Genomic DNA, 115,343 nt, shown 5'->3' with positions numbered 1-115,343 from the left:
TGTTTATTCCAGTCTTTATCTTTAGTTGCAGCACGTTTGTCATGGTTCTGCTTACCTTTGGCCAGTGCCACTTCCGCTTTGACGTTCGGGCCTTTCCAGTACAGTGCGGTGCACACGCAGGTATGACCTTTCGCCGCGATCTTCTGTTGCAGACGATCCAGCTCTTTGCGGTGCATCAGCAGCTTGCGTTCACGACGTGGCTCGCAGATCACATGCGTCGACGCTTCTTTTAACGGCGTGATTAACGCGCCGGTCAGCCAGGCTTCACCTTTATGGAAAACGATGTAGCTGTCGACCAGTTGCACTTTACCCTGGCGCAGGGATTTTACTTCCCAGCCTGTCAGGGCAATGCCGGCTTCGAGCTTGTCTTCAATGAAGTAATCGTGGCGGGCTTTTTTGTTGAGGGCAATGGTATTGCCACTCGGCTTTGGTTTCTTTTTGCTCATAACCGGGGAGTATAAACGAGGATGGGCTGGCTGATAACCATCCTGTTAAAAGCTCAAATTTACCTTGAATTGGACTGACCCTTTTATCGCTATTGAGGAATATAGGGAGGTTAAACCTGACTATCTGGTTAAAAGCTGCCCAATTGTAGTATTTATCGGCTGTCTGGCCCGATTCACGCTTGAGCCAGTACAGTAAATCTTGAACAATACGCCCGGTTTAACCGATAAACGGATAATAAAATTATGAATAACGACAAACGGGGAATGCACGGCATTTGGAACAATCGCTGGACCTTTATTCTGGCTGCGACTGGTTCTGCTGTGGGCTTGGGAAATATCTGGAAGTTTCCATACATTACTGGAGAAAACGGCGGTGGTGCATTTGTATTGGTGTATCTGCTGTGTATTCTGGCAGCGGGTATCCCCGTAATGCTGGCGGAAGTTTTAATTGGTCGCAAAACGCGTCTGAGTCCTATCCACGCGTTACAAAGCATGACCGACGAATACGAAGCGCCTAAGTTCTTCCGTGTGATCGGTTGGATGGGTGCTCTGGCTGGCTTCTTTATTTTATCGTTCTACAGTGTGATCGCTGGCTGGACGCTGGAATATATTGGTGAAATGGCTGTAGGTACCTTTACCGGTGCTGATGGCGACAAAGCCGGTGCGGTATTTAACGAATTGCTGGCTAACCCGGTCATGCTGACCGTTTACCACACTATCTTTATGATCCTGACTGCCTACGTGATTGCGCGTGGTGTGAATAAAGGTCTGGAAAATACCATCCGTATCCTGATGCCGCTGCTGTTCATCATGCTGGTCCTGTTACTAGGCTATGCGATGACCACTGAAGGTTTCTCTCAGGCATTACACTTCCTGTTTGACTTCGATTTCAGCAAGCTGACTGGTGAAAGTATTGTTGTGGCGCTGGGTCACTCTTTCTTCACTCTGTCTCTAGGTATGGGTGCCATCATGGCGTACGGTGCATACATGCCTGAGAAAGAGTCTCTGGGTAAAACCGTAATGACCGTTGGTTTCCTTGATACTCTGGTTGCACTGGTAGCCGGTATCATCGTGTTCTCTATCGTATTCACCAACAACCTGGAGCCTGGTGCGGGTCCTGGTCTGATGTTTGTGACCTTCCCTCTGGCTCTGGGTGGCCTGCCGGGTGGTGACATTCTGGGTGTTGCTTTCTTCGTTCTGGTAGCCATTGCTGCGTGGAGTTCTGCAATTTCTATTGCTGAGCCAGCGGTTGCATGGGCGGTTGAGCGCGGCCTGGGTCGTGTACAGGCAACTGCCGTTATTTGTGGTCTGGCATGGCTGCTGGGTATTGGTACTGTACTGTCCTTCAACGAGTGGTCTGAAGTTAAGTTCTTCGGTAAGACCATCTTCGATAACCTGGACTTCGTATCTTCCAACATCATGCTGCCACTGGGTGGTATCCTGATTGCGATCTTCGTTGGCTGGTTCATGAAAGAAAGCCACACCGCTGCACAGGTAGATAAGGATCGTTCATTTATCTACAACGTATGGCGTGTGATGGTACGTTTTGTATCGCCAATTGCAGTAGGTTACATCTTCCTGAATGGTCTGGGTGTATTTGGTTAATCTCTGACCAAACAGCACTTAATGCTCTGAAACGCCGGAGCGGGTATAATCCCGCTCCGGCGTTTTTGTTTGCGCTGTAAGATGATTTTATTTGAGTGTTGTCTGAGAGTTGCCATGACCACCATTACCCGCAGTGCTTTGGTAATGCACACCGCAGAGCAGATGTTTAATCTGGTTAACGACGTGCGCCGCTATCCGGAGTTTCTAAACGGCTGCGAAAAAACTCACGTCATCAATGAAGGTGAAGATTTTATTGAAGCAGAGCTGACCATCTCTAAAGCCGGGGTTAATCAGAGCTTTTCGACTCACAACACTCTTGAGCGCCCACATCGGATGGAAATGAAGCTGCTTGACGGTCCGTTCAGTCGTTTTCATGGCATCTGGCATTTTGATCCACTGTCTGATGAGGCCTGTAAGGTGTCACTGGATCTGGATTTTGAAATGGGCAACCGGGTCACGGGTATGGCGATGGCTGCAGTGTTTAAGCAGGTCGCGAATATGATGGTCGATTCTTTCGTAAAACGCGCAGCAGAAGTTTATAAGTAACGGGGTAGGCAAAGATGGAAGACGTAAACATGATCGAAATTGAAGTGGCTTACGCGTTACCAGAAAAACAAAAGATTCTTAAAGTTCAGGTCGAAGAGGGTTCAACCATTCGTCAGGCGGCACAACAATCCACCATTGTGGACGAGTTTCCTGAGCTGAATCTGGATGAGGCCAAGTACGGTATTTTTGGTAAGGCATCGCGTGCACCTGATACCGATACCGTGCGTGATGGCGATCGGATTGAGATTTACCGTCCGCTGATTATTGATCCGAAGCAGGCACGTGCCAATCGGGCGGCGAAAACCAAGAAGTAATCTCTGGCTCATAAAAAAGCCCCGCAACCTGAACGGATGCGGGGCTTTTTTGTATTGGTCGTCGGCTGATGCTATTCCGAGGTATCCAGCAGATTGCGCTTTTCTTCCTGTGCTGGCAGGTCGTCCAGCTGGCTCTTATCGAGGCTTTCATCCGCTGGCAGCTCACCTTCGTAGCGGGTGTAATTGCCTTGTTCATCGAAGAAGACTTTGATGTGGTAACGCTTGGTGATAACGTCGCGCTGTTCCAGTGTATAAATGTAGTCCCAGCGTTGTTGCTCGTATGGGTTTTGTACAACCGGTGTTCCCATAACATATTCCACCTGGCGTTGTGTCATACCAGGTTCCAGTTGTTCGATCATGTCATGGGTTACGATATTGCCTTGTTGCACGTTTAGTTTATAAACTCCCGGGAAAGCACAGCCCGCCAGGGTTGCAAAACCCAGTAAAACAGTCAGAATTGACGCTCGCATAAATACACTCATTATTGGCAAATCGTTTGTCCCCAGCGCTCTGGCAAATGCTTATCAGTTGCGCATGATGGCTCAGACAAGCGATAATACCCGATAATTCAACTTGCTGTGAAATATTCGAGGAAAGCATGTCCGATCAAAATGTGGAACTGCGCAAAGCGGGCCTGAAAGTGACTCTGCCACGAGTTAAGATTCTGAGCATTCTGGAAAGCAATCCGGAAGCCCACATGAGCGCGGAAGATGTTTACCGTTCTCTGATTGATGCCGGTGAAGATGTTGGCCTGGCAACGGTTTACCGTGTACTGACTCAGTTCGAAAGTGCTGGCCTGGTTGAGCGTCACAACTTCGATGGTGGTCACTCTGTATTTGAACTGGCCCGTGGCGATCACCACGACCACATGGTGAACGTTGATGATGGTACTGTAATCGAGTTCTCTAACGAACAAATCGAACGCCTGCAGCATGAAATTGCTGAAGAGCACGGCTTCGAGCTGGTTGACCATAGCCTGGTGCTGTACGTTCGTAAGAAGTAAGCACTGTCTGGCAGAATATAAAAAGCCCTGATGACTGAGTCATCAGGGCTTTTTTGTTTTGAGCGAGATAAAAGGCGTTGCGGCTTATTGCACCAGATCCAGCATCTCCTGAGCGTGTGCCAGGGTTTGCTGAGTAATATCCACACCGCCCAGCATACGTGCAAGCTCTTCCGAGCGTTGTTTGTCGCTTAATTCACGAATCTGAGTGTGGGTGGAATTATCGCCACTGATTTTGCTCACCTGAAAATGCTGGTGAGCCTGAGCAGCAACCTGAGGCTGGTGGGTGACACACATTACTTGTCCATCTTCTTTACCGAGTGAACGCATTAAACGACCAACACGCTCTGCAGTTCCGCCACCAATACCGACGTCCACTTCATCAAAAATCAAACTCGGAATCTGGCTGGTGGCGGCGGTGACCACCTGAATCGCCAGGCTAATACGAGACAATTCACCACCGGAAACTACTTTGGCCAGCGGCCCGGATGGCATACCCGGGTTGGTTTGCACGTGGAAACTGATATTGTCGATACCATGATGATTGGCTTGTTGAGGTTCAAGCGCTGTTAGTTGTGTCATAAAACGCGCACGACCTAATGCCAACGACTCAAAGTGCGCTTCTACTTCTTTATCAAGTTTCGTTGCCGCTTTCTGGCGCTTGCCAGAGAGTTTTTGCGCCAGCTGTTGGAAGTGCTCACGTAAACGCTCAACTTCCTGTTCAAGTTCTAATAAATCATCGTCGCTCAGATTCAGCTGCGCTAACTGATTTTCCTGTTCCTGCCAGTATGGATACAAACGTTGTGGCTGAATCTGATGTTTGCGGGCAACCGAAAAGATTTCCCCTAAACGGTTTTCAACTTGTTGCAGCCGGTGAGGATTAATATCCACTTGTTCCAGATAACGTTGCAGCGATAAGCCAGCCTCTTCCAGCTGAATATGCGCTTGCTGTAACAGGTCCTTGGCTTCCAATAATGTAGGATGATTATCGTCCAGTTGGCCCAGCAGGTTCATTGCCTGATAGGCTAGCTGAGTTGCGGCCATTTCAGCGCTTTCATCGCCGAGACAGGAAGCCAGAGCTTGCTGGCCGCTGAGTAACATGGTTTCAGCGTTGGCTAAACGTTTATGTTCGGATTCTAATTCGTCCAGTTCGTTTTCGCTCAGGTTCAGCTCACGTAATTCTTCAACCTGATAGCTGAGCAACTGACGTTGTGCCTGAATTTCGCTGCTTTCTTCGCTCAGGGTTTTTAACCGTTGGGCATTCTTTTGCCAGTGTTTAAAGGCTTGTGAAACCGCACGGGCATCCTGTTGTAAATTGCCAAAGGCATCCACCAGTTGTCGTGGGGTATCTTTCTGCAGCAGGCGTTGGTGAGCATGTTGGGAGTGAACATCGATCAGGCACTGTGCCAGATCTTTCAGGTCATTAGCGGAAGCGGGGCGGCCATTGATATAACCACGCGAGCGACCTTCGCAGGAAACCACACGGCGCAGGATAATCTGATCGTCATCCGTTGGCAGGTCACGTTGTTCCAGCCAGTTTCTGGCATTGTCGTTTGGGGTGAAGCTGGCACTGACTTCGGCCTTGTCGGCACCAAAGCGCACGTTATCGGCTTCCGCTCGTTGTCCGAGTGCGATGCCGAGAGCATCCAGCAAAATCGACTTGCCGGCACCGGTTTCGCCAGTAATCACCGCCATGCCGGGCTTAAATTCCAGCTCCAGTTCATCCACTAGTGCAAACTGATGTATCGACAGATGTGACAGCATAACTCACCTTAATGCTGATTATACATACAGTGTTTATATGTACAGTATCTTGATCTGTCAAGAATTTAATCAGCTTTGCTGCTGTTTATGCTCTTGAAACTCTGTATTCCGTTCCCATATACCAGTCATCGAAACAAGTTGAACGACCCCTGATTGAGGAAAAGTTGATGTCTGAAGAGCAGAACATTCAGGACGAAATCCAGAATCCAGCTGAAGAGCAAGTTGAAGCAACCGAAGCCGCTGCAGAAGAAGCAGCTGAAGGCGCAAATGAGCAAACCGGTGAAGAAGCACTGACTTCTCTGCTGGAAGCCGCTCAACAGGAAATCGCTGATCTGAAAGATCAGATGTTACGTGTTCAGGCTGAGATGCAGAACGTACGTCGCCGCGCTGAAGCAGATGTGGAAAAAGCACACAAGTTTGGCGTGGAAAAGTTCGCTAACGAAATGTTAGGTGTTGCAGACAATCTGGATCGCGCACTGGCAGCCGCCGGTGATGACGAAGCCACTAAGCCGCTGCGTGAAGGTGTTGAAATGACACTGACGGGTTTTGCTGCTGGTCTGGCGAAATTCAAAGTGGAAACCGTTGATCCGATGGGTGAAACCTTTAACCCGGAACTGCACCAGGCAATGTCGATGGTTGAGAGTGCTGAAGCGGCACCCAACACAGTTATCGCTGTGATGCAGAAAGGTTACACGCTGCAAGGCCGCTTGTTACGTCCGGCGATGGTGATGGTGAGCAAGGGCGCTCCGCAGATCGACGAAAACGCCTGAGAATTGTTTGCTGCTGAACAAGCTGAACAAACAGCAGAGATCCCGAAAAAATAGCCAGCATTGTGCTGGATATTTTTTCAAAGCAGCGGCAGGACGCCGCGTAAGCATCCAGAACAAGGACGTTCATTGGATGCGGCGAGTGAAAAACATATGCAGTTCAATCGCTTGTTGCATTCGGATAAATATTTACTGATCAAAATTTGAAAAGGCACTTGAAAGCCATTTGATCGGACATATATAGAAATCAACACAAATACTATTGTAATTATTTTTTGAGGCGGCCAGCGCCGCCCGACATTGGAGACAAATCTTATGGGTAAAATTATTGGTATCGACCTGGGCACCACCAACTCCTGTGTTGCCGTACTGGATGGCGAAAAATCAAAAGTGGTTGAGAACGCAGAAGGCGATCGCACCACTCCTTCCATCATCGCATACACCGATGGTGAGACTCTGGTAGGCCAGCCGGCTAAGCGTCAGGCGGTAACTAACCCGGATAACACCCTGTTCGCGATTAAGCGTCTGATCGGTCGTCGTTTTAAAGATGACGTGGTTCAGAAAGACATCTCTATGGTTCCGTACAAAATCATCGAAGCGGACAATGGCGATGCATGGGTATCTGTAAAAGACGACAAGTTCGCACCACCACAGGTATCTGCAGAAGTTCTGAAAAAGATGAAGAAAACTGCAGAAGATTTCCTGGGTGAAGAAGTAACCGAAGCAGTAATTACTGTTCCTGCTTACTTCAATGACTCTCAGCGTCAGGCAACAAAAGATGCTGGTAAGATCGCTGGTTTAGAAGTTAAGCGTATCATCAACGAGCCAACGGCTGCGGCACTGGCTTACGGCATCGACAAAGAAGGCGGCGACCGCACCATCGCGGTATACGACCTGGGTGGTGGTACGTTCGACATCTCCATTATTGAAGTTGCTGACGTTGATGGCGAGAAGCAATTCGAAGTACTGGCAACCAACGGTGATACTTTCCTGGGTGGTGAAGACTTCGATATGGCCATGATTGAGTATCTGGCTGACGAATTTAAGAAAGAAAGCGGCATCGATCTGCACAACGACCCACTGGCTCTGCAGCGTCTGAAAGAAGCCGCTGAGAAAGCAAAAGTTGAACTGTCTTCTGCACAGCAAACTGATGTGAACCTGCCATACATCACAGCAGATGCGACTGGTCCTAAGCACTTAAACGTAAAAGTGACTCGTGCCAAGCTGGAATCTCTGGTTGAAGATCTGGTTTCTCGCTCTCTGGAACCTTGCCGCATTGCACTGAAAGACGCTGATCTGTCTTCCAGCGAAATCGACGAAGTGATCCTGGTAGGCGGTCAAACCCGTATGCCAATGGTTCAGGAAAAAGTTGCTGAGTTCTTTGGTAAAGAGCCACGTAAAGATGTTAACCCGGATGAAGCGGTTGCCGTTGGTGCATCGATTCAGGGTGCGGTACTGGCTGGTGACGTGAAAGACGTACTGCTGCTGGACGTGACTCCTCTGACTCTGGGTATCGAAACCATGGGTGGCGTTGCCACTGCGGTTATCGAGAAAAACACCACGATTCCTTCGAAGAAATCTCAGGTGTTCTCGACTGCTGATGACAACCAGCCTGCTGTAACCATTCACGTAGTCCAGGGTGAGCGTAAGCAAGCGGCTCAAAACAAATCTCTGGGTCGTTTCGATCTGGCTGATATTCCACCGGCTCCACGCGGTGTGCCTCAGATCGAAGTTACTTTCGACATCGATGCCAACGGTATTCTGAACGTAAGTGCGAAAGATAAAGCGACTGGTAAAGAACAGTCCATCGTTATTAAAGCCTCTTCTGGCCTGAGCGATGACGAGATCGAGAAAATGGTTGCAGACGCGGAAGCGAATGCTGAAGCGGATAAGCAGTTCGAAGAGCTGATTCAGGTTCGTAACACTGCCGATGGCCTGATTCACGCAACTAAGAAAACTCTGGAAGAAGCCGGTGATAAGGCGACTGAAGAAGAGAAAACTGCGATCGAAAAAGCCGTTGCTGATCTTGAAGAAGCAATCAAGACTGACGACAAAGCGGACATCGAAGCGAAAACCAACGCTCTGACTGAAGCTTCCAGCTCGCTGGCTCAGAAACTGTACGCTGAACAGGCTCAGGCACAACAAGGTGCTGAAGGCGCAGCGGACGCTGGTGCACAGCAAGGTGGTCAGGACGACGACGTTGTAGACGCTGAGTTTGAAGAAGTTAAAGACAAGTAATTGTTAATTCTTTAAAGCACTCAAACAAAACGCGGTTAGAAAACTAGCCGCGTTTTTTTGCCATTTAAACGAGCAAAATCATGTCGAAACGAGATTATTACGAAGTACTTGGTGTAGCCAAAGGCGTCGAGAAAAAAGAGCTGAAAAAAGCGTATCGTAAAATTGCGATGAAATATCACCCGGACCGTAACCCGGATGATGCCGATGCTGAAGCCAAGTTCAAGGAAGCGACAGAAGCTTACGAAATCTTAGGTGATGAGCAGAAACGTGCCGCGTACGACCAATATGGTCACGCCGGTGTTGATGGTCAGGCCGGCGGCTTTGGTGGCGGCGGTGCTGGCGGTTTCAGTGATATTTTCGGTGATGTCTTCGGCGATATTTTTGGCGGCGGAGGCGGTGGTGGCCGCGGCGGTCGTGGTGGCCCACAACGTGGCTCCGATCTGCGTTACACCATGGAGCTGTCTCTTGAAGAAGCTGTTCGTGGCGTTGAGAAAAAAATCCGTGTTCCTACTTTAACCACCTGTGAAACCTGTGACGGCTCCGGTGCAAAAGAAGGTACCAAGCCTAAAGCCTGTACCACCTGTCATGGTCAGGGTCAGGTTCGTATGCAGCAGGGCTTCTTCTCTGTGCAGCAAACCTGTCCGACCTGTCGTGGTCAGGGCACTATCATCGAAGATCCATGTAACAGCTGTCATGGTCGCGGTGTTAAAGAAGAAACCAAAACACTGTCGGTTAAAATTCCGGCGGGTGTTGATACCGGTGATCGTATTCGTCTGTCTGGCGAAGGTGAAGCGGGCGCAATGGGTGGCCCGGCGGGCGATTTATATGTGCAGGTCAGTGTGCGTGAGCACGAGTTGTTCCACCGTGATGGCCGTAACCTGTATTGCGATGTGCCGATCAGCATTGTGGATGCAGCATTAGGTGGTGAACTGGAAGTTCCGACACTGGATGGTCGCGTTAAGCTGAAAATCCCGGCGGAAACTCAAAGCGGTAAATTATTCCGCCTGCGTGGTAAAGGTGTTGTGCCGGTACGTGGCGGCTCTGCTGGTGATTTATTGTGCCGTGTTCAGGTTGAAACTCCGGTTAATCTGAATAAAGAGCAGAAAGAACTGCTGGAGCAATTCCAGGCTTCTTTAAAAGGTGAAAAACACTCGCCGCAGAAGAAAAGCTGGTTTGAAGGGGTGAAACGTTTCTTCGAAGAAATGTAACCTCCTCTGACAACGCAATCGCTGAGTGAACCAGAATTCTTTCAGCCGCAGGATCTGTGAGCCATCCCTGGCTCTAGATCCTACCGCAACATCCTGTTGCTGCTTTTGAAAGAACACACGGTCCACCCAGTGATCGCTCGCATTCACACGCAAAGCCTTTATAATTCTCCCCAATTTTTATATTCCAGATTCAGGAAAAACCATGACTCGCATTGCAATTACTGGTGCAGCAGGCCGCATGGGCCGTGTACTGATCGAAGCGGTTGCCGCTGACGAAAACGCACAACTGGGCGCAACCGTTGTGTTGGCTGACGATCCAATGGCTGGTATCGATGCCGGTGCACTGGCGGGTCTGGGTAAAGAAATGGGCGTAAAAACAGCGACCAGCCTAGAAGCTGTCATCGATGATTTTGATGTGCTGATCGACTTTACTGCTCCGGAAGCGACTATGGCTAACGTTGAATTATGCCGCAGTCACGGTAAAAACATCGTCATTGGTACAACAGGTCTGACTGATGAGCAGAAAGTTCGCCTGCAGCAAGCTTCCAGTGATATGGGGATCGTATTCGCACCAAACTATTCTGTTGGTGTAAACCTGTGCCTGAACCTGCTGCGTATGGCTGCCAAGGTAATGGGTGATGACAGCGATATCGAAGTGATTGAAATGCACCATAAGCATAAAGTGGATGCGCCATCCGGTACTGCCTTACGTATGGGTGAAGTGGTTGCCGAAACCATGGGCTGGGATTTAAACGAAGTAGCTTGTTACGGTCGTGAAGGCCAGACCGGCGCTCGCCCGCACAAACAAATTGGTTTTGAAACCATTCGTGGCGGTGACGTAGTAGGTGATCACACTGTGATGTTTGCTGCCGAAGGTGAGCGTGTTGAAGTGACTCACAAAGCACAAAGCCGTATGACGTTTGCTAAAGGTGCAGTGCGCAGCGCGAAGTGGATCTGTGAGCAGACTCACGGTTTATACGATATGCAGGACGTGCTGGGTTTTTAATTTCACTCAGTGTCGCCAAAACAAAAAAGCCGCTTCTGATAAAGGAAGCGGCTTTTTTTGTTTCTGGCACTTTAAGAGCGTTAGCCCTTAACACCCAGCATGTGGTCGAAGCCACGCTCAACCATTTTTTCCATGCCGCGCGGTTTTCCGTTTGGATCAAATACCATAGAAACCAGCATCTGAGCGTTACCTAATGCCCAGCGTGCACGTTCTTTCGGGGCTAAGCCTGGTTCCATCAAGCCTTTCTTAACGCCCTTGTCGACTTGCTTGGCAATCATATCAAGTAACTTGTTCTGGAATTCCAGATAAGACGGCCAGGTTTCTTCACGAACGGATGCGCTCCACTCTAACCATACTTTGATGTAGGAAGGGTTTTCTTCACAAGCATTCAGGAATGCTTTGATGTGAGTGCGAATCGCCTGAACCGGATCGTCCTCTTCAGAGTAAACTGATTCGGCCAGGGAGATTAAAAAGCTATCAACGTCTTCTAAAACAGCTTCTACTAACGCTTCACGTGTTTTGAAGTAGTTGAATACAGTGGCGACAGATACGCCACCCATTTCGGCAATTTCCGTATGCCCACCGCGACCAATGCCTCTGCGTGCGAACACTTCAACGGCATAGGTTAATAATAAGCGTCTGCGTTCTTCCGGTTGCAAACGACGGCGACCATCAACGGCTACTGGCATAATTAAACCTCGTTTAATATGGTTATTTTTGATCTCTCATTCCTGTATCACGGTTGTGTCAGGAAATATTATTAATCTGCTTGTTAATTAAATTGAGAGAGTTAACTGTATTCTTTTGGAACAGTAGTTATTTATCTCAATTATCTGCTAATAAGAAACTTTATAGGGCTTTTAGTGAAGCACTTTTAGGTATCAAAATGTATGTTACATTATGTAACTCAGTGTAACTAGGTGTTTTTTGTGATGTACCGCTAAATTTGCGGTAATGATATAGAAATTCTTACGGGGCCTGGCGTAATTAAGATAAAAGTTAATAAAAAAATCGTAAAAAATACTGTCGTAGTTTTACATATCTCTGAACGATTGATTAGTCCAAGTCGAATAACAATATTCCTTTTTTTTATATAATAATCGTCGTAATTAATAACAACGTTTTTTGAAATTTTCATTAATCACAGAAATGGCGCATTAAATATAATGAATAATAATGATTGCCACTCAGCTTTAATCAAATCGAATAAATTATATGTCTTGATAACCTTTGCGTGAAAGAAAGGGTGATGTTAACGCCTCTTTGTTTTGTTGTCTCCATGGTCAGGCTTTCGATTTGTCAGAGCTGGTTGCAAAAGGTATTAACGGGCTCATTTGTGAGGGCTTGCTTATCAAGTAAGATCAACGGACTAGGGATGGACATAAGCCTCTGTTTTCAGTATCATTTAGTGTTAGTTTAAGTACGTAATGCAACTACCCAAAAAAGAGTAGCCGTGCAGTTCAGAATTTAGTCAAAAAAGCGGGATGAAGCCTTTTGGGTTCCATCCCGCTTTTTTGCGAGTTGAGCAGGCACTTTTGCGTTATCTATGTCGCCAGATTGTTCTTACTTCGGGGATTTAAGCCTTGTCTACGCCAGCCATTCTAGCTCTTGAGGACGGCAGTATCTTCAAAGGCACCGCTATTGGTGCTGAAGGTCTGTCTGTGGGAGAGGTGGTGTTTAACACCTCCATGACCGGTTATCAGGAGATCCTGACTGACCCATCCTACGCTAACCAGATTGTCACTCTGACTTACCCACATATCGGTAACTACGGTGTTAACAGCGAAGACGAAGAGTCTCGCGGTATCTTCGCCAAAGGACTGGTGATTCGTGATTTGCCTCTGATTGCTTCTAACTTCCGCAGCGAAAAAGCGTTGGATGAATACCTGAAGGAAAATAACATCCTGGGTATTGCTGATATCGATACCCGTCGCCTGACCCGTATTCTGCGTGAAAAAGGCTCACTGGATGGCTGCATCATTGCTGGTGCGGATGCCACTTCTGAAGAAAGCATTGCTAAAGCGATTGCGGCGGCAAAAGAATTCCCAGGCCTGAAAGGTATGGACCTGGCGAAGGAAGTGACGGCTACTGATAGTTATAAGTGGACCGAGCAAGACTGGACTCTGGGCCAGGGCTTCGGCGAACTGAAAGACGGCAAATACAAAGTGGTTGCTTATGACTTCGGCGTTAAGCGCAATATCCTGCGTCTGTTAGCTGAGCGTGGTTGTGATCTGACGGTTGTTCCGGCTCAGACTCCGGCAGCGGACGTGCTGGCGATGAACCCGGACGGCATCTTCTTATCCAATGGCCCTGGTGACCCGGAGCCATGTACGTATGCTATCGAGGCGATTCAGGAAATCCTGAAAACCGATATCCCGGTATTCGGTATCTGTTTAGGTCACCAGCTGCTGGCGTTAGCTTCTGGCGCAAAAACCGTGAAAATGCCGCACGGCCACCACGGTGGTAACCACCCGGTTCAGGATCTGGAAACCGGCGTTGTTATGATCACGTCTCAGAACCACGGTTTCGCCGTAGACGAAGCCTCACTTCCAGCGAACATCAAAGCGACTCACAAGTCTCTGTTCGATGGCACTTTGCAGGGTATCGAGCTGACTGATAAGCCAGCGTTCAGCTTCCAGGGTCACCCTGAAGCAAGCCCGGGTCCACGTGACGTTGCCCCATTGTTTGATCGTTTCATCGATCTGATCGAAGCCGCTAAGAAGTAGGACGCCGCCATGCCAAAACGTACCGACATACAAAGTATTTTAATCATTGGCGCTGGTCCGATCATCATCGGCCAGGCTTGTGAATTCGACTATTCTGGCGCACAGGCTTGTAAGGCCCTGCGTGAAGAAGGTATCCGCGTTATTCTTGTGAACTCTAACCCAGCCACAATTATGACCGACCCATCAATGGCGGATGCAACTTACATCGAACCGATCACGGTTGATACAGTTGCTAACATCATTGAAAAAGAACGCCCAGACGCTATCTTGCCAACCATGGGTGGCCAGACTGCACTGAACTGTGCATTAGGCCTTGAGTCTGCTGGCATCTTAGAAAAATTCAATGTTGAAATGATCGGCGCTAAAGCTGATGTAATCGACAAAGCGGAAGACCGTGATCGTTTCGACCAAGCGATGAAAAAGATCGGTCTGGAATGTCCACGTGCGGGCATTGCCCATAGCATGGAAGAAGCGCGCGAAGTTCAGAAGGGCTTAGGCTTCCCATGTATTATTCGTCCGTCTTTCACTATGGGTGGTACCGGTGGTGGTATCGCGTATAACAAAGAAGAGTTCGAAGAAATCTGTACTCGTGGTCTGGACTTATCGCCAACCAGCGAGCTGCTGATCGATGAATCTCTGATCGGCTGGAAAGAATACGAGATGGAAGTTGTGCGTGATAAAAACGACAACTGTATCATCATCTGTTCCATCGAAAACTTTGATGCCATGGGTGTACACACAGGTGACTCCATCACTGTTGCACCGGCTCAGACACTGACCGACAAAGAATTGCAAATCATGCGTGATGCCTCGCTGGCAGTACTGCGTGAAATCGGCGTTGAAACCGGTGGTTCTAACGTTCAGTTCGGTATCAATCCAAAAGACGGCCGTATGGTTGTGATCGAGATGAACCCACGTGTTTCTCGTTCATCTGCTCTGGCATCTAAAGCAACTGGTTTCCCGATTGCTAAAATCGCAGCCAAGCTGGCGATTGGTTATACCCTGGACGAATTGCAAAACGACATCACTGGCGGTGCAACCCCAGCATCGTTTGAGCCTTCCATCGATTACGTTGTTACTAAGATTCCTCGTTTCACTTTCGAGAAATTCCCAGCAGCGGATGGCCGCTTAACCACACAGATGAAATCTGTGGGTGAAGTGATGGCAATGGGCCGTACCCAGCAAGAGTCATTGCAGAAAGCGCTGCGTGGTCTGGAAGTGGGTGTTAGCGGTTTCGACCCTATCATCGACCTTGATTCTGAAGGTGCGATGGACAAGATTATTTCTGAACTGAAAACCCCAGGCGCAGATCGTATCTGGTACATCGGTGACGCATTCCGTGCTGGTTTAAGTGTTGAAGAAATTTACCAGCACTCAGGTGTTGATCCTTGGTTCCTGGTGCAGATCGAAGACATCATTAAAGATGAAGCGGACGTTGCACAAAGCAGCTTAACCTCGATGGATGCCGATCGTATCTTCCGTCTGAAGCGTAAAGGTTTTGCTGATGCTCGTCTGGCTAAGCTGCTGGGTGTGTCTGAAAAAGCATTCCGTAAGCAACGTCAGAAGTTAGATGTTCGTCCGGTTTATAAGCGTGTTGATACCTGCGCGGCCGAGTTCTCTACCGATACTGCTTATATGTACTCTACTTATGAAGAAGAGTGTGAAGCGAACCCAACCGATAAAGAAAAAATTATCGTTCTGGGTGGTGGTCCAAACCGTATTGGCCAGGGTATCGAATTCGATTACTGCTGTGTACACGCTGCGTTCGCTGCCAAAGATTTAGGTTACGAAGCCATCATGGTGAACTGTAACCCTGAAACGGTTTCTACCGACTACGATACTTCCGACCGTCTGTTTTTTGAGCCGGTAACTCTGGAAGACGTATTAGAAATTGTTGATAAAGAACAGCCAAAAGGCGTGATCGTTCAGTACGGTGGTCAAACTCCATTGAAACTGGCGAACGAATTAGAAGCCGCTGGTGTACCGATTATTGGTACTTCTCCAGAAGCGATTGACCGTGCTGAAGACCGTGAGCGTTTCCAGCAAATGATTCAGCGTTTGGGTCTGAAACAGCCAGTGAATGCCACTGTACGTTCTACTGAAGAAGCGATTTCTAAAGCCAACGAAATCGGTTTCCCATTAGTTGTACGTCCTTCCTATGTATTAGGTGGTCGTGCGATGGAAATCGTAAACAACGAAGAATCTCTGCGTCGTTACATGCGTGAAGCGGTTCAGGTTTCTAACGATTCTCCGGTACTGCTGGACTACTTCTTAAACCGTGCGGTTGAAGTAGACATTGATGCAGTATGTGACGGTGAGCAAGTTGTGATCGGCGCTATCATGCAGCACATTGAGCAAGCGGGTATTCACTCCGGTGACTCAGCATGTTCTCTGCCTCCGTACAGCTTGTCTGAAGATGTTCAGAATCGCATGCGTGAGCAAGTAAAAGCTATGGCGTTAGAGCTGGGTGTAGTTGGTCTGATGAATACTCAGCTGGCTTACCAGGATGACGAGATCTACGTGATCGAAGTTAACCCACGTGCTTCCCGTACCGTACCTTTCGTTTCTAAGTGTATCGGTAATTCTTTAGCTGCGATTGCAGGTAAAGTGATGATGGGTAAAACACTGGCTGAGCTTGGTTTTACTGAAGAAATCGTTCCAGAACACTTCTCTGTAAAAGAAGCGGTATTCCCGTTCAATAAATTCCAAGGCGTAGATCCAATCTTAGGCCCTGAAATGAAATCGACCGGTGAAGTCATGGGCGCAGGTGCTACCTTCGGCGAAGCTTTCTACAAAGCTCAGCTGGGTGCTGGTGAGAAATTACCAACAGAAGGTAAAGTATTTATCTCTGTACGTGACGCCGATAAAGAAGGTGTTGTGGCGGTTGCCCAAGGTTTCGCTAAGTTAGGCTTCAGCCTGATCGCAACAGGTGGTACTCACGCTAAGTTGGTTGAAGCTGGCATCGCAGTTGAGCGCATCAACAAGGTGAACGAAGCACGTCCAAACATTGTTGATACCATTAAGAACGATGAAATCGCATTGATTGTGAATACCACTGAAGGTACTCAAGCCATTGCTGATTCTGCTGATATTCGTCGCAGCGCGCTGCAGCACAAAGTAACTTACACAACGACTTTAGCTGGTGCTGAAGCCGTTGTAGAAGGCTTGAATGCTGAAGGCCTGAACGTAGTTCGTCGTTTACAGGAAATTCACGCTGCTATTTAAGCAGCGTGTAAGGAAATAAATTATGCAAAAGTACCCAATGACAGTGGAAGGCGAAGCGGCATTGCAGGCTGAGTTAACGGAATTAAAAACCGTTGCTCGTCCGGCAGTGATCAAAGACATTGCCGAAGCTCGTGAACACGGTGACTTAAAAGAAAACGCTGAGTACCACGCTGCACGTGAGCAGCAGGGTTTTATCGAAGGTCGTATTCAGGATATCGAAGGCAAGTTATCTAACTCGCAGGTTATCGATATTAAGAATATCCCTCACACCGGTAAAGTTCTGTTTGGTACTACCGTTAGCCTGATTAATCTCGATACTGATGAAGAAGTTCAGTACCAGATTGTGGGTGATGATGAAGCCGACATTAAACAGAATAAAATTTCTGTGTCTTCACCAATTGCACGTGCGTTGATTGGTAAAGAAGAAGGTGATGTTGCCGTTGTTCAGGTACCAGCTGGTGCTGTTGAATACGAAATTGACGAAGTAAAACATCTGTAATGTGTTGCAGATGGCTTTGTTTATTTCAAAAAATGGCCGCGTTAAGCGGCCATTTTTTTGTTCTCTACATGAGTGATGCTTTGGGCAGCTCATTTTCGAAAGAATCTTCCTGTTCAATCTGCTTCATCATTTCCTGTAGCTTAAAACGTGCCTGACGGCGTTTTAATGCTTTGTTCCAACGGCGAATCTGTTCTTCGTCTTTCAGTTCCAGCTGTGGTACCGGTACCGGCTTGTTGTTTTCATCCATGGCAACCATGGTGAAATAACAGGTATGGGTATGACGGACGGTTTTTTCTTTGATGTTCTCAGAAATGACCTTGATGCCAATTTCCATGGAGGTGCGGCCGGTATAGTTAATGGTGGCCAGGCAGGTGACCATTTCACCAATATGGATTGGCTGTTTAAACAATACATTGTCGACCGACAGAGTAACGGCATAGTGGCCGGAGTAACGCATGGCGCAGGTGTAGGCAACTTTATCCAGCAGCTTTAATAATTCACCGCCATGCATGTTGCCGGAGAAGTTTGCCAGTCCCGGTGTCACCAGTTCAGTCATTTCCGTTTGAATGATTTGTGCCATATACGCCTCAGGAAAATATTTGCGGCGATTTTAATGACTGAATTTCAATAAGACTATGGTTTTATCCGAAAAGGTCGGACCTAAGGTGACATTTTTGTCCGCTTAGTCATTTTGGCAAACTCAGGCGATCAGTTTTGTTAGTTTTTTTACTAAAGCTGATCGCCTGGTTAAATGTTGCCGATCAGAAATCAGCTGTCGAGGTAAACAGACCGACACGTAAATCTTTCGCATGATAGATTTCGCGACCATCAACTTCCATGCGTGCGTCAGCAATTCCCATCACCAGCTTTTGTTCCATCACGCGTTTTACGTCGATGCGATAAGTTACTTTTTTGGCCTCTGGTAATACCTGACCACGGAATTTAACTTCGCCACAACCTAAGGCGCGGCCGCGACCCGGGTTGCCACGCCAGCCAAGGAAAAAGCCGACCAGCTGCCACATGGCATCTAGACCTAAGCAGCCAGGCATGACCGGATCGCCTTCAAAGTGGCAATCAAAAAACCAAAGAGAGGGGTCGATATCCAACTCGGCCACAATTTCGCCTTTACCATAGGCTCCGCCTTCGGAGCTGATATGAACGATGCGATCCATCATCAGCATGTTGGGTAACGGCAGGCGGGCGTTGCCCTCGCCAAACATTTCACCGCGACCGCAAGCCAGCAGATCTTCACGCTCAAAAGAGCTGGGCTGTTCTTTGAGTGCAGGTTGAGACATGGTTTTTCCTCACAGATTTAAAGTCTGCGGTCACACTGACACAGAGAAACCAAATAGGCCAATGAAGGTTTTTTTACCTAATGGAACAAATAAAAAATGACCGGGAAAACATGGCCCGGAATCCGCATTGGATTCCGGGTAAAGGCAGGAGAATTGGTCGGGTATCAGACTTTTTCTACTAATAAGGAACCAATCGAGTAGCCGGCGCCAAAAGAACAGATAATGCCTTTGTCTCCGGACTGGAAATCTTCTTTGTATTTGTGGAAAGCAATAACAGAGCCGGACGACGCAGTATTGGCAAATTCATCCAATACTACTGGTGCTTCCTCTTCGGTTGGCAGGCGGCCGAGTAACTTCTTAACGGCAAAGTTATTCATATTGATGTTGGCCTGGTGCAGCCACATGCGTTTCATATCTTCCGCGCTGAGTTCATTAGCTTCGAGTTGTTCACCCAGAAAGGTAACAATCAGCGGCAGCAGCTCTTTGAATACCTTGCGACCACGCTGTTTAAAGGCGTAACGGTTAGCCGGAACTTCATCAAAGCAGTAGTCGGCATATGAGGAGTCACTGCGGATGTTGTCAGAGAATTCGGTGAACTGCTTGGTGTTAAGGATGCGGAAAGCGTTTTCTGGTTTGGCGTTTTCCTCTAGCTCCATTACCGCAGCGGTAGCAACATCACCAAAAATAAAGTGGCTATCGCGATCTTTAAAATCCAGGCCTGGTGTGGTGAATTCAGGGTTCACGAATAACACACATTTAGCAGTTCCGGCCTTTAGTGCAGTGAACGCGTTAATCATACCGAAAGTGGCTGACGAACAGGCAATGCCCATGTCGTAAGCAAAACCTTTGATGCCAAGGTCGCGTTGAATCTCCACCGACATGCCCGGGTAATCACGCTGGCGGAAGGTGCTGGAGACAATCACCATGTCGATGTCGTCAGCGGTTTTCCCTGCCTGTTCCATAGCATCGCGCGCAGCAGCGCAGCCCATTTGTACGATCTCAGGCGTTTCACCTTCGCGGGTCATTGGGAAGGTCGGATGCATGATGTCCGGATTGATGATGCCGTCTTTATACATGGCGTAGCGGGCTTTGATGCCTGACGCTTTTTCAATGAATTCGGAGCTTGAGTGTGACAAAGCTTCGGTTTCACCGGCTTCAATGGCGGCGGCATTTTCGGCATTAAACTTGTCGACATACTGGTTAAAAGCGGCAACCAACTCATCGTTGGTGATTACGTGTGGAGGGATAAACAGTCCGGTACCGGAAATAACAACATTCGACATGCCTGATGAAACCTTTGTTATAGCTATCTTGATCTGTGCCACAGAAATGTAATCTGACTGTGGTTGCGTCTGAAATTTGAGCCATTATCACCGGAACGGCTCAGCCTTCCAACCGCTGAATTGGTATAAGATGACATTAGTGTTCAGTTATTACTCTGGATTGGTCATGCTCAGGCAATATTTGATTCTGTTTCGCACGTTTTGGTTGGGAAGCTTGTGGTCGAGTGCCTATATTGCTCGTCCGGTGCTGGAAAAAAACAGCTATTTCCCGTTTCATGGAATAGATGTTTTGCACACCAGTGTGGCAATTGGTGCTTTATGTGGGTTGTTGATGCTGATAATGACGTTACTGAAACGTGCCTTTAACTGGCGCCAGTTACCTCAGCAATTGATGGTGATTATGCTGTTAATGTCGCTGATGTATTTTGCTTTGATGCCGTGGTGGAAGTTGCAGATGATGTTGCTGCATGCGTTATCGGCACTGGGGCTGGTCTGGGTGCTGCTGGCTCCCGCAAACGTTATTTTCAGCGTTGCAGAAACCAGAGACCAAAAAGCAATTAAGGGCGCTGAAGATTAGACAGCTTAGGATTTGCTTTTGGATTTTTGCGTAGCAGTAAAGCAACTTTGCCAATTTGCTGTACCAATTCAGCGCCAGTCAGTTTGACCAGTTCAGCAATAACAGCATGCTTTACCTCGCGATCGCCGACGGCAACTTTTACCTTGATCAGCTCATGATCGTCCAGGGCGCGGTTCAGCTCTTCCATTACGCCTTCGGTTAAACCATTGCCGGCAACGGTCACGACCGGATTCAGGTTGTGGCCAATGGAACGGTATGCTTTTTTCTGTTCGTTTGATAATGCCATATAGCTTCTGTTTCAGTGTTGGATCTATTTCAGTGTTAGAATCGGACTTTACCGATTCAATAAGCGTGATTAGCGCATAGTATACCTGACCTTGGAGTAAAACCCCCTATGTCACGTTCGACGCGTTCAAAAACCAGTGCTAACTGGCTGAAAGAACATGTAGACGATATGTACGTACAGATGGCGCAGCAGGATGGCTACCGTACCCGAGCCAGTTACAAGCTGCTGGAGCTGGATGAAAAAGATGGGTTGCTCAAGCCCGGTTCGACTGTACTGGATCTGGGTTCTGCTCCTGGCGGCTGGTCTCAGGTTGTGGCAAACAAGCTTGATGGTAGTGGCGTTGTTATCGCTTCAGACATTCTGCCGATGGATAATATTGCCGATGTCACCTTTATTCAGGGTGACTTTACCGAAGATGCGGTTTTCGAAGAAATTATGACGGCGATCGATGATCGTCCGGTAGACCTTGTAATTTCGGATATGGCCCCCAATATGTCCGGTATGGCCTCCATCGATCAGCCCGGTGCTATGTATCTGGTGGAACTGGCGCTGGATATGGCGCGTCAGACGCTGAAACCAAATGGCAATTTTGTCGCCAAAGTGTTTCAGGGCGAAGGCTTTGATGAATACCTTGCCGATGTGCGCCAGTCCTTCTCTAAGGTGCTGATTCGCAAGCCTAAAGCTTCACGGGCGCGTTCCCGCGAGGTTTATATCGTTGGTAAAGGTTTTCGCGCTTAGTAAATGCTTGCTAAGCTAGGACTAGGGTCAAAATTTCAACACATGCAAGATTGACGCGTAATCACCAAGGAAGCGTTGGTCCGCTGAGTTAAGAGGTATGCCAAACATGGCAAAGAATTTCATATTGTGGGCGGTTATTGCGGCCGTGCTGATGATGGTGTTTAACAACTTCCAGAACGTCGGCCGCGGTCAGGAGTATTCCTACTCTCAGTTTATGACCGCGGTGCAGAATGGTCAGGTGGAAAAAGTCACGATTTCCGGTCAAAGCATCACTGGACGTACGACATCAGGCGAAACGTTTGAGTCGGTTCTGCCAACCTATGACGAAAAGCTGATCGATACTCTGTTGGATCACCGTGTTGAAGTAGTGGGTGAGAAGCCAGAGAAACAAGGTTTCTTGTCTCAGTTGCTGCTGGCCTCTCTGCCGATTCTGATCATCATTGCTGTGTTTATGTTGTTCATGCGCCAGATGCAGGGCGGAGCTGGTGGTCGTGGCGGCCCGATGGCTTTCGGTAAAAGCAAAGCTAAGCTCCTGAGTGAAGACCAGATTAAGACCACCTTTGAAGATGTTGCTGGCTGCGATGAAGCCAAAGAAGACGTAAAAGAGCTGGTCGACTTTTTGAGTGACCCAGGTAAATATCAGCGTTTGGGTGGCAATATTCCTCGTGGCGTTCTGATGGTGGGTCAGCCTGGTACCGGTAAAACTCTGTTGGCCAAAGCCATTGCTGGTGAGGCACGGGTGCCTTTCTTCTCTATCTCCGGTTCTGACTTTGTTGAAATGTTTGTTGGTGTGGGTGCTTCCCGTGTTCGTGATATGTTCGAGCAAGCCAAGAAACAAGCGCCTTGTATTATCTTTATTGACGAAATTGATGCGGTTGGCCGCTCCCGTGGTGTTGGTATTGGTGGGGGTAACGACGAACGCGAACAAACACTGAACCAGTTACTGGTTGAGATGGATGGTTTTGAGGGTAATGACGGTATTATTGTGATTGCTGCGACTAACCGTCCGGACGTTTTAGACCCGGCGTTGTTGCGCCCAGGTCGTTTTGACCGTCAGGTTACTGTGGGTCTGCCTGATATTCGTGGTCGTGAGCAGATTCTGAAAGTTCACATGAAAAAAGTGCCTCTGGCAGATGATGTAAATGCATCTCTGATTGCTCGTGGTACTCCTGGTTTCTCTGGTGCTGATCTGGCCAACCTGGTGAATGAGGCCTCGCTGTTTGCGGCGCGCGCAAACCGCAATCTGGTAACTATGGAAGAGTTCGAAAAAGCCAAGGATAAAATCCTGATGGGCGCCGAGCGTAAAACCATGGTGATGTCGGAAGCGGAAAAAACCAACACTGCTTACCATGAAGCTGGTCATGCCATTGTTGGTCGTATTGTTCCAGAGCACGACCCTGTTTATAAAGTGTCGATTATTCCACGTGGCCGTGCGCTGGGTGTGACCATGTTCCTGCCGGAAGAAGATCGTCACTCCATCAGTAAGCGTGGTATCGAGAGTAATATCTGTTCGCTGTACGGCGGTCGTATTGCCGAAGAGATGACGCTGGGTAAAGATGGTGTTACCACCGGTGCTTCCAACGATATTGAACGTGCGACCAAGTACGCCCGTAACTACGTTACTAAGTGGGGCTTGTCCGATAAGTTGGGTGCTCAGTTGTATACCGAAGAGGAGCAGCAGAGCTATCTTGGTTCTTCTGGTGGTGGTCAACTATCTCACTTATCTGATGAGACGGCTCGTACTATTGACGCTGAAGTGAAAGATCTGCTGGATGGCTGTTATCAGCGTGCTACTCAGATTCTGGAAGATAATCGCGATAAGCTGGAATTGATGAAAGATGCCTTGATGGAGTACGAAACTATCGATTCTGATCAGATCGACGATATCATGGCAGGTAAGAAGCCTCGTCCACCAAAAGCGTGGGATGATAAGGGTTCAGGTCCGGCTTCTCCGGTTGAAGAGAGTCATGATTTGGCTAAGGACGACAGTGATGATTCAATTGGAGATGCTGCGGGTGAGCAGAACTCTTAATTGAGTCGATTGATGAGAAAAGGCGGCTTAGCCGCCTTTTTTGTTATCTGGTACGTATAAATTGCTGCTGTGAATTGTTTTTCGGAGCAGCGACAGGATGTCGTGGTAGCATCAAAGTCACATGGATGTGCCTCTGATGCGGCGGCAGAAAAATCAAATCATAGTGGCAATTGCTGCGCATGATATAAGTGAAAAACGTGATTCTGCAATGTGGCCAGCGCTCGCTGGATTTATCCAAAGCCCAGGTAATGGGAATTCTAAATGTCACCCCGGATTCTTTTTCAGATGGTGGGCGCTTTACCTCGTTGAATTCGGCATTAAGGCAAGCGCGCCAGATGACACTCGATGGTGCTGCCATTATTGATATTGGCGGTGAGTCTACCCGGCCGGGTGCGGATCCGGTTTCCGAACAGCAGGAGCTGGATCGCGTTATTCCTGTTATTGAGGCGATTCGTCGCGAATTGGATGTGCTGATTTCAGTTGATACCAGTACCGCGGCGGTTATTCGTGAGGCTACTCTTGCAGGAGCGCATTTGGTGAATGATGTGCGGGCTTTGCAGCGGGAGGGAGCTTTACAAGCCGCAGCAGATTCTGGTTTGCCCGTGTGTTTAATGCATATGCAAGGGAATCCGCAAACCATGCAGGATAACCCTGAGTATCGCGATGTGGTTCAGGACGTGAAGCAATTCCTTGAACAACGCGTGGAAGTTTGCGAAAAAGCGGGGATCATTCGTGAACGAATCTTGCTCGATCCGGGGTTTGGTTTTGGTAAAACCACTGAGCATAATTACCAATTGCTGAATCGCATGGAGCAATTGCATGATTTAGAATTGCCATTGCTGATTGGCTTATCACGCAAGCGTATGATTGGTGCGGCTACCGGGGGTGAAATAGCTGAGCAACGTGTTTGTGGTAGTGTTGCGGGTGCTGTCATCAGTGTAATGAAGGGCGCTAAGATTTTGCGTGTGCATGATGTTAAAGAAACGTTTGAAGCGTTAGCGGTTGCTAATGCGACTTTGAGTGAATCTGTATAAGGCAGCTTGGCTCATTTCAGAAGAATAGAATTGAATAGCAGGTTGGTGTTATCAGGGGCCTGCATTGTTTAAACAAGGAAAGATAATGTCGAGAAAATATTTTGGTACCGATGGTATTCGTGGCGAAGTCGGTCAATTCCCAATCACTCCTGAATTTGTGATGAAGCTGGGTTGGGCGGCAGGAAAAGTATTTGCTGAGCAGGGCAAAAAAACCATTTTAATCGGTAAAGATACGCGTATTTCTGGTTACATGTTTGAGTCGGCCTTAGAGGCTGGCTTATCAGCCGCGGGTGTTAATAGTGGTTTGTTAGGCCCGATGCCAACACCGGGTATTGCTTATCTGACGCGGACTTTTTATGCCGATGCCGGCATTGTGATTAGTGCTTCACATAACCCGTACCACGACAACGGCATTAAGTTTTTCTCAAGCAATGGCACTAAGCTCGATGATGATATTGAAAAAGCCATCGAAGAGCATTTAGACCTGCCGATGACAACGGTTGCCTCCGATCAGTTGGGTAAGGCGTTCCGGATTGATGACGCGGCGGGTCGTTATATTGAATTCTGTAAGAGCACGGTGCGTCGTTTACGTCTCAAGGGTCAGCGCATTGTGCTGGACTGTGCTCATGGTGCAACTTACCAGATTGCTCCGGCAGTATTCCGCGAGCTGGGTGCTGAAGTTGTTGTGATTGGTGCTGATCCCGATGGTCTGAACATCAATAAAGAGGTGGGCTCTACCTCTCCAAAAGCGTTGCAACGTAAGGTCATTGAAACCCGCGCAGACCTGGGGATCGCTTTTGATGGTGACGGTGATCGCGTGGTCATGGTCGACGGTAATGGTGAGGTTGTTGATGGTGATGAATTACTGTTCATCATGGCGACACATGCTAAGAGTCGTGGCCGTTTAGGTGGTGGTGTGGTTGGTACTCTGATGTCTAACCTGGGTCTGGAGCTGGCATTGAAAGAAGACGGTATCGACTTTACCCGCGCGAAAGTGGGTGATCGTTATGTTATGCAGCAGTTAAAAGAACGTAACTGGCGTTTTGGTGGTGAGTCTTCTGGTCATTTATTGTGTCTGGATTCAACCACCACGGGTGATGGTGTGGTTTCTGCTCTGCAGGTGATGATGGCATTGCAGGATTTTGATAAACCATTACATGAACTGAAACAGGGTATGAGTAAGTGCCCGCAAACCATGATCAATGTGCGTCGCAATAAAGATATCGACGTAAACAGCGATGAAACAGTTAAGGCTGCCGTTGCGGATGTTGAATCGACACTGGCCGGTCGTGGGCGTGTTTTATTGCGTCCTTCAGGTACCGAGCCGGTTGTAAGGGTGATGGTTGAAGGAGAAGACGCCGCGCAGGTTTCGGGACTGACGCAGCAGCTGGCAGAAGTTGTCGAAAAAGCCCTGGCTTGATTGGTTATAAGAGAAGGAGTATGCGCTCCTTCTCTTGTGTCAGCTCTCCTTCTTAGATAGTATCTGCGCTCTTTAAATTTTGGGAAATCTCATGCGTCGATTATTGGTTGCCGGAAACTGGAAAATGAATGCTTCAGTCGAAGTGACTGAATCACTGTTGTCCGCGATTACCGCTGCTGAAATCGATAACTGTGATGTTGCTGTATTTCCTCCTTTTCCATACCTTGCATTGGCAAAAGAAAAGTTGGCAGCGTCGTCAGTTGTGGTGGGTGGACAGAATTGTTCAACCGCCGATTCTGGTGCTTACACCGGTGAGGTTTCTGTTTCCATGCTGCAGGATATTGGCTGTGGCATGGTGTTGGTTGGCCATTCCGAGCGACGCAGCTTGTATCACGAAACGGATGCGGTTGTTCTGGCAAAGACAGAGAAAGTTCTGGCTCAGGGGATGACTGCCATAGTGTGTGTCGGTGAAACACTGGATCAGCGCCAGTCTGGTAATGCAGAGCTGATTGTTAAACAACAATTGTCTGCGTTGTTGCACCAGCTTTCGGAGCAGCAATGGTCTCAGGTGGTTGTTGCTTATGAGCCGGTTTGGGCGATTGGTACTGGTGAAACAGCTACACCGGAACAAGCTCAGCAAATGCACGCTTTTATTCGCTCGTTACTGGCATCCGTAAGTGCCGATGTTGCTGAGCAAACCAAGATTTTATACGGTGGCAGTGTGAAAGCTGCTAATGCGGCAGAGTTATTCGCTCAGGCCGATATTGATGGTGGTCTGGTTGGCGGTGCATCGCTGACGGCTGAAGAATTTTTAGGAATCTGTCGTTCATAGGTTAAATATGGAACAAATTATTTTAATTGCTCATATCTTGTTTGCGTTAGGCATCGTCGGTTTTGTCATGATGCAGCAGGGTAAAGGTGCGGATGCCGGTGCTTCTTTTGGTAGCGGTGCATCTCAAACCGTATTTGGTAGTCAGGGTTCTGGCAACTTCCTGAGCCGTAGTACGGCAATTCTGGCGACTCTGTTCTTTATTACCAGCTTGGGTTTAGCGGTAGTTGCTAAGCAAAAAGCCGTTGGTGCGTCTGATTTGGGTATTCCTAGTCAGGAAGTGATCGAAAAGCTTGAGCAAGACACCCCAATTGTGGAAGAATACGCGCCGGTTTCAGATGCTCCTGTTTTAGGTGAGCCTGAACTGGATGCTTCAGCGTCTGATGAGCCTGCTGTTGAAGAAGCAGGTCAATAAGCGCAAGCGAATGTAGTGCGGATGTGGTGGAATTGGTAGACACGCCATCTTGAGGGGGTGGTGAGCATAGCTCGTGCGAGTTCAAGTCTCGCCATCCGCACCAACTTCTTATTGCAGTAGATAAGAAAGAGAAAGCGAACTTAGTTCGCTTTTTCTGTTTAAAGCACCTATAATGCGCGTGCTTTTTACAGAACACATGCTTTAAAGCCCCTCACGTCAGGGGCTTTTTCGTACTCAAAGCCTTTTGAATTAAGGGTTAACAGTAAAATAGCGGTGTTCCAGCCTGGATAAACTGTCGTGGTTTATCAGGTCTGCAAATGCAATTGTGATGTCAATGTTGTCGTTGGGATTGTGATTGCAGGCAGTTTTATCAGACTGGGCATTTATGCCCAGTTTTTGTTTGTATCGAAGTCGGTTTTGCTGTTTCAGGTGATCACCGGCGTCAAATTTTGAAAAAAGGTGGTTGTTTGGCTAAAGACACTCAGTTGACTGAAATGCTGGCTCCGATTGTGGAGTCCATGGGCTACGTTTTTTGGGGCCTGGAATATTCTGCGCAGGGTAAACACACGCTGCTGCGAATTTTTATTGATCATGAAAATGGCATTAACGTCGACAACTGCGCTGAAGTCAGTCGTCAGGTCAGTAGTGTTCTGGATGTTGAAGACCCGATTTCTCAGGATTACACCCTGGAAGTTTCCTCCCCCGGGATGGACCGACCATTATTCACCCTCGAGCAGTTTAAAAGTTACGCCAACCATATTATTGAGTTGCGCTTACGTATGCCGTTCGATGGGCGTCGAAAATTTAAGGGCCAACTGATTGGTGTTGAGCAGGAAGATATTGTGCTGTTTGTTGATGGCCACGAATATCTGCTGCCCATTGAGCTGATTGAGAAGGCGAATGTTGTTCCACAATTCAAGGACTAAGGTTGCAGAGCGAGGCTAGAAGATGAGCAAAGAAATTCTCCTGGTCGCGGAAGCGGTATCCAACGAAAAAGGCGTTTCAAAAGAAATTATTTTTGAAGCCATTGAATCTGCGCTGGCGGCGGCTGCTAAAAAGCGTTACGAAGATGAAGAAGCCACTATTCGCGTAGATATCGACCGCAGAACCGGTGATTACGAAACTTTCCGCAGCTGGTTAGTTGTTAGTAACGATGTGGTTCCAGGCCTGGGTGATGAACTCACGCTGGAAGAAGCACACGAAATTGACACCAACCTGCAGCCAGGTGATACCTACGAAACTCAGATTGAAAATCCTGATTTTGGTCGTATTGCTGCCCAGGCGGCGAAGCAGATTATCGTACAAAAAGTACGTGAAGCTGAACGTGCCCAGATTGTTGAACAATATGAAGATCGTGTTGGCGAATTAATCAGCGGTACTGTTAAAAAGGTTACCCGCGATAACGTCATTATTGATCTGGGTAACAATGCCGAAGGCCTGATGCCAAAAGATCAGCTGATCGGCCGTGAAATCTTACGTATGGGCGATCGTGTTCGTTCCATTCTGTTTGATATTCGTCCGGAAAACCGTGGTCCTCAGTTAATGCTGAGCCGTACCATTTCCGACATGATGGTTGAGTTGTTCCGCATCGAAGTTCCGGAAATTGCGGAAGATGTTATCGAAATTAAAGGCGCTGCTCGTGATCCGGGTTCTCGTGCCAAAATTGCGGTAAAAACCAACGATAAGCGTATCGATCCGGTAGGTGCTTGTGTGGGTATGCGCGGTGCGCGTGTTCAGGCTGTAACCAATGAGCTGGGCGGTAATGAGCGTATCGATATTGTGCTGTGGGACGATAACCCGGCACAGCTGGTGATCAACGCCATGGCACCTGCGGAAGTGGCATCCATCATTATGGATGAAGAAACCAACTCCATGGATGTTGCAGTTGAAGAAGATAACCTGGCACAGGCGATTGGCCGTGGTGGTCAGAACGTACGCTTAGCGTCCGAACTGACTGGCTGGGAAATCAATGTGATGACTGAAGAAGAAGCATCTGAGAAACAGAACGAAGAAGCTTCTGCTTACATCAACACCTTTATGAATTCTCTGGATATTGATGAAGACTTCGCTCTGCTGTTGGTAGAAGAAGGTTTCACCTCTCTGGAAGAGATCGCTTATGTGCCCATGGAAGAAATGCTGGCGATCGAAGGTCTGGACGAAGAAGTCGTTAACGAATTGCGTAACCGCGCAAAAGACGTGCTGCTGACTCAGGCCATTGCATCAGAAGAACAACTGGAAGCAGCGCAACCAGCAGAAGATCTGCTGACAATGGACGGCATGGATAAGCACCTGGCATTGGTGCTGGCCAGCAAGGGTATTTGTACGATGGAGGATCTTGCCGAGCAATCCATCGATGACCTGCTGGACGTTGAAGACATGACCGAAGAGAAAGCCGCCGAATTGATTATGACGGCACGCAAGCCCTGGTTCGAGGGCAACGACTAACAGATCCGCTCGGCATAGGAGAAACGTATGGCAGATGTAACAGTTAAAGAACTCGCCGACGTGGTAAATATCGGCGTTGATCGCCTGCTGTCCCAGATGAAAGAAGCCGGTCTGCCTCAGACCGGTTCTGACGATGCAGTATCAGATGATCAGAAGCAAACTTTGCTGGCTTTCTTAAAGTCCAGTCATGGTGAGTCTGGTGACGCCCCGAAGAAAATTACCCTGAAGCGTAAAGCAACCACGACATTAAAAGTGGGTGCAGGTGGCAAGAAACAAGTAAACGTAGAAGTGCGCAAAAAGCGTACCTACGTGAAGCGCGATGAATCTGAGCTGGCAGCAGAAAAAGCACGTGTAGAAGCGAAAGCGGCTGCAGATCAGGCTGCTGAAGATGAAGCAGCTCGCGCTGCGGAAGCGGCACAAGCGAAAGCGGCGGCTGATGCAGAACAGGCCGCAGCAGAAAAAGCTCAGGCTGACAAAGCAGCTGCGGAAGCAAAAGTGGCTAAAAAGCCAGAGCCTAAGGTTAAGAAAGAAGCGCCTAAAGCGCCTCAGATGCCTAAAGCGACCGCTACTGCTAAGCCAACTGCTCGCGTAGTGGCGAAGAAGGTAGAAGAGAAGAAGCCAACGGCTACTCTGAAACCAAAAGCAGAAGCTAAGCCAAAAGCAACCGCAAAACCTAAGGTTAAAGTAACGCCAGCTGAAGAGCGTCGTGCTAAGCCAAGTAAGCCAGTTGCTAAGGTTCGTCAGAAGCCAACCGAAGATGAAGCAGCGCAAAAACGTGCTGAAGCTGAAGCGGTTCAGGCTCGCCAGGATGATGGCGGTCGTAAGCGCGGTAAAGGTGGTGATCGTCGTAATGGTGATGATCGCGACAAGCGCTTCGTTGATGGTTCTGAGCAGGATCGCAATGGTCGCAACAAAGGTCGCAATAAAGGTAAGTTGAAAGGCGCTGCGCGTCGTCAGCAAAACCAGGCGGCTAATGCTAATAACGAACATGGATTCAGCAAACCAACCGCTCCGGTAATCAAAGAAGTTGAATTACCAGAAGCAATTTCTGTTGGTGAACTGGCGCAGAAGCTGGCTGTTAAAGCCGGTGAAGTGATCAAAGAGCTGATGAAACTGGGCGTAATGGCAACCATTAACCAGACTCTGGACCAGGATACTGCCACTCTGGTGGTTGAAGAAATGGGCCATAAAGTTTCTAAGCTGATTTCTGATAATGAGTTGGAAGAAGCGGTAACTGAGTCGGTTTCTTACGAGGGTGAACAAACTACCCGTGCGCCGGTTGTTACCGTAATGGGTCACGTTGATCACGGTAAAACCTCGCTGCTGGATTACATCCGTAAATCGCGCGTTGTATCAGGCGAAGCCGGTGGTATTACCCAGCACATTGGTGCATACCACGTAGATACTGATCACGGCATGGTGTCCTTCCTGGATACGCCTGGACACGCGGCGTTTACTTCGATGCGTGCTCGTGGTGCTCAGTCGACTGACGTTGTAATTCTGGTGGTTGCAGCAGACGATGGTGTGATGCCACAGACCGAAGAAGCGGTACAACACGCTAAAGCGGCGGGTGTTCCAATTGTTGTTGCAATCAACAAGATGGATAAAGAAGCGGCGGATCCGGATCGTGCTAAAAACGAACTGGCGGCTCGCGACGTAATCCCTGAAGACTGGGGTGGTGATGTACCGTTTGTACCGGTATCTGCACACACAGGTCAGGGCATCGATGAGCTGTTAGAAGCCGTTATCCTGCAAGCAGAACTGCTGGAGCTGAAAGCTCACTTCGACGGCCCGGGTCAGGGTGTTGTGGTTGAGTCACGCCTGGATAAAGGTCGTGGTCCGGTTGCTACGCTGCTGGTTCAGAACGGTACTCTGAAGAAAGGCGATATCGTACTGGCAGGTACTTATTACGGTCGTGCCCGTGCACTGCTGGATGAGAACGGTAAGCCAACGGACGAAGCTGGCCCGTCTATCCCGGTAGAAATTCTGGGTCTGGGTGGTACGCCTGACGCTGGTGACGTATTCATGGTTGTTGAAAGCGAGAAGAAGGCACGTGAAGTGGCTGAATTCCGTGAAGCCAAGCTGAAAGAACAAATTCAGCAGCGTCAACAGAAAGCCAAACTGGATGCGCTGTTCGCAGGCATGCAGGAAGGTGAGCAGGCGAACCTGAACATCATTCTGAAGACCGACGTTCGTGGTTCTCTGGAAGCGATTGCTGCTTCTCTAGAGAAACTGGCAACTGACGAAGTGAAAGTAACTATCGTATCTTCCGGTGTTGGTGGTATTACAGAAACTGACGCAACCCTGGCTGTTGCTTCTGGTGCAGTAATGTTCGGCTTCAACGTTCGTGCGGATAACGCTGCGAAGAAGGTTGTCGAAGCTAACGAAGTGGATATGCGTTACTACAGCGTGATCTACGATCTGCTGGACGACGTTAAGCAAGCGATGGGTGGCCTGTTGGCTCCTGAGCTGCGCGAAGAAATCGTTGGTATCGCGGAAGTTCGTGACGTGTTCAACTCACCGAAATTCGGCCAGATTGCTGGTTGTATGGTGGTTGACGGTACTATCTACCGCAACAAGAAGATCCGTGTACTGCGTGAGAACGTAGTGATCTACGAAGGTGAACTGGAATCTCTGCGTCGCTTTAAAGATGACGTACAGGAAGTTCGCCAGGCGATGGAATGTGGTATCGGTGTTAAGAACTATCAGGATGTTCGCCCTGGCGATCAGATTGAAGTGTTCGATGTGCGTGAAATTGCGCGTACACTGTAAACCGGCTTCCAAGCCTATCAGTGCTTAATTGCACGACTCAAAGCCCGGTCTGTTTTCAGACTGGGCTTTGCTGCTTTTGAAAGAGAATAAACATGCCAAAAGATTACAGCCGTACATCACGACTGGGCGAACAAATCCAGCGTGATCTGGCACAAATGATTCAGTTTGAAATGAAAGACCCGCGCCTGGGTATGGTGACATTGAACCAGGTAAAAGTGGCTAAAGATTTAGGTTATGCCGATATCTACTTCACTGTGATGGGCGCCAAAGGTGAAACGGATGAACAAATCCGTGAGCAAACCGAAAGTATCCTGAACGATGCGGCTGGCTACCTGCGTTCTGAACTGGCGCGCAGTATGACCACCCGTGTGACGCCGCAGCTGCGTTTCCACTATGACGAAACGCTGGAGCGTGGTCATCACCTGACTGGCCTGATTAAAAAGGCTCGCCAGGAAGACGATGCTCACCAGAATGATGATTCTGAAGACTAATTGCTAGCAGGTCATAAGTAGCGTGGGACGTAAGAAAAAAGGCCGCCCAGTCAGCGGCATTCTGGTGCTGAACAAACCCCTGGGGTTAAGTTCGAATCAGGTTTTGCAAAAAGTGAAGTGGCTGTTTCAGGCGCAAAAAGCCGGTCATACCGGAGCGCTGGATCCACAAGCCAGTGGTGTTTTACCAATCTGTTTGGGTGAAGCCACTAAGTTTTCTCAACTGTTGCTGGATTCCGATAAAGGTTACGACACCACAGCCAAGTTGGGCGAAATTCGTTCGACCGGTGATGCTGAAGGTGAGGTTATCAAAACCGCGGATGTTCCTGAGTTATCAGGCGAGCAGGTCGAAGAAGTGCTCAAAAACTTTCGTGGTGATGTGGTTCAGGTGCCACCGATGTTTTCCGCATTGAAGCTCGATGGCAAACCTCTGTACGAACTGGCCCGTAATGGTATGACGGCGGAAGAAGCTCAGGCCATTGCTGAGAAAAAACGCCGTACCATTCAGATTCATGAGCTGACGTTGAACGATCAGCGCTCTGATGAACTGGATCTGTCAGTGCGCTGTTCCAAAGGCACTTACATTCGAACTCTGGTGGAAGACATCGGTAATGAGATTGGTTCGGGTGCTTATGTCTCTATGTTGCATCGTACTCATTCCGGGCCGTATCACTCTGGTCAGATGATCACGCTGGAAGAGCTGGAAGCCCTGGCGGAAGAGGGCGGAACCGAGGCGTTAGATAAATTGTTGCTGCCACCCGAGACCGCTTTACCGGAAACTTGGCCAGTGATTGAACTGACCCGGGCTGAAGCCGAAAAGATCCTGCAAGGTCAAGCGGTGAGTACTGGCTTAACAGAAGCACCTTCTGTACAATTATGGGCCGCTGAATCCGGGCGAAAGCAGTTGATCGGTATTGGCCGCATTGAACGAGGTGGTATTCGACCACAGCGTTTGTTGCAGGTACGCCTGTTAGCTGACTAATTGAGGCACTCACAAGGTGTCGACGGATACGCCACATAAGTGGCAGCATCCCACTGTTAATGTGCACGGTGGTGATGTATTCGAATGCACATTCATTGGAGTATATACAGATGGCATTATCTGCTGAAAAGAAAGCTGAGATTGTAAATGAGTACAAAACTGCTGAAGGCGACACTGGTTCTCCTGAAGTACAAGTTGCTCTGCTGACCTTCAACATCAACGATCTGCAAGGTCACTTCAAAGCACACGCTAAAGATCACCACTCTCGTCGTGGTCTGATCCGCATGGTTAACCAGCGTCGTAAGCTGCTGGACTACCTGAAGCGTAAAGATGCAAACCGTTACTTAGAGCTGATCAAGCGTCTGGGTCTGCGTCGCTAAGATCTCGCTTTACAACAAAAGCCCTCCGGGGCTTTTGTTGTTTTAGCTAAAAGGATTTTTGTCTGTATAACGGACTTTAAACTGTTCAGTTCCTGAACAACTGTGGTGCCAACCCCATTTGATCGTGTTGTTGATCAATGGTGGTGCTTCTAACCATTCACCTTTCCGCTTTGTTCCAAAGAGCGAAGCACCGAAGGGTTAATGCTTAGAAGCACCGGCAGTCGGAACTGGTGAATTTATATTATTAAAGGAAATTTTGAATGAGCACTAAACCAGTTGCTTTAACCAAAACCTTCGAATTCGGTGGCGAAACCGTCACTTTAGAAACCGGCCGTATCGCTCGTCAGGCTGACGGCGCTGTACTGGCTACTATCGGCAAAACTCAGGTGCTGGCTACCGTTGTAGCTGCGAAAAGCACTAAGCCGGGTCAGGACTTCTTCCCTCTGTCTGTTCACTATCAGGAAAAAATGTACGCCGCTGGCCGTATTCCTGGTGGTTACCTGAAGCGTGAAGGTCGTCCTTCTGAAAAAGAAACTCTGACTTCTCGTCTGATTGACCGTCCGATTCGTCCGCTGTTCCCGAATGGCTTCATGAACGAAGTTCAGGTTATCCAGACTGTTGTTGCTGCAGAAAAAGACGTTGATCCGGACATCTGTGCCATGATCGCAACGTCTGCAGCACTGAGCATTTCTGGTATTCCGTTTAACGGTCCTATTGGTGCAGCACGTGTAGCTTTCACTGATGACAACGGTTACACCCTGAATCCAACTTACAGCCAGCTGGAAGATTCTCTGCTGGATATGGTTGTTGCGGGTACTAAAGACGCGGTTCTGATGGTTGAATCTGAAGCCGACGAACTGACCGAAGACGAAATGCTGGGTGCGGTTCTGTTCGCACACAAAGGTTTCCAGTCTGCGATCACTGCCATCAGCGAGTGGGCTGAAGAGCTGAAAGTTGAACAGTGGGATTGGCAAGCTGAAGCGCGTGACGAAGAACTGTACAACGCCGTTAAAGCCGAAGCAGCTGCTGGTATCAGCGAAGCGTACACCATCTCTGACAAACTGGCTCGTTACGGTCGTATCGACGAAGTTAAAGCCGCAGCCGTTGAAAAGCTGGCCGCAGCTGAAGGCGAAGAAGGCTACAGCGCTGACGATATCGCTGGCATGGTTGGCGAATTGAAGTACGAAGTGGTACGTCAGCGTGTTATCGACGGTCAGCCTCGTATCGACGGTCGTGACAACGAAACCGTACGTCCTCTGACCATTGAAACTGGTTGTCTGAATACTGCTCACGGTTCTGCAATTTTCACCCGTGGTGAAACTCAGGCGATCGTTGCGACGACTCTGGGGAGCGCACGTGACGCACAGATGGTTGATTTCCTGCACGGTATGACCACTGATCCATTCCTGTTCCACTACAACTTCCCTCCATACTCTGTTGGTGAAGCTGGCCGTATGGGCGGTGTTGGCCGTCGTGAAATCGGTCACGGTCGTCTGGCTCGTCGTGGTGTTCAGGCGATGATGCCGGATCAGGAAGAGTTCCCATACACTATCCGTGTAGTATCTGAGATCACAGAATCGAACGGTTCTTCTTCGATGGCTTCCGTATGTGGCGCGTCTCTGTCTCTGATGGACGCTGGTGTTCCACTGAAAGCACCTGTTGCTGGTATTGCTATGGGTCTGGTTAAAGAAGGCGAGAAGTTCGCGGTTCTGACCGACATCCTAGGCGACGAAGACCACTTGGGCGACATGGACTTTAAAGTAGCCGGTACTGATGAAGGTATCACTGCACTGCAGATGGATATCAAGATCGAAGGTATCACTGAAGAGATCATGGAAATCGCTCTGACTCAGGCTAAGAAAGCCCGTTTCACCATTCTGGAGCAAATGAACGCGGTTATCTCTGAGCCACGTACTGAGCTGTCTGAAAACGCGCCAACCATGACCAGCATGAAGATCGATTCTGACAAGATTCGTGACGTAATCGGTAAAGGTGGCGCAACCATCCGTGATATCACCGAGAAGACTGGTGCTTCTGTTGATATCGACGACAACGGCAACATCAAGATCTTCGCAGCTGATAAAGCCGGTGCTGATGCTGCACAGAAGATGATCGAAGAGATCACTGCTGAAATCGAAGTGGGTGTTACTTACGAAGGTAAAGTAAGCAAGATCGTTGACTTCGGTGCTTTCATCACCGTACTGCCAGGCAAAGATGGCCTGCTGCACATCTCTCAGATCAGCGAAGAACGTGTTGAAAACGTAGCTGACCACCTGACTGAAGGTCAGATGGTTAAAGTTCACGTGATGGACGTTGATCCTAAGGGTCGTGTGAAGCTGACTATGAAAGGCGTTGAACAGTAAAAAACTACCCGCGTTGCCACTGCAGCGTTAAAAACAGACTCAATATGCTCATTTATTAGTTATAAACTGCGCTATTTCGTCTGTTTTTGCCTTGCATTGTCGGCCTCGCTAACGTTTCTTAGTCAAAGCTTTAGAATAAAAAACGCCGCTGTTGTTAACAACAGCGGCGTTTTTTTATGCATTCAGATAGGTCAAAGACGTGATTAGGTTGGTAAAAAATCTGTTACAAATTGTGAAATATCAACCTTAAAGCCATCAGGGTTACTGGCTACACTATGAGCCAACTGTTGCTTCTGTCTATCTAAACATCATTTTTTTAGTCATATTCCTGAGCAGATGAAGCTAATGATAAGGTTTTCGATTGTGTACATGTCTGGGATGCAAATTTAGTGGTTCTATCGTACTTGATTGGCGTTTGCTGTCTGGGGGAGATTTATTTTAACCTTCAGTAAAACAAAAATAAGATTTCTACATCATGGCTCAGGTAACTCTTACGACATTTTTAGTTTTAACGCTGGCTTTGACCTACTGGGTTGGCTTTGCTGAACCGGAAGTGGTTGTGCGGGAAGTGAACGTATCATACGAGCTTGAGAATGCAGAAATTGCTTCACTGCGACGTTCTGCCGTTGTCAGACCTTAAATTCCGCTCATGCCTGAATATCAATAAAACGTCCCAACGAACCCTCTGATTGCAGATCCTGAGTTTGCAAGAACGCATTACTTTCCCTGGACTGGCTCTGCCGTTGTTGTTGTTGCTCCGCCTGTTGCTGGGCGAGAAACTCCAGATCGCTAATATCTGCTGACACTACCTCAACTTCATCAATTCGTTTAACCTGCTCACGCACCGGCCGTTCGGAGCGCTGGGGCTCCTGACGTGCACTTCTGTCTGGCGCAATAAAGTTATTCTGAAGCGGGTTAAGTGAATTCATAAGCAGCGGAAGGTGTAGTTATCAAAACACTATAGCAACGGATGACGGCCTTGCTCCAGTGATGTTACAAATCTTTCAGGCATAAAAAACCCAGCTTAAAAAGCTGGGCAAAAGGTGTCGATAAACACAAGGAGATCAGGGTTCATGCACGAGAAGCTTTGTCAGACAACGCTGCTCGATTTCCAGAACCTGAATTTCAGTTTGCCGTTTCTAAGACGAGTGTTCTAGGCAATTGGGCGCCTTGTATGTATCAATTGGGGTCACTCTCAATACCTCGCCTGTTAAAAAGCCAGGAAGACATAAACAGACAGGTAAAGTACACAACATACCCGGCAAAAATTGTATCACTGAGGAAGTGTCCTCCCTGAACAATTCTCACCAGACTACTGATGACGCCTAAGCCTATGCCAAACCAGAACCAGCGTTTCGAGCGGAAAACCCAGCCCAGAGCCATAAAGAAGAAGCCCATCGCAGAGTGACCACTTACAAACGATTTGCAGCGCTTCTCACAGCTGTCTGACACAACGAAAGCCGGAGTGAAACCACTTCCGCCGTTGAACTCCTGAACCTGGCGTGGGCGTGGACGCTCAAAGCCTTCCTTGAAAACACCATGTACGATCAGACCGGGGCCAATCAATAAAACCAGAAACAGGAACAGCAACGGGTTGCGGTGTTGCTTGCTGATGCCATTACGCCAGAACGTCATACCAATACAAATCAGCATAATCGGCAGCAAAAAATGCGGCATGTAGCGAAACAGGGCATAAATGGAAGTGTTAACCGGGTGGTACTTCAACGGCCACTGTTGATTTTCATGGTCGTAAAAATAATTGCTGACTGCCAGATCAATCTCCGGCCAGATCATAAATAAGGCGGCCAGAATAATCAGGCTGATCCAGTCAAAATGACGTTTTAACAACATGGCGTTTTCCGCGAAAAATATTCAGACGCGGCAGCTTACCTTGTCATTTCGCTGACGTCATCTCCTATCAGACGGACGAAGTTTCGAGGACTAATTGAGATACGGAAGCCGGGTCTTCCAGTTGCGGATAGTGGCCAATGCCGGGTAATTCGTAGATGTGGTTGGTTTGTACGATCTGACGGTAACGTCGAACCATATGAGCGCCGGAAATTGGATCATCACTGCCATTAATCAGAACCAGAGGAGTGCGGCTATTTGCCAAAGCGCTGACCCAGCGCTCACGATGTAAGCGTCGTTCTTTCATATAGTGAATCAGCTTTGGCATAACAGCTGGCCCCTGGTTATGGGCCATTAACAGCCACAGGCCATCCAGTTCTTCGCTTGATAACGGCTTGGCACAGATTTTTGCGAAAGAACGCAGAAACAGTTTTTTGTTAATAAAAAACGGTGTCAGAAACCCCACTGGTGACAGCATCAGTTTTTGCACAAACAGGGCGCGATGGGTTTCGGGAAACAGGCCGCCGTTTAACAAAAACATTTGCTGAATGTGATGTTTGTGATGATCTCGCGCGAGCAGTTCCTGAGCCACGGTATCGCCGTAGTCATGAGCAAGAACAGAATGGTTTTCTATTTTCAGATGCTGTAACAGTGCCTGCTGCAGATCAGCCTGAAAATTAATGCTGTAATCAGCATTCGGGTTCTTACTGGAGAAGCCAAAGCCCAGCATATCAACCGCAATCAGGTGATAGTGTTTTTCCAGAGTACTCCACATGGGCGACCAGTCCCATGACGCACTGGGAAAACCATGAATTAATAATAATGCGGGTTTGTCAGCCGGATTGACGGATGTCCAATAGCAAAACTGTTCGCCACGAAAATGGAAGATTTGGGCGTTTTCCTGCCACTGCTTCAGGTCAACCACTTGCATAGAATTATCCGTCCTGATTGTCGCTACGTAGTTTAAGAGTTGGCAGGCGCAGAATATAAACACTGACTAATAAACCAACGATTGGCAGGATGATTTGTACAGTTATTCTCGGTACAAAAATAAAGGCGGTGGAAATTAATGAGGTCCACATTAATATCAGGGTATAGATTTTTGCTTTAACCGGGAGGCCTTTGCCATCGAGATAATAAAGCAGATATTTCCCCATACGTGGATGTGATACCAGCCAGTTATAAAAGCGGGGAGATGTGCGTAAAAAGCAGGCGGCTGCGACTAGCAGAAAAGGTGTGGTTGGCAGCACAGGCAAAAAAATACCAATAAAACCGAGAAATACGCTGAGCCAACCCAGGCCAAGTACCATCAGCCGCAATATTGGCTGATTGATACGTTTTGCTGATTTCGCAGAAGCCTGGGAAGTTTTGGTCTCGGTCACTGTAGTCGAACCCGATATTGATAGCTGAACTCGGGTTCCAGCGTATCGAATTTCGGTTTAAATGTCCCATTAAAGCTCATTCGGATTTTTCGTACCAGCGGATCAAACCCCGTGGCTGGTGTCACCGGGTTTCCGGCAGCGTTCAGGTAGGTTACGGTAACTCCTGCGATATTCAGCCCGCTGGCTTTATTACCGGCGCCGTCTGTGAAACTTAAGGAGCCGGTTTGTAATTCACTACCATCATCGATCGCTTGCTCAAGTACGGTGGTATTCAAATCACTGCTAATATTGCCTAGGTTTTTCGCCACGACCGTGTAGTTGATGACTGCGCCGGGAATTGCTTTAAAGTTTGAGCTGTTAATCGGATCACTGATCACCGCAAGCACAGAAGAAAGCTCAATATTTTGGTCAGCTGTACAATTAAAGAACTGACTGGTCGGGATTAACGAATAACTACTGTCGCCGGGTCTGCGCCAATACGCTCGGAAACTGTCACCGCCAGCATTTTCCTGATGTCGGAACCTGAAACGAAAGAAACCCTGACCAAAACCGTTGTTAATAATCGTGGCTGGACTATTCGTTTGTGGATTATTTATGGCGCCATGGCCACCATACCAGGCAGCAATGTGTTCGACATTGTTGGAGTCGAACAGTGTCAGCTCAACCGCATCGTCACCATCGACGGCAAAGCGATAGTCTCCATCGGAATCTAAGCGGATATAGCCATCAAAAACGGTCAAGTATTGCTCGTCACTACCGAATGGGTTAGCAGAGCCATTCACCTGATTAAGTAGCGTGTAGCCATAAAGAGTTGGCCCTTTGGCATAACTGTTTTCCAGAGTGTCGAACTCGGCTTTATTGTCAGCCCAGCCATTCCCGTCCGGGTTTCCCACGGTATTAAAAAAACCGGTGACAAGGCCTGGTTGAGCGGAGCAGCCGCCCGTCAGACCTGACGGCAGATTTAATGCGCGTATAGCCAGACTGATTGCTCTGGTGTTGTTATTGAGATCTGCGTCGTACTGTAAGCCAGTGACGGTCGCTGATAGCGTCACCGGGCTTGGCAAGGTAGAGGTTGGAATCAGATTTAATGTAATGTCCGGAAAGAAAGCTCCGGAACTGACTGCCGTCGAATAAACGCAGTTTAATGTGTTGCCTGTGCTACCCGGACAACTCCAGCCGTTTAATGTACTGGAGTCCAGATTAAGGTTGCCCGGCAGTGTAATATCTAAACGGGTATCTGGAAGGGTTGGCTTGTCACCGTTGTTTCGAACTTTGTAGGTCACTGCGCGTGGACTGGCTTCTACCCAGACATCCGGAGCTGTGCTGTTATTGCTGCCACTGCCAAATGACATCACTTCAAGCTCAGCGCGACACACGGTATGGGCACCAAACGCGATATTGGTTTGCACCGGGCATGCGGCTGATCGGATGTCGATATTACTGGTGGTAAACGTCTGCCAGGAACCACCAGGCTTTCTGAATTGCACGGTGATACCACCATCACAGCATCCTTCAAAACCTAATACTTCAAGTTTGTGGTATCCGGCTGTTAGGTTGATGCCACCTTCTAACACATCACTGTTAGACCAGTTGTTGGCCCACCACAGATCGTCATTCCACTGTTCTTCTAAAGCTGTGCTGTTAACAAATAAACCGCCGCCGCGACCAAAGTCCGAGCCATAACGAAATTCCCAGAATCCTGCTTCACCGGGTTTAACTTCAAAGTAACTTTCTGAGCGGGCACCAAAATTGTCGCGGCGCTGGCTGGGGGAAAACTGGTTGCGGTTGGTAATGGCGGTGAAGTCAGTAATAAACTTACAGCCATAACCTGTCACACCATCGGCAGCGGACTCAAATGCATTAACGGCTTGTGTGTAATTGGTTGGGTTCGCGCTGGTATTGCGGGTATGAAAACGAATGCCCGGGTAGGTGAATACCGGTGGAACCTGAGTGATTGGCTGAGCATTCTGATTGCCATAATACAGATACAGTGTTCGGCTACCAGGAGACAGAGAGGAAAAACGTACCCAGATAGAGGCAGTTTCTGTGCTTTGATCCCAGCGATCGATCCAGAAATCCAGGGCGGTATTGTCATCGCTATCGAATACACGTAAATCCCGGCCATCGCTGCTCCAGTCATAACCGCTAAACAAATCGCTGGCAGTGATATTGATTCGAACCTGATAGTTATCAGGCACGTTGGCGGAGGTATTTACAGTTACCTGAGTTTTAAATGGCCAATGGCAATCCAGCGCTGCAACAGCCGGAAAAGAAAACAACAACAAGCAGATTACAAACCAACGCATATCAGTCTCCATGATAGAGGCGCCATTTTACTGAATCAGACTTGTGGCTCCTATTAGCTGAACGGTCAAAATTGCCTTAAAACAAAGAATTAATCAGATTTTACAATCGACGTGCAAAACGGCGACGATATTCTGTCGGTGTCAGGCCGGTTTTCTTACGGAACAGGCGACGGAAAGAGCTGGCGTCTTCATAACCCACATCATTCATCACCACATCAACCGTACGTTCGGTTTCTTCCAACAGCTTCTGTGCACCTTCAATGCGTAACGATTGCACATAGGTATTCGGTGGCATTTCCAGCGCGGCATTAAAGCGCCGGATCAGAGTTCGTTTGGAAACACTGAAGCGTTCTGCCAGTTGTTCCACGGTGAATTGCTCGGCGTAATGTTGTTCCAGCCAGCTTTGCGCTTCACGCACTAAATCGTCTTTATGCGGCTTGGATAAACGCATCAGAGAGTATGACAACTGGGTGTCGCGACGATAATCAATCACAAAGGCTTTAGCTGTTTGAATCGCCGCTTCGAAACCAATCTGGCGTTCGATAATATGCAGCCCCAGATCGAACCAGGCTAAGCCGCCGCCAGCACAATAAATGTTATCGGAGCGGGTAATCAGCTGATCGGCTTTTAACTCGATCTGTGGATAGTGTTGCTGGAATTGTTCTTTAAAGCCCCAGTGGGTTGTGGCGGTTTTATGATCGAGAATACCGGATTCAGCCAGCAGGAAATTGCCAGTGCAGTTACCAGCGATGGTCCAACCTTGCTGATTGGCTCGTTGCAGTAAGGCCTGTAATTCAGGCGTATGTTGAACAACTTCCTCGATTGGGCCGCCGATTGTTGGGATAACAATGGCATCGGCTTCGGTAATATCATCGAAGCTCATATGAGCGCCAATCTGCAGACCATTAATACAGTGGATCGGACCGCCGTCTTTGCTGGCGATTTTTACATTAAACGCTTTTTCCGGTTGCTGACCCTGAATCAGGTTCCAGGTGACGCCCGCAAGGCCAAATAAATCGGTAACGCCGGTTATGGCGGAGGCGAGGGCTTTATCAAATCCGGCGACAACGATATTCAGCATGGCACTCTAACGTAATTCAATCGGTTGGTGGATCGGCCACTCTCGCAGGGGATAGTGGCACAAATAACTGGTATGCAGGCATATTGAACCTATCCGATTGGCTTAACAAGCATTATTGATGGGATATGCGACAGAGTTGACCTTGTATTGCTATTTTTCAGGCATAAAAAAACCAGCTCTTGGCTGGTTTTAGTTCTATATGTACGGTGTTAGCTGGCTTCTGCGAACTCACACACCGGCATTTTATTCGAATGCTCACGGATCATTTGTTTCGCACTCTGGCCGCAGCAACCGCAGTCGGTGCCTACGCCCATTTTCTGGCGAATCTGTGCGTAGCTGTCACCGTTTTCAACAGCTTGCTGAATCTGCTGCTGGGTGATGCCTTTGCATAAACAAACGTACATTGGGGTCTCAACCTTGATGGAAATCTGAATGAGAATGACTATGGATTGAACTTTAAGCGTAATGCGAAGAATTTGCAATAAGTTTGTATTCGCATTTGTAACTGAATTCTCAAATGTCAGGAAATACACATAGACCTTTGCGTTGGCGGAAGGTCGCATCCTGGCCACGCCTCAGGTAAAATGCTGCCTCTTTTTTGTCTGCCAACTTCGTCGAGCAATTGCGGCTCCGATATCCGGTTTGGTCATGACAGTCCCTTTATAGATAGCAGCTATAGAAAGAAGCGAGACAGAGCCTTGGAAATCAATCCTATCGTCGAACAGATTAAAGACCTGCAAGCGCGTACAGACGTGCTTAGGGGGTACCTTTGACTACGCTACCAAAACCGAGCGTTTAGAAGAGGTAGAACAGGAGCTGGCACAACCGGACGTTTGGGATGATCCGGACCGTGCACAGGAACTGGGTAAAGAACGTTCTTCCCTGGAAGCGGTAGTAAAAACCATCGATGACCTGAATACCGGTCTGGCTGACAGCCGTGATCTGTTAGATATGGCGGTGGAAGAAGATGACGAAGGTACGGTTGATGATGTTCGTGAAGAACTGAACGGTCTGCAGGCTCAATTAGAGACGCTGGAATTCCGCCGTATGTTCTCTGGCGAGCTGGACGAAAATAACTGCTATGTGGAAATTCAGTCAGGCTCCGGTGGTACCGAAGCGCAGGACTGGGCCAATATGATGCTGCGCATGTACCTGCGCTGGATCGAAGCTCACGGCTTTAAAGGTGAGCTGATGGAGGTTTCCGAAGGTGAAGTTGCCGGTATTAAAGGTGCAACCATTCAGGTTGAAGGCGAATACGCTTACGGCTGGCTGCGTACAGAAACCGGTGTTCACCGTTTAGTGCGTAAATCACCGTTTGACTCTGGTAATCGTCGTCACACGTCTTTCTCTTCTGTGTTTGTTTCGCCGGAAGTGGATGACAATATCGATATTGAGATTAATCCGGCGGATTTACGGATCGACGTATACCGCGCTTCCGGTGCGGGTGGTCAGCACGTTAACCGGACGGAATCTGCGGTACGTATCACTCACTTACCAACCAATATCGTAACTCAGTGTCAGAATGATCGTTCTCAGCACAAGAACAAAGATCAGGCAATGAAGCAGTTAAAAGCTAAGTTGTATGAGCACGAGTTACAGAAGCGCAATGCAGAATCCCAGGCACTGGAAGATTCAAAAGCAGATATTGGTTGGGGCAGCCAGATCCGTTCTTATGTATTGGATGACGCTCGTATTAAAGATTTACGTACCGGTGTAGAAAACCGCAATACCCAGGCGGTATTGGACGGTGATTTAGATGCCTTTATTGAAGCTAGCTTGAAGCAAGGCCTTTAATTATTAAGCACTACACAAGATTTTTTCAGTCGCACACATCGTAAGGCACATCCTTGTGCCTGCGATGCGCACGCAACATCCTGTTGCTGCTTTGAAAAAACTTCTGAAGTGCTCTTAAAAGCTTCAGTTGCTGCTCATAAAAACAGTATCTGAAGGCTTAAGAATTCGGCAAAGATTAGAATTTGGAATCAGAAATGACAGATCAAAATACTCCAGCGCCTGCGGCTGAAGCACAAAGTGCAGATGAAAATAAGTTAATTGCCGAGCGTCGTCAGAAGCTTGAGCAAATGCGTGAAGACTGTAATGCCAACGGTCACCGCAACGATTTTAAACGTGAAAATCTGGCAGGCGATTTGAAAGCCGAACACGGCGAGAAGTCAAAAGAAGAATTAGCCGAAGCGGGTATTAAAGTTTCCGTTGCTGGTCGTGTTATGGGCAAGCGTGGCCCGTTCGTTGGTTTCCAGGATAGCACCTCGCGTCTGCAGGTTTACATGGGTAAACAACTGCAAAAAGAAAGTGATGCCTGGCAGAAGCTGGATATCGGCGACATTATTGGTGCATCCGGTACGTTGCAGTTATCCGGTAAAGGTGAGCTGTACGTAGAAGTCGACGACGTTGAAGGTTTTACCATTCTGACCAAATCTCTGCGTCCGCTGCCGGACAAATTCCATGGTCTGGCTGACCAGGAAATGAAATACCGTCAGCGTTATGTGGATCTGATCATTAATGAAGATACCCGTAACACCTTTATGATCCGCTCCAAGGTAATCGAAACCATGCGTTTCTACCTGTCGCAGCGTGGTTATATCGAAGCAGAAACACCAATGCTGCAAACTATTCCGGGTGGTGCAACGGCTAAGCCATTTGAAACGCATCACAATGCCCTGGGCATTGATATGTTCCTGCGTATTGCACCGGAACTGTATCTGAAGCGTCTGGTTGTGGGTGGCTTCGATAAAGTATTCGAAATTAACCGTAACTTCCGTAACGAAGGTCTGAGCACGCGTCACAATCCGGAATTCACCATGATTGAATTCTACCAGGCGTATGCGACTTACCACGACCTGATGGACCTGACCGAAGATATGCTGCGTACCATCGCTGAAACGGTTCTGGGTACCACTACCATTAAATACGGTGAATCTGAGTACGACTTTGCTCAGCCATTCCAGCGCATGACTATGGTTGAAGCGATTCTGAAATATTGCCCGGATTTCGATCAGGCAGTCTTTGCGAATCCAGAAGAAAACTTCGAGCAGTTAAAAGCTTATGCTAAGCAAGTTGGTGTGCCGGATTCTCCGAAGCAGGCTGCCTGGGGCCCAGGTAAATACATCTGTGAAATCTTCGAAGAAACCGCAGAAGAAAAACTGGATCAGCCAACCTTTATTACCGAATATCCATGGGAAGTATCACCACTGGCGCGTCGTAACGACGACAACCCATTTGTGACTGATCGCTTCGAATTCTTCGTCGGTGGCCGTGAGCTGGCAAACGGCTTCTCGGAGCTGAATGACGCTGAAGATCAGGCAGCACGCTTCCGTAAGCAAGTCGAAGAAAAAGACGCTGGTGATGACGAAGCAATGCACTTCGACGACGATTATATTCGTGCGCTGGAGTACGGTATGCCACCAACAGCGGGTCAGGGTATTGGTATTGACCGTCTGGTGATGTTATTCACTGACAGTCATACTATTAAAGATGTGATTTTATTCCCGCATATGAAGCCGCTGGCAGACGGCTGATGCTAACTGCACTGTCGGCGTTAGCGCTTTAAAATAAAGTAAAAGAAAAACAGGTAGCTTTGCTGCCTGTTTTTTTATCCGATTTTTATAAAGGATTTTATGATGGGCAAACCGGGCGAACTTCATCCTTCCTGGCAGCAGGTGTTAGGCCATGAGCTGCAGCAACCTTATATGCATAACCTGCGTGAGTTTCTGCGTACAGAGAAACAAGCGGGTAAAGAAATATATCCTCCTGGCCCATTAATCTTTAATGCCTTTAACCATACGCCGTTTGAACAGGTGCGGGTGGTGATTATTGGTCAGGACCCGTATCACGGTCCGGGTCAGGCGATGGGATTAAGCTTCTCGGTGCCAGATGGTGTGAAGGTGCCGCCGTCATTGGTTAACATCTATAAAGAGTTAAACGCTGACCTGGGCGTTCAGATGTCAGGTACAGGTGATCTGACGCCCTGGGCTGATCAGGGGGTTTTGCTGCTGAATGCGACGTTAACCGTTGAAGCAACCAAAGCGGGTTCTCATCAGAAGAAGGGCTGGGAAGAGTTTACTGATGCGGCAATTAAAGCATTAAACGAACAGCGTAGCGGCTTGGTGTTTGTTTTATGGGGAAGTTACGCCCAGAAGAAAGGGGCAGTGATAGATCAGAGCAAACATATGGTACTGAAGTCGGTGCATCCATCGCCACTGTCTGCGCATCGTGGATTTTTTGGTCAGCGTCAGTTCTCGACCATTAATCAGTTTTTAATTAATCAGGGCCAGGCTCCGATTAATTGGCAGCTGTAATGTTATAAAGATTTGGTAGGGTCTGTATTTTTCATAGCAGCGATAGGATATCGCGGTAGGATCTAGGGCCATGGACGGCCCACAGATCCGGCGGCTGAAAAATACGGACTCTGTCAGATCTTGAGGCTAAGGTTTACGTGCATAAAACTGATACATAGCCGCAAATAACTCAGGTTTATGATTCTCTACTTCTCCCCACTGATCCAGAGTCAACTGATGGCCTGATTTATTAAATAGCTGCTGCGCCAGTTGTTCACTTTCACCTTGCGGAATCATGCCGATAAATTCTAATTCTGCGTCATCGAGTAGCTGCTGAAGTTGCTGACAGTTATATGTGTGTTCCTGCTGGTGGAATAACAGATCCCGACATGCACTCAAACTATAAAAGTCCGCCGAATTAAAGATGTCTGACCAGTCACCTGTCAAGGAGCCTTGTAACATCGCCTCGCGAATCAAGCGCATATCATTCGCTTCGGTTGGCATATGCTGTCCAAGGTCATTTCTGAGTTTAATAATATTTGCACGGGCGGCTGTACTGTATAAAGCAATCTTAATAAGGCCATTGCTTTTCAGTTGTTTTACTAACGCGTGTAAGCCAGCTTGTGGATCTTGCATGTGGTGCAGAACACCCGAGCACTCAATCACATCAAATTGCTGGCCCAGCCGTTCTGCCAGTAAAATATCACCCTGAATAAAATCGATATTTTTAACCTGATACTGATCCGCTTTTACTTGTGCGTATGCCAGTGCCTGATGACTCAGATCCAGTGCTGTAATTTCCATATGATGGAAATAGCGTGCTAAACGCAAAGCGTGTCGGCCGGTACCGCTTCCGGCAACCAGTGCTCGGATCGGATTAGGTTGTTGTCGTATGGCAATTTTTTCAGGAAATAAATTAGCCAGCGCCTGCCAATAGCCGCTGGGCTGGCTATAACCAATATCACTCCAGCGGGGATATGGATTGTTGTTGTATTGATCGGCAACTTTCTCCGATACCTGATTGTTCGAACTGCCAAAGCTGGTTAAATGTTGCTGCTTCTCTTGTAGTGACTGAGCTTCAATTAATGCTTTTTCTATCAGGTTGCCAAGGGGAAGTGGCCAGGCCAGAGCTTCATTATCAAGAAGGCTGGCGAATTTACATTGTTGCGGTGACTGATACATAAACAACAATAATAAAATCGGGTAAAGATCCTGATTCCCCAGCTCTGGCATATTAATCATGCGGCCTGCAAGCTGATGAAGCTGCTCGACCAGCTTACTTTCCTGCTCTGTTTGATACCACACGGATTCATTAAGGAAAGTTTGATGGCCGATAGCGCTGGCCAGTGGAATTAAATCATTGGTAATCGATAGCTGAGCCGAGCTGGAAATAAATACGCTCTGGCGCAGGGTAATCAGCAGGCGCTCAAGAATCGGGTCGCAGAAATAAAACTTTTCGAGGCAGGTGAGTAATAATGGGTCGCTTGCCAGTGCTTCAAGCTCCAGCGGACTGCCTGCTTCAGACAAATGAAGTTTATGTTTTAATAAACTGCTCGCCAGTGGTCTCAGCTGCGAGTAATCAACATCGTGAAAATCCAGATAGCGTAATAAATCCTGCTCAAGCTCATCGGAATAAAAATCTGCAGTCAGTTTTTCTGCTGCAGAAAACAGCCCGGATTTAACCTGCGGATCCTGGGCCTGAGTTTTAATTAATTCGCGGTAATACTGGAATGCCTGTAAATAATCCTGTTTTAACAACGCGATATGAGCAAGGTAGTTACCGGATTTAGTAGCTACCCGGGATATTTTATAAGCCTTGCTGAAATAATTGTGTGCTCGCTCGAGATCTTGTTCTGCGAGAGCGACATGGCCAGCGCTGTACAGCAAGTTGATGCTATCGGGTTTTTGCGACAGGCCCAGGCTAACCCAATGCCAGGCATGATCAATATTGTGACGTTGTAATTCGATACGGCAAAGCAGATTAAGCCCGGGCACATAGTTGGGTTTGATCTGCCAGGCTTGCTCAGCGAGCTGTGCAGCATCGGCCAGCAGTAATTGGTTGTCCTGCTCGATAGCGTCCTGATAGAAGTGGCTGGCCAGCTGGTACAAATCCTGATGCTGGTCGCCTGTGTGTTGTACTTCTCTGAGGTTCAGTTGTGCAGTTGCCATTGGGTAGCCTCGAACTGTTACCGCTCGTTGGGTAAAAATATTTCTGTTGTTGTTCGCTAAGCAGGCTGTGTGCCAATTCTTAAGTTGCTGAAATATAAGGAAAATAATCGGATTTAGGTGCTTTGGAGCGGAAATGAGCGGATGCTGAAGGTAAGTGCTTGCCGCTTTGCCGCTTAAGGATTCACTGCTAATTGCATCCGCTGGCAACAATTTTACTAAAGATTTCCGGATACGTGCCGTCATACTGAAAACGAGACATTAAATTCAGGAGACACCTACATGTACAACTCAGGTGCTAAGCAGTATCAGCAGGTGAACCGCACGTCGGAAGTGCTGGACGCTGATCCTCATCGTCTTATCCAGTTGTTGATGGAGGCAGCCCTAACCCGTATGTCCCAGGCAAAGGGGGCTATCGGCCGTAACGAAATGGATACCAAAGCCAATTTGTTAGGCCGGGTTATGGAAATTATCCAGACGTTGCAAGACAGTCTGGATCATTCTCAGGGTGGTGATATCTCGACAAATTTTGAGCGTTTGTATTCTTATATGAACCGACGCTTATTAGAGGCGAGTCGTCTCAATGACGTTGATATGATCGATGAAGTCATGTCTTTGTTGCTTGAAATTAAGCAAGGATGGGACGGAATTCGTCAGGAATATCTGGAAACGTTGAATAAACACAGCGCTGTTTCCAAAGCGGATACCGAGTCTCGTCTCGCCGGTCAGGTAACTGTCTGAATTTACTTCTGAATTTCGGCATCATTAATAAATAAGACTCTAAGTACTTATTTTTTCTCATGATTCTGTTGTTGTCGTCTTGTCTTTGGGCGACAACTTCAGCTATAAATGACCCAAGTCTAACGACTGAAATTAAAAACAAAAAACAACGTCAGAAGTTTGACTTCTCTGCAGTTTGATACTTAACTGCATTAACCGTTGTCAAACAATCGACGCTAGCAACGCTTCGCTAGGGTCAAATTGGGAAGGAAAGGGCTGGTCGCCATGTGGAGAGAAATTAAGGTTCTGCTGATCGATGATGATGAGCAGAGGCGTCACGATCTGAAGGTCATTCTGGACTTCCTTGGGGAAGAAGCCATAGTGGCTCAGCCCAGCGATTGGCGCAGAGAAATTGAAGGTAAAGTAGAAGACAGTACTGAAATCAGTGCTGTTTTATTAGGTGATAGCAAAAATATTCCGGTCGCTGATGTGATTGAAGCACTGCTGACCTGGGATAAAGGCATTCCTATTTTATCGATTGGCACGGCTGTTCAGGCAGAATCTTTACCTGAAAATATTCGTCGTGCTTTGTTGGCTTCGGTAGAAATGCCACCGAGCTACAACAAGTTATTAGATAGCCTGCATCGTTGCCAGGTATATCGCGAGCAATACACTCACAACCGCAGTCGCGGTGAGCGTCGTGAAGTTCAGCTATTCCGCAGCCTGGTTGGTACCAGTCGTCAAATCCAGCACGTGCGTGAATTAATTATGCAGGTGGCGGATAAAGACGTCAGCGTTATGATTCAGGGGGATTCCGGCACGGGTAAAGAGGTGGTTGCACGTAATCTGCATTACCATTCCCATCGCCGTAACAAGCCATTTGTACCGGTTAACTGTGGTGCAATTCCGGCAGAATTATTAGAAAGCGAACTGTTTGGTCATGAAAAAGGCGCATTTACCGGAGCGATTAACAGTCGTCCGGGTCGCTTCGAAATGGCTGAAGGCGGCACCTTATTCCTCGATGAAATCGGCGATATGCCTCTGAATATGCAGGTGAAAATTCTGCGTGTTTTACAGGAGCATACGTTTGAGCGGGTTGGTAGCAATAAAACCTTGAACGCTAATGTGCGCATTATTGCTGCAACGCATAAAAATCTGGAGAAGATGATCGAGGACGGTACATTCCGTGAGGATTTGTACTACCGCCTGAATGTTTTCCCTATTGATATGCCATCTCTGCGCGAGCGTGTGGAAGATTTACCATTGCTGTTGAATGAGCTGGTATCTCGCCTGGAGAATGAAAAGCGGGGTTCCATTCGTTTTAACTCCGCTGCCATTATGTCTCTGTGTCGTCACGACTGGCATGGTAACGTACGCGAATTGGCGAACCTGGTTGAGCGTCTGGCTATTCTGCATCCTTATGGTGTGGTTGGTGTGAATGAACTGCCGAAGAAATTCCGCCACGTTGATGATGGTGACGAAGGTTTCTCTGTTCCTGCGGTTGCCGATGTGACCCAGACCGAAAATGGTTTGGCCGGTATCGACTCTCCGGCATTATTGCCTGTTAATGGCCTGGATCTGAAAGAGTATCTGTCCGATCTGGAATGTTCGTTGATTCAGCAAGCGCTTGATGATGCCAATGGTGTTGTTGCCCGTGCGGCTGAAAAGCTGAACATTCGTCGTACCACACTGGTCGAGAAGATGCGGAAATACAATATCTCCCGTAAGGAAAAAGACATCGCCTGATGTCTGTTTCCTGTATCTCGCTGACAAAAAAGCCGGTTAATTCCGGCTTTTTTGTATCTGAAAAACGTCTTAATTAAATATTTGACGCAGAACCTTCTTGTTGGCGTAAAAAATACGGCACGCTAATTGCTCCCTCCTGAACATGACAAATTTTCTGCCGGATAACCGACAATCTGTGAGGAGTAAGTATGGCGAATGCAGCTTTGCGCCAGGACACTGACGTTATTCCACTGGGAGAGCCCCAGCTCGATCGTGCTGAATTAAAGCAGGCGTTTACTCTGTTTAATCAGATGTCACAGCAGCTGACAGATTCCTACGCCTTTCTTGAAGATAAGGTTGAGCAACTGAGTGGCGAGCTGGCCAATGTTTCAGCCCAGCGTATGCACGAGCTGGCGGAAAAAGAGCAGTTGGCCGATCGTCTGGAAAGTTTGCTGCAGCTTCTTCCTGCGGGTGTGTTGGTATTGGATGAAAACGGTTTTGTGACCCAGGCTAACCCGGCAGCGGATGATCTGTTGCTGAAAGCGAGTGAAAAAACCTCGTTAATTGGTCAGCGTTGGGTGCGTTTAATTCAGCAGTGTTTTAAGCCTCAGAGTGATGATGGTCACGAAATTTCTCTGGTGGATGGCCGCAAAGTGAACCTGCGTATTGCAGCCATGGCGAATAATTGCGGACAGTTAATTTTATTGACTGATATGACTGAAACCCGGGCGCTGCAATCTCAGTTAAGCCAGCATGAGCGCCTATCTGCAATGGGGAAAATGGTGGCGTCATTAGCTCACCAGATTCGTACTCCACTGGCAGCAGCAACCCTATATGCCGGCCATCTCGGTTCGGAAACATTGCAACCGGATATGCGTGTTCGCTTTGCCGGTAAGTTGCAGGAACGTTTACAGCACCTCGAAAACCAGGTGCGCGATATGCTGATTTTTGCCCGTGGTGAAGCGCCGTTAAACGACGAAATTTCAGTAGAAGAACTGGTCGATGGTCTTAATTCTGCGATGGAAATCCAGCTGCAGCAATTCCAGGCCAGCTGCACGATCGATAATCAGGCTCCGGGTACTTTGTTGGTTTGCAATAAAGATGCGTTGATCAGCAGCTTGATGAACCTGGTTAATAATTCGCTGGAATCCGGCGAATACCCAATCGAAATTCTGGTGCGAATCACGCGCCGCCAGCAAGGTTTGTATATTCAGGTCATGGACAATGGCTCTGGTTTAAATGAATCGCAAAAACAACAGATGATGGAACCTTTCTACACCACCAAAAGCAACGGTACAGGCCTGGGCCTGGCGGTTGTTCATGCGGTTGTGCATGCGCACAAAGGTGAGTTCTGTCTGGCAGACAGCGAATTAGGTGGCTTGTCTGCTGAATTATCTATTCCGGTAATCCGGGGATTACACGCTTAAGTCGTGGAGGAGAAATAATATGCGAATTTTAGTGGTAGAAGATGATCCTCGTTTACGCGAAGCCATTGTCGACACTTTGATGCTCAAAGGGCATGAGGTATCCGAAGCTCCGAACGGTATTGAAGCGATGGCGGTTCTGACTAATCAGGAAGTTGATCTGGTGCTGTCTGACATTAATATGCCGGGAATGGACGGCCTTGAGCTTTTGGATAAGGTTAAACAAGCACACCCGTGGCTGCCAATGGTATTAATGACAGCCTACGGCGATGTCGGCCAGGCGGTTAAAGCCATGCAGCGTGGCGCCAATGATTATTTGATGAAGCCTTTTGAGCTGGCGGAATTAGATGCGTTGTTAAAACCGTTTAACAGCGAAGGTGATCAGACGGACGATTCAGAACCGGTTTGTGAAGCGTTAGCGTCACAGCAATTATTCCAGTTGGCACAGCGTGTCGCACAAACCGATTCTACGGTATTAATCAGTGGTGAAAGTGGTACCGGTAAAGAAGTGCTGGCGCGCTATATTCACCAGAACTCTGAGCGTAAAAAGCAGCCTTTTATTGCCATTAACTGTGCCGCTATTCCGGAAAATATGCTGGAAGCCATGTTGTTTGGTTATGAAAAAGGTGCATTTACCGGTGCCTACAGTGCCAGTGCCGGTAAGTTTGAACAGGCCGATGGCGGTACCATTTTACTCGATGAAATTACCGAGATGGATCTGGGCCTGCAGGCAAAACTGCTGCGTGTTATTCAGGAACGACAGGTTGAGCGTCTGGGTGGTAAAAAAATCATTGATCTGGATGTCAGAATTATTGCCACAACGAACCGCGAGTTAGCTGACTATGTAGCGGAAGGCAATTTCCGTGAAGATTTATATTATCGTTTAAGTGTCTTCCCGCTCCAGTGGCTGCCGTTGCGTGAGCGTCAGGATGATATATTGCCGCTGGCACGTCGTTTATTAGCGCATCATGCTGGAAAAATGAAACGTCCAATGCCTCAGCTGCTTGCTGATGCGGAGCAAAAACTGTTATCACACCCCTGGCCAGGTAATGTTCGCGAGTTGGATAACACCATGCAACGCGCGTTAATCGTTCAGTCAGGACCACAGTTGTTTGCGAATGATTTTATTCTGACGCCGGTGCCGAAAAATCGCCAACTGCAGTCAACTGCTCCGGTGGAGGTAATGACGGTGAATGATGGTGAATTAGGGAATGACCTGAAGCATCGTGAAGTTGAACTGATTGTTAAGGCGCTGAAGGAAGAGCCGAGTCGTAAAGACGCAGCAGATCGGTTAGGGATCAGTCCAAGAACGTTACGCTACAAAGTTGCTAAGTTGCGCGAAGATGGTATCGATGTGGAATCGATGCTGACGGCATAGTTCAGCAATCTCCAGTTATTAACAATTAGCCGGCACATGCCGGCTTTTTTGTGCCTGAAGCAGAGGGTTGTTGTGGCGTCGGGTGTGAATAGAGAATTGGCAAGCTGTTTGCAGAGAAGGATTAATAGTTGAAAAAATGACGCCTTTACCAGAGAAATGCGTCAGTAAACGGTTTGGCTCGCCAGTGGCCTGTGAGGTAGAAAAAATGGTTAATAATCGCGTAGATGTAAATGCCGTATTAATGCAAATGCGTCAGGTTAAGGATCAGATCCGTTCGAATCACGATAATCAGGCAAGCCAGGTTGATAAGCTGCGTCCGCAGCAAGTGCAGGATGTCGCACAGCCGACTAAAGGTGATAACACCGTTCCGGATTTTCAGGCAATGCTGAAAAATGCGGTGGATACGGTTAATACCAACCAAAAAACGGCAGGTGATCTGCAAAAACGTTTTGAGATGGGTGACCCAAGTGTTGACCTGCCAGAAGTGATGGTGGCGATGCAAAAATCTTCTGTGTCTTTTCAGGCGATGACACAAGTGCGTAATAAGCTGGTTGAAGCTTATAAAGACGTCATGAATATGCCGGTGTAAGCAGGTTTAAGTCATGGAAAACGCACCAGTTCAACAAACCAGCGCTCCAGAGCAACAAGAAGCAACAGATCAGGATTTACCTGCGCAAACTCCGGAAAATAACCCGGACGAAGGCGCGCATCCTGTTCTGGCGGGCTTTAATCGCTTAACCATTGTGCGCCAGGCTGGTGTCATTGCGGGTATCGCATTAGTTGTAGCGTTAGCCATAGCTATCATGATCTGGTCGCAAGATCCTACCTATAAACCATTAATCACTCGTTTGCAGGATCATAACGCCCAGGAAATTATCGAAGTGTTGCAACGCGAAGGTATTCCTTTCGAGATCGATCCTGGTTCACAAATATTAATGGTACAGGCCGGTGATTTACATCAGGCGCGAATGGTATTGGCATCGGCCAGTTTAATCGACGATAAAACCGTGGGCCTGGAAGTGCTTGATAAAGACAGTACTTTGGGAACCAGTCAGTTTATTGAGAATGCGCGTTATCGTCGCGGTCTGGAAGGTGAACTGGCGCGTACAATTACCTCAGTAAAACCAGTTCGTAATGCCAGAGTTCATTTGGCGCTGCCAAAACAATCGGTATTTGTTCGCGATCAGCGTAAACCAAGAGCATCGGTTTTTGTTGAGATGTATCCGGGACGGGATTTATCGAAAAAACAGGTTGAAGCAATTGTTAACCTGGTTGCGTCAAGCGTTGCTGAAATGGATAAAAGCGATGTCTCAGTCGTTGATCAGCATGGCAATTTATTATCAAAAGAAGATGAACAGACCGATGAAATTCTGGCAACAAAACAGCTGGAATATACTGAAAAAGTAGAGAGTTCCATTACTCAGGCTGTGAATAACATTTTACGCCCGGTATTAGGAACGGAAAATTACAAAGCCGAAGTGTCGGCTGATGTAGACTTTACGGTGCAGGAGCAAACCGAGGAACTATATAACCCGGATTTAATTGCACTGCGCAGTGAACAATTAATTGATGAGGAAAACGCTGGTAAACAGAACGGCGGGATTCCCGGAGCTTTGTCTAACCAACCGCCGGTGGATGCAGTGGCTCCCGAACAGGCGGCTGGTGGTGCCGGTGCGGGTGGTGCGGTTAATCGCCGTTCTGAAGCAACACGCAACTATGAAGTCGACCGTACTCTGAGCTTTAAGCAACATCAGGTTGGTCGTATCCGACGGTTAACTGTGGCGGTTGTGGTGAATGACCGTGAATCTCTTAATGCCGACGGTGACACTATTTATGTGCCGTGGCAGGAAGCCGATTTACAACGCCTTGAAGTACTGGTTAAAGATGCGGTTGGTTTTAATGCGGCTCGTGGCGACAGTGTTAACGTGATTAATTCGGCCTTTATGGGTGACGGCGAATTATCGCTGGGTGATCCGGATTTCTGGACCCAGCCATGGTTCTGGGAAATCATGAAACAAATTCTTGCCGGACTTTTTATTCTGGTACTTATATTCGGTGTGATCCGGCCTACGATTAAGAGTATTGCCAATCGTGGTAAAGAAGAAGAGCAGCTCAGCTTGCTGGAAGAACTGGAAGATGCTGAAGCGGGTCTGGATGAAGAAAAAGTTACCTTGTCCGGTATGGACGAATACCTGCTACCTGGTGCGTCAGAAAGTTTTGAACGACAACTGGATGCATTAAAAGGCCTGATTGCTGAAGATCCGGCACGGGTGGCACAAGTCGTAATTAAATGGGTGAACGAAGGCGATGCCTGAAGATAATACACCAGCAGAAACTGATGACAGCTCCCTGGCGAACCTGAGCCGGGTTGAGCGTGCGGCGGTTTTATTAATGACTCTTGGTGAAAAAGACGCCGCAGAGATCCTGAAACACATGGGGCCAAAAGAAGTTCAGAAAGTCGGCACGACTATGGCGACACTGACCAGCGTCAATCAGGGGCAGGTTGAAGGTGTGGTTGCTGAGTTTCTTGAGTCGGTCAGTGGTCAGACTGGTATGGGCTTAGGCTCGGACGATTATATCCGAAGCATGCTGACTCAGGCGCTCGGTTCTGATAAAGCAGGCGCATTAATTGACCGGATTTTACTGGGTGGAAATACCACAGGTCTGGATTCACTGAAGTGGATGGAGCCACGTCAGGTATCGGATTTAATTCGTCACGAACACCCGCAGATTCAGGCGATTGTGGTGTCGTATCTCGACCCTGATCAATCGGCAGAAGTGTTATCGAATTTTGATGAGAAAGTGCGCCTCGATATTGTGATGCGGGTTGCTGCACTGGAAGCGGTACAGCCTGCCGCACTGCAAGAACTGAACGATATTCTTGAGCGTCAGTTCACTGGCAATGCCGGTGGCCAGACCACCTCGATGGGTGGCGTTAAAGTGGCGGCGAACATTGTTAACATGGTTGATAGCGCTATTGCCAATGACCTGCTTGAACAGATTAAAGAAGTGGATGAAGACCTTGGTACACAAATTCAGGATCTGATGTTTGTCTTCGACAATCTGGTGGATGTTGATGACCGCGGCATCCAGGCATTGATGCGTGAAGTTTCCACCGATCTGTTGGTGGTTGCTCTGAAAGGTGCCGATCCGGAAGTGCAGGAAAAAATCTTCAAAAATATGTCGAAACGTGCGGCCGAATTGCTGCGTGATGACCTTGAAGCGAAAGGTCCGGTTAAAGTCAGTGAAGTTGAAGGTGCACAGAAAGAAATTCTTACCATTGCTCGTCGACTGGCCGATGCCGGTGAGATTGTGCTGGGCGGTGGTGGCGAGGCCATGATGTAAGATGACTGAATTACGTCAGAACCATCACTTTCATCCAATTGCCAAGGATGAAGTAAAAGAAGATGTGAAACCCTGGCGATTACCGTTCTGGACGGAAAAGCCTGCCTGGCTGGTGGAAAAAGAAGAGAAAGAGCAGCAACAAAAAGAACAGCAGCAAGCCGAAGCAGAACCGGAATCTTTTCCGATGCCAACTGCCGAAGAGCTGGAAAATATTCGCCGCGATGCCTACAACGCCGGTTTAGAACAAGGCCTGGTTGAAGGGCGTCAGCAAGGCGAAAAACAGGGCTACGAGCAAGGTTTTGCTCAGGGGCTTGAAGAAGGGCGCGCTAAAGGTGAACAGGAAGGGCGTCAACAAGGATTCGACAGTGGCGAAGCTCAGGGTCTGGAGCAAGGGCAGCAGCAAATTCAGCAAGCCTGTGAACAACTGAGCCGGATTAATCAGCATTTGCGCGCCAGTGTTATCGAGCGGGATCAGCAGCTGCCGATCGTCGTTTGTGAAATGATTCGTAACTTATCCTCCCAGGTTTTGCAGCACGAGTTATCGTTGGGCAACCTGGCGATGGAGCAATTTATTCGTGATGCATTACAGGAATTACCCGGCACTGGCCAAGCGGTCAAAGTGTATTTAAATGCCGCGGATATAAGCCACCTGGATCGTTCCGGATTTGATACCGAGACAATGCACTTCCATTCTGACCCGGCTCTGGCAGCCGGTGATTGTCGTATCGAAACCGAGCAAACGTTAATCGAATACTCGGTATCTGAAAAACTGAACGCCGAACTTGAGGTGTTTATTCCACAATTACTGAAAGCCGCAGAAAATTCAGCCGCGGATCTGGATCTCGATAACCCATTGGCGTCGGATAATGCTGAGTGATCACTGGCGCCAGTTAACGCCCGAAGCAGATCATTATCGTCCGAAAGTTGCCGGACGGTTAATTCGTATGGTTGGCTTAACTCTTGAGGCGCTGGGATTAAACGTCAAAGTTGGCGATCGTTGCATGGTCGAGCGAGGCGGCGACGAAGACGTTGAAGCGGAAGTGGTTGGTTTTGACCAGGACCGTATTTTTCTGATGCCAATTGAGCAGGTTGATGGCCTGCGTCCGGGGGCCAGGGTCTGGCCACTTCATGGCAGTTCTGATGTGCCGGTTGGTTTCGGTTTACTCGGCCGTGTTGTGGATGGTACCGGTCGACCGTTAGATGCTCATGGTCCGATTCAGGATCCGGAGCCCGGCAGTTTACAGGGCCGCATTATTAATCCTCTTCATCGTGATCCTATTCGCACTCCGCTCGACGTTGGAATTCGCGCTATTAACAGCATGCTGACGGTGGGTCGCGGCCAGCGTATTGGTTTATTTGCCGGCAGTGGTGTGGGTAAGTCGGTATTGTTGGGAATGATGACCCGCTTTACCGAGGCCGACATTATTGTGGTTGGGTTAATTGGTGAGCGGGGACGGGAAGTCAAAGAATTTATCGATGAAATTCTTGGCGAAGAGGGATTAAAACGCTCTGTGGTGGTTGCCTCCCCTGCGGACGATTCTCCGTTGATGCGTTTACGCGCTGCTCAGTACTGCACTTCTGTGGCGGAGTATTTCCGCGACCAGGGTCAAAACACTTTATTATTAATGGATTCGTTGACGCGTTACGCCCAGGCGCAACGTGAAATCGCCCTGGCAGTGGGTGAGCCTCCGGCCACAAAAGGTTATCCGCCTTCTGTGTTTAATAAGCTTCCCAAGCTGGTCGAACGTACCGGTAATGGTCCTGCCGGTGGTGGTTCAATAACCGCATTTTATACCGTGCTCAGTGAAGGCGATGATATGCAGGATCCTATCGCCGATGCCAGCCGGGCAATTCTCGATGGCCATATTGTGTTATCCCGTGCCTTGGCTGAAGAGGGCCATTATCCGGCGATTGATGTTGAAGCCTCTGTAAGCCGGGTAATGCCACAAATCGTCGATCAGGATTGGCTGCAAAAAGCTCAGCTATGTAAACATTTAATGGCGCATTATCGTCAGAATCAGGATCTGGTGAGTGTTGGTGCCTATCAGGCTGGCAGTGATCCGGTACTGGATGCTGCGATGGATCGGATGCCTGCGATTAAGGCGATGTTACGACAGCAATTGCACGAAGGTGCTTCGTTGCAGGAAAGTTATGGCCAGCTGCAGGCGTTATTCCCTGATCCGGCTGCTCAGCAAGAGGCATAAAGATGCAGCGCCATCCAAGAGCCAAACGGTTACAGGTTATTGTTGATCTAGCGGAAAAAGCGGAGCAACAGGCCTTAGCAGAATGGGGAAAATTACAACAAAAGCTGCAACAGGAAGAAGCGCAAAAACAACAGCTGGACAGCTACGTCGCTGAGTACCAAAAAGGCATTTCCGTGCCGTCAGCGCGCACGCTCAGTGGCGGATCCATTCAGAATGCACTGGGATTTATTGGCCAGATTAAACAAGCTTTACTGCAGCAAAGTGAACAGCTGAATCTGACCCAACAGCAAGCTGAACAGGCAAAAAAAGTGTACATGGAACAACACGGTAAGGTGAAAGCATTACATGGCCTGCAGGAAAAATTAAACGCAGAATTTGATGCTCAGCAGGACAAGCAAGCGCAGCGTGTTGCGGATGAATGGGCCAATCGGCAGGCATTCCAATCTCATAAAAAATAATCTGCACATTTGTTCAGATTATTTTCCTCTCCGAAATTCAAAAAATGCTGCAAAGTTATTTAGCAGCTTTGTAAACGGCGTCTAATCTTAATCCTGAGAAGAGAGAGATAGGTGTCCTTCATGTCGGACAGAATCAATATTAATTGCGGTGAACGGCTCAGTATTGAGCATGTTGAACGCCTTTATAGCGAAATGGAAAGTGCTTTGACGTCTGATGCTGACGTCGAATTGAATGCTTCTGCCGTGAATTATTGTGATACCGCAGGCCTGCAGCTGGTGGTCAGTTTAAGGCGGGAACTACAAAAAACCGGGCATGATATCCATTGGACCGGCAGCAGTGATTGCCTTTCTGAAACCGCAGGTTACTTAGGCCTGTGCTCTTCGCTTGGTCTCTCAAGCACCCAATAAGTAGTTATTTCGAACAGGAGTTCTCCAACATGGCGAATATTTTAGCTGTCGACGACTCTGCGTCCATGCGTCAGATGGTGTCTTTTACTCTAAAAGGCGCTGGCTATCAGGTAGTAGAAGCGAGTGATGGTGTCGAAGCGTTAGCGGAAGCTAAAAAAGGTAAATTTGATCTGGTGCTGTCAGACGTGAATATGCCGAATATGAATGGTATTGAATTAGTTAAAGAGCTGCGTCAGCTTGCCGATTATAAATTTACCCCGGTGTTAATGCTGACAACAGAATCAGCAGGTGACATGAAGATGCAGGGTAAGCAGGCCGGTGCCACTGGCTGGATTGTTAAGCCGTTTAATCCAGACCAATTGCTGAGCACTATTAAGCGCGTTTTAGGATAATCGTTATGAGTGTTGATCTTTCACAGTTTCATCAGGTTTTCTTCGAAGAAAGCTTTGAAGGCCTCGATATCATGGAAAGCCAGCTGCTTGAATTGCAGCCTGGCGATGTCGACAGTGAAACGGTCAACACCATCTTCCGTGCCGCACATTCCATCAAAGGTGGTGCTGGCACTTTTGGCTTTATGCAGATTTCTGAGTTCACTCATGTGGTGGAAACACTGCTTGATGAAATTCGTGCCGGGCAACGTTCGATGGAGCAACGCTACGTCGAATTATTCCTGCTATCTGTCGACTGCCTGCGTTCAATGCTCACCAGCCTGCAAGCGGGTGACGAAGCTGATATGACTCGTGCCGACGAGTTAAAAACAGATTTCGAAGCCATTCTTAATGGTGATTCTGCAGCCGCTGAAGAAACTGCAGAAGCCAACTCTGAAGACAGTAATACCCATGCAGGATGGCACGTTCGCTTTAAAAGTGATGTCGATATTTTACGGACCGGTAACGAGCCGTTCCGTATGTTCCGCGAGCTGGCCGATATCGTCGGTAAAGATTGCCTGGAAATTACGCCTGATTTTTCCACACTGCCGGAATTTACCAGCCTTAATCCGGAAGAATGTCATCTGAACTGGGATATTTACGTTCGTAAGAATGTAGAAAAACAAGAGATTTCCTGTGTATTCGAGTGGGTCGAAGACGATTGTGAAATTGAATATCTGCCTTTGAGTGCACAAGCTGAAATAGCGCAACCAGAGCAGAGTTCCGCGGTTACTGAGTCTCAAGCTGAAGCCAATATTGAGCCATCTGAGGACACAAATAATAACGCGGCAACGGAGAGTTCTGCACCAGCGGAAGAAAATAAAGCGGTTATTAAGCCGGCTGTGAAGCCAGCGGTAGCGAAACAACCCGCTGCGAAAAATGCGGCAAAAGCCGGAGAAAACTCTTCGATCCGGGTATCCATCGATAAAGTCGATAGTCTGATTAATATGGTCGGTGAGCTGGTTATCACCCAGTCTATGTTGGGCCAGCTTGGTAACGACTTTGACTTAAGCCGCCTGGCAAAACTGCAGGAAGGTTTATCTCAACTGGAACAAAATACCCGCGAGCTGCAGGAAAGTGTGATGAAAATTCGCATGATGCCGATCAGTTTTGCGTTCAGCCGTTTCCCTCGACTGGTTCGCGATCTGGGTAATCAGCTGGGCAAAAAGATTGACCTTGTCATGCTGGGTGAAAATACCGAGCTTGATAAAACCGTGATGGAAAAAATTGGTGACCCTCTGGTGCATCTGGTTCGCAACTCGATGGATCATGGTTTAGAAACAACCGAGGCGCGTTTAGCGGCCGGTAAATCTGAGCAGGGCACAATTACTCTTAATGCATTCCATCAGGGTGGCAACATCGTTATTGAAGTTAAGGATGATGGTGCAGGCCTGAACGAAGAGAAAATTCGTGAAAAAGCCATTATCAATGGGCTTATTCAGGAAAGTGATGTGCTGACGCCGGAGGAAATTCACAATTTGATTTTCCTGCCAGGTTTCTCGACGGCAGAGGCGGTTAGCGATATTTCCGGTCGTGGTGTTGGTATGGACGTGGTTCGGCGTAACATCAACGAACTTAATGGCAGCATTGATGTTTCTTCAAAACCTGGCGAAGGTTCAACATTTACCATCCGCCTGCCTCTGACACTGGCCATTCTTGATGGACAACTCGTCCGGGTTGCTAACGAAACCTATATCTTCCCACTGGTCTCGATTGTTGAATCCATTCAGTTAGAAAAGAAATCTCTGAACAATATTACTGGCAGCCAGCAGGTAATGCAGCTGCGTGAAGAGTACATCCCGATTATCCGCCTCGAAGAAGTATTTAATCTGGAGCGTGGAATTGATGACTCTGATGAAGCCATGCTGGTTATCGTCGAAGGGGATAACGAAAAAATTGGTCTGGTTGTGGATGATTTATTGGGCCAGCAACAGGTTGTTATTAAAAGCCTGGAGCAAAACTATCAGAAGGTTGATGGTATTTCAGGCGCCACGATTCTCGGAGACGGTACTGTCGCATTAATTATTGATATCTCCAGTATCGGCAAGCGTATTGAACCGCTCGCTCAAGGCAATAAAGCGCCAGAGCAGGCGGCTTAAGGAATTAGATATGGAAGCGATAAACGAAGTAAGTGTTAGCGAGTCGGATGCTGAACAACAGTATCTGACATTTATTATGGCAGGCGAGGAATACGGTGTGGATATTCTCGCAGTTCAGGAAATTCGCGGCTGGGAAGAATCAACGCTGATACCGAATGCGCCTGCCTATATTAAAGGTGTTATTAATCTTCGGGGAACCATTGTCCCCATTATGGATTTACGTACTCGCTTTGGCCTTGAAGATGTTGAATACAGTCCGGTTACCGTCGTAATTATTCTGAAATTTGAATCAGATCAGGGTGAGCGGGTTATGGGAATTGTTGTTGATGCAGTTTCTGATGTGTATGCGATCTCTGATGACGAAACGCGTAAAACACCGGAGCTGACTGAAGATAAAAACTCCGTTTTTATCAAAGGTCTGGTCAACGTAAACGACAAGATGATCATTCTTCTCGATGTTGAATCACTGCTTAGCTTCGAACAACAAACTCTGACAAAACTGGTTGCTGCTCAGTAACTGAAATCAAGATTACCAGGAATCACACTGTTATCGCGGATCGATGCGAAACAGATACTCAAAGGGTATGGCTATGAATATGTTAAAAACCTTGTTTTCTGACGAACAGGCAGAAAAAGACAGCGCTTTATTACGTGAGTTAAAAGCAAAGGTAGAAGCTCTGGATAAAAGCCAGGCCGTAATTGAGTTTAATATGGACGGTACCATTATTACCGCCAATAGTAATTTCCTGGCGGCGATGGGGTACGGTCTGGATGAAATTGTTGGCCAACATCACCGTATGTTTGTTGCTCCGGATCTGGCCGCAAGTACTGAGTATCGTGAATTCTGGGAGCGTCTGGGTCGCGGAGAATTCCAGTCAGCAGAATTTCCACGAGTTGGTAAGAACGGTAAAGATATCTGGATTCAGGCATCTTATAACCCGATTATGGACGAACATGGTCGTCCTTATAAGGTGGTTAAATACGCAACAGACATCACTGCGCAAAAACAGAAAAGTGCGGATTATGAAGGCCAGTTAAAGGCGATCAGCAAAGCTCAGGCGGTTATCGAATTTAATCTTGATGGCACCATTATCACAGCCAACGATAATTTTCTGGCAGTCACCGGATACCGGCTGGATGAGATTCAGGGGCAGCATCACCGTATGTTTGTCGACCCGGATTACGCATCGTCTGCCGACTATCGGAATTTCTGGGATCGCCTGAGTCATGGTGAATACGACTCTGGCGAATACCAGCGTTTTGGTAAAACCGGTGAAGAGGTCTGGATTCAGGCATCTTATAACCCGATTTATGATCTGACCGGCAAGCCATTTAAGGTTGTTAAATACGCGACAGACATTACAGAGCAGCGCAAGCAGGCAATCGTAAATGCCCGTAATGCCGATATCGCTAACGCGCTCGATGTGTGTCAGGCCAATGTCATGTTGGCTAACAACAATATGGAAATCACGTACATGAATGAGTGCCTGCGTGAAGCCTTGTTGGAACGTCAGGACGAAATTCGTCAAGATCTCTCTTCATTTGATGTGGCAAAACTGATTGGCACCAACGTTGATCAGTTCCATAAAGAACCATCACATCAGCGCAGAATGATCAGCGAACTGAAAGAACCGTATCGCACACGCTTGACGGTTGGTGGGGCTACTTTCTCTTTGATTGCGACACCATGGTTTAACTCTGCTGGTGAGCGTGTGGGTACCATTGTTGAGTGGCAGGATCTCACCGATGAGCTGGCTCGTCTTGCGGAAGAAAAGGTCCTTGCAGACGCCAATGCCCGTGTTAAACAGGCGCTCGACGTTGTATCAAACAACGCCATGATTGCTGATCCTGATTTCAATATCGTTTACATGAATGCCGCCGTAAAAGAAATGATGAGTAATGCCGAGGCGGATATTCGAAAAGATATCCCTGGGTTTGATGCCAGCCGTTTAGATGGCCAGAACATTGACGTATTCCATAAAAACCCAGCTCACCAAAGACACATGGTTAAGGCGCTCGAGAGTGAATACCGCACAGAAATTAAAGTCGGTGGCCGTACCTTCAGTTTGATTGCTAACCCAATCTTTAACGAAAACAAAGAACGTATCGGCACAATTGTTGAGTGGAAAGACCGTACTGCTGAGGTTTCGGCAGAGCAGGAAATTGATCAGATTGTAGAAGCGGCGGCGATGGGGGATTTGTCCCGACGTATTGCGATGGAAGGTAAAGAGGGCTTTTTCCTGAACCTGGCCGATGGTCTGAATAAGTTACTGACTATTGCTGATAGCGTGGTTTCAGACACCATTCGCGTATTTGATGCACTGGCGCACGGTAATTTAACGCGGAAAATTGATGAGGATTATCAGGGGGCGTTCGACAAACTGAAGCAGGACGCCAATACCACCGTTGATCGACTGACCGATATTATTACCCGTATTCGTGAAGCTGCTTCGACTGTTTCGACCGGAGCCAGCGAAATTGCTCAGGGTAATGCCGATTTAAGTAAACGTACTGAATCTCAGGCTTCCAGCCTCGAAGAAACCGCTTCCAGCATGGAAGAAATGACCAGTGCCGTGAAACAAACCGGCGATAATTCAGTTCATGCGAATGAACTGGCTGCATCAGCAAAACAAAAAGCACAGTCTGGTGGTGAAGTGGTCAGCAAGGCGGTTAACGCCATGGAAGAAATTAACCACTCCAGTAAAAAAATCGCCGATATTATTGGTGTCATTGATGAGATTGCGTTCCAGACTAACCTGCTGGCTCTTAACGCAGCGGTTGAAGCGGCACGAGCTGGGGAGCAAGGTCGGGGCTTTGCCGTAGTTGCTGGCGAAGTTCGCAATCTTGCGCAACGCTCAGCTGGTGCTGCAAAAGAAATCAAAGATCTGATTCGTGACAGTGTGGATAAGGTTGATGCAGGTACCTCGCTGGTTAATGAATCCGGTAAAACACTGAACGAAATTATTCACTCCGTTGATCGTGTGTCCGACATGATTCAGGAAATCAGTACTGCAGCACGAGAGCAATCTTCCGGGATTGAACAAGTGAACAGCGCGGTTGCACAAATGGATGAAATGACGCAACAGAACGCTGCTCTGGTGGAAGAAGCGTCTGCAGCAGGCGAAGCCATGGCTGAGCAGGCTCAGTCGATGATGCAGATGATGGAATTCTTCTCAATTGATGGTCATTCGAATGTAACGCCAATTAATAACACTGCGCCAATGATGACCAGTGAACCAGCAGCGCCAGCGGCGGTTAATACTGGCTTTACGCCAACCGCCAGTTCCAGTCAGGGAGGATTGTCCTTTAGTCAGGATGATGACGAATGGGCTGAGTTTTAATGGTGACCACTGATTATGATGAACAGCAATGCAGTAATGAGTGATGACCGTGAATTTCAAATGACCAATGCTGACTTCGAACGTATTTCGAAGTTAGCGATGCAATACAGCGGTATTGTTCTGGCCGAGCACAAACGCAATATGGTGTACAGCCGTATTGCGCGCCGGGTCCGAGCGTTGAAATTAAATCGGTTTTCCGACTATCTGAATTATCTTGAGCACAATCACGCTGCTGAAGCTTCCGATTTTATTAATGCTCTGACTACCAACCTGACATCTTTCTTCCGGGAAAATCATCATTTTGAGTTTCTCAAAGAAGAGCTTTTTCCTAAGTTAATGGTTGCCAACCAGGGCAGCAGAAAACTACGTATCTGGTCAGCTGGTTGCTCTATCGGACAAGAGGCATATTCAATTGCCATGACGCTGAAAGAATCGTCATTTCCATTAAGCTGGGACGTGAAGATACTGGCAACAGACCTGGACTCTAACGTCGTGGAAACCGGTCACTCTGCTATTTACCCTGTCGATCATGTTGATGGTATTGACGATGGAATGGTTAAAAAATACTTCAACCGAAGTCATGATGGTCGCTCAGTCCAGGTAAAAGAAGAGCTGAGAAAACTGGCTTTTTTTAAGCGTCTCAATTTACTTGAAGAATGGCCAATGAAAGGGCCTTTCGACATCATCTTTTGTCGTAATGTGGTGATCTATTTTAACAAAGAAACTCAGCGCATCTTATTTGATCGTTACGCCGATATGCTGCCCATCGGAGGCCACCTTTTTATCGGTCACTCGGAGAACCTTAACGGTATTACAGATAGGTTCGAGAATTTAGGGAATACCATTTACCGGAAAATAAAATGAATTTTGCTGAAAATACACGCCCTGTTCAGCCTCCGGTCAGCTCAGGGTTTGAGCATGTTAATCGTTATTGGGATTCTGTTCATAATGTTTGGGCAGCCAAAATTTTACCCGGAGAATTCTATGTTTCTACCCATGGTGAAATGGTTGTTACGGTATTAGGTTCGTGTATTGCTGCCTGTATTCGCGACAAGGTTCGCGGTATTGGTGGTATGAACCATTTTATGTTGCCAATGCAGGGAGAGTTCTCTTCTGATGTTTGGGGAACGAACCCAAACACTCACGCTTCCCGCTACGGTAACTGGGCGATGGAATACCTGATTAACGAAATTCTGAAGCGTGGTGGCAAACGTGAAAATCTTGAAGTGAAATTATTTGGCGGTGGTCAGATGATTGCTTCGATGAGTGATATCGGCCAACGCAATATTCTCTTTGCCTATAACTATCTGGCCAGTGAGGGTTTACAGGTTGAAGCGTCCGATGTGGGTGACGTATTTGCCCGTAAGGTACTTTATTTTCCAGATACTGGCTGCGTCAAAGTCAGACGCATTAAACAAATGAGCAACGATACGTTAATTAAACGTGAAACTGAGTACCAGAAAACAGTCTCTCAGCCTCAGGATTCTGGCGCTGGTAGTATAGATTTGTTCTGAGGTCGCTATGACAGAAAAGATTAAAGTTCTGATTGTTGATGATTCGGCTCTGATCCGACAAATGCTGAAAGAGGTGTTTGCCAGTTTGAACGACGTTGAAGTCGTTGGGACCGCTGCCGATCCATTTATTGCCCGAGACAAAATTAAGCGTTTGAATCCGGATGTATTAACGCTGGATGTGGAAATGCCACGAATGAATGGCTTGCAGTTTCTGGGCAATCTGATGCGCCTGCGGCCAATGCCGGTGGTTATGGTTTCAACGCTAACAGAAGCTGGCGCCCCAGAAACATTAGAAGCATTAGAAACCGGTGCGGTTGATTATATTGCTAAGCCAAAAGCAAAAGATGAGGTGGAATTCCGCGAGTTTGCTGAAAGTCTGTCTGAAAAAGTGCGCATGGCCGCCAAAGCGCGGGTACGACCATACACACCAGGTCAGAAAAAAACGGCCCCTGCACTGGCAAAAGTTCAGTACAAGCGGATGGTATGTATTGGATCCTCTACTGGTGGTACGGAAGCTATTCGCGAATTACTCGAGGATGTGCCGGAAAACTGTCCACCTATCGTGATTACACAGCATATTCCGGAAGTATTCAGTGCATCGTTTGCGATGCGTCTGAATCGCTCTCTGGCTATGGAAGTACTGGAAGCAGAAGACGGATTGGAAGTGCGTCCCGGGCGAGTGATCATTGCGAAAGGCAATAAACACCTGACGTTCAAAAAGCAGGGCGCGCAAATTGTTTGTCAGCTGATTGATACAGAGCGTGTCAATCGTCATAAGCCAGCCGTTGAAGTAATGTTTGATGCTATTGCTGAAGTGACTCCTGCGAATAAGCTGGTAGCAGTTATGTTAACCGGAATGGGAGCCGATGGAGCCCAGGCTATGAAGCGCTTAAAAGATGCCGGCGCTAATTGCCTGGCACAGGATGAAAGCACTTCTGTTGTCTGGGGAATGCCGAAAGCAGCATACGATCTCGGTGCTGTGGATGAAGTGGTATCACTGCCAAATATTGCGTCAAAAATGTTAAAAGCTGCGCAATTGCCATGACAAATTTCTGCTTTGTGCTAAATATAAAGATACATATTACTTATTGGAGGTAACCCGATGACAGTACAGTCTTCTCTGGCGGGTGATGGTCGTGAATTAACGATCAAGATCGATGGTCGCTTTGACTTCAGTGCTCACCAGGAATTTCGTGACGCATATGAAAATGTCTCTTCAGGCGTATCCTCTTATGTGGTTGATATGGGTGGCACTTCTTACTTAGACAGTTCTGCTCTCGGCATGTTGTTATTGTTGCGTGATCATGCTGGTGGTGACAGCTCGGATGTGCAGATTGTGAATTGCAATCAGGATGTGCGTAAGATTCTGACCATCTCAAATTTCGAGCAATTATTCAGAATCCAGTAAGCGGGTCTCTGATATGGACAGCATTAAAATTCTGATTGCGGATGATAATCAGATCGACCGCATGGTGTTATCGCGTATTGTGCGCAATCAGGGTCATGAGGTTTATGAAGTTGATAACGGCAAAAAAGCCGTTGAAGCGATAGAGACATTTTCTCCGGACATCGTGCTGCTCGACGTTATGATGCCGGAGATGAATGGCAAGGAAGCAGCGCGAGCGATTAAAGCAAGTTGTGGCGAAGACTTCGTCCCAATCATTTTTCTTACCTCGCTGACGGATGCTCAAAGCCTGGCTGATTGCCTCGACTCCGGCGGTGACGATTTCCTTAGCAAACCTTATAACGCCACTATTCTGCAGGCGAAAATAAACTCCTTCTCACGCATGCGGCAAATGCACCGGACATTGCAGTCCCAGCGAGATGTGATTGCCAGCAATAACGAGCATTTATTACACGAGCAACAGGTTGCAAAGGCTGTATTCGATAATGTCGCTCATGCCGGTTGCTTATCTTCCTCCAATATTCGATATATGCTTTCGCCTCTGTCGATATTTAACGGCGATGTGTTGTTGGCGGCACGTAAGCCAGCCGGTGGTATGCATGTGTTGCTGGGCGATTTTACCGGGCATGGTTTGCCAGCAGCGATTGGAGCGATGCCTCTGGCCGAAATCTTTTATGGCATGAGTGCTAAAGGGTTTGCTGTTCGCGATATTCTGCGTGAAATTAATCTGAAGCTTAAAGGCATTCTCCCGGTTGGCTTCTTTTGTTGTGCGGCAGTGGTCGATATTGATCCGGGACGTAAAACCCTGAATGTCTGGATGGGTGGATTACCAGACTGTTATTTATTACGTGCTAACGGTGATGTGGAAACGTTATCTTCCACTAATTTGCCGTTAGGTGTTCTGAGTAATGAGCAGTTTAACGACGATCTGATGGAATTCTCCATGGACGAAGAAGATCGTTTATTCCTGTGGTCGGATGGTATCCAGGAAGCAAGAAATGCTTCCGGAGAGATGTTTGGCGAAGATCGGTTACGTACAATTTTTGATGGCTCGGTAACACCTTCTGAAGTTTTTCACTCCATTCAGAATAATCTGGCGGAGTTTACCCATGGCAGTGAACGCGATGACGATACAACTCTGATTGAAGTTCAGATGGTGCAGGATTCGGTCATCGAAGATATGAAGATGCAAATGGACTCTGGTCCGCTTGCTGGCCCGATTGATTGGAAAATGGATTACCGTCTGGGCCCTGATACGCTGAAAAACTTTAATCCGTTGCCATTAATGATTCACATTATGATGGAAGTACCAGGGTTAAGGGCCATGGGCGGGCAGCTTTATACCGTCATGGCAGAATTGTTTTCGAATTCGTTCGAGCACGGTGTACTGGGCCTGGATTCGTCACTGAAAGCAGATGCTGAAGGGTTTGTTCAGTATTATCAGGAAAGAGAAAAACGCCTTGCCAATTTACAGGATGGTTATATCCAGATCCGCATGGAACATCAGGGTGATGGTCGCTGTGGCAGTCTGACTATTCAGCTCGAAGACAGCGGTAATGGCTTTGATTATTCCGCCGTCAGTCAGGCTGGTGACAAAAAGAATCTCTATTCTGGTCGTGGTATTCCATTAATCAGTCAGGTTTGTGAATCATTAAGCTATCACGGTAGAGGCAATATTGTTGAAGCAGTGATACGATGGCCAGCAAAGCCAGAATAAGAGGACTGAGCAATGGGATGGCCAGAGCATTTTGATACAGATGCTTTTGATATGTTAAAGGAAGTCATGGATGACGAGTTTCCGGATCTGCTGCGTGTTTATATTGAAGATTCCGATTCTCGTCTGCCGTTATTGCACCAGGCACTGGCTGCTGCGGATGCTTCAGCACTGAGAGAACTGGCTCATAGCTTTAAAGGAGCCAGTAGCAATATTTCGGCGTTACCACTTGCGGACCTGTGCTTCTCTTTAGAAAGTGCTGCCAAAAATGGAGAGTTATCTGGCCTCGATCAGGTGATCAGTGCGATCGAGCAGGAATACTCCACCGTCAAAAACTATCTCCAACCGTTATTGGCCTGATTACAGCGTCTTTAGCTTGTTAATTATCCCTTCTTATTGTTCCCTGTTGTCGGGGTTTTTCTTTATATAGGGCTTGTCAGAAAATTGGCCCGCCCTTTGCTGATTCACATCATAGATATTAATTCAGTTCTCAATGGAGAAGGCATGAATCAGCCAGAAGTTACCCCAGGTCTGTTGTCATTGTTACCGTCTTTTTCTGCATTACAAGCGCCCGTCAGCCCGTCTGGAGAAGCGGCAGAGAGCCAGTTCAGTGGTGTACTCAGTGAGCTTTTGCCGGTTGAAGAAGTTACTAATGAAGCATTGCCGGGCGGAGATAGCTTGCCGTTAAGCGGGCAAATATTGTCGTCGCCACAAACGAATACTGAAACGCCTTTACTTCGCGAGCAATTGCCGGATGAGTATCAGCCACAGTTGTTGCTGGAGAGAATTCGGGAATCGCAACAGATCAGTGACTCAGCCCTGTCACCCGTCGCACAAGCAGCGGCTGCCAGCACCGCTCCGGTAAATAATCAGCCGGCTGCAGTCGCAAGAAATGTTGCATCAACGGCGTTGCCTGATGATGTTAACAAGTCTTCGAATGGGCAAGCCTTAACAGAACAATTATTACCGGAACAGCCTGATAATACGGACGCAGACCCTGCGTTGCAGGCTCAGGTTGTCGGTCAGAGTAAAGCAACTGTTATTGCCAAACCAGTTGCTAATCAGACTGGCGCCGAGCGAGTTGAAACAACCGCTCCGCAAGTTACTGCTGATCCGCTGGCACAGGTTGCAAGTAGTGCAACAGACGGCCAGGTGCTTACTCGCAGTGATCAGTTCGCCAGCAGTGATGATGCGCTGGTGACCGATGCAGAGTTACAACAGCTGGAAGAACAACAACAGCAAATCGATAGCAAAGAGCGGCTGGATTTTGGCCGCGATAAACAGCAATGGACTCCGGCGATGGGCAGTCGCATTGTGACTATGGTTGCGGAGAATATTCAGCAGGCGGAAATTCATCTGGACCCACCTGAGTTAGGATCATTAGAGATCAAACTTCAGGTGAACCAGGAACAAGCAAATGTTCAGGTACAGGTACAAAACCCTCAGGTGAAAGAGGTGCTCGAAGCGAATGCTCAGCGGTTAAAAGATGAGCTGGCAGAACAGGGCCTTGAGCTAGCCGGTTTTGATGTATCGCAGCAAGAGCACGGGCAAAGTGGCGATTCGTCAGGTGGTTCATCCGATGACAGCGAGCCAAGTGGTGAATGGCTGGCCGATACAACCGATGGTGAAAACCAGGAAACAGTTAAAGTCACCAGTCATAATGGGGTACTCGACGCGTATGCCTGAGCGTCAAAAAATCTCTGAGACTTTCGACCTCTGATACCTCCTCAAACTGATTCTCCAATCTGAATTAAATGGCCGATCTGCAGCAGATCAGCCATTTAATTTAACCCGCTCTCCCGTATTCAATTCCTGATGATGCCCATGACGGTAGCGGGTTAATAAAGCGGATACTTAATTCAGCGGTTATTCCAGAACCTTCTAAACTTAAATCACGCTTATAAAACTGATTGCCGTTTTTTTGACGAAAAAGGCTGGCATGGCTATTGCAAATTTGACTAACAGCAGGAGATATCTGTTATGGCTGCAGAGCAGGATTTAAAACTGGATGGCGGTGCACAAGAAGAAGCATCTTCCGGCGGCGGTAAAAAGAAGCTAATTCTGATTATTGTCGCGGTCGTGTTACTGATCGGGATCGCGGTTGGCGCCACTATGTTTTTTATGATGGGTGGTGAAGAAGAAGCGGAAGGTGACGCGGCAGAAGAAGTGGTTGCTGAAGAAGTGGTCGCGGAAGAGCCGGAAATTCCAGCCCAATACGTTGTTCTGAAACCTGAATTTGTTGTGAGTTTTCAGGTTGGAACCCGTCAGCGTTTTCTGCAGGCCAGTATCGAAGTCATGACGCGACAGCAAGCTGTTGTTGATGCGCTGACATTGCACGAACCTATGATTCGTAACGACATTATCCGGATTATGGGCGAGCAGGATTTTAAACAATTAAGAACAGCGGAAGGTCGCGTCGCTTTACAGAAGCAGTTACTGAAGCATCTGAAAGGCGCCATGAAACGCGAGGCCGGTACCGATGGCGTTGAAGCTGTTCTCTTTACTAACTTCGTAATGCAGTAGGGTTGATGGGTGCAAGATTTACTGTCGCAAGATGAAATTGATGCGCTACTCCACGGGGTCGATGATGGTGACATCGAGCCCGAGGAGGAGATAGACGAAGCTGGGGTCAAATCCTATGACCTGACCAGTAACGACCGCATTGTGCGCGGTCGTATGCCTACGCTGGAAATGATTAACGAGCGCTTTGCTCGTTATACCCGTATCAGCATGTTTAATTTCTTGCGTCGCAGTGCGGACGTTGCCTCGGGCGGCGTTCAGATCATGAAGTTTGGTGAGTATGTTCACACGCTTTATGTACCAACCAGTTTGAACCTGGTGAAAATGCGCCCGCTACGGGGCACAGCGTTATTTATTATGGATGCCAAACTGGTATTCAAACTGGTAGATAACTTTTTTGGTGGTGATGGTCGCCACGCAAAAATTGAAGGACGTGAATTCACGCCAACAGAAGTCCGGGTTGTACAGTTAGTTCTGAGCCAGATTTTTACCGATATGATCGAAGCCTGGCAGCCGGTAATGGAAGTGGAATTTGAATACGTCGGCTCTGAAGTAAACCCTGCCATGGCCAACATTGTCAGCCCAAGTGAAGTGGTGGTGGTGAGTACCTTTCATATTGAGCTGGATGGTGGTGGTGGCGACTTTCATATGACCATCCCTTACTCCATGATCGAACCTATTCGTGAAGTACTTGATGCCGGCGTACAGAGTGATATCGATGATATCGACGAGCGTTGGACCCAGTCATTAAGGGAAGACATTATGGACGCTCCGGTGCCGGTTCACGGCACTTTGGTTGAGCGTGAAATTACATTACGCGAAGTTGCCGAGCTGCAGGAGGGAGACATTATCCCGATTGATATGCCCGATGACTTTATTCTGGAAGCAAATGGTATCCCGGTTTTCCGCGGGAAAATGGGGATATCGCACGAAAATCTGGCGGTTAAGATTATCGATCCGCTGAATCACAGACGGCGCTAGGGGGAGACGATTATGTCAGATGAAAATGATCAGGATATAACGCCGGAAAATAACGACAATAATGACAACCTTGATGCAGATGCTTTAGCCGATTCTGTTGCTCAGGGAGTCGAAGATGCTGGCGGTGACGAACAGGCGCTGGCCGATGAGTGGGCCGCTGCGATGGAAGAATCCGGCGACGACGAAGGCAGTGTTGATGATGAGTGGGCTGCGGCGATGGAAGAAGCCGGAGAAACGCCATCCGATGATGTTCAGAAAATGCCACTGGATCCGGTCGTTGATGAAGGTGTGCCAAGAAATCCTGATCCGGATGGTCCGGAACTGGATGTCATTCTTGATATCCCGGTACGGATTTCGATGGAGGTTGGTGCGACTCAGATTCCGATTCGTAACCTGTTACAGCTTAACCAGGGATCGGTGGTGGAGTTGGATCGTTTGGCCGGTGAACCATTGGATGTGATGGTTAACGGCACTTTGATTGCTCACGGTGAAGTTGTGATGGTGAACGATAAGTTCGGAATTCGATTAACGGATGTGGTGAGTCAGAGTGAGCGTATTCAACGCCTGCGTTAAAGCGGGATTACTTTTTTTCTTCAGCGTTATGGTGATGGCGGAAGAAGCGGACTCTGGTCAGATGGCAGGGGCGCTGGCTGTTGATCCGTTAGCTTCTGCCGGTAAAGTGGTTTTATTTCTGGTATTGGTTGTAGGCTTAATCCTGTTACTGGCCTGGCTTGCCGGAAAAAGCCGTGCACTGCCATTAGGTGGTGGCCATGGCGACCAACTGAAAACTCTGGCGGTATTGCCGTTGGGAATAAAAGAAAAAGTAGCGGTTGTTCAGGTCGGAGAAAAACAACTGGTGTTGGGAATTACGCCACAACAAATTAACTGCCTGGCTGAACTTGATGAGCCACTCTCCAGCCCGGATGCGGCAACACAGGCGCTATCATTTTCAGATCTGTTGAAAAAAGCGGTGCGTTCATGAATCGGTTGATGATGAAAGCACTGTTTATGTTCCTGGCTGTTCTGGCTTTGCCCGTGGCAGCTGAAGACGCAGAAATTCAGAAGTCCTTTATTGGTATTCCGGCGATGGTTTACCAGGCTAATGAATCTGGTGGTGAATATACGATAACTATTCAGATTCTGGCAATTATGACGGTGCTGACGGTACTGCCGTCGTTGCTGATCATGATGACTTCATTTACCCGCATTATTGTGGTGATGGCCATTCTTCGCCAGGCCATGGGTTTGCAACAAACGCCATCAAATCAGATTCTGCTCGGTTTAGCGTTGTTTCTGACATTATTTATTATGACCCCGGTATTTCGAGTGATTAACGTCGATGCGGTGCAGCCTTATCTGAAAGAAGAGATCACCCCAATGGAGGCCGCAGAACGAGCAATTAAACCCATTCACGAGTTTATGCTGTCACAAACCCGTGAAAATGATCTGAATTTGTTTATTCGTATCAGTGGCGAAACCAATATTGCCACACCAGAAGATACGCCCATTCATATTCTGATTCCGGCCTTTATCACCAGTGAACTAAAAACGGCATTCCAGATCGGATTTCTGATTTTTATTCCTTTTCTGATTATTGACCTTGTGGTGGCCAGTATCCTGATGGCGATGGGGATGATGATGTTGTCACCGATCATTATTTCTTTGCCGTTTAAAATTATGCTGTTTGTGTTGATCGATGGCTGGGCACTTATTATGGGTACACTTGCCAATAGTTTTGGCACGGTCTAACGGGGAATTATAAAAATGACACCAACAGAAATCGGCGATCTTTTTACCCATGCACTGTATATCGTACTGGTGATTGTTGGTGCCATGATTGTTCCCAGTCTGATTGTTGGTTTAATGGTCAGTACTTTTCAGGCAGCCACTCAGATTAACGAACAGACTCTGAGTTTCCTGCCGCGTCTGGTGGTTACCCTGCTGGCAATTATTGCCTTTGGTCCCTGGGCTGTTGCCACGGTTTTGGATTTCACCCGCCAGATTTATATGAATATTCCATTCATTATTGGTTGACCAGGTTATGTTCGAATTTGATGTAACGGATGTCAGCCACTGGATCAGCCGCTATGTCTTTCCCTTTGCGCGTATTTCCGGCTTGTTGATGGTGATGCCATTGATCGGTACGCGGATGATATCCCAGCGTATCCGGATTTTTCTCGCCGTTGCTATAACGCTGGTGGTTGTTCCCGTATTGCCACCGATGCCAAAAGTAGAAGCGCTGTCTCTGGCCTCTTTTATTATTGTGATGCAGCAATTACTGATTGGTATTGCGCTTGGTTTTATCGTTGAGATGTTAACCCAGGTGTATGTTATTGCTGGTCAGTTGATTGCGATGCAAACCGGTTTGGGTATTGCGACAACCGTTGACCCCAGCCAGGGCGCGTCGGTTGTTGTTGTGTCGCAGTGGTTTTTATTTTTGGTCAGCCTGGTGTTTGTTTCGCTGAATGGCCATTTGGTTTTAATCGAAATTCTGATCGATAGCTTCTCAACATTTCCGGTGTCCATGCAGGGATTTGGCGCCAATGATTTTGGTTTAATGATTCGCTGGAGTGGCTGGATGTTCTCAGCTGCATTGGTCATTGCCTTGCCAGCCATTGCAGCCTTGCTAGTGGTGAACCTGGCGTTTGGTGTTATGACCCGGGCAGCGCCGCAATTGAATATTTTTGCCCTGGGTTTCCCAGTTACCATGGTGGTCGGCCTGTTTATTATGTGGCTGAATATCAGCGAAATGGCGGTTGGTTTTCAGGTTCATATGGATACTCTGTTTGAGTTTCTGAAAAAGCTCACTTCGAGACAGTAGGCAAATGGCAGATCAGGATTCCAGTCAGGAAAAAACAGAAGAACCCACACCCCGAAGGCTTGAAAAAGCCAGGGAAGAAGGGCAGGCACCACGCTCCAAAGAATTGGCAACAACACTGGTTCTGGTGGTTGGTGCGTTAGGTTTATTAGTGTTTGGCCCATGGATGGCCGAACGTATGAATAATATTGCGCTGGCCAGTTTTAATCTTGAACGTGCTGCATTGTTTGATACCCGAGTTATGTCCAGCCAGTTGGGTGCGGCAATGGTTGAGGCGGGTGTGGCTCTGGCACCCTGGTTGGTGCTGGTGTTAATTGCCGCATTCGCGGGGCCCTTAAGTGTTGGTGGCTGGTTATTTTCCACTAAAGCAATCACTCCGAAGTTAGATCGGATTAATCCGCTGAGCGGTCTGAAACGTATGTTTTCGATGAACTCATTGGTTGAGCTTATTAAAGCCTGGGCTAAGGTACTGGTGGTAGGAACTGTTGCGTTTCTGGTGCTGAGTTATTACTTCGAAGATGCTATGGCGCTGCAGCATAAAGCGGCAAAACCAGCGATGGATAAAACCATCGAAATTATTATCTGGTCGGTTATCTTTTTGTGTTTTTCTACCGTGCTGATCGCGATAGCCGATGTCCCTTGGCAAATCTACAGCCACACCAAAAAACTACGTATGTCGATGCAGGAAATTAAGGACGAATTTAAGGAAACCGAAGGTAAACCCGAAGTTAAAAGCAAAATTCGTCAATTGCAGCGCGAAGTGGCTCAGCGCCGTATGATGGCGGATGTGCCCGATGCCGACGTGGTTATCACTAACCCGACTCACTATTCGGTGGCACTGAAATATTCCGCTGAGGCAATGCAGGCGCCACTGTTGGTTGCCAAAGGTAGCGATCAAACTGCTCTGAAAATCCGTGAAATCGCCAAAGAACATAACGTTGCTCAGATGCAGGCACCACCGCTTGCCCGGGCTTTGTATACCCACGCCAAGGTGGGGGAAGAAATCCCGGAAGGCTTATACGTCGCGGTGGCACAGGTGTTGGCGTATATCTATCAGATGGATATGTTTGTAAAAGGGCAGGGGCCGAAGCCTGATCGCAAACCGGATATGCCAATCCCTCGCGACCTGCGGGTAGACCCGGACGGCTCGTCACCGCAATAATTTTTTACCGACTGGTGATTTTAGGAAAGCTTCTTGCACTACTCCTCGTCAGTGATGAATTTCTGACGTTATTTTTGGGTAGTAAAGACACATGGCGGTTGCTTCTAAACAATCAGTATCGAAACAGCAGGTAACTGGCCAGCTTAAGCAGGTGGCCAACATACTGGCTCAGGGAAACCTGGGAATTCCTGTGATGGTTCTGGTGTTGCTGGGCATGATGACCCTGCCGCTGCCGCCATTTCTGCTGGATACGTTTTTCACTTTTAATATAACTCTGTCGATTGTCGTTTTACTGGTGAGTGTTTACGCCCAGCGACCGCTGGATTTCGCCATCTTCCCAACCATTCTGTTAGTCGCAACCTTATTACGTCTGGCCCTGAACGTGGCTTCAACCCGTGTAGTACTGCTGTACGGCCACGAAGGCGGTGATGCGGCGGGTAAGGTGATTGAGGCATTTGGTGAAGTACTGATTGGTGGTAACTATGCCGTTGGTCTGGTTGTTTTTACCATTCTGGTGATTATTAACTTTGTCGTGGTGACCAAAGGTGCTGGCCGGGTTTCGGAAGTAAGTGCTCGCTTTACCCTGGATGCAATGCCGGGTAAACAAATGGCCATTGATGCTGATTTAAATGCTGGCCTGATCGAAGCGGACGAAGCAAAAAAACGCCGTGGTGAAATTGCTGCAGAGGCCGACTTTTATGGCTCGATGGATGGTGCCAGTAAGTTTGTGAAAGGTGATGCGGTTGCCGGCATTCTGATTCTGATTATCAACGTGGTTGGTGGCCTGGCGATTGGTATGGGGCAACACGCTCTGGGCTTTGGCGATGCCTTATCTGCCTACAGTTTGTTAGCGATTGGTGATGGCCTGGTAGCCCAGATACCGTCGCTGTTACTGTCGACCGCCACCGCGATTATGGTTACCCGTAACGGCAGTGAAGAGGCGATGGGGGAACAGGTCGTTGGCCAGATGTTTGGTTCATCCCGAACATTGGGTGTGACGGCTGGTTTGCTTTTCCTTATGGGGGTGGTACCGGGAATGCCACACTTTGTTTTCCTCAGTGCTGCCGCTGCTGCGGGTACTGCCGCTTATGTGTCTCACTGGCGCAAGGAAGGGGGCAAGCTTGGTGATGCGGTTGCCCAGCGTTTTGGTATGCCGCCGAAAGTGAGCAGCGGTGGAGCTGTGGGTGACAGTTCAAATGCCTTGACGGCACCACAAGAACAGGCTGAAGCTGCCATTAAACAGATGGAAGTGAAAGAACTCGGCTGGGATGACGTTGAGCCCGTTGATCGGGTTGGCCTTGAAGTGGGTTATCGTCTGATTCCCCTGGTGGATAAAAATCAGGGCGGTCAGTTGCTCAATCGTATTAAGGGTGTTCGTCGTAAATTATCTCAGGATCTTGGCTTCTTGATGCCATCTGTCCATATTCGCGACAATCTGGATCTGTTACCCAATCAGTACCGCGTTACTTTGATGGGAGTTACTCTGGCCGAAGCGGAAATTTATCCCGAGCGTGAACTGGCGATTAATCCGGGTCAGGTCTTTGGTGATATTGAAGGTATGGCAACCAAAGATCCGGCCTTTGGTCTGGACGCATTCTGGATCGATGCCGATCAGAAAGATAAAGCACAGACGCTCGGATATACCGTGGTTGATGCCAGCACCGTGGTGGCGACTCACATCAACCAGAAATTGCAGAAACACGCCCATGAATTAATTGGCCACGAAGACGTTCAGAAGCTGGTGGATATGCTGGCGAAGACGTCGCCAAAACTGGCCGAAGAGCTGGTGCCGAACACCGTCAGCGTCAGCCAGCTGTTAAACGTTCTGCAGAGTTTACTGAAAGAAAGTGTACCGGTGCGTGACCTGCGCTCTATTGCCGAGTCTTTGGCGAATATGGGTGGCCAGAGTCAAGATACCGCCGCAATGGTATCCGCTGCGCGCTTGTCTCTGTCGCGCATGATCGTCCAGAACATCTTTGGTAACGCGGATGAGCTGCCGGTTATCACCTTAGATCCACAACTGGAACAGTTGTTGCTTCAGACTCTTCAGCAAAGTGCACAACAAGGCAGTCAGTACGGTTTGATACTGGAACCTGGCATGGCGGAAACTCTGCAGCGCTCTCTGGGAGAGGCTGCCCAGGAGCAGGAAGTTGCAGGACGGCCAGCGGTACTGTTGGTGACATCACAGCTGCGCGCAGCGATGGCGGAATTTATCCGCAACGGTATCGAAGCGCTGACTGTGATGGCGTATCAGGAAATTCCTGACAACAAAAGTATCACCATCGTTGCCAATGTTGGCGCACAAAATAATTGATAACTAACACGAATCTTTAACCTAATGACCGGGGTTCTGGTATGAAAGTGAAACGCTTTGTTGCTGCCAATATGCAGCTCGCCCTGCGCAAGGTTTCTCAGGAATTGGGAGCCGATGCGGTCATTATGTCGAGCAAAAAAGTTGAAGATGGCTTCGAAGTGGTTGCGGCTCTGGATTATCAACCAGGCCATGAAGCCGAAAGTGACGATGTTTCCCGCCAGCTGGAATTACAGAAAGAACTGGAAGCGGCCAAAGCTTACCGAGAGTCGCGTGTTGGCGGAGCTGCGGATGGCGCCAGCCGTGAACAACAGCAACGTGTTGAGTTTGCCCAGCGTTCCGATCTGAATTCGACCGAAGGCCTGGAAGAAGTACTCCGTGGCCTGAAAACTAATCAGTTTGATCGTCCGGCAGCTGACAAAGCTCCGGTAGCGGCTGCAGAGCCTGAGCTCCCTCAGTTTGACCAGCAAGCGTTTGATGCCCGCGTTAAGCAATCTGAAGAGCGTTATAACAGCGCTATCCATGCTATGAGTGGTGAGCTGAAAGAATTAAAAAACTGGATGGTAAGCCATCAGGGCAGTGCCTGGGATACCAGTCGCCCTTTGACCTGGCAGCAGTCTCAGTTATGGCAACGTTGCCAGGATGTTGGTCTGGAGCCAGCCTGGGCTGATCGTGTTGCCAGTCAGATCAAAGATGGTGAATCGCTTGAAGATGCCTGGCAGCAGGCGTTACAACTGATTGCCAGTGACTTACCTGTGGCATCTCCGGAACTGTTGGAAAAGGGCGGCCGTTACGCTCTGGTTGGACCAACCGGCGCCGGTAAAACCACCACTATTGGTAAGCTGGCGGCCCAGTTTGTGATTCATCATGGCCGCGACAGTGTGGCATTAATCACGCTCGACAATTACCGCGTTGCTGCACATGATCAGATCAGTACCTTTTCCCGTTTACTGGGCGTTGAACTGCATAAGGTAAATGATGAAAAAGCCTTTAAAAACGCACTGTTAAAAACCCAGAACAAAAAGCTGGTGCTGATCGATAGCGCTGGATTAGCCAGTCAGGATCCACATTTTCAGACACAATTGTCTATGCTTAAAAAAGCGGGTTCCGGCCTGAAAAAATTGCTGGTGTTACCTCTGACCAGTCAGGGGCGCTGCCTGCAGGAAAATTATGAACATTTTAAAGCAGCTGGTTTAGTTGGCTGTGTATTTACAAAACTTGATGAGTGTTTCAGCCTGGGTCCGGCAATGAGTGTTGCCGCTCTGACTAAATTACCAGTCACCATAGTAACCGACGGCCCGCATATACCGGATGACGTACATTATCCGGATGCTGCCAAACTGGTTCAGCTGGCTGAACAAATGGCTCGCATGGCGCGCACCCGCTGGCAGGCGGCAGAAGCGATGCACCTGGCAACTCAGTCTCGTTTTCAACAAGGAGCATAACCAAATATGTCTAGGCACCCTGTACAAGTCATTGCTATCACCGGTGGTAAAGGTGGTGTAGGTAAAAGCAATGTATCGGTGAACCTGGCTATCGCATTGGCTGAAATGGGCCGGCGAGTTGTGGTTTTGGATGCGGATCTCGGCTTAGCGAATATCGATATTCTGCTGGGTATCAGCTCAACAAAAACAATTGAAAATGTGCTGCAGGGCGAGTGTGAACTGCGGGACATTATGGTTCAGGGACCGGGCGGTATTCGTATTGTGCCAGCCTCCTCAGGAACGCAGAAGTTATCCCAGCTGAACTCGATGGAACACGCTGGTCTGATTCAGGCGTTCAGCGATATTGGTGACGATATCGATGTTCTTATCATCGATACCGCAGCCGGTATCTCAGATACCGTTATGAGTTTTGTTCGTGCTGCGCAGGAAGTACTGATGGTGGTCACTGACGAACCAACTTCGATTACTGATGCCTACGCACAGATTAAACTGCTCAATCGTGACTATGGTGTTTTTCGCTTCCGTATCATCGCCAATATGGTGAAGTCTCCACAGGAAGGGAATGCGTTATTTGGTAAGCTGACCAAGGTCACAGACAGGTTTCTGGATGTCGCCATGCAATACGTCGGAGCCATTCCTCAGGATGATGCGGTGAAACGCGCCGTACAACGCCAGAAAGCCGTGGTGGAAGCTTATCCACGTGCCAAAGCGTCGGCTGCATTTCGTGCGTTGTCGAAAAAAGTGGACTCCTGGCCGTTGCCATCAACGCCTCGTGGTCATCTGGAATTTTTTGTTGATCGCCTGGTTCAGGAAACCGGAGCGTAGTCGTGGTTGCGGGAAGTTGTCTGGTGTATTCAGAAGTTCAAAATCACAATGTGGATGAATTAGTTCGCGAGCATGCACCGCTGGTTAAGCGGATTGCGCATCATATGCTCGGACGACTCCCCGATAGCGTTCAGGTCGATGATCTCATCCAGGCCGGCATGATCGGCTTACTGGAAGCAACGCGTAAGTACGACGGTGGCAAAGGCGCCAGTTTTGAGACCTATGCCGGTATCCGTATTCGTGGTGCCATGCTGGATGAAATTCGCCGCGGCGACTGGGCACCTCGCTCAGTGCATCGCAACAGTCGACGTATCTCTGAGGCCATAAAGCAGGTTGAAAGCGAAAAAGGCCGTGATGCTGAAGACAGTGAAGTGGCTGAGCATCTGGGAATTTCTCAACAGGAATACCATTCGATTCTTCAGGACAGTGCAGGATGTCGGCTGTTCAGCTACGAGGAAGTGCTGGAGAAAAGTGAATCCGGCGCCGACGTGTTTGAAACTGACAGCCCTAATCCGTTGGAAGGTATTGAAAGGGGAAGTTTCCAGAACAGTCTGGCTGAAGCGATCAAAGGACTTCCAGAGCGTGAGCAACTGGTGCTGGCGCTGTATTACGATGAAGAGCTCAACCTGAAAGAAATCGGCGCAGTTCTGGGCGTCAGTGAAAGTCGTGTTAGTCAGATTCACAGTCAGGCCGCAGCGCGGTTACGCTCCCGACTGACTGGCTGGATCGAATAATTCGCCCGCTGCTTAATCCTGTTAAAAACTCTTATACCTGAGTGCTCAGCCACTCCCTGCCTAATCGATATTCTTGTTAAAGAATCGCGAATCTCCCCAGCTTGTTTCTGGATAAAGCCATAACAAGGTCTACACTAAATCTTAGTAACGACTTGGAATATACAAAGTCGACTAGTGGAGGTCGTTTTGGACAAAAATATGAAGATTCTTATCGTTGATGATTTTTCTACGATGAGACGTATTGTCAAAAATTTACTGCGTGATCTGGGGTTTACCAACACGGCCGAAGCCGATGATGGGACAACCGCTTTACCGATGCTGCAGAACGGTGATTTTGATTTTCTGGTCACCGATTGGAATATGCCCGGAATGACAGGCCTTGAGCTGCTTAAAAAAGTACGCGAAGACGAACGCCTGAAGTCCATGCCCGTGTTGATGGTAACGGCAGAAGCCAAGCGTGATCAGATTGTCGCAGCAGCGCAGGCCGGCGTGAACGGCTACGTTGTAAAACCTTTCACCGCAGCAGTGTTGAAAGAAAAAATCGACAAAATCTTTGAACGAGTCGAAGGCTAACCGGAAGGCAACGCGATGTCAGACATCAAACAGTCGGATGATGACGGTGCAATCGGCTCAGAGATGAAAACCCTGGCCGAAGGCATGTTAAAGCAGCTGGAAAGCGGTGATTTAGGAAAAGCTGTAGCCATGGTTAACGATCTCAATCAAGTACGTGACCGTACTCTTTACGAAGAAATAGGCCGATTGACCCGTGCTCTGCATGAATCTATTAAAAATTTAAAAATTGATTCCATTGGCGCAGGTTCAGAAATCGAACACGCGACCGATAAGTTAGCGTACGTCGTTGAAATGACAGATAAATCCGCTAACCGAACAATGGATCTGGTTGAAGCAAGTTTGCCATTGGCGGCTGATATTCAGAGTCGCTCTGGTGAGCTGTCGCAGCAATGGCAGCGATTTTTGAATAAAGAACTTAAGCCGGAAGAGTTTCGCGCTCTGAGCAAAGATATTCAGGCGTTTTTACAAAACAGTGAAACGCAATCGCAGCAATTACAGGGTCAATTGTCAGACATTATGCTGGCCCAGGATTTCCAGGATTTGACCGGGCAGGTGATTCACAAAGTAGCGGACCTGGTCCGCGACGTTGAATCGCGTTTGGTAACCCTGGTGGCTATGGCTGGCCACGTCGATTCCATTACCGGAATTACCCACAGTGACTTAGAGGTTGGAGAAAGTCAGTCTGAACCATCAGCGGATGGGGATATTGAGGCGGAAGGCCCGCAGATTGATAAATCCAGCGAAGATGTAGTTAGTAGCCAGGATGACGTAGATGACTTGTTATCCAGTCTTGGCTTTTAGAGGAGCTAACGGATGAGTTTCGATGCAGATGAAGAAATCCTCCAGGATTTTTTGATTGAAGCCGGTGAAATTCTTGAATTACTGTCCGAGCAGCTCGTTGATCTTGAGCAGCGCCCGGATGATAACGACCTGCTTAATGCCATTTTCCGTGGCTTCCACACCGTTAAAGGTGGTGCTGGTTTCTTACAGCTGAACCCATTGGTTGATTGCTGTCACGCGGCGGAAAATGTGTTCGATACGCTCAGAAACGGCAACAGAACGGTTAATCCGGATCTGATGGACGTTGTTCTGCAGGCGTTGGACAGTGTTAACGAGATGTTTGAAGCGGTGCGTTCCGGCGCGGAGCCAGAGAATGCAGATCCGGCTTTAATTGAGCGCCTGCATCAATTAGCGCTCCCCGAATCCGAAGATGAATCCAGTGCCGCTGAACCGGCTGCTGCAGAAGAGCCAGCTCCGGCAGTTGCTGATGTTGCTGAGGAGCCTGCCCCGGTTGAACCCGCTTCTGAGCAAGATTCCGGCGATATCACAGACGATGAATTTGAACAGCTGCTGGATGCCTTAGATGAAAAATCTGAAGCGCCAGCTGCACCGGCAGAACCTGCAGCTCCGGCGGCGGGTGGCGATGAGTTTTTTGATATCGGTGGTGAGACAGCCGATGACGATGACGAGATCACCGAAGCCGAGTTTGAAGCTTTGCTTGATCAGATTCATGGCAAAGGAAAGCACATCAGCGCCGACGATGCTAAGAAGCAAGAGTCGCCAGCAGAAGAATCAAACGATGAAAAGCTTTCGCCAGCGACTCCATCTGGCGGTGATGATCTGATTACTGACTCAGAGTTTGAAGAGTTGTTGGATCGTCTGCATGGTAAAGGCAAGCATTCAGCGACTACAGACTCTGAAGCGGACGCTAAAGCCCCTGAGGCGCCTGCGCCTCCTCCGGCTAAAGAACAGCCCGCTAAACCAGCCCAACCTGCTGCCGCAAAACCTGCTGCAGCTGCGGCTCCAGCGGCGAAAAAAGAGACCAAAGCCAAACCTGCGAAGCCTGCTGCACCGGCTAAACGTGCAGCGGATAAAGAAGCCCCGGCTGCTGAAGCAACTGTTCGGGTTGATACCAAGCGTCTCGACGACATTATGAATATGGTTGGCGAGTTGGTTCTGGTGCGTAATCGCCTGGTCAGGCTTGGTCTGAAGAGCAGCGATGAATCGATGGCAAAAGCAGTTGCCAACCTCGACGTGGTCACTGGTGACCTGCAGGCGTCCGTTATGAAAACCCGGATGCAGCCCATCAAGAAAGTGTTTGGCCGCTTCCCTCGGGTTGTACGTGACCTTGCCCGTCAGCTGAAGAAAGAAATTAACCTTGAGCTGCGTGGTGAAGAGACCGATCTGGACAAAAACCTGGTTGAAGCTCTGGCGGACCCATTGGTTCACTTGGTGCGTAACGCCGTTGACCATGGTGTTGAAATGCCGGATCAGCGTGAACAAAACGGTAAAGCTCGTGTTGGTACCGTTGTGTTATCGGCTGAGCAGGAAGGCGATCATATCCTGCTGATTATTCAGGATGATGGCGGTGGTATGGACGCTGATGTTCTGCGCCGTAAAGCGGTCGAAAAAGGTGTTATGGATCAGGATGCTGCTGATCGTCTGACTGAGAATGAATGTTACAACCTGATCTTTGCGCCTGGTTTCTCGACCAAAGAGCAGATTTCGGACGTCTCGGGCCGCGGCGTTGGTATGGACGTGGTTAAAACCAAAATTACCCAACTCAACGGTACGATCAATATCGATTCTGAGATGGGTAAAGGCACCAGTATCCGGATTAAAGTACCGTTAACGCTGGCCATTATGCCAACGCTGATGGTGATGCTGAAAGATCAGGCATTTGCCTTCCCGTTGGTGAGTGTGAACGAAATTTTCCACCTGGATCTGACTCAAACCAATATTGTTGATGGTCAGGAAGTGGTGGTCGTGCGTGAGAAACCCATCCCGCTGTTCCACCTTAAGCGCTGGTTGGTTAAAGGCGAGGAGTTTGCCAAGGCTGATGAAAGCGCCCATGTCGTGGTGGTTTCGGTTGGCACAAAACGAGTTGGATTTGTCGTTGATCAGTTAATTGGCCAGGAAGAGGTGGTTATTAAACCGCTGGGTAAAATGTTGCACGGTACCGCAGGTATGGCGGGCGCAACAATCACTGGTGATGGTCGTATTGCCCTGATTCTGGATATCCCGAGCATGCTCAATCACTACTCGTCGAGAACGATAAACGCGGCCTGAAGCCAATAAGGGGAATGAATGAGCATTCGAGTTCTGGTTGTTGATGATTCCGGGTTTTTCCGTCGCCGGGTTTCCGAAATCATCAATGCCGATGGACGTATGGAAGTGGTTGGCAGCGCGTCGAATGGACGTGAAGCTGTTGAAATGAATGCGTCGCTGAAGCCCGATGTCATTACCATGGACTACGAAATGCCGGTTATGGATGGCATTACGGCCGTGCGGACGATTATGGCGCAACAGCCTGTGCCTATTCTGATGTTCTCATCACTGACATTTGAAGGAGCCAGGGTAACGCTGGATGCGTTGGACGCTGGTGCTCTGGATTTCCTGTCGAAAAATTTTGATGCTGTGGCGAAAGGTACAGCAGAAGTAAAAAAAGCGCTGACCGATAAAATTGCGGCTGTTGCCCGTAAGCAGTCCCGGGTTCTGTCGGAGGCTTCTCCTGCTCCTACGGTTTCTGCTCGACCTGCCCGAAGTAAGCCAGTTGGCAAAACGGATGTCGTTGTTATCGGTACCTCCACTGGTGGCCCTGCCGCATTACAAACGTTGTTTAAATCGATACCTGCCGGATTTCAGACTCCGATTGTGATTGTTCAACATATGCCTGGTTCGTTTACCAAGGCGTTTGCCGAACGATTGAATGGTATGAGTCCGCTGATCGTTAAAGAAGCGGAAGATGGGGATGTGCTGAAAAACGGTCACGTCTATGTTGCCCCCGGCGGTATGCAGTTAATGGTTGATAAACGTAATGGTGGCTCAATTCATATTCATGAAAGTGATCAGCGTATTAACTATAAGCCGAGTGTTGATATTGCCTTTGCCTCGGCAGCGAAACATTTTCCACGTTCAACCCTGGCCATTGTTCTGACCGGAATGGGATCGGACGGCAAAGAAGGCGCGCGCTTGTTAAAGAGTTCCGGCTCAACGATATGGGCGCAGGATGAAGAAAGCTGCGTAATTTTTGGTATGCCGCTGGCAGTCATTAAAGAAGGTCTGAACGATGAAGTATTGGCGCTGCAGGATATTGGTCCGCGCTTAAGCAAAGAATTGGGATAGAGGAAAAGACATGGACCGTTGGAGTCTGGTCGTTGTTTTTTTAGCCGTAGCGGTTGTGGTTGTTGGGCATGCACTGGAAGGTGGTAGTCTGGCGTTGCTATGGAATCCTGCCGCCGCTCTGATTGTATTTGTAGGTTCTGGTCTTGCCGCTTTTGCGCAAATGCCGGCTTCTTATGTCCGTCCGTTTTTTTCTATGCTCTCCTGGCTGGTTGCACCCACCCAGTATTCCTATGACGGTATGGTGAATAAACTCGTCACCTGCGGTAATGCACTGAGGCGCGATGGCATTCTGGCGCTTGAGCGCCTGGCTAATACCGAAACTGATCCTACCTTTAAGAAAGCACTCACTTTATTGGTCGATGGCTACGATACCGACATTATGAGAGCAACAATGGAACTGGAGCTGAAAACCCAGGCTGAGCGCGACCTCGATATTATTAATGTTCTGGATAACCTTGCGGGCTATTTGCCAACGCTGGGGATTGTTGGTGCTGTTCTCGGCCTGATGCAGGTTTTGTCGAATATTCAACAACCTGAAGCATTGGCAAGTGGTATTGCCACAGCCTTTGTTGCGACATTCTATGGTGTTGCCAGCGCTAACCTGTTGGTTATTCCGATCGCAAACAGTCTGCGTCAGCGTGTGGCTATTCGGCGCCGTTACTACGAAGCAATGCTGTTGGGACTGTTGTCGGTTAAAGAAGGATCGAACCCGATGGCTCTGAGGTTTCGGCTGCAGGGTATTGTCCTGTGAGTCAGCAACAAGGCCCGGATCCACACCGCTGGCTGGTGTCGTATGCGGATTACATGACCTTGCTGTGTGCCTTTTTTATCATGATGTATGCATTACAACTGATTGATGAAGAAGAAGGTGCCGCGATACGTTCACAGATTGAAGCGGTATTTTCTAATAATATCCCACCCCCTCAGGTCACCCCGCCACAGCTTTCAACGCCACTGGAAGAAGGAAATGGTCTGAAGCCTCTCTTGGCAGATATACGCCAACTTACTCAATTAATCGAAGAAACGGACGATATGATTGTGGAAGGAGAGCGTGATTGGATTTCGGTGTCGCTGAATGCCGATGTGTTATTTGGCCCGGGAGAAACCCGTATTCGTGACCAGGCTTTGCCGCTGATGGAGGAAATTGCTGGCCACCTGCGCAGTTGGCCGTACCCGATTAATGTTCAGGGGCATAGCGATGACACTCCAGCCCGCGGAATCAGTAACTGGGAGATCTCAGCTTTACGTGCAGCATCCGTGGTTCAGAATCTGGCATTGTATGGTGTTGCCCCGCAGCGCATGGCTGCCATGGGAATGTCGCATTACCATCCGGTTGATGATGGTGATTCGCCAGAAGCCAAATCCCGCAACCGTCGCGTGGTGATTTTTATGACTCAGGGTGACAATGAAACTCCCTGGTCGCGCCCTAATTAAGCAAATTGACACGATATTTGCTTCTCTCCTATCAGGTTATGTTGTTTGTCTAAACAATCTTCATAGCGAAGACTCAAAACAATAAGGTGAAATTTGTGCGAATCTGGTCGATAGCCAATCAAAAAGGCGGTGTCGGAAAAACAACCAGTGTGGTTTCTCTGGGCGGATTACTCGCCGAGCAGGGGAAGCGGGTGTTGCTGGTTGATTTGGATCCCCATGGTTCTCTGACAAGTTATTTCAAGCAGGATCCGGATAGTCTGGAGCGCAGCCTGTACCATTTGTTTTTCGAGCAGCGCCACAAAGATAAAGCATTTATCCAGAGCGTGTTAAAACCGACCAGCATGCCTAATGTCTCACTGTTACCAGCAACAACGTCGCTGGCAACACTGGAACGTCAGGTCAGTGGTCAGGACGGTATGGGTCTGGTTCTGGCACGGTCGCTGGCTCAGTTATGGGATGACTATGATCATGTGTTGCTGGACACGCCGCCAATTTTGGGTGTATTGCTGGTTAATGCGTTAGCGGCATGTCAGCGTCTGGTGATTCCGACGCAAACCGAACATCTGGCGATGAAGGGGTTGGAGCGTATGATTCATACTCTGAAGATGGTAATGCGATCACAGAACCGCAATTTACCGTACACCATTGTTCCTACCTTGTTCGATCGTCGTACTTCCGCCTCGTTAACGACCTTAAAAGAAATGCGCCGAATCTATCAGGACTCTCTGTGGGCAGAGGCCGTTCCGGTTGATACCCGCCTGCGAGATGCCAGTCACCAGGGGATTTTCCCGCACCAGTTGGAAAGTGCCGGACGAGGCGTACGGGCCTATCGTCATTTATTAGCCCTGCTGGAAGAATCCTGCCAGCAGGCGGAGCGATAATATGAGTAACAACCCGCTGGGCGATTACCTTGATGAGCTGCTGACTCCGTCACAACCAGCCGCGGCGGATTGGAACTCAATGCTGGCAGAAGCTGTTGAGCCGTTTAAAGAAACCGCCGGGCAGCCGGTTGAAGACGTAACACCAGCGACACTTCCAGCAACTGAATTTTCTGAGACGACAATCGAAGCGGGTAAAGAGCCGGTACTGGCGGTAAAACCTGAGTGTCTTACGGCTCACGAGCGTTACGCCGAGCTGTTAAATAATCTTCAGTTGGCTAAAGTGTTACCGCAGTCGCGGTTGCGTGATTGTGTATTGGCTTCGTGTCAGAAAACACTGGCAGAACGTCATCAGAAAGACTCAAAGTGGCAAACCATGGCGCCCGGTAATGCAGTCAAGGTCGTAATGTATGAATGACCCGATAAAGCAGAAATCCGCCAATCAGGTTGATGATGTACTGCAAGGTTATCTTGATCAGTTATTGGTGACTGCTACAGAGACACTGACGGTTGTTGATACTCAACAAACGCCAACGCCGCCCGAACCTAAAGTGACTGCACCACAGGCCAAATTGGATACGGCGATTGAATCATCGACACCAGAGCGGGTTGCCAATTCTGTCTTACAACAACAGCAACCCGCTGTTGAAGCCAGAGTGGAGCCGATTACGGTTGATAAAACAGCGTTTGCTGAGCCACAGGCTTTATCACGTACTCTGACGGTTCCTATCCAGGAAGTAGCTCTTCCGGATACTGCTGAAGTGCTGCCGCAAGTTGAACCTGAGCCTGAACCGGTAACAGAGGATGTCGCAGAGCCTGCATTACAGGTTGAGGCTGAAGTACAGCAATCTGAGCTTGCAGCGAAACCCTTGGACTGGCGCTCCAGTCAGGGGGTCGAATGTTTAATCTTCAAAGTTGCCGGATTAAAGCTGGCGATTCCTTTATCGCTATTGGGCGGTGTGCACAACGCCAGCGATAAAATTACCCCATTGTTTGGTCAGGCTGACTGGTCGCTGGGGGTGTGGCAAAGCGACGAACAGAAACTCACCATTGTTGATAGTGCTCAGCTCATTATGCCGGAGCGTGGTATCAGCCTCAGTGATCAGGGATTCGGTTTTGTGATTCAGCTGGATCGTTCGCACTGGGCGCTGGCTTGTCAGGAAATATGCGACACCATCACTCTGGTTTATGACTCCATTAAGTGGCGCGGTGATAACAGCAAACGTCCGTGGCTGGCGGGTACCGTTATCGATGAAATGTGCGCTCTGATCGACGTTCCTAACCTGATGGATATGCTCGAAGATAACACCCGTCCGGCGTGAAAATTCTCCGTTAAAAAAAAACTCCAATTCGGCTGGTACACTTTGTGCTCTCTTCTATAGTTAAGAGAGGTTTCAACGTGTTTTTGACGCACTGACCTTTCTTAGCGAGGATGTTTTATGTCAGCGATAGCCGGAAACAAGAGTGCAGACGATCCGGTTCTGCAGTGGGTGACATTCAGATTAGAGAATGAAACTTACGGTATTAACGTAATGCAGGTTCAGGAAGTATTACGCTACAGCGAAATTGCCCCTGTGCCAGGTGCGCCCCCATACGTATTGGGCATCATTAACCTGCGTGGCAATGTTGTTACCGTGATTGATACCCGACAACGTTTTGGTTTGCCGACATCAGAGACAACCGACCAGACCCGTATCGTGATTATCGAAGCGGAAAATCAGGTGGTTGGCATTCTCGTGGATGCGGTGGCTGAAGTGGTTTATCTGCGACAGTCAGAAATTGAGACCACTCCAAACGTTGGTAATGAAGAGAGTGCGAAATTCATTCAGGGTGTTTGTCATAAAAATGATGAACTGCTTATTCTGGTGGATCTCGAGAAGCTCATGACTGACGAGGAGTGGACAGAACTTCAAGGTTTATAGAGGTTTGTCATGGCGTCACTGACTCTGGTGCATTGGTTATTAATTGGAAATCTGGCTTTACTGGTCGTTGTTGGCGGCTTTATGTGGTCTTTGTGGCGACAACAGCAGTTAGAGCAGGCCAGGGTGAATGAGAGTCTGGTGGCCCTTGACGAAGCAAACCAGGCCGTTAGCCGCAGTGCGATCGGTATGGGGCGGCGTATCAAGCAGATTGAGTCACGTTTTCAGAAGGTTGAGCAAAAGGCTGTATTACCCAATGCCGATGATGCGACCTTCGAGCAGGCCTCCCGCCTTGTTGGGCTGGGGGCAACCGCCACTGAGCTGGTGGATAACTGTGGTATGGCGCGTGGCGAGGCAGAGTTATTGGTATCCCTGAAAAGACAATAACAGCGAAAGAGTGCGTACCTTTTGTTTCGTAGTCTTATAACAAAAAAATACATTGAGAGCAGATCTTCGTTCCTATACTGAAAAGTGTGGCCAATGCCTGGAGGTATATTATGAAGCTTATTCTCAGTTCTCTGATTCTGGCTGGAAGTGTGCTGACTGGTTCGGAGGCTTTGCGGTCAGATGCTTCACACGGTCTGATATCACAGCAAATTCACAACGCGACCTTTATGGAGCGTACCCCCGATTTTACCGATCTGTACATTATTCAGACTCCGGATAAAGGACGTCTGATCACCATCTACTGTAACGCTTCCTACTGCTACAAACGTCAGGGTATTAACGTCAACGTCTGATCTCTTTTATACACTGTTTGTTACGCTGATTACTCTGCAGCGATACAAAGAGAGAGATCAGCATCCAGCTTGTTGCTGTTGTAGCAATACTGTCCCAATGGAGATGCCACATGGTTCTCGTGGCGTTGTACTCCATAAAGTTCTACCTGAGGAGTTTCCACTTCGATTCCTTTAGCCAGAGAGTATTGCTGGTACAGCTTATCCGCAGAGCGTTCAGACTGCTGAATATAGTGCAGTGCCGCTTTGTCGGCGCTATCGAGAAATGCGGGTGCTTGCGTCAAGGATATGGCAGTAAGTCCTGATGCCACAGCTAGTCCAATGGTATTATCAAGAAGCGTCGCCCCTTTGACGCTTTTATGGCGTTTCATATCAACAGATCTTCCCAAACTGTTTCTTTTTGTAATTCTTATGTGGCAACTATACGGTGTTTTTTGTTAGTAAGGTAGCTGCGACTCTTTTAGAAAGCCCGGTTTGTCCTGACTATCTGGTGTGATGCTGCGTCAGTTGAAGAAAGAAACTTTTACCGATCTCGGTGGGTTTGTTATTTTATCTGCCCTGATGGCGCTCTGCCGTCAGTAATTTACTCAGGAACTGCTGTACATCCCGATGATTAGCAACAATATCCAAACCGTTTCCAGTTTATGGATACATGCATTACTGCTTGGTGCTGACCACCAGGGAGTTGATCGCACTGTGCTGCTGGAACGAGCTGGTATTGAGGCCAGCTTGCTGGATCAGCCATACGCCCGTATCAGCCTGGAGCAAACCATGGAGATATGGCGGGCGATGGAGTCGTTGTCGCCTAATACGGATTTTGGTTTGTTGATGGGGGAGCAGGTTAAGCCAAGTCATTTTCAGCTTTTTGCTGTCAGCCTGATGCATAGCGAAACACTGGAAGCTGCATTTGAAAAATCGATTCGCTACACGCGGGTCGTCAGTGATGGCGGTGAGTATTGCCTGATCAAAGACGATAAAGAAGCCGGGCTGGTATATCTGCCACAGCGTCCGGATTTTATTCGTCATCAGATTGATGCCGTGATGGTGTTGTTGCGCAGCTTTGCCAATTGGCTGGCGTGTAAATCACTGCCAATTATCCGTGTTGAGTTTACTCACCCGGAACCTGAGTCATTGGATAACTATCAACGTATTTTTCAGGCCCCTATTCATTTTGGGGCTAAACACAATGCGTTGGTGTTCTCGCCGGAAATACTGGATGAGCCGCTGGCGTTCAGTGATGACAAACTGGCGGCGATGCATGAGCAAATGCTTGAACAGCAACTGGCATTATTGCAGCAGCCGGATGCAGCGAATGTGGTTGAACACATCATCCGTTCGGCACCTTCGCTAACGCTGGAGCGCGATGAAGTGGCTGCTGAGCTGCACATGAGCCCAAGAACATTACAGCGGAAACTGCAGGAATCGAACACCAGCTTTCAGCAGTTACTGGAAAACGAGCGCAAACGCAGAGCGTGTGATTTATTGGCCAATAGCGATTTACCTCTGACACAGATCAGCGAGGAGCTGGGGTTTGCCGAAAGCAGTGCTTTTAGTCGTGCCTTTAAACGTTGGCACCAGGTGTCGCCGCTTGAATACCGACAACAGCGCCGTGGATGAATTGCCGCTCAAAAACGCCATTCCAGTGTGGCATTGATCTGTTGTTTAACAGATGACGAATCACTGATTTGTAAACTGTCTTCCTTGCGGGCATCGATGAAATCGTAATACTCCCAATTCAATTGATAGCCAGTCGAAACCTGCAGCTGACGACTGAAGCGCCAGCGATAGCTACCAGCCAAATGAAAAGCAAGATAATTAAATCCTTTTCTCAGGCCATTGTCCGCCAGGTAGTTATTTTTATCGTCCTCGAAGGTGCCGTGTCCAAGGGCGAACTGCCAGGGGAAGTTCCAGCCTCGCAATCGCTGTTGGTTGCCAATGACAATCGAGTAGTGCTGAATTCTGACCGGAGTCAGTAGCTCTGCGCTTGCAGGGGAGCGCTGCTTAATTGAGATAGGCTGCTGCAGCTGTGTGTGCTGCAAACTAAAACGATTCAGTACGGAGTAGGGGCGGAATATCTTTAATGTCAGTGCCAGCTGACGCCTGGTCTGCTTCAGTAATAAACTCTGTTGTGCTGCAAACACCTGATTGGTGGGCGTCCATAAGGTGTTTTGGCGGAATTCCCCGGTTAACTGCTGGCTACCGCCATTAGCCTCAAACAGCAGGTGATGCTGCTGTAATCGAGCCAGTGGCCAGCCAATAAACCAGCGTTGATATTTGCCGGAGCGTTCTGAACGTGAAACCTTACTGGGAGAGGATTGCTGCCATTGAATTGCCGGGAAGGAGAGTAGCCAGGTATTTTTTCCGGGTTTCAGAGCTGGGGTAAAAAAACATTGTGCCGTTAGATAGCGGTCAGAGGTGTCTTTCAGGTTATCGACGATTGGGATCTCGGATTGCAGTAACCCAGAGCCACAGCCCAGTATATGGTCAGCCAGGCACGGGACCGATAGGATGTAAAAAAAAACGGACAATAAGATGGTTCTCATTGTCCGTGTATCGGCTTAAGCGAATAAAGCTTGAGTATTCAGCTCAGTATGAGTTATTGCAGGCTTTTCAGAATCTCTAGCACATCATCGTGGTGGCTCTTGGTTTTCACCTTTTCCATGATATGCACCAGTTTGCCTTCCGCGTCGATAATAAAGGTCAGGCGGTGGATACCTTCGTACTCTTTACCCATAAATTTCTTTAACGCCCATACGCCGTAATCATCAGCGATTTTGTGCTCTTCATCGGATAAAAGTGTGAAGTTTAATTCGTGTTTTTCGATAAATTTCACCAGACGCTTCGGCTCATCCGGGCTGATACCCAGTACCACGGTGTTAGCATCTTCAAAAGCGGGTTTGGTATCACGAATGCCTTGTGCCTGGACGGTACAGCCAGGGGTCATTGCTTTGGGGTAAAAATAAAGAACGACGGTTTTGCCGCGGAAATCTTTCAGAGAAACAGTATTGCCATCCTGATCAACGGTAGTGAAATCCGGTGCCGCTTTACCAACTTCCGGCAGATTTAATTTGCTCATACAGTGCTCTTGTTTTCACTTGAATAAAACAATAAGGCTACCGTAAAAAGAAGGGAAATCAACCGCAGGAATATCAGGGTTTCCTGCGGCTGTGATGCAACCGTTACAGGTTAATACACTGCTCTTTCAGGTAAGAAGTCAGTGTTTCTTTAGCCTTATTGCCTGCCGGGCTGTTACGGAATAAGAACTCGTGTGTTTTATTTTCCATAACCAGTAATACGTCAGCGCAGAAGTCACCGTCGTGTTCAGCGCGAACCGGACGCATGCGAGCTTCAACCAGGGTATTCAGGTTGATGTAGAAATCGCCAGGAATTTCTTCCAGGTGCTCGCGTGCGCTCATACGTACCATGGCAACATTCGGAGTAATGCAGATATAAGACATGCTGGGTTCCCTTTTCTAACTTGTTGTTAATTTGTTTGTTAAGGACGAATTTGATGTTAGATCAAGGAAGAGGAAAAGAAATTGATTTACAGCAGGGAATTAGCCCTGCATAAATTGCGGGAATAAGGCTCAGTCGATTTTGATTTTAAGATCCGACTTTGGAATGCAGCAGCAAGGCAGGATTTCATCGTCGTTAACCCAGGCCATCGGCTCTTCGTTGTAATGCACTTCGCCTTCCAGTAGCTGTACCCGGCAGCTGCCACAGTAGCCTTCACGGCATTGATAATGCACTTCGACGTTTTGTGCTTCCAGCGAATCCAGCAGTGTGTGAGCATGCTGAAACTGAACCGCCTGGGTACTGTCACTGTTCAGACTGTTTTGAATCTCTACGGCATAAACCGGCTTGGCCATGCCTTCGAGTTCGATCTGAGGGTCTGCATCTGGCTGTTCCGGATTGGTTTCCGGCAGATACAGCTCACCCTGAACACCAGCATCTTCCGCAGCTGGCGTTAAAGCTTCTAACTCGAACTGATCACCAACGCTCTCGGCGGCTGGTGTCAGTTTGAAATCATCAGATTTATTTTCAGGCATGTGTAAGGCTGCAGCAGACATCCGTTTCGTGTCCCGTTAAAGATAAAAGTCCGGTTTACAGGTCGAAGTCGCCGAAGTCGCTGGTATCGACCTCGCTGTCGATCGCGCCTACCAGGTAGGAGCTGATTTCGGCTTCCTGAGGAGCAACCTGAACGTTGTCGCTGTTTAACCAGGCATTAATCCACGGCAGTGGGTTGTTTTTAGTTTCGAAGATCGGATCAAAACCTAATGCGCCAATACGCTGGTTAGTAATGTATTCCACGTACTGACACAGAATGTCTTTGTTCAGACCAATCATGGAGCCGTCTTTAAACAGATATTCGGCCCACTCTTTTTCCTGCTCGGCAGCTTCGCGGAAAATAGTGACCATATCGTCGCGACATTCTTCAGCAACTTCGGCAAATTCCGGATCGTCTTTACCACGCGCCATAATTTGCAGGATATGCTGAGTACCGGTTAAGTGCAGTGCTTCATCGCGGGCAATCAATTTAATGATCTTGGCGTTACCTTCCATTTTTGCACGTTCAGCAAATGCAAAAGAACAAGCAAAGCTGACATAGAAACGAATCGCTTCTAATACGTTAACGGAAATCATCATGCGGTACATACGACGCTTTAACTCGCGCAGATTTACCTCGATGGTTTCACCGTTAATAGTGTGAGTACCTTCACCCAGCTGAATGTAATAATTCGACAGCGCGATAAACTCATCGTAATGCTTAGTCACAGACTCAGCACGTTTGGTGATGTGTTCATTTTTAGTGATGTCATCAAAAATCTCGGCCGGATTTGGCACGATATTACGAACGATATGGGTGTAAGAACGGCTGTGAATTGTTTCACTGAACGACCAGGTTTCAATCCAGGTTTCCAGCTCCGGCAATGAAACCACTGGCAATAACGCAACGTTTGGCGAACGCCCCTGAACCGAATCCAGCAGCGTCTGATATTTCAGATTAGAAACAAAAATATGTTTCTCGTGCTCTGGCAGATCGAGGAAATCTTTACGGTCGTTGGTTAAATCCACTTCTTCCGGACGCCAGAAAAAAGACAGTTGTTTTTCGATCAGATTTTCGAAAATTTTGTGTTTTTGCTGGTCGTAGCGCGCGACGTTCACCTGCTCACCAAAAAACATTGGCTGGGCGAACGTATCAAATTCGTTGCGGTTAAAAGTGGTATAAGCCATTACAGTGTTCTCAGTGGTTACGCCGTTATTCAATGATACGGCGTAACCGGGTTACTCTCATTAATTAGTTTGAAGATCTGACTTGAAATCAGATCTTACAAGCGCCGCCTTCACAGCCATCATCTTCTTTTTCAACCGCTTGTGGGTCTTCCATACCATCACGGGTGTTGTGGTAGTACAGAGTTTTCAGGCCGTTTTTATAAGCGGTCAGCAGGTCTTTCAGCAGTTGCTGCATTGGTACCTTGCCACCGAAGCGCGCAGGGTCGTAGTTGGTGTTGGCAGAAATCGCCTGGTCAACAAACTTCTGCATAATGCCCACCAGTTGCAGGTAACCCTGGTTGTCCGGGATTTGCCACAGCAGCTCGTAGTTGTTTTTCAGCTTGTCGTAGTCAGGTACAACCTGCTTCAGAATGCCGTCTTTACTCTGCTTAACGCTGATATAACCACGTGGTGGTTCGATACCATTGGTTGCGTTACTGATCTGAGAAGAGGTCTCAGATGGCATTAATGCGGTTAATGTGGAGTTACGCAGACCGTGCTCCTGGATCTCCTTACGCAGAGATTCCCAATCCAGCTGCAGCGCCTCATCACAGAAGCTGTCCACTTCCTTCTTGTAGCTGTCGATTGGCAGAATGCCCTGGGCATAAGTGGTGTCGTCAAACAGCTCACATTTGCCTTGTTCTTTCGCCAGCTGGTTAGAGGCTTTCAGCAACCAGTATTGAATGGCTTCGAAAGTACGGTGGGTCAGGCCATTGGCGCTGCCGTCTGAGTACTTAACACCGTTCTTAGCCAGATAGTAGGCATAGTTAATCACACCAACGCCCAGAGTACGACGGCCCAGGCTGGCGCGTTGTGCCGCGGCTACCGGGTAATCCTGATAGCTCAGCAGGCTATCCAGTGCACGAACAATCAGGTCTGACAATTCTTCCAGCTCAGCCAGATCAGTGACGGTACCTAAGTTAAAGGCCGCCAGAGTACACAGAGCAATTTCGCCGTTTTCGTCGTTGATCTCTTCCAGTGGCTTGGTTGGCAGAGCAATTTCCAGACACAAGTTAGATTGACGAACCGGAGCACGTTTCGGGTTGAACGGGCTGTGGGTATTACAGTGGTCGACGTTCTGAACGTAGATACGACCAGTGCTGGCACGTTCCTGCATCATGGCAGAGAACAGGTCGACAGCTTTAACCGTTTGTTTACGAATGCTGTCGTCGGCTTCGTACTTAGCGTACAGCTGATCGAACAGTTCCTGATCTTCGAAGAAGGCATCGTACAGACCCGGTACATCTGATGGTGAGAACAGGGTAATGTTGCCGTTTTTGATCAGGCGCTCGTACATGGTTTTGTTGATTTGTACGCCGTAGTCGAGGTGACGTACGCGGTTTTCTTCAACACCACGGTTGTTTTTCAGTACCAGCAGGCTTTCAACTTCCAGGTGCCACATCGGGTAGAACAGGGTGGCTGCTCCACCACGAACACCGCCCTGGGAGCAGGACTTAACGGCAGTCTGGAAGTGCTTATAGAACGGAATACAACCAGTATGGAAAGCTTCGCCGCCACGAATCGGGCTACCCAGAGCGCGAATGCGGCCGCCATTGATGCCAATGCCAGCACGTTGCGATACGTACTTAACAATCGCTCCCGCTGCAGCATTAATCGAGTCCAGGCTGTCACCCGCTTCGATCAGGACACAAGAGCTGAACTGACGGGTTGGGGTACGAACACCGGCCATGATTGGTGTTGGCAATGACAGTTTGAAGCTGGATACCGCGTTGTAGAAGCGTTTGATGTAATCCAGACGACGTTCTTTATCGTAAGACGCGAACAGGCACGCAGCGATTAACACGTACAGGAACTGGGCGCTTTCATAAACTTCGCCAGTTACACGGTTTTGTACCAGGTATTTGCCTTCCAGCTGCTTAACGGCTGCATAGCTGAAGTTCATATCACGAGAGTGATCGATAAACTCGTCCATCGCCGCAAATTCTTCAGCGGTATAGTCTTCCAGCAAGTGCTGATCATAACGCTGGTCTTCCACCATCTTCTTCACATGGTCAAACAGCGCCGGTGGCTCAAAGCGACCGTAAGCTTTTTTACGCAGGTGGAAAATATTCAGTCGAGCAGCCAGATATTGGTAATCCGGTGTTTCTTCAGAAATCAGGTCGGCAGCGGCCTTGATCAGGGTTTCGTGAATTTCAGAAGTCTGGATGCCATCAAAAAACTGCAGATGTGCTTTTAACTCAACTTCAGAAACGGACACTTTGTCCAGGCCATCGGCGGCCCAGGTAACTACTTTGTGAATTTTCTCGAGGTCGAGAATTTCCTGACGCCCGTCACGTTTGCTGACTTTGAGCTGACTGTTCATGCTGATTGTGCCTGTATTCAAGGGAAACTACTCCATCTATCCCTGATAGAAATAATGTGAATCCATAGATGTTGACGCCTGGGCTAAAAGCCTGTAGAGGAAGGTCTAAGTGACTGAGTTATCGACAGATTTTTTAGGGGCGAAGCACAAGATAATGCGGTCACAGTGGGTTTTCAACCCCAATATATAGTGTGTCGCAAAAATGACATGTGGATAACTTGTGTGTAGCTGGTGGACATCATTTTCACTCTTTCGGGCAGCCGTCGTCGTGTCTGATTTGGCGTTAAAATGACATCATCAGCAAATGTTTTTTCGTTACTATGCAACAAAGCGTAACTAGGTCTAAAGTTATAGCTATATGGCCGACGGGCGAAGTATTTAAGGATTGGTAAGGAACCATGTTGAAACAAGAAAATGGTCAAAACCCAGAAGAGAACTGGCGCATTCTGATCGTCGAAGACGATGAGCGCCTGGCAACTCTCACCAAAGATTATCTTGAAAGTAATGGCTTAAAAGTCTCAGTAGAAGGGGATGGCAGTCGCGCAATTGAGCGCATTAAAACCGAACAGCCAGATTTGGTGGTACTGGATCTGATGCTACCGGGAGAGGATGGCTTAGCGGTATGTCGCATCGTGCGTCCTTACTATAAAGGCCCGATTCTGATGTTAACGGCCCGAACGGAAGACCTGGATCAGGTGCTTGGTCTGGAGATGGGAGCGGACGATTACGTCGCTAAACCAGTTCGTCCACGTGTGCTGTTGGCGCGTATTCGTGCCTTGTTGCGCCGCGTTAAAGAAGAACCGGAGCAGGAAGAAATTGAAGCCGGTGGTGATAACCGTCTTACCTTCGGCAATCTGGTGGTGGATAACGCCATGCGCGAAGCCTGGCTGGACGGCCAGAGCATCGACCTGACCAGCGCAGAATTCGATTTATTGTGGTTGCTCAGCTCCAGTGCCGGACGTGTACTGACCCGGGAAGAGATTTTCCATCAGCTGCGTGGCATTGAGTATGACGGCCAGGATCGCTCCATTGATGTACGTGTCTCGCGTATTCGTCCGAAAGTCGGCGATGATCCGATGAACCCGAAACGTATCAAAACCGTACGTTCCAAGGGTTATCTGTTCGTGAAGGAAATCTGAGCGCGGGAGACAGCGTATCTTTATACGGGTTTATTCCGGACTGTTAGCAGCCCTGCTGGTGGTGGGGTTCTTATGCATGGCTGCGCTGCAGCTGGTTAACTTTGTCCGTACGGCACAATTCAACGAAGACATCGTCAGTGGCAGCTTGTTTATGCTGGCCCAGCGGCTGGAAGAAAATCCCGCCGCGTTGCAGGAGTTATCGGCATTGTTTGATGCTGATATGCAGATTTTGCCATTGGCGGAAGCACGCACCGATCTCGACGATTATCAGATTCATCGGCTGATTCGTGGTCAGGTACTGATTTTTCGCACCAACGATGGCCGCAGCGTACGGCTGCTCAAAGATCTGAGTCAGCAGAGGGTACTGGATATCGAGCTGAATGCGGTGACGGATATTCAGGCCCAGGCCGCTGCGTTTCTGTTAATGCAGGATTTCCGCCGCAGCGGGCTGGATATTGAAACCTTCCTGAAGCAGGTGCAGCCGCAATTTGGCTTCCCGCTGAAAGCACTCCCTTATGATCAGCTTAATCTGACTGAAACCGATAAAGGCCGGATGCTGTACGGCGATATCCTGGTACGGATATCGATTGAGGGTAACAGAGCCGAAGCGTTAGCTAAGCTGCCCGGCGAAGAGCGTGCTTTGGTCGTCGGGCCAATTAATGCGTTTAATCCCTATTCCTGGCAGGCCATCGCAGTGATCGCCACCATCGGTATTATGCTGATTGGACTTGGGGTTTATTGGGTGGTGAACTCTTTCGAAACGCGTTTACGTAAACTCGAACAGGCGACCAGCCGACTGGCGCAGGGGCATCTTAATGCCAGGGTTGCTGTTACTGCCGCTGATCCTGTCAGCCGTCTTGGCCAGGCTTTTAATAAAATGGCGGAGCACATTCAGCGTCTGATCTCGATTCAGCGGGAGATGGTGCGTGCTGTATCCCATGAGTTAAGAACGCCGGTTGCGCGTATCCGTTTCGGTGTGCAGATTATCGAAGATACTGTGTTTGACGATCCGTTTGTTGCGAAACAGCTGAAGGGGATGGATTCGGATATCCAGGAGCTGGATGAACTGATTGATGAGATTCTTACCTATGCCCGACTGGAAGAAGGGGGGCCAATCCTTGATTTCCAGAAGGCCAACATTGCCGATATTGCATTACAGGTAGTTGAAGAGGCACGACCGCCGGAAAAAGTAACGGTGGGTTATGTTGGGGTTGAGCCCGACAGCAGTCATATGGCGGAAGTTGAACCACGTTATGTTCACCGGGCCATTCAGAATCTGGTGGGGAATGCCGGTCGTTACGCTAACTCTCGGGTTCAGGTGAACTGTACCGTTGGTACCGATACTTGCCGCGTTGATGTGGAAGATGATGGCCCGGGTATTCCTGAAGAAGAGTGGGATCGCGTGTTTACCGCCTTCGCGCGGCTGGACGACAGCCGCACCCGTGCCTCGGGTGGTTATGGCCTTGGGCTATCAATTGTGCGCCGTATTGCTTATTGGCATGGTGGCCGCGCGATGGTTTCCCGCAGTGATGCTTTAGGTGGCGCCAGATTTAGTCTTATCTGGCCAAGAAGGCATCAGGAGTAACAGTTCAGTTAAGCTGAAAACACAAAAGGTTACATTTGAAAACGTATTTGCTACAGACCGTGCACAGTATTAACGGCACTATAGCTCCTGCGTATCCCTAGGAGACGTGGTGAGAATGTAGCGAAGAAATTCGCTTTTTGGGGCCTGAATTTCAGGCCCTTTTTTTATGCCTGCCATTTACCTTCGTTAATCAATTCTGCTCTTCAGCCGGTAAAATGCCGGATAAATGTTTAAAGCTGCTTTCCAACGCCTGTTGCAGGAAATCCTGAATATAAGACGTGTCTGCCTGTTCTTTTCGGATGGCAGCGTACAGTGTTGGCCAAACGCCTTCGTCTCCTAGCGGTCTGCTGGTAATCAGGCTGGCGTCCAGATATGGCTGTAATGCCCAGTTTGGTAAACAGGCAACACCACGGCCACTGGCAACCAGCTGCACCATCATCAATGTTAACTCTGTCTGCCGCGTCATTTGTGGCTCAATACCATGTGGCGTCAGGAAGCGTTCAAAGATATCCAGACGCTTTCTATCCACCGGGTAGTGAATCAGAGTTTCCTGCTGCAGGTCGATTGGCACGATACGGCTTTGACGCGTCAGTGGATGCTGATTGGCGATGGCTAACAGCGACTGGTAGCGAAACAGCGGCTGGTAATGAACATCGCTGTGGGCTTGTGGGTCTGAGGTAACGACCAGGTCTATGTCGCCGCGGATGAGTGCCGGAATGGGCTCAAAGTTGAAACTGGTGCTCAGGTCGATCTCGACTTCAGGCCAGTGGTCGCGAAAACCATTGATGGCAGGCATCAGCCACTCGAAACAGCTGTGGCATTCGATGGCCATGTGTAAGCGACCAACATCTCCTCCAGCCAGTTTTTTCAGGTTACGTTCGGTATGTTGGACTTGAGGTAATACCTGATCGGCGAGTTGTAACAATTCCAAACCGGCACGGGTAAAGCGTAACGGTTTGGTTTTACGTAAGAATAACGATACGCCAATGCGCTCTTCCAGGTCTTTCAGCTGGTGTGACAGGGCAGACTGTGTCAGATGCAAGCGGCGGGCAGCTTCAACCAGCGTTCCGCCATCACGCAGCGCGGTGAGCGTGCGCAGGTGTTTGATATCCAATAAGGACATGAGTAACTCTCAGCTTTTTCCAGCTTTATATGTTATTCCTTCATAACCCCTGTTGGAAGCGGCGAATAATATTACTTTGTTCTTCCATCAGTGAAGACAGCTCATCACAATGGCCATTCATGTCTTGCGCCAGCTTTTCAGCTTCGTCCGACAGCCCTTCCAGTTGTAACAAATGTTGAGAAATATCATTAGCCGCTGAATTCTGCTGATCAACCGCCACGCTATTGGCACCGGCAATTTGCTGAATATCGGCCAATTCATTGTTAATGGTCGAAAAGACCTCGGTAACTTGCTGGGCGTTGGCCAGCGTCTGAGCGGTTGATTCCTGGCCTTTCTTCATCGCCTTAACTGCGTGTTCACTGTGTTGGTTAAGGCCGTTAACGATGGTCTGAATTTCGCCGGCAGATTCCTGAGCACGCTGTGCCAGGGTGCGTACTTCATCGGCAACAACGGCGAACCCCCGGCCTTGTTCGCCAGCGCGCGCCGCTTCGATCGCTGCGTTTAATGCCAGCAGGTTGGTCTGCTCGGCAATATCGCTGATCGCTTGCAGAAAACGATTAACCGCCAGGGTTTCTTCAGCCAGATCTTCAATGGCACTGGCAGTAGTTTTTAACTCCTGCTGAAGTGTTCCGGTTTGGTTCATCATATCGTTGATATTATTCTGGCCGCGTTGAGCGGTGGAAGAAGCCGTGTTGCTGGCATCACTGGATTGCTGATTGTTTTCAGCCAGCTTGTCGGCAGCAGTCTGTATTTCCTGACTGGTACGTTCAACTTCGACGGTATAGGTGTGTTGCTGTTTCACCCGGCTCAGGGTGTCACTCGACAGTTTTACCGTATTACTGGTAGCCGCTTGTAGCCGTTCGGTGTTGTCGGCGACTCTGACCAGTACCGTTTGTAAGCGGCGGTCCATGGTATGCAAGGCAAATTCAATGTCACCACAGACATCGGTTCGACCGGTATAAATCCAGGTCATCAGGCGGGTGTCGGCAACCCGACGTGCTTTCTCACTGATACTGTTCATTTGAAAGCGGCTTAACCAGAGCGAAAACAGGCTGGCCACAAAAGCCAGGGCCGTTATCAAAGGCCCGGCGGAGCCAATGATCAGAGCTGCCAGGACCAGCAGCCAGGGAGCATATAGCATGGCATAAGGTTTAATGTTCGAACTGCTGGGAATAGGCGCTTTTCCCTGATTAATCCGGCGGTAAGCTATCTCGGCACGTTCTACTTGTTGCGCTGAAGGCTTAACCCGCACAGATTCATAACCAACGACCTTTCCCTGGTCGTAAAGCGGTGTCACATAAGCATCAACCCAGTAGTGATCACCATTTTTACAACGGTTTTTGACAATGCCAATCCAGTGGCGGCCATCTTTCAGCGTATTCCACATGTCATCGAAGGCGGCGGGTGGCATATCCGGATGACGCACGAGGTTGTGAGGGCTGCCAATTAACTCGTCACTGGAGAAACCGCTGATATCGACAAAGTGGCGATTACAGTGAGTAATGACGCCTTTCAGATTAGTGGAAGACACCAGGTGGCAGCCATCTTTTAACTGCACTGCTTGTTGAGTAATTGGTTGGTTATTTCGCATGCTTTTGCTCAAAAAATATACTGCTAACTAATATAGCTGAATTAGCGGTTTTTTCCTGAACAGGAGTTGAGCATACAGAAAAACTTGGTTGCTCAAAGGCTTAGCAGTAACATTCGAATCAAAATAAACAGGAACATACTCATGCCACGTTATTTACTGAGCCTGGATCAGGGTACAACCAGCTCCCGCGCAATTATTTTCTCCGATAAAGGTGAAATTCTGGCCACTGGTCAACAGGAATTTACTCAGCACTTTCCACAACCAGGTTGGGTTGAACATAACCCGGCTGAAATCTGGCAAACCACGCTCTCCAGTGCCCAAAGCGCGATCAGTGAGCTTGGCTGTGATGCTTCAGAGATTGCTGCAATTGGCATCACCAACCAACGCGAAACCACACTGGTATGGGATCGTGCCAGCGGTGAACCGATATATCCGGCAATTGTCTGGCAGGACCGCCGTACTGCAGAGCAATGTCAGGCGTTAAAAGATCAGGGCCTGGAAGACAAAGTCGCTGCAAAAACCGGCTTATTGCTCGATCCGTATTTTTCGGCCAGTAAAATTGCCTGGATTCTTGATCACGTCGATGGCGCCAGAGAGCGTGCCGAAAAAGGTGAACTGGCATTCGGTACCGTCGACACTTATTTATTGTGGCAACTGACCGGTGGTAAAAGCCATGCGACAGATGCAACCAATGCGTCAAGAACGCTGGTGTTCGATATCCACAACCAGCAGTGGGATGACGAGCTGCTCGAATTGTTCCGGGTGCCAAAAGCGATATTGCCGGAAGTGAAAGACAGCGCAGCGGATTTCGGTAAAACACAGCAAGCGTTGTTTGGCGCTGAAATTACCATTGGTGGTATTGCCGGAGACCAGCAGGCAGCGTTAATTGGTCAGGCCTGCTTCAAGCCAGGAATGGCGAAAAGCACGTATGGCACCGGATGCTTTATGGTGATGAATACCGGCGAGCAGGCGCTGCAGTCAACCAGTCGTTTGTTAACGACAGTGGGCTATCGTATCGATGGTAAAACCACCTACGCCCTGGAAGGCTCAATCTTTATGGCGGGTGCCACGATTCAGTGGATTCGTGACGGCCTGCAGTTGATTGATAATGCCAAAGAGACTCAGCCTCTGGCGGAACAAACCGGTTACGACAACCCGGTTTATATGGTGCCTGCTTTTGCTGGTCTTGGTGCTCCTTACTGGGATCCACAAGCGAAAGGCGCCATCATGGGCTTAACCCGGGATACCGGCATTAAAGAAATTGTGACCGCGGGTTTGCAGGCCGTGTGTTATCAGACCCGTGACCTGTTAGAGGCGATGGCAAAAGATGGGGTAAAACCCGCCGAGCTGAGAGTCGACGGCGGTATGGTGGTGAATTCCTGGCTGATGCAATTCCTGTCAGACACTCTGGCGCTGAACATTACCCGCCCGCAAGTAACTGAAACAACGGCTTTGGGCGCTGCATTCCTGGCAGGTTTACAGGTGGGTATCTTTGACAGCCTGGAAGACGTCGCAACCTTATGGGTACACGAACAGGAGTTTGCTCAGCAACTGGACGATGACACTCGTGAGCGCTTGTATCGCGGTTGGCAGGAAGCGATCAACCGGGTGCGTACGCAGCAGTAAAAATACGGATATTAGTCATATTGAATAAACACCAACTCCGGATTGGTAATGACAATCTGGAGTTTGGTAACTTTACGTAATATGACATAGCCGTATAGTTTTTAATCACTATAATCGGCGGCTTGTTCTTATGCATGGGATGCACTCGTGGGACAGCTTCATAAAGACATAACCCGTCGCCATGGTTTGGCTACGGCAGCTTCAGCCATATTCAGCCTGTTGTTATTGTTGGGTTATTTTCTGCAGCTCACTCAGTTGACGTTTGCGCAGCTGGTGGTGATCTTCTGCAGCTACTGGAGTGTCCACCTGCTGATGCTCTATTGGGTAATCAGCGGCCGCAGCCGACGCTTTTCTGACCCCAGCCTCACTTTACCTTTTATGCTCTGGAGTATCCTGTATATCTCCGTGATGCTGCTGTATGCCAAAGAGCTGCGCCCGGTATTGATGCTGGCCTACCTGGCGGTAATGCCGTTTGGTGTATTTCGCCTGAGCTGGAAGGAATATCTTGGAATTTGTCTGTTCGCTATGAGTTGTTACACCGGTGTGGTGCTGTATCTGCAGCACAGTGGTGGTGGCTTGTGGATTCCTGAGTTGGAGGCTTTTCTTGGTATTACCTTTCTTGCCTGCATTATGGCGTACACCGTTATCGGTCGTGAATTTACCATTTTGCGGGATGCCTATAAGCGCAAAAACAGCGAGTTACGCCGTGCTATGGCACGGATTGAAGAACTGGCGATTACCGATGAGCTGACGGGGTTGTACAACCGCCGTTATCTGATTCGTACGCTGGAAAAACAGCGAGCCTTAGCCAATCGCGAAGGGCTGCCATTTGTGTTGGCGTTTGTCGATATTGATCACTTTAAACAGATTAATGATGTTCATGGTCACCGCATCGGTGATCAGGTCCTGGCGGAACTTTCATTGCAGTTAAAAATGTCGATTCGTGAAGTGGATCTGGCGGCGCGTTACGGTGGTGAAGAGTTTGTGCTGCTGCTCAGTGGTTTGGCGCTGGAAGATGCTGGTCGGGTGTTGGATCGTATTCGTGTCAGAGTGACTGAGAAAGGGTTTTCGGAAGTGAATATTCCCCTTACTGTTTCAATTGGTGTTGCCCAATTCCATCCCGGGGAAGATTGTGAAGAGTTACTTAACCGCGCCGACCGGCTGCTTTACGAAGCAAAGCGTGCCGGTCGCAACCGGGTCAAAATGGAACCGGTGGAGATGCCGTTATTCACGGAAACCATCTCCTGAGGTCAATTACTTCGCGAGGTGAGCGGCTAACTCCTCGCTGCCGCCGATGTGTTGTCCGGCGATAAATACCTGAGGTACGGTCTCACGACCTGTCATCGCGCGCAGTGACGTGATGCTCGCATCACGACCCATCAACAGTTCTTCGTACTCCAGACCGGCAGCTTTCAGGTCATCTTTGGCTTTGGCGCAGAATGGGCAGCCTGGTTTGGTAATGATGGATACGGACTGCGGCAACTCAGCATTTGCGTTGATGTAGTTCAGCATCGTATCGGCGTCCGATACTTCAAACGGGTCACCTGGCTTTTGTGGTTCGATAAACATTTTTTCGACAACCCCATCCTTCACCAGCATGCTATAGCGCCAGCTGCGTTTGCCGAATCCAAGCTCTGCTTTATCAACCAACATACCCATGCCGTCAGTGAAGTCGCCATTACCATCAGGAATCATACGAATGTTTTCAGACTCCTGGTCAGCTGCCCAGGCATTCATCACGAACGTATCGTTAACACTGACGCAGACAATTTCATCAACGCCATTGGCCGCAAACACTTTGGCCAATTCGTTGTAACGTGGCAGGTGTGTGCTTGAGCAGGTTGGAGTGAATGCACCGGGCAAGGAAAACACGACAACCGTTTTTCCTTTGAAGATTTCATCGCTGGTTACCGTAAGCCAATCGTCACCAGAGCGGGTTGGCCAGCTAACGGATGGGACGGTTTGGCCTTCTTTATTTTCTAATGCTGACATGCTGTTTTCCTCGGGAGTAAATCCATGTGATTAATTTGATGGGTTTAGTATGGTTGATAGTTTGTGTATTGGTAAAATAAATTAATTCGATGGGTTTTTAAGAAAATAGCTATCTATGATTCTAACCCGGATTCCGCCAACGAGGCACTAAGGGTATAATCCGCCGCTCAAATCGATTGGGTATCAAAATGTTAATTGAAAACAGCTCAGATCTGATTCAGAGCGTCGAACAGGGAAAACTGGCTTCAGGAAAGCAAGCCGATCTGGCGCAACTGATTAACGGCCAGGTGCTGGCTATCAGCGATGACGCACTGGCTTTGTTCGGCCGTATTGAAGATGTTGCTGATGAGTTAGGCAATGGCCTGCACGGTAGTGTCGTGATTCCATCCGAGTTTCAGCTGAGCCTTGAAAATGGCTGTTATTTGCAGGAGCACCGTGCTGGCTATGTCGGCCTGAGCTCAGAACGGGTGTTGTTGATTACTCTGAATGATATCCAGATGTTCCCCTCTAAGCAGGATGCGTTAGCTAATCGTAACGAAATTCTGCGTCTGCCGCTGGGTTAAAACTGGTTATCCCAGCTCCTCTGATGGCATTAAGCTGTGACTGCCGCGAACACAATTTCTGCCATCGTGTTTGGCCAGATACAGGGCCTGATCGGCTAAATCATAATGTTGATGCAGTTGTTCCGGGTCGGTTGGAACCTGAGAGTGAAAACCAATACTGATGGTGACTGACAGCTCTTTATTACCATCACGGACGATCAGACGCTCAACCTGTTGTCGCAATTGCTCGGCAATGAGTGCAGCGCCATCGTCGGGCGTATCCGGCAATAAGGTCGCAAATTCTTCACCACCGTAACGATATACCTCGTCCATCGGCCGTTTAATCACTTTATCCAGTGTGGTTGCTACTTTCTGTAAAACCAGATCACCGATCTGATGGCCGTGGTTGTCATTGAATTGTTTAAAGTGGTCGATATCGATGAGTAGCAACGAAAGCGGTGTTTTCTCCCGGTAAGCGTCATGAAACAGAGTATAGAACTGCTGATCAAAGCAGCGCCGATTACGTATCTGCGTTAGTGCGTCTGTGGTCGACTCCTGTTGTAAGCGGTGGTTAACCTTTTCCAGATCTTGCGTTCGTTCTTTCACCTTCTGATCCAGCACTTCATTGGCTTCACGCTGCATATTAATAATCACATCCTGTGCTGCCATCAGTGCATGACGCTCGCGGTTATGGCGCTCGGCCAGACTCAATGCCAGCAGGATAACCTGGGCCATACTGCCGATTTCAATGGCATGTTCGGTCAGTAAGGTAACCGGGACGACGCCAAACTTTTGCAGTGAATAAATCAGGAAGCCAAAAATCAGCAGGCTGAAGGCCAGAAAGAACAGCAGCACATCACGTGAGCGTGTGGTATGCCAGAGATAAGCGCCATTAACCAGGGCCGACAGACTCATCACGACGGCCAAAGCCGCCAGAGCCCGTATCATCCAGGGATAAGGTACAAAAAATGAAGCAATGGCAGCGATGATTGCCAGTGAGATGTAGGCGATAAATATGCGGTAGGTTTTCCGGCTCAGATTTTTCAGGCGTAAAAAAGTGATGCCGAAATAAGCCATACAGCTGGCTGTTGCAGCCAGGGAGAGTAACAGCATCCGATCGTTCAGCGCAGGGGCGTTGGGCCACAGCAACGCAAATGTCCAGCCATGCATGGACGCCATTAATAAGGCAAATGAGCCAATCGTGATCGAATAGATCAGGAAAATACTGTCGCGGGAGAAGGCGTAAATCAGCAGGTTATAAATCACCATTGACGCCAGAACAGCATAGAAAGCAGCATCAAAAGTGACAAAAGCCAGTCGTTGCTGCCAGTAGCTGTTTTCTTTGTAGAGGCTGATGGGCAGCTGAATTGAGCTATCGGATTTTACCTTGATATAGATCCAGTCAGCTTGCTGCAGACCACTGAGAGGAAAAACAAACTCAGGGACGGCTACCGGCCTGCTGGCAAACGGCAGATTGTTTCCGGTTACAAACGTTTGTTGAGCTTGATCCTGGGCGACAACAAATAAAGAGAGTTGATCGAGCAGCGGGTATTTCAGCTCCAGCATCCAGTCATCCGCGCGATCCAATGCCAGATCTTTAATGTTGAGCCGAAACCAGAAAGTGTGTTCGCTGAAGCCAAAGTTGATGCCCTTAGCATCAATTTGTTGCCAGGCGTCTTCCGGGAGTTGCAGCGTTTGTTGCAGATTGAGGTTTTGGCTTGAATGAAATACCTCAGCAAATACCGAATCGTGTTTGTTTGGCCAGTCACCGGATGGTAATAAGCTGGCTGCGAATGCTCCGCTGGCCACAAGTGCAAGCAACAGAATGAGTCGGGAGGGAAGTGACATAAACGCGCGTTAACTGATGTTCTCAGAGCCAGTATAGACGGCATTTCTGACATTGACCCTGACTTGGCGCCTGGTTTATGGTTCACAGCAATAGCAACAGAGTGGATATCAACAGTGACTAGCAGCAGTTTTCAGACATTTGTAATTGGCGCCGAACAGCCTGTAGGCCAGTACCTGGCGCGCAGTCTGAGTGGCCAGGGGCTGATGTATAAAAGCATCGCACTGGAGAGCCGCGACAAGCTGCCGGTAACGCCGGGCGGACGTCCTTTCTTTGTGATTGTTCCTGCGCTTCAGAACGACAGCATTGATCATGCTGCTTACTGGCTGGAGCGGGCGCGGGAAATAGACGCTTGTGTGGTATTGCTTTCCTCACTGATGGTATTTCCGTACCGAGCTGATTCCGTCGTTACCGAAGCATCGACTGAGTTCGCAGAAGGAGAGTTGGCTCAGGCATTATTGAAGCTTGAAGAGCAGGCCCGTCAGAGCGAGCAGTATGTCATCCTGCGGGCAGGACAACTGTTGTCATTGCAGGGGGACGATTTCTCCAGTCAGTTGTTGGCGCATGCCCGTCAGCAGCAACAGCTTGATGTTGATATGCAACGACTGTTTGACCCAACTCCAGCCGATGACGTTGCGGATGTGATTCTGGCGATGATTCGTCAGGTGGTGTGCAGCGATGACTTGTTTGGCACTTACCACTTCAGTGGTGTTGAGCCTGTCTCAGCTTATGCCTTTGCCGAAGTGATTCTGGCGCAGGCCGGGCAGTTTGAAGATCTGTCGCAGCTGGAGCTGAAATCTCAGGAAGGTGGGATGATGCCGGAATTATGGAGTGTTTGTTCTGACAACACGTTGTTGTTCCACACCTTTGGTATCAAAGAAAAGGCATGGCGCCAGAGTGTTGGTCGATTATTGAAGCGTTACTACCGGGTGGATGAGTCGACTCAGAGCTAGAGGCGGCTCATTAATTGGGGGGAGAGTGTCTGGCTTGATGATCAAGCCAGATTCAGTGCGGTCGATTCCTGATACAGAGCCATCAGCTTATCAGTGATCACCGTACGAATACCTTCACGTTCCAGGCTGGATAACGATTTCAGCTCTTTCAGACGCAAACGGTTCAGGTGCAGACAAGGCAGCTTGTCGTTGAACTCTCGTAAATCACCTTTCATCAGTACTGGCAGGAATGGATCGTCACTGTTTGAACGACGCAGAATCTGACGCATACCTTCCTGGAATGGGATAGGCACAGAGCGTACGTTCTTATTCTTGTGGGAAATCACCAGATACAAACCCTGCTTACCGATCAGGTTACCAGGGATAACATGCAGCCCAGTCGCCTGAACAGCGTCAGCGCTCAGATGGCTGAAAGTATCGTGGAAAGCATATGGGTCCGGCAGGATAACCATTTGGCGGTTAGCTTCTTCCGGGAAAAAGATACTGTAGTTGGTATACAGCTGTTTAACAGAACCAGAGAACACACACAGGCGGTTTTCAAACTGTTTAACGAAATTCATGGCGCGCTGATGCTGGGTTAACTTCTGTAAGTCCCAGACCAGGTCGGCATTTTGTTGATTTGCTGTGATATTCATTCGGTTCCACCCCTTCCACCAGCGTTTCCGCTTGGAGTTTTTTCTTTACATACTAATCGAAGCTGACAGATTTTCTACACCCAATGCCGACCTTTATCAATAACTGACGTAAATTGTCACTTTTTTGTCGTGTTGGCCGGAATTGTGTTCCTGTCGATGACTGAAGTATGTAGTGAGATTCTATTGACTACTGTGCGCTTGTCACGCTTTCGGGCGTTAACCAGTAGGCAGTTTTACACTTGTTAACAGTAGCGTTAATTCGCTTAACAGTAACCACGCATCGTTACCGTTTCCTTTCACCGCATTATCAACGGCTTCGGCTTGTTGC

General features: G+C 48.5%; 111 protein-coding genes and 1 tRNA gene (2 of these 112 cut by a window edge). 83 read left to right on the top strand and 29 right to left on the bottom strand.

Translation table 11 applies throughout. The annotated features are described in order from the left end of the window. On the bottom strand, positions 1-446 hold the 5' portion of the coding sequence (gene smpB, locus ACOQOZ_RS09800) for an SsrA-binding protein SmpB (protein ID WP_420592087.1). 34 nt of this gene lie to the left of the window's left edge; only the first 446 of its 480 coding nucleotides appear in the window; the start codon lies at positions 444-446; the stop codon falls past the left edge of the window. Between the two features lie 243 nt (positions 447-689). Between smpB and ACOQOZ_RS09795 the strand changes: the two genes are divergently transcribed. From ACOQOZ_RS09795 to ACOQOZ_RS09785, 3 genes are all read left to right on the top strand, one after another. Beyond that, on the top strand, positions 690-2,051 hold the full coding sequence (locus tag ACOQOZ_RS09795; RefSeq protein ID WP_420592086.1) for a sodium-dependent transporter: 1,362 nt from the start codon (positions 690-692) through the stop codon (positions 2,049-2,051). Between the two features lie 114 nt (positions 2,052-2,165). Continuing rightward, a complete protein-coding gene (locus ACOQOZ_RS09790) occupies positions 2,166-2,597 on the top strand; it encodes a type II toxin-antitoxin system RatA family toxin (protein WP_420592085.1) in 432 nt (143 codons plus the stop codon). 14 nt (positions 2,598-2,611) lie between these two features. Beyond that, positions 2,612-2,911 carry an RnfH family protein gene (locus ACOQOZ_RS09785; RefSeq protein WP_420592084.1) on the top strand — a complete coding sequence of 100 codons (300 nt, stop codon included), beginning with the start codon at positions 2,612-2,614 and terminating at the stop codon, positions 2,909-2,911. A gap of 71 nt (positions 2,912-2,982) precedes the next feature. Here the strand turns inward: ACOQOZ_RS09785 and ACOQOZ_RS09780 are convergent, their stop codons facing one another. Then, positions 2,983-3,381 carry an outer membrane protein assembly factor BamE gene (locus ACOQOZ_RS09780; RefSeq protein ID WP_420592083.1) on the bottom strand — a complete coding sequence of 133 codons (399 nt, stop codon included), beginning with the start codon at positions 3,379-3,381 and terminating at the stop codon, positions 2,983-2,985. Positions 3,382-3,509: 128 nt separating this feature from the next. On the opposite strand from ACOQOZ_RS09780, the gene fur reads away from it, so the two are divergent. Then, positions 3,510-3,914, top strand: a complete 405-nt coding sequence (gene fur, locus ACOQOZ_RS09775; protein WP_420592082.1) for a ferric iron uptake transcriptional regulator — start codon at positions 3,510-3,512, stop codon at positions 3,912-3,914. Positions 3,915-3,998: 84 nt separating this feature from the next. Here the strand turns inward: fur and recN are convergent, their stop codons facing one another. Then, positions 3,999-5,675, bottom strand: coding sequence for a DNA repair protein RecN (gene recN / locus ACOQOZ_RS09770; RefSeq protein WP_420592081.1), 1,677 nt, complete (start codon positions 5,673-5,675; stop codon positions 3,999-4,001). A gap of 167 nt (positions 5,676-5,842) precedes the next feature. Between recN and grpE the strand changes: the two genes are divergently transcribed. From grpE to dapB, 4 genes are all read left to right on the top strand, one after another. Continuing rightward, positions 5,843-6,445 carry a nucleotide exchange factor GrpE gene (gene grpE / locus ACOQOZ_RS09765; protein WP_420592080.1) on the top strand — a complete coding sequence of 201 codons (603 nt, stop codon included), beginning with the start codon at positions 5,843-5,845 and terminating at the stop codon, positions 6,443-6,445. A gap of 312 nt (positions 6,446-6,757) precedes the next feature. After that, positions 6,758-8,680: a molecular chaperone DnaK gene (gene dnaK, locus ACOQOZ_RS09760; protein ID WP_420592079.1), complete on the top strand. Its 1,923-nt coding sequence runs from the start codon at positions 6,758-6,760 to the stop codon at positions 8,678-8,680. 80 nt (positions 8,681-8,760) lie between these two features. After that, the gene (dnaJ, locus tag ACOQOZ_RS09755) at positions 8,761-9,888 is read left to right on the top strand and encodes a molecular chaperone DnaJ (RefSeq protein ID WP_420592078.1); all 1,128 of its coding nucleotides are present in this window, start codon (positions 8,761-8,763) and stop codon (positions 9,886-9,888) included. A gap of 202 nt (positions 9,889-10,090) precedes the next feature. Next, on the top strand, positions 10,091-10,894 hold the full coding sequence (dapB, locus tag ACOQOZ_RS09750; RefSeq protein WP_420592077.1) for a 4-hydroxy-tetrahydrodipicolinate reductase: 804 nt from the start codon (positions 10,091-10,093) through the stop codon (positions 10,892-10,894). Positions 10,895-10,974: 80 nt separating this feature from the next. Here the strand turns inward: dapB and ACOQOZ_RS09745 are convergent, their stop codons facing one another. Further along, positions 10,975-11,583, bottom strand: a complete 609-nt coding sequence (locus ACOQOZ_RS09745) for a TetR/AcrR family transcriptional regulator (protein ID WP_420592076.1) — start codon at positions 11,581-11,583, stop codon at positions 10,975-10,977. A gap of 894 nt (positions 11,584-12,477) precedes the next feature. Here ACOQOZ_RS09745 and carA point away from each other — a divergent pair. From carA to greA, 3 genes are read left to right on the top strand one after another with little or no spacing between them, the layout of a single operon-like run. Then, the gene (carA, locus tag ACOQOZ_RS09740; protein ID WP_420592075.1) at positions 12,478-13,620 is read left to right on the top strand and encodes a glutamine-hydrolyzing carbamoyl-phosphate synthase small subunit; all 1,143 of its coding nucleotides are present in this window, start codon (positions 12,478-12,480) and stop codon (positions 13,618-13,620) included. Between the two features lie 9 nt (positions 13,621-13,629). After that, positions 13,630-16,845 carry a carbamoyl-phosphate synthase large subunit gene (gene carB / locus ACOQOZ_RS09735; RefSeq protein ID WP_420592074.1) on the top strand — a complete coding sequence of 1,072 codons (3,216 nt, stop codon included), beginning with the start codon at positions 13,630-13,632 and terminating at the stop codon, positions 16,843-16,845. 22 nt (positions 16,846-16,867) lie between these two features. Continuing rightward, positions 16,868-17,344, top strand: coding sequence for a transcription elongation factor GreA (gene greA / locus ACOQOZ_RS09730; protein WP_420592073.1), 477 nt, complete (start codon positions 16,868-16,870; stop codon positions 17,342-17,344). Between the two features lie 64 nt (positions 17,345-17,408). On the opposite strand, the gene ACOQOZ_RS09725 is transcribed toward greA, so the two are convergent. The 3 genes from ACOQOZ_RS09725 to ACOQOZ_RS09715 form a co-directional block, all read right to left on the bottom strand. Continuing rightward, positions 17,409-17,924 carry an acyl-CoA thioesterase gene (locus tag ACOQOZ_RS09725; protein ID WP_420592072.1) on the bottom strand — a complete coding sequence of 172 codons (516 nt, stop codon included), beginning with the start codon at positions 17,922-17,924 and terminating at the stop codon, positions 17,409-17,411. A gap of 181 nt (positions 17,925-18,105) precedes the next feature. Further along, positions 18,106-18,639 carry a 3-hydroxyacyl-[acyl-carrier-protein] dehydratase FabA gene (gene fabA, locus ACOQOZ_RS09720; RefSeq protein WP_420592071.1) on the bottom strand — a complete coding sequence of 178 codons (534 nt, stop codon included), beginning with the start codon at positions 18,637-18,639 and terminating at the stop codon, positions 18,106-18,108. A gap of 164 nt (positions 18,640-18,803) precedes the next feature. Then, on the bottom strand, positions 18,804-19,922 hold the full coding sequence (locus tag ACOQOZ_RS09715; RefSeq protein WP_420592070.1) for a beta-ketoacyl-ACP synthase III: 1,119 nt from the start codon (positions 19,920-19,922) through the stop codon (positions 18,804-18,806). 166 nt (positions 19,923-20,088) lie between these two features. Between ACOQOZ_RS09715 and ACOQOZ_RS09710 the strand changes: the two genes are divergently transcribed. Next, complete coding sequence (locus ACOQOZ_RS09710; RefSeq protein WP_420592069.1) at positions 20,089-20,499, top strand: hypothetical protein; 411 nt, start codon at positions 20,089-20,091, stop codon at positions 20,497-20,499. On the opposite strand, the gene yhbY is transcribed toward ACOQOZ_RS09710, so the two are convergent. Then, positions 20,480-20,785, bottom strand: coding sequence for a ribosome assembly RNA-binding protein YhbY (gene yhbY, locus ACOQOZ_RS09705; protein ID WP_420592068.1), 306 nt, complete (start codon positions 20,783-20,785; stop codon positions 20,480-20,482). The two genes, ACOQOZ_RS09710 and yhbY, sit on opposite strands and share 20 nt — an antisense overlap. Positions 20,786-20,893: 108 nt before the next feature. Here yhbY and rlmE point away from each other — a divergent pair, with 108 nt between their 5' ends. From rlmE to ACOQOZ_RS09630, 15 genes are all read left to right on the top strand, one after another. Continuing rightward, positions 20,894-21,523, top strand: coding sequence for a 23S rRNA (uridine(2552)-2'-O)-methyltransferase RlmE (gene rlmE, locus ACOQOZ_RS09700; protein WP_420592067.1), 630 nt, complete (start codon positions 20,894-20,896; stop codon positions 21,521-21,523). Positions 21,524-21,620: 97 nt separating this feature from the next. Next, positions 21,621-23,555 carry an ATP-dependent zinc metalloprotease FtsH gene (gene ftsH, locus ACOQOZ_RS09695; RefSeq protein ID WP_420592066.1) on the top strand — a complete coding sequence of 645 codons (1,935 nt, stop codon included), beginning with the start codon at positions 21,621-21,623 and terminating at the stop codon, positions 23,553-23,555. 188 nt (positions 23,556-23,743) lie between these two features. Further along, positions 23,744-24,589 carry a dihydropteroate synthase gene (gene folP / locus ACOQOZ_RS09690; RefSeq protein WP_420592065.1) on the top strand — a complete coding sequence of 282 codons (846 nt, stop codon included), beginning with the start codon at positions 23,744-23,746 and terminating at the stop codon, positions 24,587-24,589. A gap of 85 nt (positions 24,590-24,674) precedes the next feature. Continuing rightward, positions 24,675-26,009 carry a phosphoglucosamine mutase gene (gene glmM, locus ACOQOZ_RS09685; protein ID WP_420592064.1) on the top strand — a complete coding sequence of 445 codons (1,335 nt, stop codon included), beginning with the start codon at positions 24,675-24,677 and terminating at the stop codon, positions 26,007-26,009. A gap of 91 nt (positions 26,010-26,100) precedes the next feature. Continuing rightward, positions 26,101-26,841 (top strand): triose-phosphate isomerase, encoded by a 741-nt coding sequence (gene tpiA, locus ACOQOZ_RS09680; RefSeq protein WP_420592063.1) that lies wholly within the window; start codon positions 26,101-26,103, stop codon positions 26,839-26,841. A gap of 7 nt (positions 26,842-26,848) precedes the next feature. After that, positions 26,849-27,253 carry a preprotein translocase subunit SecG gene (gene secG / locus ACOQOZ_RS09675; protein ID WP_420592062.1) on the top strand — a complete coding sequence of 135 codons (405 nt, stop codon included), beginning with the start codon at positions 26,849-26,851 and terminating at the stop codon, positions 27,251-27,253. 17 nt (positions 27,254-27,270) lie between these two features. Then, positions 27,271-27,356 (top strand) — tRNA-Leu (locus ACOQOZ_RS09670). A gap of 364 nt (positions 27,357-27,720) precedes the next feature. Next, positions 27,721-28,179 carry a ribosome maturation factor RimP gene (rimP, locus tag ACOQOZ_RS09665; protein ID WP_420592061.1) on the top strand — a complete coding sequence of 153 codons (459 nt, stop codon included), beginning with the start codon at positions 27,721-27,723 and terminating at the stop codon, positions 28,177-28,179. 22 nt (positions 28,180-28,201) lie between these two features. After that, positions 28,202-29,698 (top strand): transcription termination factor NusA, encoded by a 1,497-nt coding sequence (gene nusA / locus ACOQOZ_RS09660; protein ID WP_420592060.1) that lies wholly within the window; start codon positions 28,202-28,204, stop codon positions 29,696-29,698. A gap of 27 nt (positions 29,699-29,725) precedes the next feature. After that, positions 29,726-32,470: a translation initiation factor IF-2 gene (gene infB / locus ACOQOZ_RS09655; RefSeq protein ID WP_420592059.1), complete on the top strand. Its 2,745-nt coding sequence runs from the start codon at positions 29,726-29,728 to the stop codon at positions 32,468-32,470. A 92-nt stretch (positions 32,471-32,562) separates the two neighbouring features. Then, on the top strand, positions 32,563-32,961 hold the full coding sequence (gene rbfA / locus ACOQOZ_RS09650; protein ID WP_420592058.1) for a 30S ribosome-binding factor RbfA: 399 nt from the start codon (positions 32,563-32,565) through the stop codon (positions 32,959-32,961). Positions 32,962-32,983: 22 nt separating this feature from the next. Further along, positions 32,984-33,940 carry a tRNA pseudouridine(55) synthase TruB gene (truB, locus tag ACOQOZ_RS09645; RefSeq protein ID WP_420592057.1) on the top strand — a complete coding sequence of 319 codons (957 nt, stop codon included), beginning with the start codon at positions 32,984-32,986 and terminating at the stop codon, positions 33,938-33,940. 110 nt (positions 33,941-34,050) lie between these two features. Beyond that, positions 34,051-34,320 carry a 30S ribosomal protein S15 gene (gene rpsO / locus ACOQOZ_RS09640; RefSeq protein ID WP_068653922.1) on the top strand — a complete coding sequence of 90 codons (270 nt, stop codon included), beginning with the start codon at positions 34,051-34,053 and terminating at the stop codon, positions 34,318-34,320. A gap of 260 nt (positions 34,321-34,580) precedes the next feature. Further along, positions 34,581-36,683, top strand: coding sequence for a polyribonucleotide nucleotidyltransferase (gene pnp, locus ACOQOZ_RS09635; protein WP_255858833.1), 2,103 nt, complete (start codon positions 34,581-34,583; stop codon positions 36,681-36,683). Positions 36,684-37,158: 475 nt separating this feature from the next. Continuing rightward, positions 37,159-37,323 carry a hypothetical protein gene (locus ACOQOZ_RS09630; RefSeq protein WP_420592056.1) on the top strand — a complete coding sequence of 55 codons (165 nt, stop codon included), beginning with the start codon at positions 37,159-37,161 and terminating at the stop codon, positions 37,321-37,323. Positions 37,324-37,330: 7 nt separating this feature from the next. On the opposite strand, the gene ACOQOZ_RS09625 is transcribed toward ACOQOZ_RS09630, so the two are convergent. The 7 genes from ACOQOZ_RS09625 to ACOQOZ_RS09595 all read right to left on the bottom strand — a co-directional run bounded on the left by ACOQOZ_RS09625 (position 37,331) and on the right by ACOQOZ_RS09595 (position 43,704). Further along, a complete protein-coding gene (locus tag ACOQOZ_RS09625; RefSeq protein WP_420592055.1) occupies positions 37,331-37,612 on the bottom strand; it encodes a hypothetical protein in 282 nt (93 codons plus the stop codon). Positions 37,613-37,862: 250 nt separating this feature from the next. Then, on the bottom strand, positions 37,863-38,534 hold the full coding sequence (locus tag ACOQOZ_RS09620) for a phosphatase PAP2 family protein (protein WP_420592054.1): 672 nt from the start codon (positions 38,532-38,534) through the stop codon (positions 37,863-37,865). A 67-nt stretch (positions 38,535-38,601) separates the two neighbouring features. Beyond that, positions 38,602-39,462 carry an alpha/beta fold hydrolase gene (locus ACOQOZ_RS09615; protein WP_420592053.1) on the bottom strand — a complete coding sequence of 287 codons (861 nt, stop codon included), beginning with the start codon at positions 39,460-39,462 and terminating at the stop codon, positions 38,602-38,604. Between the two features lie 4 nt (positions 39,463-39,466). After that, entirely contained in the window at positions 39,467-39,913 is a 447-nt protein-coding gene (locus ACOQOZ_RS09610) for a YbaN family protein (protein ID WP_420592052.1), read from the bottom strand. Beyond that, the gene (locus ACOQOZ_RS09605) at positions 39,910-42,219 is read right to left on the bottom strand and encodes a CCXG family PEP-CTERM protein (RefSeq protein ID WP_420592051.1); all 2,310 of its coding nucleotides are present in this window, start codon (positions 42,217-42,219) and stop codon (positions 39,910-39,912) included. Before ACOQOZ_RS09605 ends, ACOQOZ_RS09610 begins: the two co-directional genes overlap by 4 nt. A 100-nt stretch (positions 42,220-42,319) precedes the next feature. After that, positions 42,320-43,300 carry a GlxA family transcriptional regulator gene (locus ACOQOZ_RS09600; RefSeq protein WP_420592050.1) on the bottom strand — a complete coding sequence of 327 codons (981 nt, stop codon included), beginning with the start codon at positions 43,298-43,300 and terminating at the stop codon, positions 42,320-42,322. A gap of 209 nt (positions 43,301-43,509) precedes the next feature. Then, entirely contained in the window at positions 43,510-43,704 is a 195-nt protein-coding gene (locus tag ACOQOZ_RS09595; protein WP_420592049.1) for a (2Fe-2S)-binding protein, read from the bottom strand. Between the two features lie 294 nt (positions 43,705-43,998). Between ACOQOZ_RS09595 and prfB the strand changes: the two genes are divergently transcribed. The 3 genes from prfB (at position 43,999) to ung (ending at position 47,616) form a co-directional block, all read left to right on the top strand. Continuing rightward, positions 43,999-45,094 (top strand): peptide chain release factor 2 gene (prfB, locus tag ACOQOZ_RS09590; RefSeq protein WP_420592048.1). Its coding sequence is split into 2 segments (ribosomal slippage): positions 43,999-44,070 and positions 44,072-45,094, totalling 1,095 coding nucleotides; the frame shifts between segments, so codons are not numbered across the junction. 194 nt (positions 45,095-45,288) lie between these two features. Beyond that, on the top strand, positions 45,289-46,836 hold the full coding sequence (gene lysS / locus ACOQOZ_RS09585) for a lysine--tRNA ligase (protein WP_420592047.1): 1,548 nt from the start codon (positions 45,289-45,291) through the stop codon (positions 46,834-46,836). A gap of 99 nt (positions 46,837-46,935) precedes the next feature. Next, complete coding sequence (ung, locus tag ACOQOZ_RS09580) at positions 46,936-47,616, top strand: uracil-DNA glycosylase (protein WP_420592046.1); 681 nt, start codon at positions 46,936-46,938, stop codon at positions 47,614-47,616. Positions 47,617-47,742: 126 nt separating this feature from the next. Here the strand turns inward: ung and ACOQOZ_RS09575 are convergent, their stop codons facing one another. Next, positions 47,743-49,764 (bottom strand): methyltransferase domain-containing protein, encoded by a 2,022-nt coding sequence (locus ACOQOZ_RS09575; RefSeq protein WP_420592045.1) that lies wholly within the window; start codon positions 49,762-49,764, stop codon positions 47,743-47,745. Positions 49,765-50,043: 279 nt separating this feature from the next. Here ACOQOZ_RS09575 and fliS point away from each other — a divergent pair, with 279 nt between their 5' ends. The 46 genes from fliS (at position 50,044) to ACOQOZ_RS09345 (ending at position 94,389) form a co-directional block, all read left to right on the top strand. Then, a complete protein-coding gene (gene fliS, locus ACOQOZ_RS09570; protein WP_420592044.1) occupies positions 50,044-50,502 on the top strand; it encodes a flagellar export chaperone FliS in 459 nt (152 codons plus the stop codon). A gap of 264 nt (positions 50,503-50,766) precedes the next feature. Next, entirely contained in the window at positions 50,767-52,227 is a 1,461-nt protein-coding gene (locus ACOQOZ_RS09565) for a sigma-54 dependent transcriptional regulator (protein ID WP_420592043.1), read from the top strand. Between the two features lie 188 nt (positions 52,228-52,415). Beyond that, complete coding sequence (locus tag ACOQOZ_RS09560) at positions 52,416-53,633, top strand: sensor histidine kinase (RefSeq protein ID WP_420592042.1); 1,218 nt, start codon at positions 52,416-52,418, stop codon at positions 53,631-53,633. A gap of 19 nt (positions 53,634-53,652) precedes the next feature. Continuing rightward, the gene (locus ACOQOZ_RS09555; RefSeq protein ID WP_420592041.1) at positions 53,653-55,008 is read left to right on the top strand and encodes a sigma-54-dependent transcriptional regulator; all 1,356 of its coding nucleotides are present in this window, start codon (positions 53,653-53,655) and stop codon (positions 55,006-55,008) included. 205 nt (positions 55,009-55,213) lie between these two features. Then, the gene (gene fliE, locus ACOQOZ_RS09550; RefSeq protein ID WP_420592040.1) at positions 55,214-55,597 is read left to right on the top strand and encodes a flagellar hook-basal body complex protein FliE; all 384 of its coding nucleotides are present in this window, start codon (positions 55,214-55,216) and stop codon (positions 55,595-55,597) included. A 13-nt stretch (positions 55,598-55,610) separates the two neighbouring features. Beyond that, positions 55,611-57,323: a flagellar basal-body MS-ring/collar protein FliF gene (fliF, locus tag ACOQOZ_RS09545; protein WP_420592039.1), complete on the top strand. Its 1,713-nt coding sequence runs from the start codon at positions 55,611-55,613 to the stop codon at positions 57,321-57,323. Then, positions 57,316-58,353, top strand: a complete 1,038-nt coding sequence (fliG, locus tag ACOQOZ_RS09540) for a flagellar motor switch protein FliG (RefSeq protein WP_420592038.1) — start codon at positions 57,316-57,318, stop codon at positions 58,351-58,353. The genes fliF and fliG overlap by 8 nt, the downstream gene beginning before the upstream one ends. 1 nt (position 58,354) lies before the next feature. After that, positions 58,355-59,230 (top strand): FliH/SctL family protein, encoded by an 876-nt coding sequence (locus tag ACOQOZ_RS09535; protein ID WP_420592037.1) that lies wholly within the window; start codon positions 58,355-58,357, stop codon positions 59,228-59,230. After that, on the top strand, positions 59,220-60,557 hold the full coding sequence (fliI, locus tag ACOQOZ_RS09530; RefSeq protein WP_420592036.1) for a flagellar protein export ATPase FliI: 1,338 nt from the start codon (positions 59,220-59,222) through the stop codon (positions 60,555-60,557). The genes ACOQOZ_RS09535 and fliI overlap by 11 nt, the downstream gene beginning before the upstream one ends. A gap of 2 nt (positions 60,558-60,559) precedes the next feature. Then, positions 60,560-61,015 carry a flagellar export protein FliJ gene (gene fliJ / locus ACOQOZ_RS09525; protein WP_420592035.1) on the top strand — a complete coding sequence of 152 codons (456 nt, stop codon included), beginning with the start codon at positions 60,560-60,562 and terminating at the stop codon, positions 61,013-61,015. A 120-nt stretch (positions 61,016-61,135) separates the two neighbouring features. Continuing rightward, positions 61,136-61,423: an STAS domain-containing protein gene (locus ACOQOZ_RS09520; RefSeq protein WP_420592034.1), complete on the top strand. Its 288-nt coding sequence runs from the start codon at positions 61,136-61,138 to the stop codon at positions 61,421-61,423. Between the two features lie 29 nt (positions 61,424-61,452). After that, positions 61,453-61,815, top strand: coding sequence for a response regulator (locus ACOQOZ_RS09515; RefSeq protein ID WP_420592033.1), 363 nt, complete (start codon positions 61,453-61,455; stop codon positions 61,813-61,815). A 5-nt stretch (positions 61,816-61,820) separates the two neighbouring features. Next, positions 61,821-63,950 (top strand): chemotaxis protein CheA, encoded by a 2,130-nt coding sequence (locus tag ACOQOZ_RS09510; protein WP_420592032.1) that lies wholly within the window; start codon positions 61,821-61,823, stop codon positions 63,948-63,950. 10 nt (positions 63,951-63,960) lie between these two features. After that, complete coding sequence (locus ACOQOZ_RS09505; RefSeq protein ID WP_420592031.1) at positions 63,961-64,467, top strand: chemotaxis protein CheW; 507 nt, start codon at positions 63,961-63,963, stop codon at positions 64,465-64,467. Between the two features lie 73 nt (positions 64,468-64,540). Further along, positions 64,541-67,291, top strand: a complete 2,751-nt coding sequence (locus tag ACOQOZ_RS09500) for a methyl-accepting chemotaxis protein (RefSeq protein WP_420592030.1) — start codon at positions 64,541-64,543, stop codon at positions 67,289-67,291. 15 nt (positions 67,292-67,306) lie between these two features. Next, entirely contained in the window at positions 67,307-68,155 is an 849-nt protein-coding gene (locus ACOQOZ_RS09495) for a CheR family methyltransferase (RefSeq protein WP_420592029.1), read from the top strand. Next, positions 68,152-68,805: a chemoreceptor glutamine deamidase CheD gene (cheD, locus tag ACOQOZ_RS09490; RefSeq protein WP_420592028.1), complete on the top strand. Its 654-nt coding sequence runs from the start codon at positions 68,152-68,154 to the stop codon at positions 68,803-68,805. The genes ACOQOZ_RS09495 and cheD overlap by 4 nt, the downstream gene beginning before the upstream one ends. Before the next feature lie 7 nt (positions 68,806-68,812). After that, positions 68,813-69,850 (top strand): protein-glutamate methylesterase/protein-glutamine glutaminase, encoded by a 1,038-nt coding sequence (locus tag ACOQOZ_RS09485; RefSeq protein ID WP_420592027.1) that lies wholly within the window; start codon positions 68,813-68,815, stop codon positions 69,848-69,850. Between the two features lie 57 nt (positions 69,851-69,907). After that, the gene (locus ACOQOZ_RS09480; protein WP_420592026.1) at positions 69,908-70,213 is read left to right on the top strand and encodes an STAS domain-containing protein; all 306 of its coding nucleotides are present in this window, start codon (positions 69,908-69,910) and stop codon (positions 70,211-70,213) included. A gap of 13 nt (positions 70,214-70,226) precedes the next feature. After that, entirely contained in the window at positions 70,227-71,927 is a 1,701-nt protein-coding gene (locus tag ACOQOZ_RS09475; protein ID WP_420592025.1) for an ATP-binding SpoIIE family protein phosphatase, read from the top strand. Between the two features lie 12 nt (positions 71,928-71,939). Then, positions 71,940-72,284, top strand: coding sequence for an Hpt domain-containing protein (locus ACOQOZ_RS09470; protein ID WP_420592024.1), 345 nt, complete (start codon positions 71,940-71,942; stop codon positions 72,282-72,284). A gap of 144 nt (positions 72,285-72,428) precedes the next feature. Next, a complete protein-coding gene (locus ACOQOZ_RS09465; protein WP_420592023.1) occupies positions 72,429-73,610 on the top strand; it encodes a flagellar hook-length control protein FliK in 1,182 nt (393 codons plus the stop codon). A 294-nt stretch (positions 73,611-73,904) separates the two neighbouring features. After that, positions 73,905-74,447 carry a flagellar basal body-associated FliL family protein gene (locus ACOQOZ_RS09460; protein ID WP_420592022.1) on the top strand — a complete coding sequence of 181 codons (543 nt, stop codon included), beginning with the start codon at positions 73,905-73,907 and terminating at the stop codon, positions 74,445-74,447. A 9-nt stretch (positions 74,448-74,456) separates the two neighbouring features. Next, positions 74,457-75,425, top strand: a complete 969-nt coding sequence (fliM, locus tag ACOQOZ_RS09455) for a flagellar motor switch protein FliM (protein ID WP_420592021.1) — start codon at positions 74,457-74,459, stop codon at positions 75,423-75,425. A 12-nt stretch (positions 75,426-75,437) separates the two neighbouring features. Further along, positions 75,438-75,998, top strand: a complete 561-nt coding sequence (gene fliN / locus ACOQOZ_RS09450) for a flagellar motor switch protein FliN (RefSeq protein ID WP_420592020.1) — start codon at positions 75,438-75,440, stop codon at positions 75,996-75,998. Then, entirely contained in the window at positions 75,973-76,407 is a 435-nt protein-coding gene (fliO, locus tag ACOQOZ_RS09445; protein WP_420592019.1) for a flagellar biosynthetic protein FliO, read from the top strand. Before fliN ends, fliO begins: the two co-directional genes overlap by 26 nt. After that, positions 76,404-77,174 carry a flagellar type III secretion system pore protein FliP gene (gene fliP / locus ACOQOZ_RS09440; protein WP_420592018.1) on the top strand — a complete coding sequence of 257 codons (771 nt, stop codon included), beginning with the start codon at positions 76,404-76,406 and terminating at the stop codon, positions 77,172-77,174. Before fliO ends, fliP begins: the two co-directional genes overlap by 4 nt. 15 nt (positions 77,175-77,189) lie before the next feature. Further along, positions 77,190-77,459: a flagellar biosynthesis protein FliQ gene (gene fliQ, locus ACOQOZ_RS09435; RefSeq protein WP_420592017.1), complete on the top strand. Its 270-nt coding sequence runs from the start codon at positions 77,190-77,192 to the stop codon at positions 77,457-77,459. Between the two features lie 7 nt (positions 77,460-77,466). Then, positions 77,467-78,246, top strand: a complete 780-nt coding sequence (gene fliR, locus ACOQOZ_RS09430) for a flagellar biosynthetic protein FliR (RefSeq protein WP_420592016.1) — start codon at positions 77,467-77,469, stop codon at positions 78,244-78,246. Positions 78,247-78,250: 4 nt separating this feature from the next. Further along, positions 78,251-79,405 carry a flagellar biosynthesis protein FlhB gene (gene flhB / locus ACOQOZ_RS09425; RefSeq protein ID WP_420592015.1) on the top strand — a complete coding sequence of 385 codons (1,155 nt, stop codon included), beginning with the start codon at positions 78,251-78,253 and terminating at the stop codon, positions 79,403-79,405. Between the two features lie 91 nt (positions 79,406-79,496). Next, a complete protein-coding gene (gene flhA, locus ACOQOZ_RS09420; protein WP_420592014.1) occupies positions 79,497-81,719 on the top strand; it encodes a flagellar biosynthesis protein FlhA in 2,223 nt (740 codons plus the stop codon). Between the two features lie 41 nt (positions 81,720-81,760). Continuing rightward, the gene (gene flhF / locus ACOQOZ_RS09415) at positions 81,761-83,161 is read left to right on the top strand and encodes a flagellar biosynthesis protein FlhF (RefSeq protein ID WP_420592013.1); all 1,401 of its coding nucleotides are present in this window, start codon (positions 81,761-81,763) and stop codon (positions 83,159-83,161) included. 6 nt (positions 83,162-83,167) lie between these two features. Continuing rightward, complete coding sequence (locus tag ACOQOZ_RS09410) at positions 83,168-83,986, top strand: MinD/ParA family protein (RefSeq protein WP_420592012.1); 819 nt, start codon at positions 83,168-83,170, stop codon at positions 83,984-83,986. A gap of 50 nt (positions 83,987-84,036) precedes the next feature. Continuing rightward, positions 84,037-84,720, top strand: coding sequence for an RNA polymerase sigma factor FliA (locus ACOQOZ_RS09405; RefSeq protein ID WP_420592011.1), 684 nt, complete (start codon positions 84,037-84,039; stop codon positions 84,718-84,720). Positions 84,721-84,906: 186 nt separating this feature from the next. Beyond that, complete coding sequence (gene cheY / locus ACOQOZ_RS09400) at positions 84,907-85,293, top strand: chemotaxis response regulator CheY (RefSeq protein ID WP_068653960.1); 387 nt, start codon at positions 84,907-84,909, stop codon at positions 85,291-85,293. A gap of 15 nt (positions 85,294-85,308) precedes the next feature. Continuing rightward, positions 85,309-86,094: a protein phosphatase CheZ gene (locus tag ACOQOZ_RS09395; RefSeq protein WP_420592010.1), complete on the top strand. Its 786-nt coding sequence runs from the start codon at positions 85,309-85,311 to the stop codon at positions 86,092-86,094. A gap of 12 nt (positions 86,095-86,106) precedes the next feature. Next, positions 86,107-88,362: a chemotaxis protein CheA gene (locus tag ACOQOZ_RS09390; RefSeq protein WP_420592009.1), complete on the top strand. Its 2,256-nt coding sequence runs from the start codon at positions 86,107-86,109 to the stop codon at positions 88,360-88,362. An 18-nt stretch (positions 88,363-88,380) separates the two neighbouring features. Continuing rightward, positions 88,381-89,418, top strand: coding sequence for a protein-glutamate methylesterase/protein-glutamine glutaminase (locus tag ACOQOZ_RS09385; protein WP_420592008.1), 1,038 nt, complete (start codon positions 88,381-88,383; stop codon positions 89,416-89,418). 10 nt (positions 89,419-89,428) lie between these two features. Then, entirely contained in the window at positions 89,429-90,169 is a 741-nt protein-coding gene (locus tag ACOQOZ_RS09380) for a flagellar motor protein (protein WP_420592007.1), read from the top strand. After that, entirely contained in the window at positions 90,166-90,852 is a 687-nt protein-coding gene (locus ACOQOZ_RS09375; protein ID WP_420592006.1) for a flagellar motor protein MotB, read from the top strand. The genes ACOQOZ_RS09380 and ACOQOZ_RS09375 overlap by 4 nt, the downstream gene beginning before the upstream one ends. A 95-nt stretch (positions 90,853-90,947) precedes the next feature. Continuing rightward, positions 90,948-91,733 (top strand): ParA family protein, encoded by a 786-nt coding sequence (locus tag ACOQOZ_RS09370; protein ID WP_420592005.1) that lies wholly within the window; start codon positions 90,948-90,950, stop codon positions 91,731-91,733. 1 nt (position 91,734) lies between these two features. Next, on the top strand, positions 91,735-92,148 hold the full coding sequence (locus tag ACOQOZ_RS09365) for a hypothetical protein (protein ID WP_420592004.1): 414 nt from the start codon (positions 91,735-91,737) through the stop codon (positions 92,146-92,148). Further along, a complete protein-coding gene (locus tag ACOQOZ_RS09360; protein ID WP_420592003.1) occupies positions 92,141-93,052 on the top strand; it encodes a chemotaxis protein CheW in 912 nt (303 codons plus the stop codon). Before ACOQOZ_RS09365 ends, ACOQOZ_RS09360 begins: the two co-directional genes overlap by 8 nt. Positions 93,053-93,169: 117 nt before the next feature. Beyond that, positions 93,170-93,652, top strand: coding sequence for a chemotaxis protein CheW (locus tag ACOQOZ_RS09355; protein WP_420592002.1), 483 nt, complete (start codon positions 93,170-93,172; stop codon positions 93,650-93,652). Positions 93,653-93,661: 9 nt separating this feature from the next. Then, positions 93,662-94,036 carry a DUF2802 domain-containing protein gene (locus ACOQOZ_RS09350; protein ID WP_420592001.1) on the top strand — a complete coding sequence of 125 codons (375 nt, stop codon included), beginning with the start codon at positions 93,662-93,664 and terminating at the stop codon, positions 94,034-94,036. 110 nt (positions 94,037-94,146) lie between these two features. Then, complete coding sequence (locus ACOQOZ_RS09345; RefSeq protein ID WP_420592000.1) at positions 94,147-94,389, top strand: hypothetical protein; 243 nt, start codon at positions 94,147-94,149, stop codon at positions 94,387-94,389. A 29-nt stretch (positions 94,390-94,418) separates the two neighbouring features. On the opposite strand, the gene ACOQOZ_RS09340 is transcribed toward ACOQOZ_RS09345, so the two are convergent. Then, positions 94,419-94,670, bottom strand: a complete 252-nt coding sequence (locus tag ACOQOZ_RS09340; RefSeq protein WP_420591999.1) for a hypothetical protein — start codon at positions 94,668-94,670, stop codon at positions 94,419-94,421. 325 nt (positions 94,671-94,995) lie between these two features. Here ACOQOZ_RS09340 and ACOQOZ_RS09335 point away from each other — a divergent pair, with 325 nt between their 5' ends. Continuing rightward, entirely contained in the window at positions 94,996-96,003 is a 1,008-nt protein-coding gene (locus tag ACOQOZ_RS09335) for an AraC family transcriptional regulator (protein WP_420591998.1), read from the top strand. A gap of 8 nt (positions 96,004-96,011) precedes the next feature. Here the strand turns inward: ACOQOZ_RS09335 and ACOQOZ_RS09330 are convergent, their stop codons facing one another. The 6 genes from ACOQOZ_RS09330 to nrdA form a co-directional block, all read right to left on the bottom strand. Further along, on the bottom strand, positions 96,012-96,914 hold the full coding sequence (locus ACOQOZ_RS09330; protein WP_420591997.1) for a hypothetical protein: 903 nt from the start codon (positions 96,912-96,914) through the stop codon (positions 96,012-96,014). Between the two features lie 68 nt (positions 96,915-96,982). Then, on the bottom strand, positions 96,983-97,462 hold the full coding sequence (bcp, locus tag ACOQOZ_RS09325; protein WP_420591996.1) for a thioredoxin-dependent thiol peroxidase: 480 nt from the start codon (positions 97,460-97,462) through the stop codon (positions 96,983-96,985). Between the two features lie 103 nt (positions 97,463-97,565). Then, the gene (locus tag ACOQOZ_RS09320) at positions 97,566-97,844 is read right to left on the bottom strand and encodes a hypothetical protein (protein WP_420591995.1); all 279 of its coding nucleotides are present in this window, start codon (positions 97,842-97,844) and stop codon (positions 97,566-97,568) included. A gap of 129 nt (positions 97,845-97,973) precedes the next feature. Next, entirely contained in the window at positions 97,974-98,456 is a 483-nt protein-coding gene (gene yfaE, locus ACOQOZ_RS09315) for a class I ribonucleotide reductase maintenance protein YfaE (RefSeq protein WP_420591994.1), read from the bottom strand. Between the two features lie 34 nt (positions 98,457-98,490). After that, positions 98,491-99,621 carry a class Ia ribonucleoside-diphosphate reductase subunit beta gene (gene nrdB / locus ACOQOZ_RS09310; RefSeq protein ID WP_420591993.1) on the bottom strand — a complete coding sequence of 377 codons (1,131 nt, stop codon included), beginning with the start codon at positions 99,619-99,621 and terminating at the stop codon, positions 98,491-98,493. Positions 99,622-99,709: 88 nt separating this feature from the next. Beyond that, a complete protein-coding gene (gene nrdA / locus ACOQOZ_RS09305) occupies positions 99,710-101,983 on the bottom strand; it encodes a class 1a ribonucleoside-diphosphate reductase subunit alpha (RefSeq protein WP_420591992.1) in 2,274 nt (757 codons plus the stop codon). 398 nt (positions 101,984-102,381) lie between these two features. On the opposite strand from nrdA, the gene ACOQOZ_RS09300 reads away from it, so the two are divergent. After that, entirely contained in the window at positions 102,382-103,122 is a 741-nt protein-coding gene (locus tag ACOQOZ_RS09300) for a response regulator (RefSeq protein WP_420591991.1), read from the top strand. Positions 103,123-103,198: 76 nt separating this feature from the next. Next, positions 103,199-104,707, top strand: coding sequence for an ATP-binding protein (locus ACOQOZ_RS09295; RefSeq protein ID WP_420591990.1), 1,509 nt, complete (start codon positions 103,199-103,201; stop codon positions 104,705-104,707). Positions 104,708-104,897: 190 nt separating this feature from the next. Here ACOQOZ_RS09295 and ACOQOZ_RS09290 read toward each other — a convergent pair whose 3' ends face one another. Continuing rightward, positions 104,898-105,830: a LysR family transcriptional regulator gene (locus ACOQOZ_RS09290; protein ID WP_420591989.1), complete on the bottom strand. Its 933-nt coding sequence runs from the start codon at positions 105,828-105,830 to the stop codon at positions 104,898-104,900. A 40-nt stretch (positions 105,831-105,870) separates the two neighbouring features. After that, the gene (locus ACOQOZ_RS09285) at positions 105,871-107,421 is read right to left on the bottom strand and encodes a methyl-accepting chemotaxis protein (protein WP_420591988.1); all 1,551 of its coding nucleotides are present in this window, start codon (positions 107,419-107,421) and stop codon (positions 105,871-105,873) included. Between the two features lie 141 nt (positions 107,422-107,562). Between ACOQOZ_RS09285 and glpK the strand changes: the two genes are divergently transcribed. Further along, complete coding sequence (glpK, locus tag ACOQOZ_RS09280; RefSeq protein WP_420591987.1) at positions 107,563-109,047, top strand: glycerol kinase GlpK; 1,485 nt, start codon at positions 107,563-107,565, stop codon at positions 109,045-109,047. 147 nt (positions 109,048-109,194) lie between these two features. Then, a complete protein-coding gene (locus ACOQOZ_RS09275; protein WP_420591986.1) occupies positions 109,195-110,295 on the top strand; it encodes a GGDEF domain-containing protein in 1,101 nt (366 codons plus the stop codon). Between the two features lie 6 nt (positions 110,296-110,301). Here ACOQOZ_RS09275 and ACOQOZ_RS09270 read toward each other — a convergent pair whose 3' ends face one another. After that, the gene (locus ACOQOZ_RS09270; protein ID WP_420591985.1) at positions 110,302-111,039 is read right to left on the bottom strand and encodes a glutathione peroxidase; all 738 of its coding nucleotides are present in this window, start codon (positions 111,037-111,039) and stop codon (positions 110,302-110,304) included. Positions 111,040-111,227: 188 nt separating this feature from the next. Here ACOQOZ_RS09270 and ACOQOZ_RS09265 point away from each other — a divergent pair, with 188 nt between their 5' ends. After that, positions 111,228-111,602: a hypothetical protein gene (locus tag ACOQOZ_RS09265; protein WP_420591984.1), complete on the top strand. Its 375-nt coding sequence runs from the start codon at positions 111,228-111,230 to the stop codon at positions 111,600-111,602. A 6-nt stretch (positions 111,603-111,608) separates the two neighbouring features. Here ACOQOZ_RS09265 and ACOQOZ_RS09260 read toward each other — a convergent pair whose 3' ends face one another. Beyond that, positions 111,609-113,429: a sensor domain-containing diguanylate cyclase gene (locus ACOQOZ_RS09260; RefSeq protein WP_420591983.1), complete on the bottom strand. Its 1,821-nt coding sequence runs from the start codon at positions 113,427-113,429 to the stop codon at positions 111,609-111,611. Between the two features lie 114 nt (positions 113,430-113,543). Between ACOQOZ_RS09260 and ACOQOZ_RS09255 the strand changes: the two genes are divergently transcribed. Continuing rightward, positions 113,544-114,380 carry a sugar nucleotide-binding protein gene (locus tag ACOQOZ_RS09255; protein ID WP_420591982.1) on the top strand — a complete coding sequence of 279 codons (837 nt, stop codon included), beginning with the start codon at positions 113,544-113,546 and terminating at the stop codon, positions 114,378-114,380. Positions 114,381-114,421: 41 nt separating this feature from the next. Here the strand turns inward: ACOQOZ_RS09255 and ACOQOZ_RS09250 are convergent, their stop codons facing one another. Continuing rightward, on the bottom strand, positions 114,422-115,015 hold the full coding sequence (locus ACOQOZ_RS09250) for a hypothetical protein (protein ID WP_420591981.1): 594 nt from the start codon (positions 115,013-115,015) through the stop codon (positions 114,422-114,424). A gap of 216 nt (positions 115,016-115,231) precedes the next feature. After that, positions 115,232-115,343 carry the end of a DNA polymerase III subunit delta gene (gene holA / locus ACOQOZ_RS09245; RefSeq protein ID WP_420591980.1) on the bottom strand. It continues 893 nt past the right edge of the window, so the window shows 112 of its 1,005 coding nt (coding positions 894-1,005); its start codon lies beyond the right edge, outside the window — the gene reads right to left on this strand; the stop codon is at positions 115,232-115,234.

Origin of the sequence: Bacterioplanoides sp., from assembly GCF_965219715.1 — a bacterium.
Classification (GTDB): domain Bacteria; phylum Pseudomonadota; class Gammaproteobacteria; order Pseudomonadales; family Oceanobacteraceae; genus Bacterioplanoides.
Note: the sequence above shows the minus strand (reverse complement) of the source record. Positions and strands in the feature narration are given on the sequence as shown.

Bases quoted from the DNA above. Each gene is read 5' to 3' on its own strand.
- ACOQOZ_RS09795 (WP_420592086.1), top strand. From the start codon at position 690: ATGAATAACGACAAACGGGGAATGCACGGCATTTGGAACAATCGCTGG.
- ACOQOZ_RS09790 (WP_420592085.1), top strand. From the start codon at position 2,166: ATGACCACCATTACCCGCAGTGCTTTGGTAATGCACACCGCAGAGCAG.
- ACOQOZ_RS09785 (WP_420592084.1), top strand. From the start codon at position 2,612: ATGGAAGACGTAAACATGATCGAAATTGAAGTGGCTTACGCGTTACCA.
- ACOQOZ_RS09780 (WP_420592083.1), bottom strand. From the start codon at position 3,381: ATGCGAGCGTCAATTCTGACTGTTTTACTGGGTTTTGCAACCCTGGCG.
- fur (WP_420592082.1), top strand. From the start codon at position 3,510: ATGTCCGATCAAAATGTGGAACTGCGCAAAGCGGGCCTGAAAGTGACT.
- recN (WP_420592081.1), bottom strand. From the start codon at position 5,675: ATGCTGTCACATCTGTCGATACATCAGTTTGCACTAGTGGATGAACTG.
- grpE (WP_420592080.1), top strand. From the start codon at position 5,843: ATGTCTGAAGAGCAGAACATTCAGGACGAAATCCAGAATCCAGCTGAA.
- dnaK (WP_420592079.1), top strand. From the start codon at position 6,758: ATGGGTAAAATTATTGGTATCGACCTGGGCACCACCAACTCCTGTGTT.
- dnaJ (WP_420592078.1), top strand. From the start codon at position 8,761: ATGTCGAAACGAGATTATTACGAAGTACTTGGTGTAGCCAAAGGCGTC.
- dapB (WP_420592077.1), top strand. From the start codon at position 10,091: ATGACTCGCATTGCAATTACTGGTGCAGCAGGCCGCATGGGCCGTGTA.
- ACOQOZ_RS09745 (WP_420592076.1), bottom strand. From the start codon at position 11,583: ATGCCAGTAGCCGTTGATGGTCGCCGTCGTTTGCAACCGGAAGAACGC.
- carB (WP_420592074.1), top strand. From the start codon at position 13,630: ATGCCAAAACGTACCGACATACAAAGTATTTTAATCATTGGCGCTGGT.
- greA (WP_420592073.1), top strand. From the start codon at position 16,868: ATGCAAAAGTACCCAATGACAGTGGAAGGCGAAGCGGCATTGCAGGCT.
- ACOQOZ_RS09725 (WP_420592072.1), bottom strand. From the start codon at position 17,924: ATGGCACAAATCATTCAAACGGAAATGACTGAACTGGTGACACCGGGA.
- fabA (WP_420592071.1), bottom strand. From the start codon at position 18,639: ATGTCTCAACCTGCACTCAAAGAACAGCCCAGCTCTTTTGAGCGTGAA.
- ACOQOZ_RS09715 (WP_420592070.1), bottom strand. From the start codon at position 19,922: ATGTCGAATGTTGTTATTTCCGGTACCGGACTGTTTATCCCTCCACAC.
- ACOQOZ_RS09710 (WP_420592069.1), top strand. From the start codon at position 20,089: ATGCTCAGGCAATATTTGATTCTGTTTCGCACGTTTTGGTTGGGAAGC.
- yhbY (WP_420592068.1), bottom strand. From the start codon at position 20,785: ATGGCATTATCAAACGAACAGAAAAAAGCATACCGTTCCATTGGCCAC.
- rlmE (WP_420592067.1), top strand. From the start codon at position 20,894: ATGTCACGTTCGACGCGTTCAAAAACCAGTGCTAACTGGCTGAAAGAA.
- ftsH (WP_420592066.1), top strand. From the start codon at position 21,621: ATGCCAAACATGGCAAAGAATTTCATATTGTGGGCGGTTATTGCGGCC.
- glmM (WP_420592064.1), top strand. From the start codon at position 24,675: ATGTCGAGAAAATATTTTGGTACCGATGGTATTCGTGGCGAAGTCGGT.
- tpiA (WP_420592063.1), top strand. From the start codon at position 26,101: ATGCGTCGATTATTGGTTGCCGGAAACTGGAAAATGAATGCTTCAGTC.
- secG (WP_420592062.1), top strand. From the start codon at position 26,849: ATGGAACAAATTATTTTAATTGCTCATATCTTGTTTGCGTTAGGCATC.
- nusA (WP_420592060.1), top strand. From the start codon at position 28,202: ATGAGCAAAGAAATTCTCCTGGTCGCGGAAGCGGTATCCAACGAAAAA.
- infB (WP_420592059.1), top strand. From the start codon at position 29,726: ATGGCAGATGTAACAGTTAAAGAACTCGCCGACGTGGTAAATATCGGC.
- rbfA (WP_420592058.1), top strand. From the start codon at position 32,563: ATGCCAAAAGATTACAGCCGTACATCACGACTGGGCGAACAAATCCAG.
- rpsO (WP_068653922.1), top strand. From the start codon at position 34,051: ATGGCATTATCTGCTGAAAAGAAAGCTGAGATTGTAAATGAGTACAAA.
- pnp (WP_255858833.1), top strand. From the start codon at position 34,581: ATGAGCACTAAACCAGTTGCTTTAACCAAAACCTTCGAATTCGGTGGC.
- ACOQOZ_RS09630 (WP_420592056.1), top strand. From the start codon at position 37,159: ATGGCTCAGGTAACTCTTACGACATTTTTAGTTTTAACGCTGGCTTTG.
- ACOQOZ_RS09625 (WP_420592055.1), bottom strand. From the start codon at position 37,612: ATGAATTCACTTAACCCGCTTCAGAATAACTTTATTGCGCCAGACAGA.
- ACOQOZ_RS09620 (WP_420592054.1), bottom strand. From the start codon at position 38,534: ATGTTGTTAAAACGTCATTTTGACTGGATCAGCCTGATTATTCTGGCC.
- ACOQOZ_RS09615 (WP_420592053.1), bottom strand. From the start codon at position 39,462: ATGCAAGTGGTTGACCTGAAGCAGTGGCAGGAAAACGCCCAAATCTTC.
- ACOQOZ_RS09605 (WP_420592051.1), bottom strand. From the start codon at position 42,219: ATGCGTTGGTTTGTAATCTGCTTGTTGTTGTTTTCTTTTCCGGCTGTT.
- ACOQOZ_RS09600 (WP_420592050.1), bottom strand. From the start codon at position 43,300: ATGCTGAATATCGTTGTCGCCGGATTTGATAAAGCCCTCGCCTCCGCC.
- ACOQOZ_RS09595 (WP_420592049.1), bottom strand. From the start codon at position 43,704: ATGTACGTTTGTTTATGCAAAGGCATCACCCAGCAGCAGATTCAGCAA.
- lysS (WP_420592047.1), top strand. From the start codon at position 45,289: ATGACAGATCAAAATACTCCAGCGCCTGCGGCTGAAGCACAAAGTGCA.
- ung (WP_420592046.1), top strand. From the start codon at position 46,936: ATGATGGGCAAACCGGGCGAACTTCATCCTTCCTGGCAGCAGGTGTTA.
- ACOQOZ_RS09575 (WP_420592045.1), bottom strand. From the start codon at position 49,764: ATGGCAACTGCACAACTGAACCTCAGAGAAGTACAACACACAGGCGAC.
- fliS (WP_420592044.1), top strand. From the start codon at position 50,044: ATGTACAACTCAGGTGCTAAGCAGTATCAGCAGGTGAACCGCACGTCG.
- ACOQOZ_RS09565 (WP_420592043.1), top strand. From the start codon at position 50,767: ATGTGGAGAGAAATTAAGGTTCTGCTGATCGATGATGATGAGCAGAGG.
- ACOQOZ_RS09560 (WP_420592042.1), top strand. From the start codon at position 52,416: ATGGCGAATGCAGCTTTGCGCCAGGACACTGACGTTATTCCACTGGGA.
- ACOQOZ_RS09555 (WP_420592041.1), top strand. From the start codon at position 53,653: ATGCGAATTTTAGTGGTAGAAGATGATCCTCGTTTACGCGAAGCCATT.
- fliE (WP_420592040.1), top strand. From the start codon at position 55,214: ATGGTTAATAATCGCGTAGATGTAAATGCCGTATTAATGCAAATGCGT.
- fliF (WP_420592039.1), top strand. From the start codon at position 55,611: ATGGAAAACGCACCAGTTCAACAAACCAGCGCTCCAGAGCAACAAGAA.
- fliG (WP_420592038.1), top strand. From the start codon at position 57,316: ATGCCTGAAGATAATACACCAGCAGAAACTGATGACAGCTCCCTGGCG.
- ACOQOZ_RS09535 (WP_420592037.1), top strand. From the start codon at position 58,355: ATGACTGAATTACGTCAGAACCATCACTTTCATCCAATTGCCAAGGAT.
- fliI (WP_420592036.1), top strand. From the start codon at position 59,220: ATGCTGAGTGATCACTGGCGCCAGTTAACGCCCGAAGCAGATCATTAT.
- fliJ (WP_420592035.1), top strand. From the start codon at position 60,560: ATGCAGCGCCATCCAAGAGCCAAACGGTTACAGGTTATTGTTGATCTA.
- ACOQOZ_RS09520 (WP_420592034.1), top strand. From the start codon at position 61,136: ATGTCGGACAGAATCAATATTAATTGCGGTGAACGGCTCAGTATTGAG.
- ACOQOZ_RS09515 (WP_420592033.1), top strand. From the start codon at position 61,453: ATGGCGAATATTTTAGCTGTCGACGACTCTGCGTCCATGCGTCAGATG.
- ACOQOZ_RS09510 (WP_420592032.1), top strand. From the start codon at position 61,821: ATGAGTGTTGATCTTTCACAGTTTCATCAGGTTTTCTTCGAAGAAAGC.
- ACOQOZ_RS09505 (WP_420592031.1), top strand. From the start codon at position 63,961: ATGGAAGCGATAAACGAAGTAAGTGTTAGCGAGTCGGATGCTGAACAA.
- ACOQOZ_RS09500 (WP_420592030.1), top strand. From the start codon at position 64,541: ATGAATATGTTAAAAACCTTGTTTTCTGACGAACAGGCAGAAAAAGAC.
- ACOQOZ_RS09495 (WP_420592029.1), top strand. From the start codon at position 67,307: ATGATGAACAGCAATGCAGTAATGAGTGATGACCGTGAATTTCAAATG.
- cheD (WP_420592028.1), top strand. From the start codon at position 68,152: ATGAATTTTGCTGAAAATACACGCCCTGTTCAGCCTCCGGTCAGCTCA.
- ACOQOZ_RS09485 (WP_420592027.1), top strand. From the start codon at position 68,813: ATGACAGAAAAGATTAAAGTTCTGATTGTTGATGATTCGGCTCTGATC.
- ACOQOZ_RS09480 (WP_420592026.1), top strand. From the start codon at position 69,908: ATGACAGTACAGTCTTCTCTGGCGGGTGATGGTCGTGAATTAACGATC.
- ACOQOZ_RS09475 (WP_420592025.1), top strand. From the start codon at position 70,227: ATGGACAGCATTAAAATTCTGATTGCGGATGATAATCAGATCGACCGC.
- ACOQOZ_RS09470 (WP_420592024.1), top strand. From the start codon at position 71,940: ATGGGATGGCCAGAGCATTTTGATACAGATGCTTTTGATATGTTAAAG.
- ACOQOZ_RS09465 (WP_420592023.1), top strand. From the start codon at position 72,429: ATGAATCAGCCAGAAGTTACCCCAGGTCTGTTGTCATTGTTACCGTCT.
- ACOQOZ_RS09460 (WP_420592022.1), top strand. From the start codon at position 73,905: ATGGCTGCAGAGCAGGATTTAAAACTGGATGGCGGTGCACAAGAAGAA.
- fliN (WP_420592020.1), top strand. From the start codon at position 75,438: ATGTCAGATGAAAATGATCAGGATATAACGCCGGAAAATAACGACAAT.
- fliP (WP_420592018.1), top strand. From the start codon at position 76,404: ATGAATCGGTTGATGATGAAAGCACTGTTTATGTTCCTGGCTGTTCTG.
- fliQ (WP_420592017.1), top strand. From the start codon at position 77,190: ATGACACCAACAGAAATCGGCGATCTTTTTACCCATGCACTGTATATC.
- fliR (WP_420592016.1), top strand. From the start codon at position 77,467: ATGTTCGAATTTGATGTAACGGATGTCAGCCACTGGATCAGCCGCTAT.
- flhB (WP_420592015.1), top strand. From the start codon at position 78,251: ATGGCAGATCAGGATTCCAGTCAGGAAAAAACAGAAGAACCCACACCC.
- flhA (WP_420592014.1), top strand. From the start codon at position 79,497: ATGGCGGTTGCTTCTAAACAATCAGTATCGAAACAGCAGGTAACTGGC.
- flhF (WP_420592013.1), top strand. From the start codon at position 81,761: ATGAAAGTGAAACGCTTTGTTGCTGCCAATATGCAGCTCGCCCTGCGC.
- ACOQOZ_RS09410 (WP_420592012.1), top strand. From the start codon at position 83,168: ATGTCTAGGCACCCTGTACAAGTCATTGCTATCACCGGTGGTAAAGGT.
- ACOQOZ_RS09395 (WP_420592010.1), top strand. From the start codon at position 85,309: ATGTCAGACATCAAACAGTCGGATGATGACGGTGCAATCGGCTCAGAG.
- ACOQOZ_RS09390 (WP_420592009.1), top strand. From the start codon at position 86,107: ATGAGTTTCGATGCAGATGAAGAAATCCTCCAGGATTTTTTGATTGAA.
- ACOQOZ_RS09385 (WP_420592008.1), top strand. From the start codon at position 88,381: ATGAGCATTCGAGTTCTGGTTGTTGATGATTCCGGGTTTTTCCGTCGC.
- ACOQOZ_RS09380 (WP_420592007.1), top strand. From the start codon at position 89,429: ATGGACCGTTGGAGTCTGGTCGTTGTTTTTTTAGCCGTAGCGGTTGTG.
- ACOQOZ_RS09365 (WP_420592004.1), top strand. From the start codon at position 91,735: ATGAGTAACAACCCGCTGGGCGATTACCTTGATGAGCTGCTGACTCCG.
- ACOQOZ_RS09360 (WP_420592003.1), top strand. From the start codon at position 92,141: ATGAATGACCCGATAAAGCAGAAATCCGCCAATCAGGTTGATGATGTA.
- ACOQOZ_RS09355 (WP_420592002.1), top strand. From the start codon at position 93,170: ATGTCAGCGATAGCCGGAAACAAGAGTGCAGACGATCCGGTTCTGCAG.
- ACOQOZ_RS09350 (WP_420592001.1), top strand. From the start codon at position 93,662: ATGGCGTCACTGACTCTGGTGCATTGGTTATTAATTGGAAATCTGGCT.
- ACOQOZ_RS09345 (WP_420592000.1), top strand. From the start codon at position 94,147: ATGAAGCTTATTCTCAGTTCTCTGATTCTGGCTGGAAGTGTGCTGACT.
- ACOQOZ_RS09335 (WP_420591998.1), top strand. From the start codon at position 94,996: ATGATTAGCAACAATATCCAAACCGTTTCCAGTTTATGGATACATGCA.
- bcp (WP_420591996.1), bottom strand. From the start codon at position 97,462: ATGAGCAAATTAAATCTGCCGGAAGTTGGTAAAGCGGCACCGGATTTC.
- ACOQOZ_RS09320 (WP_420591995.1), bottom strand. From the start codon at position 97,844: ATGTCTTATATCTGCATTACTCCGAATGTTGCCATGGTACGTATGAGC.
- yfaE (WP_420591994.1), bottom strand. From the start codon at position 98,456: ATGTCTGCTGCAGCCTTACACATGCCTGAAAATAAATCTGATGATTTC.
- nrdB (WP_420591993.1), bottom strand. From the start codon at position 99,621: ATGGCTTATACCACTTTTAACCGCAACGAATTTGATACGTTCGCCCAG.
- nrdA (WP_420591992.1), bottom strand. From the start codon at position 101,983: ATGAACAGTCAGCTCAAAGTCAGCAAACGTGACGGGCGTCAGGAAATT.
- ACOQOZ_RS09300 (WP_420591991.1), top strand. From the start codon at position 102,382: ATGTTGAAACAAGAAAATGGTCAAAACCCAGAAGAGAACTGGCGCATT.
- ACOQOZ_RS09295 (WP_420591990.1), top strand. From the start codon at position 103,199: ATGGCTGCGCTGCAGCTGGTTAACTTTGTCCGTACGGCACAATTCAAC.
- ACOQOZ_RS09290 (WP_420591989.1), bottom strand. From the start codon at position 105,830: ATGTCCTTATTGGATATCAAACACCTGCGCACGCTCACCGCGCTGCGT.
- ACOQOZ_RS09285 (WP_420591988.1), bottom strand. From the start codon at position 107,421: ATGCGAAATAACCAACCAATTACTCAACAAGCAGTGCAGTTAAAAGAT.
- glpK (WP_420591987.1), top strand. From the start codon at position 107,563: ATGCCACGTTATTTACTGAGCCTGGATCAGGGTACAACCAGCTCCCGC.
- ACOQOZ_RS09270 (WP_420591985.1), bottom strand. From the start codon at position 111,039: ATGTCAGCATTAGAAAATAAAGAAGGCCAAACCGTCCCATCCGTTAGC.
- ACOQOZ_RS09265 (WP_420591984.1), top strand. From the start codon at position 111,228: ATGTTAATTGAAAACAGCTCAGATCTGATTCAGAGCGTCGAACAGGGA.
- ACOQOZ_RS09260 (WP_420591983.1), bottom strand. From the start codon at position 113,429: ATGTCACTTCCCTCCCGACTCATTCTGTTGCTTGCACTTGTGGCCAGC.
- ACOQOZ_RS09250 (WP_420591981.1), bottom strand. From the start codon at position 115,015: ATGAATATCACAGCAAATCAACAAAATGCCGACCTGGTCTGGGACTTA.